Below are 115,343 nucleotides of genomic sequence, written 5' to 3' on the forward strand. Positions count from 1 at the left end.
CGGAATCGAAAGCGGTCGTCCTAGCGATGATGGACACAAGCGGTTCGATGGGCATGTGGGAAAAATATATGGCGCGCAGTTTCTTCTTTTGGATGACGCGCTTTTTGCGCACGAAGTATGAGACGGTCGACATCGCCTTCATCGCCCACCATACCGAAGCGAAAGTCGTCAGTGAGGAAGAATTTTTCACCAAAGGGGAAAGCGGCGGAACGATTTGTTCGTCGGCCTACCGCAAAGCCCTTGAACTAATTGAAACAAAATATTCTCCGTCACGCTATAACATTTATCCGTTCCATTTCTCCGACGGCGACAACTTGACGTCCGACAACGCCCGCTGCGTCAAGCTTGTTCAAGAGTTGCTGAAAGTGTCAAACATGTTTGGATATGGGGAAGTGAATCAGTACAACCGTTCACCCTCTACCCTCATGCGAGCATACGGCAACATGAAACACGAGAAATTCAAGTACTACATCTTAAAACAAAAAGCCGATGTGTTCGAAGCCTTGAAGTATTTCTTCTCGGCAGAAAAAAAGGAGGCCGTCGCCTCTAGATCCTAGGATAAAGCTGAATGGTAAACTGGTCTTTTTTCGTCCATTCCGGTTTTCTTAGGTATGTCGCTTTCTCAAGCACTGACTTGAGAAGGCGATTTTTCTTTTCTACGTCGTCTGTGAGGCGGTAGGCGTCGAGCACTTTTTTGACCGTCGGGATGTATTCGTTGATGTTCTTTTCTTTCAGCTGCTCCTTGGCGATTTCCTCCCGCAGTTGATCGATTTTCCTCTTGGGATTTCTCTCAATACATAGATGATAACCAAGCACAAAATGCAATGATTATGGCCATCCTTGACAAGCTAGAACAGACTGGACAAGGGAATAAAATTCAGCTAATTCTACTTAGCAAAGGAAATGCCACCAAATAAGAGAAAGGGATACGAAGCAGGGCGAAACTTCCCAACAGAAATCCTTTTTACCTAGAAGGCTGGTGAAAAACCGCTGATTCCCTTCATCAATGGGGGAACGCGTTAAAAGCAGGACCGATGCAATAAGGTTTTTCTAGTTGAGAAATGATATTGCAAAGCGGTATCCACGATTAAATCACCAGCCTCCTATATAAGTTGCAATAATAAAGAATTTCCGATTTTTCATTTCGGTTCATCTAAATACAAGCTGATATGATATAATGTGGCTAGTGATCAGCTGGATGTAAAACATATATTTGGTTCATCACCGAAAGTTGTACTTGACTGTTTCAAAACATGCCATACTTCCTTCTGTAAAGAAAAAACAGTAAATAAACAATTTCCATGCATGGTGACAAGAAAAGAAGTCTCCACTTGTCAAGTACACGTTGTGGTGATGAACCATATATTTAAGATAAAGGGTGGGGGAACTGTGAGTGAAAATCAAGTAACCTTAGAATCTATATTCCAAAATATAAGAGATACTAAAAGGTTACCCGTTATATTTATTGGTTCTGGTATCACGAAAAGATACACAGATAAAAAGTATTCTTGGGAGGGGCTGTTAAAAAGATGTATAGAAGAATATGATGATGACCCAACAAATAAATATAAATCGAGGGGAGAAGAATATGAAAAAACAGCTATTATGGTTATTTCCTTTTGTTCTGTTCTTTCTTTTTGCATGTATGGCGGAACCATCCCTAGCAGCAAAAAAGGAACTAACGAACCAAGAAATTATGAATAAAAGCCGAGCTAAATTTAATTTGTGGGACAAGGATGGCAAGCTTTATAAAGCCTATCTGTATTCAAGTAGTGAAAAGGTGAGCTATAAAACTCAAAATAAGAAAAAATACCGTGTATATACTGGAACCTATATGCTAGCTTTATTTGATCAAGCTAATAGGAAAAAGTTATCAACAATTAACACGAATATTAAAACTTATTCATCTGCACCTATTTTAAATACTGGCACGTTAAAGGTGTTTCCTCATAAGAAAAATCAGCCTAGTTTAATTGGTATTAAAGAAGAAATACTTCCACCTGTGAAAAAGCTCATTGACTTCGATACGCTCTACTATGTTCATAAAGGAAAATTGCTGAAAGCAAGGGTAAAGATGGATCAAGAAGAGATTACCTTTTTAAACCATGATAAACTGTTAAATAATAAAGCCAATCAGTTTACCGGTTATATGAGCATACAAGGCGAAGGAACGATAGAGTGTAAATGGCTATTTAAGCCAGATACGGGGGAGATGGACGTAACTTCTTTCCGATTAATCAAACTAGACGGAACGATTGTAAATTATCCTATTTTCTCATATGTGAAAGAAATACAATTGAAAGATAAATCCTTAGAAAAGGCTGTTCGAAAAAATTTGAATAAGCCGACTGGATCGTTAACGTTAAGGGACTTGGACTCACTAAAATCGCTGCAAGCCGAATATTTCGGAATAACCGATTTAAGCGGGCTTGAGTATGCCAGAAATCTGGAGAACGTTAATTTAAGCCACAATGGATTGGATGAGAACGATTTCTGGGTGTTTAACTGGAAATCGAAAATTAGACAGTTAGATGTATCATCCAATCGTATAAAAAAGATCAATTTTCTTTATGGGATGAACAATCTGACTCATTTGAATATTGGTGATAACGCAATTACGGATATTCACCCTCTTAGCGCATTAAGTAATTTAAAGGATTTGAGCTTATATGCAACCGATGTAAAAGATTTAACACCAATTGCTCATTTAAAACGCTTAGTGGCTCTTGATATTAGTAGGACAGACGTAACAAATTTTCTTCCTGTAAAAGGGCTAACATCACTTGAAACGCTTTGGATGGAGAAAGTGGATGTCGATTCTTTTACATTTTTAAGCAAACTGACAAATTTAAAAACATTAAATATCGACGATACTTTTTATGGAACAGACGATCGAATTGATGGCTCGCCCTTGAGTCATTTAAAAAAATTAGAAAATCTTTATATGAACAGAGTTTTCTTTAAAGATTTCACTTTCCTGCAATCGATGAAGAAGCTCAAAAAACTCATAGCCCCTTTCTCTAATCTATCAACGAACGATGTAAAAGCGAACATTGCACTGGAACATCTCGAAATACAGACAGCAGACTTGTCAGGACTCGCTCATTTAACGAATTTGAAATATTTAGATATTTCAGATGGAGGGGGGTCAAACATTGAACCGTTATCTAAACTTGTCAATCTAACAGCTCTTGATGCTTCTAGCAATAAAATTGAGGACATCACACCTATATCCCAATTACCTAAGCTTGAAAGGCTGAATTTGCACGATAACTATATAGAAAGTTTGCCTGTATTGAAACTTCCAAGCCTAACATCATTGGACATTTCAAATAATTTACTTACAGACATTCAGCCATTAGAATCACTGACAAAACTTAAGGTGCTATCAATTGACGGAAATCATATAAGGGATTTTACTCCGCTAAGAAAATTGCCATTAGAAAAACTTGATGTATCAGAAGAAGGAAAAGCTTCTACTTCGCTAATAAAAGACAAAGAACTAGAAAGAGTATTGCGAGAAGCTCTGAACAAACCAACAGGAGAAATAACAGAGAATGACTTAGGAAGGATCAACGAACTGTCCATTTTACAAGAAAATGTACAATCTCTAGAAGGACTGCAGTATGCCAAAAATCTTACAAGCTTACGTATTTCGTTTACCTCTATAAGCGATTTGAGCCCTTTACGAAATTTAACGAAATTGGTATCGTTAGATTTAAGGAACAATAAGATAAAAGATATTGGGGCGTTAAGTCAGCTGGTAAACTTAGAGGAATTAGATTTAAGCTATAATAGAATAGAACAAATTGATCCATTGGCTAATCTGGCTAAACTGAAAAGGCTTACGTTGAGCGGCAACAAAGTCAGCAATATCGAGGCTTTGGTCAATTTGAAAAATTTACAAATACTGTCACTTAATCAAAATCAGATTCGCCGCGTAGATGCTCTAAATCAGCTTTTTATGCTTAAAGAGCTTGACCTAGGCAGCAATCAAATAGAGGAAATTTCCTTCGAGCGGCTTGAGAAGATGGAATGTCTTTACTTAAATGATAATCCGCTTCATTCTATAGCATCGTTATCAAATATGAAAAATTTAGAGGTTCTTTATTTTAATGGAACGAAAGTAGATGATATTTCAGTGCTTTCCAAGTTGAAAAAACTCAAGTTAGCGAGTTTTACCATGAGTTCAGATCCATCTGAAAATCAGATAGTGAATGAATTGCTTAATCGGGGAGTTACCATCTATATCAATGATATCCTTTTTTCGTTAGAAAGATAAGGAAGATTAGAAAAACTGATAGAAAAAGGCGGGTTCATCCGCCTTCAGTTTTTATAAAGGATCATGAAGCCGCCTTTTATTTTCCATGATCTAATAGACAAACAAGGTATCCATAGGTGACATAGAGATGTTTTTTGATCACATCAATGGGATCTCTTGCTCCGCAGCGTCATCGCTGATCCTGGCCATGCTGTATTCTTTTCGCGATCCAAGAAGAGGAACGGATGTCACGCATACATCGGTCGAGCCGGCTTCTTCTTGAGCGCGGAAAGCCTCTTGGTCTCCAGATAGATCTTGCTTGTTTCCGGCGTCTTGTTATTTCAGAAAAAACAAAAAATTTTGTCGGTGTTCATAAAACATCCAACAATCCGTTCTTCATTATTACTCGATCCGTCCATTTTTCGCCAAAAGGCAACGGCCAGATCAGGCAAATAATTGTTTCCAAACGGGAAACGATAAAAGGAAAGGAGGGGATTGTGGATGATTGAAATTCCGTCGAGGCTGGAAGGAAAACAGTTTTCGTTGCATCAGCTCGAGCAAACACTCAAGCCGCTCGGCTATGAGATCGGCGGCGGTTGGGAGTATGACCACGGCTATTTTGACTATAAAATCGCCGACCATTTAGGCTACCAATTTTTGCGTGTGCCGTTTCAAGCGGTCGATGGGCAGCTCGATTCGCATGGCACAACGGTCGAGCTCGGGCGTCCGTTTTTGCTTGCCCATAAATATCAGCGCGGCATCGATGATTTTGCGGATGTGGGCAACCTTACGGCGTCGTTCGACCAGTTTGCTGAACCGCAAGACCCGGATGCGACCGTTCCAGAGCCGTTGATTTCCGTCGGCAAAGCGCTCGTTCAAGAGTTGGAGCGCCGCCTGCTCGATTAAGAAACGAGCACGAACAGGCGGTCGTCTTTTTCAATCAGGCGCTGCGGCCGGATGGATAGGCTTCCGCTATCCCCGCAAACGACGCCAAGCAGCGCGATGTGTTGGGCGAGCAGCTGCTGTTGGACAGCGGCGAACGGCTGGCCGATTTGCTGCTCGGTTGGAGGGAGAAGGCGCAGCGTTTGTTCACCGAAGCGGCCCAACATCCGTTCGAGCGCGCTAGCCGCTCCGGGCGAGTAGAGGCTGGCGGTCATGGCGGCGCTCGCCAACAAGTTAGTTTGGATCACTTCATCCGCTCCGGCGCGAAACGCGTTCGGGACATGGCGGGCGGTCAAGATTTCTACGATGGCATACACGGACGGATTGAGGCTCTTGGCGGCCAGCAATGCAACGATCGTATCGCGGTCGGCTTCCTCTTCCGTTTTATGCGGATCGGCGGTAATCAGCACAAAGCGGGCATGGCCGAGGTTCGCTTTTTCAAGGACAGCATCGTCGTGCGCCGCCCCTTTAATGAAGTGGACGGGAATGTGCGGAAGCGGATGGGACGGCACCGTGGCGTCAATGAGGACCACGCGCGACGGCGGGTCTTGTTCGGCCAAACGCAGCAGCATTTCCCGCGTCCGTTCGTTCCAGCCGACTATAATGATATGCCCGTGTTCTTTGTACGCTAGCTGTCCGTTCGTGTGTGCCGTTTCCCGCGTGGCGGCGGCAGCCGACACCGAGGCGAAATAGGCGCCGATAATGCCGGTACCGACAGCAATCAGCACGATGGCCGCCAGTTTCCCAGCAACGGTTTCCGGAACGATATCGCCATAGCCGATCGTCGCTGCTGTCACGATCGCCCACCATACACCGTCAAACATCGTGCGGAACGTTTGCGGTTCGATGAGAGGCATGAACGCTCCAAACACGATGATCGTGGCGCTGGCCGTGACTAGCAACCGAAGGGCGGTTGACATTCGCCAATAGGAAACAAGCCAACTCCTTACCTTCATGTTCATCCCTCACTTCAGTGATTTCTTCTTTAGTGTGGACGGTTTTGGCATAACCATTCCTGTTTCTTCCCATACTAGGAAATGAACGATCCATGGAAAGGGGACCATCGGTTATGGACATGAACCGTGTGAAACAAATCGTTTCATCACCGGCGGATATTCCCGTTTACTACAACGGGGTGTCGGTCTGGATTGACGGGTATAACGAGGAAACGCAGATGGTGACCGTTCATTTGCGAGACGGTCGCCTTCATGAACGCCGGGATGTGCCAGCGGCCGAGCTGGAAGAAAAGGAAACAGCAGTCGACTGAGCAAATGGACGGCAAGCGTCATCGCGGCGGCTTTCTTTTCGGGGCGCCGCCGCGATGACTTCGTTTTCCTTCTCATCGAAACAACGCGGAGCGTAACAGCGGTTTTCCGTCTCGAATCCGCCCTCGCATGACAAGAGGGTGGATTTTTGTGTTTTCTGTGAAAATTGCTGCACTAGCGCGTAATTTTTATCCACGGGTCGAGGGCAGGCCACGCTGCCCATGGATCTTTCTGTGAAAATGCCGGCCTGACGCGGATTTTTATGCCTAGGTGGAGGGTAGATCGCTGTCCATGGAAACTTTCCGTGAAAATGCAGGACCGGCGCGAGGTTTTCATCCCCGGGTGGAGGGCGGATCGCTTGCCTATGGAACGTTTCCTTGATTCCCGGACGATTGAATCCTAACGGCAGCTTAAACCGTAATGGAAATCGGGCGTTGGTACATGACAAAAGGAGGAGGTGGTGTGATAAGCTGGAATGCAAAGAAGATCGTTTGTCAGCGAGTGGGAATGAAACGGTGCTTTTCCGTTTCCAAGGAAGGGGATTCGTATTTTGACAAATGACTAATTGGTCAATTAGTATATAATTTGTGACCATATAGTCAAGAGGTGTGAAGTGATGAGGATGGACGTAAGGAGGAGAAACGGGTGAGGAGCATCATTCAATTTTCGCTTAACAACAAGCTCGCTGTTTGGATTTTGACACTTATTGTCGCGGTAGCTGGGCTGTATTCAGGAGTAGGTATGAAGCTTGAGACGATCCCGAACATCAACGTGCCCTTCATTTCCGTCTCGACAGTGTATCCGGGAGCGACGCCAGAGGAAGTGGATAAGAAGGTGACGCAGCCGATTGAGCGGCAGGTGGAACATTTGGACGGCGTCACGGCGGTCCGCTCCTCTTCTTTTCAGAACGCGTCATTTGTGCAAATTGAATATGATTTTGACAAGGATATGGGAACGGCGCAAAATGAAGTGAAAGAGGCGCTCAGTCATTTACAGCTGCCTGACGGGGTGCAAGAGCCAGACGTGTCGCGGATCAGCTTTTCGGCGTTTCCTGTCATCTCATTGAGCATTACCGACCGCCACCGCTCGCTGGCCGAACTGACGAAGATCGTCGAGCGTGAGATCGTCCCTGAGTTAGAGGGCATCGACGGCGTTGATTCGGTGGAGGTCGCCGGACAACAAATGCAAGAAGTGAACATTCGTTTTGATGAACAGAAGTTAAAGCGGTATGGGCTGACTGAACAATCGGTCATCAATGTCATTCAAGCTTCGGCCGTTTCGCTTCCACTCGGCTTGTACACGTTTGGCGATACGGAAAAATCGGTCGTCATTGACGGTCGCATCGCAACGATCGACGACTTAAAAGCGCTCCGCATTCCGATCGTTTCAGGGGCTGGGGCGGCGCCGTCGCCGGTGGTTGGCGCCGAAGTCGAGGGTCGCGGGCAAGGAAGCGCGGTCGACGGGCAAGCCGGGGGCCAAGGAGCTGCGGCTCCAGCGCCGGGTGCCGGTTCCGGTCCTCAAGGGCGGGATGCGCGAGGGGCGGAAAACAGCGCGGTTGGTCAAGCGGGGCGATCTGCAGCTGTTCCTTCCGTTCCGTTGAGCGAATTGGCTGAAGTGAAAGTTGTTGCCAAAGCCGAATCGATTTCGCGGACAAACGGCAAGCCATCGATCGGCGTGCAAGTGGTCAAGGCGCAAGACGCCAATACGGTGACGGTCGTCAACGCTGTCAAGGAAAAGAGCAAAGATCTTGAGAAACGCTTTGACGGCTTGCGCATCATCACGGTGTTTGACCAAGGCAAGCCGATTGAAGATTCGGTGAACACGATGGTGGACAAAGCGGTGTTTGGTGCGCTGTTTGCGGTCGTTGTCATCTTCCTGTTTTTGCGCAACATCCGCACGACATTGATTTCGGTCGTATCGATTCCGCTGTCGTTGCTGATGGCGATTTTGTTGCTGCGGGAGATGGATATTACTCTCAATCTGATGACGCTCGGCGCCATGACGGTGGCGATCGGCCGCGTGATTGACGATTCGATCGTCGTGGTGGAAAACATTTACCGACGCATGACGCTGCCCGGCGAATCGCTTAGCGGGAAAGAATTGATCGCTTCGGCCACGAAAGAAATGTTTATCCCGATCGCGTCATCGACGATTGTGACGGTTGCTGTCTTTTTGCCGCTCGGATTGGTCAAAGGAATGGTTGGTGAATTGTTTTTGCCGTTTGCCCTGACGATTGTGTTCGCCTTGCTTTCTTCGCTGCTTGTCGCCGTCACCGTTGTTCCGGCGCTCGCCCACTCGCTGTTTAGCAAGGGAGTTGCTGCGAAGGACGTTCGTGTGCGGGAGCGGAAACAGACGTTAGCGTTCTGGTACAAACGGGTGCTTCGCTGGTCGCTCGATCATAAGTTCATTGTCAGCGGCCCGGCGGTGTTGCTTTTGATTTCCAGTTTATTCCTTGTTCCGCGTGTCGGCGTCAGCTTCTTGCCGTCTGACGAGCAAAAGATGATTGTCGTCACGTACAGCCCCGCCCCAGGACAAACGGTCGATGAAGTGGAGCGCATCGCCAAAGAGGTAGAATCGTTTTTTGAACAGCGCCAAGGGGTCAAAAACATTCAGCTTTCTGTCGGCGGGGGCAATCCGATGAATCCGGGGCAAGATCACGCGGCGTTGTTTTACGTCGAGTATGACCCCGATGTGAAACGGTTTGCCGAAGAGAAAGAACAGGTGATGAAGGCGCTTGATGAGCGCAAAGACAAAGGAGAATGGCAAAGTCAAGACGCCTCGAGTTCAGGGACATCAAACGTTCTCGAGCTAAACGTGTATGGAAGCAGCATGGAAGAAATTGAACCGATCGTTCGCCAAGCGGCCGATCTGTTGCGCGGCCATGAGGAGCTGGTGAACGTGAAAACGAGCATGGCTGCCCGCTTTGAAGAGTATACGCTTGCCGCCAACCAGAACAAACTGAGCGAACTAGGGCTGACGGCGGCACAAGTGGCTGCCGCTTTGTCCGAAAAAGGTGGACGCCAAGCGATTGCGACGGTCAAGCAAGATGGTGAAGACCTCAGCGTCTACCTTGCCGATGAAAACAAGCGGTACGCGGATATTGCCGATTTGCTGGAGAACACGATCACGTCGCCGCTTGGTATCGAAGTGCCGATCAAAGATCTCGTGACGGTGAAAAAAGGGTATACGTACAGCGAAATTGAACGGGATGACGGCCGAGTGCACGCGAGCGTGTCGGCGGAAGTAAAAACGAAGGATGTTGCAGCGGTGTCAGCGGCCGTACAGAAAGAACTCAAGCGACTCGACTTGCCGTCGGGAGTCGATATTCAGATGGGAGGTGTGACTGAAGACATTCAAGAATCGTTTACCCAGCTTGGGTGGGCGATGCTCGCTGCTGTAGCGATCGTTTATTTTGTATTGGTTGTGACATTTGGCGGCGGATTGGCGCCGTTTGCGATTTTGTTCTCGCTGCCGTTTACTGTCATTGGGGCCTTGCTCGCCTTGTTCGTTTCCGGTGAGACGATCAGCGTATCGGCGATGATCGGCATGTTGATGTTAATTGGCATCGTGGTTACGAATGCTATCGTTTTGATTGACCGTGTCATTCGTAAAGAACGCGAAGGACTGTCGACGCGCGAGGCACTTTTGGAAGCGGCCGGTACGCGGGTGCGCCCGATTTTCATGACGGCGATTGCCACGATCGGCGCTTTGCTTCCGCTCGCAGTAGGAATGGAAGGTGGCGCATTGATTTCGAAAGGGCTCGGAGTGACCGTCATCGGCGGGTTGACGAGCTCAACGTTGCTGACGTTAATCATCGTCCCGATCGTTTATGAGACGTTGATGAAATGGCGGAAAAAAAGGGCGTAAGGAAGCGGGGAGTCGGCCGTCTGGGGACGGATGGCGCGGCAGGTGGAGGAAGTCTTTCGCCCATCGGCTGCCGCTTCGCTTCTTTGCTCTGACGTCATCGGCCCGAACGCCATGCCCATATAGCGGAAAAAGTTGTACACGCCGATCGCCGTCGAGCGGTTCGCTTGAAAGACGTTCGTCAACACAGTGGTTTGCACCGGAAGCGAAAGGCCCAAAAATAAGCCGAACATGGCGATGGCAACAACGAGCAGCTCAAGCGACTGCCAGGCGGTGAGCAGGAAGAAAAAAATGGACGCTGTCGTCAAATATGCCGTCGTCAAGATGATGCGCCGCTCCGGAAAGCGCCCTTGAAGCCGCCCGTCAAGAAAACTGCCGATTACAATCATCGACGACATGGCCAAATACACCGTTCCTTTTTTCTTGCGCCGATAATCCGTAACGGTCGGTCAAAATGCCGGGCAAAAACACAAGAAAGTTGTAAAGCGAATAATACTGCATAAATCCGAGCAGCACGGCGCGCCGCCCTTTTCGGTCGGTGAGCGGTCCGGAGACGATTTGCATCATCGCAAGGAAAAAGGTGAAAATCGAAATCGTCAAGTTGATCAAAAAAGAAGAAGTCGCGAACGCGGCCCTCACTTCTGGTAAAATAGGAGTGTAAATCGTTTGGGTGAACGGGCCGAGAAACGCGGCGAGCGACACAACATATACAACGAGCTGGCGTTTCATGGTTTTCTCCTTTCTTTCCCTGTGCATCGTTATGATTATACTCCCGCTGTTTCCGCTTTTGGAAACGAAATGCTTATGAAAAAAAGGTGGAGATGCAGGATGGAACGATGGTTGATTCGTGATGCAACGGCGGCGGATTTGCCGCACATTGTCCGCATTTATAACGAAACGATCCCGAGCCGGATGGTGACGGCCGATTTGGAGCCGGTGTCGGTGGAAAGCCGGAAAGCGTGGTTTGAAGCGCATGATCCTCATCATCGGCCGCTCTGGGTGGTGGAAGATGGCGGCGAGATTTGCGCCTGGCTCAGCTTCCAGTCGTTTTATGGCCGCCCGGCGTACCGCCATACGGCCGAAGTGAGCATTTATATTGCCGAATCACACCGCTGCCAAGGGTTGGGAACGAAGCTGCTCAAGCAAGCGGTCGACAAGGCGCCGGATTTGGAGATGAAGACGCTGCTCGGCTTTATTTTTGCCCATAATGAGCCAAGCTTGCGGTTGTTTGCCCGCTTCGGGTTTGAACGATGGGGCTATTTTCCGCGCGTTGCTGAGCTTGACGGCATCGAACGCGATTTGGTCATCGTCGGCAAGCGGCTTGTATAGAATCAATATAGACAGGGCAGTGATATACATGACGATGCAAAGAAAGAGGGAATGACATGAACGTGATGCCCATTCGACTGTTTACGATTCAAGACGGAGAAGGATTTGTCGCCGATGCGTTTCAATGCCCGGTGACCGGCAATTTGATTTACAAGTCATCCGGCACACCGTCGGTCATTGCCTACAGCGAACTGACCGATGAACAGATTGCGCGCTTGGAGCCATACGGCTTTCGTCGGCTCGAAGGGACACAAGGGCGGGCGGTGCATGAAGATGCTGCCGGCATTGAAGCGTTGCTTCCGAGGCAATGATTGACTTGGCTTTGTGGCGACGGGAGAAAAGGCATTTGGGTGAAAGGTGCGTTTTTGTAAAGCGGCGGAAGCTCATTGGGGGATGAATATCATCGCCCTCCAGCGCCGGGTTTTCACCAACATCAGGGAGATTCGTTTTCCAGCCAAAAAGGCCGACCCAAAAGGTTGCCTGCCTTCAAGATCGGCACAACCGATCGTGCGGCAGAAGCAGTCAGCACGTCAAAGAGGGGATCCCGATCCTTTTGGGACACCCTCTCTTTGTCATCTCCTCAGCTGGCGGACGAGCCAATACACCGCTACGGCTGCTGCCGCGCCAAGCAATGGATAAAGAAGCGGAAGGCCGGATCGCTCGAAAGCGGCCGTTTCTAGTTCGCGGCTAGGCGCACGATCAATTGGCTCCGTCTCGCTTTCGGTTTGCGGAGCTGTGTTCGTCGCCCCTTCCTGTTTTGTTTTCGAACGAGCCTGTTCATGTTTCGCGACAGACCGTTCACCGTACATGCCGATGCCGTTCCGTTTGGCTTCTTCAAGCGCCTTGCGGACGCGCGATTCATATTTGTAGCGGCCATAGTCGTAAAAATCTTCAACGAGTCCGGCCTTGGCGAGGTCTTCTTGCAGCAGGCGGCCGTTGACCCATACCCAGGCGAGCAGACGATGATATCGGTCAAACAGCGTATTTCCGTCCGTTTCAAGCACCACCTTCCCTTTTTGCAGGCGGGAACACGTAAACCGGCTCGCCTCTTTGCCATACGGCTCGATTTCAATCGTGCTTTCCGGTGTGTCGATGAACAAAAAGCGTGTCGTGTATACGCGGCCATTGACACGAAACTTGGCGGTGTCCCCGTCGATGCATTGAGTTAATGTTGCTGCGTATGTGCGGCCGAGCCGCAGCGAAACAGCGTTATCCTTCCCGCCGAGCGCGTGTCCGTCTAAGTCGATGCGTTCCGGGGTGAGCTTCCGTTTGCATCGCTCGTTGCTGTTATAGGTTTGAATGAGCTTGACCAACTCCGCTTTTGTTTTCGCCTGTTTGGCTAATGCCGTTGGTTCATGCAGCACATATGTGCAATCGCTGTTGCGGAAATGCCCACCTAGTTCGTCCAATGAGCCCGGATGGGCAGACACGGAGTCGGGCCATACTATCATCAGGCAAAGCAACAGAATGGCGATTTGCTTCAACGCTCTCCCTCCGTTTCGGCAACATTCCAGCTCGGTCGCCATGAAAGCGCATGACGATCTTGCGCTTTGAACGTAGTCTCCAGCCGTTTCTGTGATGTTCAGCGTGAAATCTACCTTGCCAAACAAGGGTTTTCTCTGAATGGAGCTGTGACCTTCGCGACGGTTCAGCGTGCGCGGTGGAAGGCAAAATCGTCAAATACGGAAAAGCTCCATAGGCAGCGCGATCTGCCCTCCACCTGAGGATGAAAATCGGCGTCCGTTCGGCATTTTTGTAGAAGAGGCTGGTGATGTCATCGTGGATATGCCTTTACAATGAGAAAAATCTTGTTGTATCGGTCCTTCTTTCCGCACATTCTCCCATTGATGAAGGCGCTCAGCCGTTTTTCACCAGCCTTAGAAAGCTCCATGGACAACATTTTGCCCTCCACCCGGGGGTAAAAATGACCGCTTGCCGACGGGGGTTCACGAAAAAACCCATTGTTACAAGGATTTTACCATATTGCTTTCCGATAAAATAGGACGATATAGGGCAATTGTTGATGGAGTTCGTCGACCATTCGTCAACAACCGCCTCAAAACGGAAAAACCCTTGCTACGCAAGGGTTTTTTCGATGGAGCATACCGGGCTCGAACCGGTGACCTTCGCGCTGCCAGCACGACGCTCTCCCAACTGAGCTAATGCCCCAAACGAACATGGATGAATTGTCCATGCTCTATTATATCCAGATGACGGGTGGTTTGCAATCTTTTTTTATCAACCGCTTTCGATATCGACGTGGACAATGTCTTCGATGGAGCGAATGGCGTAATACAGTTCGGCAGTTGACCGCTTTTGATCGATGACAGCACGCAGCTTCAACAAATGTTCATTCTCCTCGACGTCTTTGATGCGTATCGTTTTAATATTGATTTCTTGTCGCTTTAAATGCTCGATCACTTTGGCAATGTTTTTTTCATCGGCAACGGTGATTTGCAGCATTACTTCTTTTTCACGCAGCTGCTTCGGTCCGAAAAAGTTGATTAAAAATGGAATCAGTTCAACGCTAACAATGAGCAGAGCGACACCAAAGGCCGATTCCCAATAGAAACCGGCGCCGACTGCCACGCCAATTCCTGCCGCCCCCCAGATAATGGCGGCTGTTGTCAGTCCAGTAATGCTGTCGTTGCCACGGCGTAAAATAACGCCCGCTCCTAAAAAACCGACGCCTGATACGATTTGTGCGGCCAAGCGAAGCGGATCCATTGTGATATGGTCTTTAAGCGGGAAGACATACGCCGATTCGATCGAAACGATCGTCAATAGGCAGCTTGAAATCGAAATGACCAAACACGTTTTCAAGCCGACTGGTTTTCGCTTCAACTCCCGTTCCAGTCCGATGATCATGCCAAGAATGGCCGAAATCCCTAATTTAAGGAATGGATCAAACATCATTCGTTCTCCCCCCGTTCGTGATATAATGTAGGAAAATGGTTGGCAAGGAGATGGAATCGTGAAACCGCCAAGCCATACCCAAGCCTATGCTGCCTTGTTGGTTGGAGCGCTCGCCGTCTCAACGTCCGCTGTGTTTGTCAAGTGGTCGCAGGCGCCGTCCGCGGTCATCGCCTTTTATCGGCTGTTTTTCGCTGTCATCATCATGACACCGTTCTTTTTTCGCCGCATCACCGAACTCAAGCACATCTCCCGGCGTGATGGGCTGTTTTCGGTTTGTTCGGGCGTGCTGTTGGCATTTCATTTTATTCTTTGGTTTGAATCGCTTGACTATACATCTGTTGCCAGCTCAGTCGTGCTCGTGACGTTGCAGCCGCTGTTTGCCTTCGCCGGAGGTGCGCTCTTTTTTCGCGAACGGCTGACCAGCGGCGCGGTCGGGAGCGCTGTTTTGGCCATTGTCGGAAGCCTTCTCATCAGCTGGGGCGATTTTCGCATCAGCGGTGCGGCGCTTTATGGAGATGTGTTGGCGCTGTCGGCCTGCGCAATGGTGACGGCTTATTGGCTGTTTGGTCAAGAGCTGCGCCAACGGCTGTCGTTGATGACATATACTTATCTTGTCTACGGCATCAGTGCTGCCACATTGTATGCGTATGCCGTCCTATCCGGTTTTTCCTTAACGGCATACCCACCGAGAGATTGGTTTTGTTTCCTCGGTTTGGCCATTATCCCGACATTGTTTGGCCATTCGGTGATGAACTGGGCGGTCAAGTGGGTGAGCGCTTCAACGGTATCAATGGCCATCTTGTTTGAGCCTGTCGGAGCTTCCGTTTTGGCTTACTGGCTGTTTGGTGAATCCATCCGTCCTTTGCAGTGGATCGGCGGTATTTTTATTTTAACAGGAATCGGGCTGTATTTGTGGGAGAAAAACGAAAAAGGGACGCTAACGGCGCAAGAAGGCGGCCGACCCTAGCGTCCCAGCGATAAACGACGAGCGGAGCGGAAAGCGGAATCCGTCCAGCGGTCGGGAAAACTGGGATAAATAAGCGAAGTTGACCTGCGTAATTTCAGAAAGAAGATAAGCCGATTTGGTTGCCCCTCGTTTTCGTTTTCGATTTAGAGCGGCAATGATACCGTCTTCTGTTTGAATGCCGATGCCGTGTCCGTAAAACAAACCGTCTCCTAAGTAAATCGTGTTCTCTCCCTGCCATTGCGGTGTCGCTGGATCGAATTCTGGATTTTTGAAGTAAAGGCAGTCTCCGGGAAGAAAATGTTTGCTCTTTTTCGTTTGAATACCAAGGTCTCGATCCGTATGCCAATCATACAGAAGCAAGCGGTCAAACAGGCGATCAAACGCGGATGTGTCAATGGTGTCGAGCACCGCTTTGTAAAAGACGATCACGATGGCTGTCGCGCATTCAAAAGCGTACAGTTCGCTGTTGATGAAAATGTCGCCAATCGCTTTTGAAGGAGGAACGCCCGGCCGCAGCTGAAACCCACCCCGCTCATCTCGTTCCCAAAATTGGCTGTTGCAGCGGGAAAAGCGGAAGATCGCAAACCGCGCTCGGCTTTTTGCTAAATCCACGGCTGCTTGAACAATGCGGGCGCGCAATGCAATTTCAAAGCGAAGCTGCTGTTCATTCGGGTACGTATAGAGGACGGGGGAAGAAACAAGCGCATCAGCGATTCGCTGTTCAGCGGGCGGAAGGGACAAGGAATCGGTAACACCGATGCTAGCCGGTGACGACAAAATGCGGATCATAAGGAAAAGACCTCCTTTGGTAATATGGTGGTACCTCAACCCTATCGGAAAAATATATGCATAGGACACTGTGATCATGACGCGATATGTCAGTGTATTGAAACAAGAAAGGCGTTTATGTCAAAATTTGAACTTTGGGGAGTGTCAATTCACGGCGGTAAACAGATCATTCTTTAAACAAGAATGAGCAACTATGTTTTTGCATGGGGAACTTGGCGGAGAAAAAAGTATTTCAAAAAAGAAAAAAAGGTATTGCATTTTGTGGGTGAAGATGATATATTAAATAGCGTCGCTGATCAACTGTGTAATTTCGAAATGGTAAAACAGCGAAAAGCAGTTGACAACAAAAAGATGTGATGCTAATATAAAGAGGCTGCTTACACAACGTTGATTATCGCAACAAATTTGTGGTTGCAGCTGTTCATCTCGTTCCTTGAAAACTGAACGAAACGAAGCGCAACGAAAAGCGGAGGCCGCTTGCCTATCGGCGAAACGCGCTGGAGGGCCTGCGAGGAGGCTATCGCCGCCGCAGCAGGACCGAAGCGTCGCGAGCCGATAGCGGCCGGAGCTAGACAATCCGAAAAGCGGAGGTCGCTTGACACGTTTGGTGTCGGCGCCGAAGCTTACAAAGCCAATCCACTTTCTTTTGGAGAGTTTGATCCTGGCTCAGGACGAACGCTGGCGGCGTGCCTAATACATGCAAGTCGAGCGGACCGAATCGGAGCTTGCTCTGGTTGGGTCAGCGGCGGACGGGTGAGTAACACGTGGGCAACCTGCCCGCAAGACCGGGATAACTCCGGGAAACCGGAGCTAATACCGGATAACACCGAAGACCGCATGGTCTTTGGTTGAAAGGCGGCCTTTGGCTGTCACTTGCGGATGGGCCCGCGGCGCATTAGCTAGTTGGTGAGGTAACGGCTCACCAAGGCGACGATGCGTAGCCGGCCTGAGAGGGTGACCGGCCACACTGGGACTGAGACACGGCCCAGACTCCTACGGGAGGCAGCAGTAGGGAATCTTCCGCAATGGGCGAAAGCCTGACGGAGCGACGCCGCGTGAGCGAAGAAGGCCTTCGGGTCGTAAAGCTCTGTTGTGAGGGACGAAGGAGCGCCGTTTGAACAAGGCGGCGCGGTGACGGTACCTCACGAGAAAGCCCCGGCTAACTACGTGCCAGCAGCCGCGGTAATACGTAGGGGGCGAGCGTTGTCCGGAATTATTGGGCGTAAAGCGCGCGCAGGCGGCTTCTTAAGTCTGATGTGAAAGCCCACGGCTCAACCGTGGAGGGTCATTGGAAACTGGGGAGCTTGAGTGCAGGAGAGGGGAGCGGAATTCCACGTGTAGCGGTGAAATGCGTAGAGATGTGGAGGAACACCAGTGGCGAAGGCGGCTCTCTGGCCTGTAACTGACGCTGAGGCGCGAAAGCGTGGGGAGCAAACAGGATTAGATACCCTGGTAGTCCACGCCGTAAACGATGAGTGCTAAGTGTTAGAGGGGTCACACCCTTTAGTGCTGCAGCTAACGCGATAAGCACTCCGCCTGGGGAGTACGGCCGCAAGGCTGAAACTCAAAGGAATTGACGGGGGCCCGCACAAGCGGTGGAGCATGTGGTTTAATTCGAAGCAACGCGAAGAACCTTACCAGGTCTTGACATCCCCTGACAACCCAAGAGATTGGGCGTTCCCCCTTCGGGGGGACAGGGTGACAGGTGGTGCATGGTTGTCGTCAGCTCGTGTCGTGAGATGTTGGGTTAAGTCCCGCAACGAGCGCAACCCTCGCCTCTCGTTGCCAGCATTCAGTTGGGCACTCTAGAGGGACTGCCGGCGACAAGTCGGAGGAAGGTGGGGATGACGTCAAATCATCATGCCCCTTATGACCTGGGCTACACACGTGCTACAATGGGCGGTACAAAGGGCAGCGAACCCGCGAGGGGGAGCGAATCCCAAAAAGCCGCTCTCAGTTCGGATTGCAGGCTGCAACTCGCCTGCATGAAGCCGGAATCGCTAGTAATCGCGGATCAGCATGCCGCGGTGAATACGTTCCCGGGCCTTGTACACACCGCCCGTCACACCACGAGAGCTTGCAACACCCGAAGTCGGTGCGGTAACCCTGACGGGAGCCAGCCGCCGAAGGTGGGGCAAGTGATTGGGGTGAAGTCGTAACAAGGTAGCCGTACCGGAAGGTGCGGCTGGATCACCTCCTTTCTAAGGGGAAAAACGAAGGCCGCCCGCCTATCGGCGAAACGCGCTGGAGGGCCTGCGAGGAGGCTATGCCGCCGCAGCAGGACCGAAGCGTCGCGAGCCGATGGCGGTCGGAGCTAGACAATACGAAAAGCGAAGGTCGCTAATGGCCAATCATTCACCAATCGCGCTTTCGTTTCGTTCAGTTTTGAAGGAATGAGAATTCCTTCCACTGCTTCGTTTGCGTCTGCGTCTACAAGTGAATCCAGAGAAGCTAGATTCCTCGACGCAAACCAGCGAAGAAGCAAGCTCAATGGAGCGACTTCGTTCCTTGAAAACTAGATAACCGATACACAAAAGGAAGAAGCCGAGACGCTGTAGGTTAAGCTAGAAAGGGCGCACGGTGGATGCCTTGGCACTAGGAGCCGATGAAGGACGGGGCAAACGCCGAAACGCTCCGGGGAGCTGTAAGCAAGCGTCGATCCGGAGATGTCCGAATGGGGGAACCCACTGTCCGTAATGGGGCAGTATCCATGCCTGAATCCATAGGGCATGGAGGGCACACCCGGGGAACTGAAACATCTTAGTACCCGGAGGAGAAGAAAGCAAACGCGATTCCCTGAGTAGCGGCGAGCGAAACGGGAACAGCCCAAACCAAGAGGCGAGTCCTCTTGGGGTTGTAGGACCGCTCATAGGGGAGTGAGAAAGGAACGGGGTAGACGAACCGGTCTGGAACGGCCGGCCAGAGAAGGTGAGAGCCCTGTAGTCGAAACTTCGTTCCCTCCCGAGCGGCTCCTGAGTACGGCGGGACACGGGAAATCCCGTCGGAAGCAGGGAGGACCATCTCCCAAGGCTAAATACTCCCTAGTGACCGATAGTGAACCAGTACCGTGAGGGAAAGGTGAAAAGCACCCCGGAAGGGGAGTGAAAGAGAACCTGAAACCGTGTGCCTACAAGTAGTCAGAGCCCGTTCATGGGTGATGGCGTGCCTTTTGTAGAATGAACCGGCGAGTGACGATGGCGTGCGAGGTTAAGCCGGGAAGGCGGAGCCGCAGCGAAAGCGAGTCTGAACAGGGCGTGAAGTACGTCGTCGTCGACCCGAAACCAGGTGATCTACCCATGTCCAGGGTGAAGGCCGGGTAACACCGGCTGGAGGCCCGAACCCACGCACGTTGAAAAGTGCGGGGATGAGGTGTGGGTAGGGGTGAAATGCCAATCGAACTTGGAGATAGCTGGTTCTCCCCGAAATAGCTTTCGGGCTAGCCTCGGGTGTAAGAGTCTTGGAGGTAGAGCACTGATTGGGCTAGGGGCCCTCATCGGGTTACCGAACCCAGTCAAACTCCGAATGCCAACGACTTATGCCCGGGAGTCAGACTGCGAGTGATAAGATCCGTGGTCGAGAGGGAAACAGCCCAGATCGCCAGCTAAGGCCCCCAAGTGCACGTTCAGTGGAAAAGGATGTGGAGTTGCGAAGACAACCAGGATGTTGGCTTAGAAGCAGCCACCATTTAAAGAGTGCGTAATAGCTCACTGGTCGAGTGACTCTGCGCCGAAAATGTACCGGGGCTAAACGTGCCGCCGAAGCTGCGGGATGACCGTTGGTCATCGGTAGGGGAGCGTTCTAAGGGCAGAGAAGCCAGACCGGAAGGACTGGTGGAGCGCTTAGAAGTGAGAATGCCGGTATGAGTAGCGAAAACAGAGGTGAGAATCCTCTGCGCCGAAAGCCTAAGGGTTCCTGAGGAAGGTTCGTCCGCTCAGGGTTAGTCGGGACCTAAGCCGAGGCCGAAAGGCGTAGGTGATGGGCAACAGGTGGAGATTCCTGTACCACCTCCTTCCCGTTGGAGCGATGGGGGGACGCAGGAGGATAGGGCGAGCAGGCGGCTGGAAGAGCCTGTCCAAGCAGTGAGGCTGGCCAGTAGGCAAATCCGCTGGCCGGAAGGCCAAGCTGTGATGGCGACGGAGTCATCCGGAAGTCCCCGATTTCACACTGCCAAGAAAAGCCTCTAGCGAGGGAAGAGGTGCCCGTACCGCAAACCGACACAGGTAGGCGAGGAGAGAATCCTAAGGCGCGCGGGAGAACTCTCGTTAAGGAACTCGGCAAAATGACCCCGTAACTTCGGGAGAAGGGGTGCTCTTTCGGGTGAAGAGCCTGGAAGAGCCGCAGTGAAAAGGCCCAAGCGACTGTTTATCAAAAACACAGGTCTCTGCGAAGCCGAAAGGCGACGTATAGGGGCTGACACCTGCCCGGTGCTGGAAGGTTAAGGGGAGCGCTGAGCGGAAGCGAAGGTGCGAACCGAAGCCCCAGTAAACGGCGGCCGTAACTATAACGGTCCTAAGGTAGCGAAATTCCTTGTCGGGTAAGTTCCGACCCGCACGAAAGGTGTAACGACTTGGGCGCTGTCTCAACGAGAGACCCGGTGAAATTATACTACCTGTGAAGATGCAGGTTTCCCGCGACAGGACGGAAAGACCCCGTGGAGCTTTACTGCAGCCTGATATGGAATTTTGGTATCGCTTGTACAGGATAGGTGGGAGCCTGAGAAGCCGGAGCGCCAGCTTCGGTGGAGGCGCCGGTGGGATACCACCCTGGCGGTATTGAAATTCTAACCCGCACCCCTTAGCGGGGTGGGAGACAGTGTCAGGTGGGCAGTTTGACTGGGGCGGTCGCCTCCCAAAAGGTAACGGAGGCGCCCAAAGGTTCCCTCAGAATGGTTGGAAATCATTCGGAGAGTGCAAAGGCACAAGGGAGCTTGACTGCGAGACGGACAGGTCGAGCAGGGACGAAAGTCGGGCTTAGTGATCCGGTGGTTCCGCATGGAAGGGCCATCGCTCAACGGATAAAAGCTACCCCGGGGATAACAGGCTGATCTCCCCCAAGAGTCCACATCGACGGGGAGGTTTGGCACCTCGATGTCGGCTCATCGCATCCTGGGGCTGTAGTCGGTCCCAAGGGTTGGGCTGTTCGCCCATTAAAGCGGTACGCGAGCTGGGTTCAGAACGTCGTGAGACAGTTCGGTCCCTATCCGTCGCGGGCGTAGGAAATTTGCGAGGAGCTGTCCTTAGTACGAGAGGACCGGGATGGACGCACCGCTGGTGTACCAGTTGTCCCGCCAGGGGCACCGCTGGGTAGCTATGTGCGGACGGGATAAGCGCTGAAAGCATCTAAGCGTGAAGCCCCCCTCAAGATGAGATTTCCCATCGCGTTAGGCGAGTAAGATCCCTCGAAGATGACGAGGTCGATAGGTCCGAGGTGGAAGCGTGGCGACACGTGGAGCTGACGGATACTAATCGATCGAGGGCTTAACCTAAAGGGAAAAGCGCAGGCCGCCCGCTGATCGGCGAAACGCGCTGGAGGGCCTGCGAGGAGGCTATGCCGCCACAGCAGGACCGAAGCGTCGCGAGCCGATGGCGGCCGGAGCTAGACAGTACGAAGCGCGGCTTCTTCCGACGGTTATCTAGTTTTGAAGGAATGAAAAAGGCCTTGACAGCTCATCACGAATCATTATAATAATAAATGTCTAAAGCGATATCTCTCAGTAATGGCTCAGCGATGGGCAGTTACGTGGTCAAATCACACTTTGATAAGGATATTATTATGATTCCGCAGTAGCTCAGTGGTAGAGCAATCGGCTGTTAACCGATTGGTCGCAGGTTCGAATCCTGCCTGCGGAGCCATCGTGGAGAGCTGTCCGAGTGGTCGAAGGAGCACGATTGGAAATCGTGTAGGCGTGAATAGCGCCTCAAGGGTTCGAATCCCTTGCTCTCCGCCATTATCCATCAGCATGGCCCGTTGGTCAAGTGGTTAAGACACCGCCCTTTCACGGCGGTAACACGGGTTCGAATCCCGTACGGGTCACTTCTTCGGGGAGGATTAGCTCAGCTGGGAGAGCACTTGCCTTACAAGCAAGGGGTCGGCGGTTCGATCCCGTCATCCTCCACCACTTTAAAACATACAAAACAAAGTTCATCGCCTTATTGAAATTCTATCGTCGCGGGGTGGAGCAGTCCGGTAGCTCGTCGGGCTCATAACCCGAAGGTCGCAGGTTCAAATCCTGCCCCCGCAACCAATAAGGTCCCGTAGTGTAGTGGTTAACATGCCTGCCTGTCACGCAGGAGATCGCGGGTTCGAGTCCCGTCGGGACCGCCATCTTTAATTAGGTAAAGTAAGGATAAGGCAGTTCAGTCGGTAGAGACGAGCATCAGCATAATCGGGTTTGCTGCGAGTTGCCTCGACGCATCGAGCATCTTTGAATCAGCTGGTAGAGGGAGAGGCATAGAGCAATCAACGAGCGAGTTAAAAATAACATACGGCTCGGTAGCTCAGTCGGTAGAGCAAAGGACTGAAAATCCTTGTGTCGGCGGTTCGATTCCGTCCCGAGCCACCATGAAATATTAAGAATGAACCTGTTCATTTTTTGATCTGTATTATGCCGACTTAGCTCAATTGGTAGAGCAACTGAATCGTAATCAGTAGGTTGCGGGTTCAAGTCCTGCAGTCGGCACCATTCTTGGAGGGGTAGCGAAGTGGCTAAACGCGGCGGACTGTAAATCCGCTCCCTTTGGGTTCGGCGGTTCGAATCCGTCCCCCTCCACCATTTAAACAAAGGGGCATAGTTTAATGGTAGAACAGAGGTCTCCAAAACCTCCGGTGTGGGTTCGATTCCTACTGCCCCTGCCACTCTTATCATGGCGACTATGGCGAAGTGGTTAACGCACCAGATTGTGGCTCTGGCATGCGTGGGTTCGATTCCCACTAGTCGCCCTTGAAAAATGGCATTGGGGTATAGCCAAGCGGTAAGGCAACGGACTTTGACTCCGTGATGCGTTGGTTCGAATCCAGCTACCCCAGCCAATGTTGCGGAAGTAGTTCAGCGGTAGAACACCACCTTGCCAAGGTGGGGGTCGCGGGTTCGAGTCCCGTCTTCCGCTTTTGACTAGGGCGGCATAGCCAAGTGGTAAGGCAGAGGTCTGCAAAACCTTTACCCCCGGTTCGAATCCGGGTGCCGCCTTCATCTAATGAATAAATTTTTATTGACAAACAAAAGTTAAGAAGATATAATGGTAGATGTCGCGCCGATGTGGCGGAACTGGCAGACGCGCACGACTCAAAATCGTGTGGGGTAGCCCCCCGTGTGGGTTCGACTCCCACCATCGGCACCATACATAACCAAAAGCCTTTAAAGCCAATGCTTTGAGCAATTCAGAGCATTGGCTTTTTTGTTTTTTAGCGTGCTAAAGCCAAAGCCTAATCGTGTGGACAAAAAAGATAGCATTTCCACCGTACTATTAAATACCTTTGGGATTATGTTTATTTGGATAATCTTAAAGGGAGGTATTAAATTGGCAAAAGTACGGGTTATGCAAAGAGCAGGATTAGAAGAAAAAACTTTGAAGGAATTGTACGATGATTTTCAGTTAGACAACAGAGTGAAAAACTTATCGGAAATGACAATCCGCTTTTATGAACAAAATTTAGTTCATTTCTTTCGATTTATGGAGGGATGATGTATAAAATTTTGTGTAAAGCATTTTACTAGATCAAAAGAAAAAAGGTAGGGTATTCTCTGATTTGGACAAAAACACATTCCAGAGAAAGGAGTACCCTACCTATGTCTAAAAGAAATATACCGAATGTCGACTGGGCAAATCAACTGGAAAGCGTCATTCGTCAGTTTGTGAAGGAAAAATTAGAGCTGATTATGCGGGAAGAAATCAAACATTTCCTCGAAATCGAACAGGCTGGAACGCCGAATATGAGAAACGGCTACTATCAGCGAAATCTAGATACGCAATATGGCCGGATTGAGGGTCTTTTGGTTCCAAGAGACCGAAACGGGGAATTTCAAACACAGTTGTTTGCCCCTTATCAACGCCACACCGGCTGGCTGGAGGAAGCCATCATTAGGATGTATCAAAGTGGCATGAGTACACGGGAAATTGGCAAGTTTATCGAACGAATTCTAGGAAATGCTTATTCTCCAGCGACGATCAGCCGGATTACCGATGTCGTGAAGGAAGACATCGAGAAATGGCACAATCGTCCTCTACATCAGCGTTATTCGGTCTTATATTTGGATGGTTTATACGTAAAACTTCGTCGCGAAACCGTGGAGAAAGAAGTCATTTATGTGGTGTTAGGGGTGAACGAAGAAGGATATCGCGAAATTCTTGATTTCTTTGTGGGAGGACAAGAAAGTGCCTATGTATGGCAAGAAATTCTTCAAAACCTCTACCAAAGAGGCGTCAAGGAAGTGCTTCTGGGCGTATTCGATGGTCTTCCGGGGCTGGAGGAAGCTTTTCGCTCGGTTTATCCGAAAGCCGATGTGCAGCGTTGTGTCGTTCACAAAGTACGTAATACCTTACATCGTGTTCGGAAAAAAGATCAATTTGAAGTGGCAGAGGATCTCAAACTGATTTATCGCGCCCCGAATAAGAAGATAGCGTTACAGATGTTTCAACAGTTTGAGTCGAAATGGTCCAGCAAATATCCAAGAGAAGTTCAATCTTGGGCCAATGAGTTGGATGTCCTCCTTACATTTATGGATTATCCAAGCAGTATTCGAAGTGTGATTTACACGACGAATGCCATCGAACGAACGATCAAGGAGATTCGGAAACGCCTAAAGCCGATGAACAGTTTGAGCAGTTTAGAAGCCGCTGAAAAAGTCGTGTATTTGACCATTCAAGATTTTAATGAGAAATGGGCAGGGCGAAAGTTACGAGGATTTGCCGAAGCGCATGAAGCCCTTCAACGAATGTTTGAAGAACGCTACAATTAACCAAATATTGTAAATAAACAAATAAGCAAAGAAAGGGGATTTCCTCTGTCCACACAGGAGACTGAATATTCAGTCTCCTGTGTGGAGAAAATCAGTCCCCTATCAATTCAAATCCATTTCAGAGAAACCCTACCCCATTTACATTACACAAAATTCTTGACGGTACCGATTCCATTTGCCCAATATGATTCCTTATTCAAGAAATTAAATATTACATCCATATCCAAGTAACTTTTTTCAGTCGAAATTGAAAATTCATCTCTTTTCCATAAAGTTGGAATATGGTTCACTTTTACCACCACTTTCCTTTTTAAAACAATTTTATCATATGAAGATATTTTCAGAAAAATCATTTTTTATGTAAAATTGATATTGACCGAGAACAGAGCCTATTAATTAAGGAGGCCTATTAAATTACCAAGGGGGATGAAATATGTACACAGAAGAGAAATTTTTGGACTTTTTAATTAAAGCAAAAAAAGCAACTTATGCATCACACACAAGGAGACAATGCGTCTGTAACGCCTTTGTTAGAATGTTCACGTCAATTGGAGTTCCAAGAATATCATTTTTTATATCGTGATGTATATTTTGGGATGAGTTATTTTGCAGGCCAAGAAGTTGTCTACTATCAGGGGAATCCGATTTGGTCTATGTGTTATTCAGGCGGTGTGGATAAAGAATTTGAGATTGAATTTGTAAAAGAAGTTTACTGTAGATGAGCAAATTTGCTAACATAAATTGACAGCTAAACAAAAAAGGAGACATGAACCCAGCTCCTTGAGTAAAATAGATGTGCTCAAACTACCCACAAGGAGGTTCATGTCTCATGAATCGATGAGCACATCATCAAGGAATCCACAAGTTTTTCATGACGCTGGGATTGGCGCTTTATTTCTCGAAACCGGTCATCAAGCATCTCGTTCATATTGTGGATGCCTTGACTACCAAGGGATTTTCGGGAACATTGACCGATGTCCATCACTGGAGTTTTCATCCCAATCATCGAACCACGCTCAGCCATTTTTTCACGAAAAGCCCTTGGGATGAAGAGACGTTGCTTCGCAAACTCCAGCAATGGATCCTTCATCGCATCCAGCGAATCGCCAAACAGGAGAATCAACCCCTTTTTGTTTCGATTGATGATACGATTTGCCAAAAAACGAAGCCTTCGTCACGGGCTGCCCGCGCCATTCAAGGGTGTGATTGGCACTACTCGCACAAAGATCATCAATCCGTTTGGGGGCATTCGCTCGTTTGGCGGATGGTGCATACTTTCTCGCAAGCGTTCCCGTTCGCCTTTCGTCTGTATGACAAGACGGCGGGAAGAAGCAAGATCGACCTAGCGATCGAGATGCTTTCCTCGCTCAAGGGGAAACGGGCTCAGCCGGTGTATGTGCTCATGGATTCGTGGTATCCGTCCCAAGCGCTCATCGAAGCCTGCCTGAAACAAGGATTCCATGTCATCGCCATGCTCAAGACGAACCGGATTCTCTATCCGAAAGGTATCGCCATCCAAGCGAAGAAGTTCGCCCGCTATATCGAGCCCAACGACACCCACCTCGTCACGGTGGGGAAGGAGCGTTACCGCGTGTATCGCTACGAGGGAGCGATCCATGGCCTCGATGACGCGGTGGTGCTGCTGGCTTGGAAGGCGGATGAACCGATGACGCCAGATCATCTCCATGTCGTCTTGAGCACCGACCGGGAGCTAGGCGATGAAGAGATCTTGCGTTATTATGCCCAGCGCTGGACGATCGAATGCTTTTTCCGGCAGGCCAAAGACCAGCTGAAGCTCGATGGGTACCGTGTTCGTCACATTCGGGCGGTGAAACGGTATTGGGCCGTGGTGCTGTTCGCCTGCGTATACAGCATCGCCGAATCTCAGCAAGACCTCTCTTCCGGCCTGGAGCTTCTTCGGTCTCGGAAAGGGCACAGCGTCGTCGAGTTCATCTACGATGCCGCGAAGCAAGATATTCCCATTGATGTGATCAAAAAACAGCTCCATGTCGCCTAAGGGGTCCCCTGTTTGTCTCTTAGGGCATGGAAATTATTGTAATGAAAGATGCTCATCTACAGAAGTTTACTCTTTTTTAAGAAAAGCGATGAGAAATGTTAGTGCGGATAATCCGTTTCGTGGACCTAAAGAATTTGTTGAGGGAGATTATATTTATAGAGATAGCAATAAGGGAGAATTAGGTAAGTTCGTAGGAAAAGAGACGATATCCTTTGCCAACGAAGTTGTATATAGTCTTCACTACTCTGGTGGATTTATTAAATAAAAACAAGGTCAGTTTTTCCTGTTTCACTAAACGAAAAAATCCCCTGTTTTTAATTAAAATCTCTGTTAAAGAATGTGGTTGATTTGTAACTATTCAGCCGTTACATAGAAAAAGTTTACGAACTCTGGTTGATTCTCGCTCCCCTTGTCTATACTAGTACCATCCAAGACAAGGGAGGTGAACATGATGGCAAACGTTGTTTTTGATTTCCAACAAGCGGTCTTTACACTCGAAAGCATGGTCGCAAAAATCGAGTATCAAGCACAAATGATGAAAAAACTCATTCGAGAAAACGAGCAACTACGTCAAGAAAACCAACAATTGAAAGCACGTATCGCAGAGTTAGAAGCCCGTACAAAAAAAAACAGTACCAACAGCCATTTACCGCCGTCCTCTGACCGGTTTGTGGCGAAATCTCCTTCTCGCCAAACGTCGGGGAAACAGCCGGGCGGGCAGCCGGGACACCAAGGAACGACGCGTAACTATTCAGCCACATGATCAAGTGAGTTGAATAGTTTTTGTATTTCTTGTCTATGATATAAATACTCATAGACAAGGAGGTGAATCACATGTTGACGGTACAACAAGCTGTATTTACAATGGAGAGCCTCATGGGCAAAATCCAACAACAAAACCAGTTCATTCATCAGCTCATCCAAGAAAATGAACAGTTGCGTCAGAAAAACAAACACTTGAGCAAAGAAAATGAACGACTCAGAGGTCGCATTCAAGAGCTGGAAGCACGCACGAAAAAAAACAGCTCCAATAGCCATTTGCCCCCATCCTCTGACCGTTTTGCCCGCCCTCGTTCTTCACGTAAGCCATCTGGCAAAAAGCCAGGCGGACAAGAAGGACATCGTGGAACGACGCTCCGTCAAGTGGAACATCCCCATCATCGTGTCGCCCATCGTGTGAACAGGTGTCAAGGATGTGGGGCTTCTTTGTGTGAAGTCCAACCTTTCAAAGTCGATGTCCGTCAAGTGTTCGATCTCCCTCCTGCGGCGATCGAAGTCACCCAACACGAGCGTGAGGTGAAATCGTGTCCGCATTGCCAATGTGTCCAACAAGCCCCGTTCCCACCACATGTAACGAATCATGTGCAATATGGCCCACGACTCATTGCGCTCGTTGTTTATTTGCACCAGATTCAATTGATCCCTTACAAGCGTTTAAGTGAGATGATCGAAGCGTTATATCAGCACTCGATCAGCACAGGGACTCTCGCCAATATGGTGAAACGAGGACACGAAGCGCTGGAACCCAACCTGGACATCATCGAAGACGCTTTGCTGGATTCCAATATCTTGCATGTCGATGAAACGAGTTTGCGCATCGAAGGGAAACGGGCATGGGTTCCTGTCGCGTGCACATCGAAATATACGTACGTGGCTCCTCACGCTTCCCGTGGAAAGAAAGCGACCGATGATATCGGGATTCTTCCACGATATAAAGGGACGATGATGCATGATGCGTTCGGTACGTACCCGAACTACACGGAAGCCACCCATGCCCTTTGTCACGCCCATCATTTGCGTGATCTGAAGAACTTCATCGAACAAGGGCAGACATGGGCCATGCGCATGACCACCTTTCTGTTCGCCGCCAAACAGGCGGTCGAAGCCCATCACGGTGCACTCCCGAACGAAGAAGCGAAACGATGGGAGCGTGTGTATGATCGCATCTTAGCGAAAGCACAGCGCCGATTGGAAACGATGACGCCCCTCCCAAAAAAGGCACTTGCCTTTGTTCGACGGCTTCAAAAACGAAAGGAAGAAGCGCTTCGTTTCTTGCGAGAAGCTCATGTTCCCTTTGACAACAACCAAGCAGAACGGGATCTTCGTATGGTCAAAGTGAAAGAGAACATCTCGGGCACGTTTCGTGATGAAACATTCGCCCAGTCTTTTTGTATCGCAAGAAGCATTGTTTCCACACTCACGAAACACGAAAAAAACGTGTGGAATTCGTTGTGTCGTCTGTTGAAAGGCGAAACACTCGATGATATTCTTTCTGCTACTTAGGGCGTTTTCTATAACAGAAATGCCCTATTTGTGCTGGGTTTCTTTACATACTACTATCGGGGTGAATAGTTACATTAATCATTTGACTTTCTCTGTATCTGATTTGGAGAAATCAATTCATTTTTACCAAAACGTGTTCGGTGCAAAGCTATTAGTCAAAGGCAGAAATTTGGCTTACTTTGATTTAAATGGGATTTGGTTAGCTTTAAATGTTCAACGAGATATTCCTCGAAACGAAATCCAGCATTCATACACTCATATAGCTTTCTCTGTAAAGGAAGAAGACTTTGATAGTGTAGTTCAAAAATTGAAAGAGTTGGGTGTCAATATTCTTCCAGGTAGAGAAAGAGATGAAAGAGACAAACGTTCAGTTTATTTTACAGACCCTGATGGACATAAATTCGAATTTCATACAGGCACTTTGAATGACCGATTATCTTATTACAAAAGTGAAATGCACCATATGCAATTTTTTGATTAAAATAACAACTTGCGAATTCTTAAAATGTAAGGATTTTTTTCATGCTTCTATCACAAAATTCGAATATCCTAAAAATGCTAAATACATTGAAGAAAAATATAAAAGGTAAGCAAATATTAAACATGACTATATGTGCTTACCTTTATTTTTATAAGTCCATAAGCCACATTTTTATTCTAAAATATAAAATGCGAAATACTACAAATTATTTGAATAAGCTATTTATCGGACTAAATTTCGCATGCCCTTGCTGAACCTCGTTGCTGAAAAGATTTACATACACTTTTGTCATTTCCAATGACGTATGTCCCAGTATTGCCTGTAATTGAAATGCATTTGCCCCATTTAACACACATAATTTAGCAAATGTATGGCGAAACGTATGTGGGGAACAGCGAACGTTCTTGATTCCTGCCTTTTTCCCATACTCTTTAATTCTGTCCTGTACTTGCTTTTTGCTGAGTGGCGTATCGTCACGGGTAATAAATAAATAATCAGTATCCACACTCCCTCTAACAGCTATATATTTTTTCAACTGATTAATCATTTTATCTTGAATAGGAACAAAACGTTCGAAGCCACCTTTTGTGTTTCGAATGCGGATGACTTTTTGTTCCCAAATGATATCCGTTGTTTTTATACTTACTAATTCATTTACTCGAACTCCCGTTTCCAACAGCAACATCATAATCGTATAATCCCTTAAACCTACAAACGTGCGAAGGTTGCATGCTTTAAATAACGCCTTTATCTGCTGGTTATCAAATGTTTCTACAATCCTTTTTCTATCCTTCAGCAATTTGATGTCTTTCATCGGATTGCTTTTTATGAGATTTCGTCCTTCCAAAAAGTTAAAAAACGCCCTCATGGCTCGCAAACGGGAATTGATACTGACTGTCTTAAGACCTTTTTCTCTCATGTACATAATGACATTTCGCTTAATGGTTTCTCCTGTCCATTCACTTACACGTAATTCGATTTCTTGCTCTTTCAGCAATTTTATAAATGCGTTTAACTCGCTGCGATAATATTTAATCGTATGTTCCCTTAAATTCCTCAATTCGCAATCCTCAATAAATATCTCTAACAATTCCTCAAATGTGTATTCAATTTCTCCAATGTCGTCAGATATTAACAACAACTCTTCACGACTCAGCTCTCCTCTTCTTCCTCTCTTGCTCTTTCTCTGCAATTCTCTCTCATTTTCCATTTTTCCCACTTTCCATTTCACCTCACCGAACACGATTGTACGCACACGATTTTCTTTTCTCGAATCGTATTCGGTAAATAAAAAAACAAGGGATTCCACTTACGTGAAACCCCTTGTCCCTAAAGCCTTTTCCCTATTTTCGATGCCGATGGTGGGAGTCGAACCCACACGGGGGGCTACCCCACACGATTTTGAGTCGTGCCGCCTAATATCATAACATCAAAGCCTTGTCACTAAAGCATTTCCGCCCTTGTGTGCCAATGCTTTGCCTGCAATTGTCCACACGATTATTAAATACCTTCCTATATAATAATAATCGTATGGACAACAACCGTCAATCTCTATTAAAAAACTAAATCACTCAATTCATCATCTATATTTATTTCCGTTTCTCTTTTAATATTTGTACTAAGCGTTATAATATTTATTTGAGGATAGTAATAATTTTCTGTATGAATATGGTTATGACCTAACACTTTTTTAAATGATGTTACTTTTAACAACCCTGCCTTTTTTAGCTGTTTATGGAGGTTTCGTATTGTTTTTGTAGTTACTCCTAACGTATCAGCTAAATATTTCTCATTCGCAAATGAATATCCTTTGTTTTCTGCCAAGATACAATGCAAAATCCATAATAACTTGTGTCTTGGCTTTATTTTTATCACGCCTTCATCGTATGGAACTTCTCGTATGTTTAGAATATCTCTTGGAACTTCGATAAACCCACCTTCACAATTCTTATATGTTTCAGTAAGGCGATAGTACAAATCATGCCTTCCAATTAAGCCAAGACCCTCTAATTCGTCATAATCGTAGTATTCGCCTGTAACTTCTTCTATCTCGTCAATATAATCCCATTTGCTTATAGGTACTAATAGCCCACTATCTACCAATTCTTCCAAAAATGGATTAAGTGTATTATCGGCTATCCCTGTCATTTGACTTATATCGTATCGGCTTGTATGCACAAGAATATAGTCAAGGTCTTTTTGTTCAATGTCTGCATTGTTGCTCAATAATTGGAGATAAATGAGAAGGGAGTTCGGCTTTAGCTTCCTTGCATATTTCATAATTAGACTTTTAGGTACTAAAAAATTACTCATGTCGCCCCTCCATTCACTCTCACTTTTTTTCCTCTATATTAACGATTCAAATTAACATATACATTAGAATATATAAATATATGGTTATTAGAATCGTTTATATAAGGGAAAAAAAATGAGTCCACTTTCCAAAAAAATCATTAGATATGAAAGAGTATAGGGGAAGTGTTTCATTATTCTTCCCCTGTTACTCCTCCTCTGTGAAGGTTTCATTAATCTTGGCGATTAACTCCCTCTCTAACGTATTGAGCCTTTCTAATTCCGCTGTTAAAGTGTCATCATCTATTTCTAACTGAAGTTTATACACTTCGGCTAGCTTTTGGATTAAAAGCCTTTGCTCGTCTGTAAGCTGTTGCTGTTTGCTTTCTTGTAGTCTCCGCTGTGCTAATTCGATTAGTTTTCTTGTCCGGCTATTCATTGTTTCCCCTCCTGTTCTAATAAAGCGGATAAGCGTTCCATTTCTTGTATCTCCTTTTCTTTTAATTCTCCGTATATGCTCTGCTGGATACTGTTTAAAATGCCCTTCATGGTTTCCGCTTTTTTTCTGTCAATTTCATCTTGTTCGACCAAATAATATAGGTGTGTTAATTCTCTCCTAATGTCTGCCGATGTTCTAAAATGCTTTTTCCGTTTCACTTTATCCCCTCCCCTCTATCTGCTCAAATGCTTGTCATATAAGGATTAAAAGCCTTTATTTTTCTGAAATAAAAAGGTAGGTACCTATTGTACCTACCTTCTAATAAATCGCTCTAATTCAGCTATTTTGCTTGCATAATCGACTTGATTAGGTTCTTCCTTAATCTCCTCTATATTGGCTTGTAAATGCCCTAAATCCTGCCCTTTCTCCCATATTGGTGGTTTAATGCCTTTAGAAACAAAGACTCGTATATAAGCCCTGAACGCCTTTATAGTGTTGCTATCGGAAGTCTTATAGACTCCGTTACGAAACTGTATACCTGCATTATGCTCTTTAATATCGTCTATGAAATAGCCTATATTCTGATGTCTAATGAAGAGATAAGGATTTTCTGAATAAAAGGTTACAGTCTCCATTTTCTTTCCTCCCATTAGTCAATTAAATCTAGCTCTTTAAGCTGTCGTTTAATTTTTTCCCGCTTTAACTCCTCAATCAATTCTTTATTATCTTCTCGGAATTTTTGCTTTAAGTATTCTAACTGTTGTTGCCGTTCTCGGAGTTCGAATAATTCCCTTTGCATTTCTAACACTTTCGGGTGTTGTAGAATAGCATCTAGCTTTTTGTTGTATTCATCTTGCAATAGCAAGTGTCTTATGCTTCCATGCTGTACGCCTTTGCGGAATAGTTTTTGCTGTTCGGCTTCAAATTCCTGCTTAATCTTCTCCGTTTCCTGTTCAACCATATCAGTAATTTGCTTCTCAATTTTTTCTTTTTTCGGTTCAATCTCTCGGAGTTCCTTCACTACCTTTTCAATGTCAATGTTTTGTAACTCCTCTTCAAAGGCTCTTTGTCGCTGTTCCTTATAATACATTCCGGTTTTTAACTTAATCATTTCAGCGACATTTCCTTTAGCTTGTGCCTGTTGATAAAATTCCCTCTCCTGCTCATTCATAATGTAAGAAGTTCTCTTTGCTCGGTTTCCGAACTTTTCATTCAACATTTCCAACACTTGATTATTTCTCATGATTGTTTTCCCCCTTATTCATTGTCTTTTGCAGTATAAATTCATTTAATTGTTCTTGTGTTATTCTCCACTGATTGCCTACTCGCAAAGCTTCCAAATCCCCTCGCTTAATCCAATTAATAACGGTTGCCGATGTTATTTTTAGTTTTTCTGCAATCTCTTTTGGAGTATAGATAGTGCTAGCCATGCTTCTTCCCCCCTTAAATTCGTAAAATATATAAAATGCTTCAATGTATTAGTCAATAAATAACGATTTTTTATCACTAAAAATGAAAAAAAATAGGATAGCTTGTCGCTACCCCTGTACTAATCCTGCTCGTTCTTCTGCTTTGGGAGATGGATAATAATTTCTCCCTCTTCTTTGTAAGTAAATTTGTCGCTCATGATTGGTCTTTCTCTTTTTATTCGTTTCATTTCCTCTTCAACACGTTTTCGAAACTCTTCAAACTCCTTTTTATCCATAAAAACCCCCTCAATACTACCCACTTATTGCATTATTAACTCTACTACTAAAATAGAGTGGTCTGAATAATTTTTAATTCTCTCCCTATGTGAATGATAACTCACTAAAAGATTTTCTTTGAGTAAAGGAGAAATAAAAGCATAGTCAATTCTAAATCCATTTTGGACGTTACTGTACCAACTATAATCTTTTACACCTTTGTTAAATTCTCTCCAACTATCTATCCAACCAAGTTTTAATAATTCCTGCAAATAATCGCTATATTTGATTGCTGTGCCTTCACAATCCTCATTTAAGCATGAATTAAAATCGCCAATGATTATGCACCTATTATGTAAGTTTGATTTAGCGTAGGAAATTGCTTTTTCCCAATGATTTTTTTTATCATTTTTTTCGTTAATATTGGGAATATGAATCCCTAATACATACATATCAAATGCAGGGATATAAACTTCATTCCATCTATGTAAAGCCTCTGGGAGTTCATCGGAATTTAAGTTTCTTTTTTCAATTGGTAGTTTAGACATAATTAAAATTCCATTCTCATTCTTTGGGGGATTTGATGATTGAGCATAAGTCCAACCATTCTTTTTTAATGTGGAAATAATTAGATTACCATTTTCATTTTCTCGGTATTCAGTCAAAACAATAACATCGGTATCATGGAAAATTAATGATGATATTATGTTATTAATTTCAGTCTTTTTGCCCCCATGACGTAAATTCCAAGTCAAAAAAGTAACTTTTTTTCGAAACACATATTTCCCCTCCCCTTTTATTGTTCAACGAAATTTTAACATATAATTCAGACTATTAAATTTTTAATTTGAAAGGGCACTACAATTAAGTAGTGCCCCTCCTTAATTCCTTCTTCCTCTTCTCATTCTTGGATTTTCTGTAAACTTGGCTAAAATGCTATGCTTGTCAAAGTCCTCTTTTAAATCTGTTCCGTACAAATTAACATAGTTCAACGTAACATCTAACGTAGAGTGTCCTAACAAGCGTTGTAGCTTAAAAGCGTCCCCTCCACTTGTTATATAGTGCTTGGCGAATGTATGTCTAAACGCATGAATAGAAGTTTTTTCAACCCCTCTTTTCTTGTTATATCGTGCTATGGCGTGTTGCATGGAGTTCCTTGTCATTTGTTCGCCTAACTCATTAACAAACAAATAATCATCTTTTTTTAGCCCATACATTCTAATGTATTCCTTTAAGATTTTGACTAAATTCTCGCTTATCGGATTGTATTGCGCCTTCCTATTTTTTGTTGTCGTCAATACCACCATTCCATTTTCTAAATCAATATCCCCAACTTTAAGGTTAAGGACTGTATTAAGCCTGTTACCTGTTTCTAAAAGATAGTTAACCAATACCCAATTTCTATGCTCTACAAAGCCACATTCCCTCAAATTCGGCTTTTTAATTAGCTTTTTAATTTCTTCCTCTGTGTATGGCTCTTTTTGCTGTTTATCGGCTTTAATAAGGTTAATCTCGAATTTGACTAAATAATTTTCCCTCATAGCAAAGTAAAGGAATGCCCTCGTAGCTCTCATGTACGTATTAATGGTGGTCGCCTTTAGCCCTTTCTTTTTGAGCCATATAATGAACTTATCAATATGCTTTTTCTCAATCTCCCTAACGTACTTAATCCCTATTTCCTCCATAGGTACCGTCAAGAATTTTGTGTAATGTAAATGGGGTAGGGTTTCTCTGAAATGGATTTGAATTGATAGGGGACTGATTTTCTCCACACAGGAGACTGAATATTCAGTCTCCTGTGTGGACAGAGGAAATCCCCTTTCTTTGCTTATTTGTTTATTTACAATATTTGGTTAATTGTAGCGTTCTTCAAACATTCGTTGAAGGGCTTCATGCGCTTCGGCAAATCCTCGTAACTTTCGCCCTGCCCATTTCTCATTAAAATCTTGAATGGTCAAATACACGACTTTTTCAGCGGCTTCTAAACTGCTCAAACTGTTCATCGGCTTTAGGCGTTTCCGAATCTCCTTGATCGTTCGTTCGATGGCATTCGTCGTGTAAATCACACTTCGAATACTGCTTGGATAATCCATAAATGTAAGGAGGACATCCAACTCATTGGCCCAAGATTGAACTTCTCTTGGATATTTGCTGGACCATTTCGACTCAAACTGTTGAAACATCTGTAACGCTATCTTCTTATTCGGGGCGCGATAAATCAGTTTGAGATCCTCTGCCACTTCAAATTGATCTTTTTTCCGAACACGATGTAAGGTATTACGTACTTTGTGAACGACACAACGCTGCACATCGGCTTTCGGATAAACCGAGCGAAAAGCTTCCTCCAGCCCCGGAAGACCATCGAATACGCCCAGAAGCACTTCCTTGACGCCTCTTTGGTAGAGGTTTTGAAGAATTTCTTGCCATACATAGGCACTTTCTTGTCCTCCCACAAAGAAATCAAGAATTTCGCGATATCCTTCTTCGTTCACCCCTAACACCACATAAATGACTTCTTTCTCCACGGTTTCGCGACGAAGTTTTACGTATAAACCATCCAAATATAAGACCGAATAACGCTGATGTAGAGGACGATTGTGCCATTTCTCGATGTCTTCCTTCACGACATCGGTAATCCGGCTGATCGTCGCTGGAGAATAAGCATTTCCTAGAATTCGTTCGATAAACTTGCCAATTTCCCGTGTACTCATGCCACTTTGATACATCCTAATGATGGCTTCCTCCAGCCAGCCGGTGTGGCGTTGATAAGGGGCAAACAACTGTGTTTGAAATTCCCCGTTTCGGTCTCTTGGAACCAAAAGACCCTCAATCCGGCCATATTGCGTATCTAGATTTCGCTGATAGTAGCCGTTTCTCATATTCGGCGTTCCAGCCTGTTCGATTTCGAGGAAATGTTTGATTTCTTCCCGCATAATCAGCTCTAATTTTTCCTTCACAAACTGACGAATGACGCTTTCCAGTTGATTTGCCCAGTCGACATTCGGTATATTTCTTTTAGACATAGGTAGGGTACTCCTTTCTCTGGAATGTGTTTTTGTCCAAATCAGAGAATACCCTACCTTTTTTCTTTTGATCTAGTAAAATGCTTTACACAAAATTTTATACATCATCATTTCAAACATTACAGGAACTGCGATTTTAATGCGTTTTATAAAAAGGGGAGATTTATATGAATAAGATAACTGGAAATGCAGTGATTGTTCGAACGCTTTTTAATAATCGTTATACCGTTCAATATTACCAAAGGGAATACAACTGGGGACGAAAACAGATTGAGGAATTAATAGAAGATTTAACAAATGAATTCTTTGAGTTTTATCAAGTGGGAGATTCTCAAAGGGATGTAATGAGATATGGGAATTATTTCTTAGGACCCATTATTTTGACAAATGATAATGCGATTATTGATGGTCAACAACGTCTCTCGTCTATAACACTGTTGCTTATCTATCTAAATAATTTGCAAAAAAATTCCACTTATTCAAAAGTAAACATTGATAACTTGATTTATTCTGAAATGTATGGGCAGAAAACTTTTTGTATTAATGTCCCAGAAAGGGAACCCTGTTTGGAAGGCTTATTCGATAATGGAGATTATGACATAACCAATGAAACATCAGAGAGCGTTATCAATTTATATAATCGCTATAAGGATATTGAAGAAATTTTTCCGGATGAGTTAAAAGGTGAAGCTCTTCCGGTCTTTATTGAGTGGTTGATAGACAATGTTGTTTTTATTGAGATAAGAACGGATTCAGAACAAGATGCTCATAAAGTGTTTGTCACTATGAATGATAGAGGATTAAGGCTTACTCCTACAGAAATGCTTAAAGGGTATCTACTATCTGAAATCGATGATGATAATACGCGAAACAAAGCAAACGACTTATGGAAAGCAAAAGTATTGAAATTAAAAGAAATTGAAAAAGACGGAGATGCTGACTTTATTAAAAACTGGCTAAGAGCACAGTATGCAGAATCTATAAGAGAAGGGAAAAGAGATGCGGAGAACAAGGATTTTGAGATAATCGGTACAACCTTTCATAAATGGGTTAGGGAAAATAAATCCATTATGCAATTAAATAAAAGTTCGGATTTTGAGAGGTTTGTATTAAAAGATTTCAATACTTTTTCGGATCTATATATTCGTTTAAAACAATACTCCAGTTCATTCGATAAAGAGTATGAATATGTGTTTTATAATGCTGATAGGGGCTTTACATTACAGTATCAGATTATTCTTGCCTCCATTGCACCAAGCGATACAATGGACATTATCAATAAAAAGATAAAACTTGTTTCTTGCTTTATTGACCAATTTATTGCAGTGCGTGTGTTTAACTTTAAGACAGTCGATTATTCGTCTATCCGATATACTGTATTTAATATTACTAAGAAAATTAGAAGAAAAAGTGTCAATGAACTTGTGTCTATCTTGAAGGATTATATAAAGGCAATGGAATATACTTTAGAAGGTATAGATGGTTTTTATTTGAATCAGTTTACAAGAAGGTATATGTTACATATTCTGTCGAGAATGACATACTATCTGGAACAGAATTGTGGGATTAACAGTAGTTTCGCAAATTATGTTAATCGTCAGCAGAAGAATCCATATGAAATCGAGCATATTTGGGCAGACGATTATACACAAGGAAATCATCAAGTAGATTTTGCAACGGAAGAGGAATTTAAAAACTTTAGAAATAAATTTGGAGGTCTTTTAATACTACCAAGGGATAAAAACAGAAGCTTACAAGATATGGAATATACTAAGAAAGTCGTTAAATATGATAGTGAAAATTTATTGGCAAGAACGTTGAATGTAAACTGTTACAGGAATAATCCATCGTTTTTGAGATTCATACAAAATGCCAATCTCCCTTTTCAACCTTATGCCCAATTCACTAAAGCCGAGTTGATAGAAAGGCAGAAACTATATAAAGAAATCTGTAAGAAAATATGGAGTTTAGATTTATTGGAGGAAATTTCAAATTCATAGTTTTTAAGGATCTTCACCACAAGTTGTACTTAATATATTGACATGGAACGCAGCTGGACATCATCGAGAAACTTTGTAATATCGCCGGTTTCGTCCTAGCGACTATCGCCTTCCTAGAAAGCCGGTGAAAAACCGCAGTCACACCCCGATCGGCGGCATTTTCATTCAGAAGAGAAAGCGGATTCTGCAAGGTTTTTCTAATTGAGAAATGAGCGGAATCAGTCGTTTTTGCACTAAATCACCAGCCTCCTAGAAGGACGAAACCAAAAGAAAAAGCGACGCTCCAAAAAGAAGCGCCGCAAGTAAATCCAAACGGAAGCCCGACCTTCGGGAAGGGCTTCTGTATAAAACATATTATCATCTCCCGACATGTATGTCAAAAAAAGTAGCTTGGATGGCAAATATCTTATTGGTGTTTGTTGCCGCGCGCTTTTCGTGTAATGGCTTGAGTGATATCGTTTCGATCGTTGTGAAACACATTGGCGATGACGGTGTCTTTCCGCCATTTCCACAAGCGTTCGATCGGATTCCGTTGCGGAGAATACGGAGGAAGGGAAATGAAGTGAAAACACGGTCCTTCTTCCCGCAAACACTCTCTCACCATTTTGGCATGATGAATTCGGGCGTTATCCAGCACCAAGACGATGAGCCGATCCGGGTAACGCTCTTTGAGAACTCGCAGGAAATCCAAAAACGTTGTCGCATTGGCCGCCCCTGCTGGATGAAGAACCGTTTCGTCATCATGGACGTTAACCGCGCCAAACAGCGATACGTGGGCATGATGGCCGAACGTCGGTACTTGCTTTTGATGGCCAACCTCCGACCATGTCGTACGCAGTACATGATACGACCGGATAGGCGTTTCATCGATGTACAACAGGACGGAATCCGGACCGATTAATTTTTTTTATCAGATCCATTTGTCTCTCGAAGTTTTTTTGCCGGTCCGGGTCTCCTTTTGCCAACGTGTAGGTCGGCCGGGTCCAAGAAAGCCCTTTTCGATGCAAGAGTTTTCGCAAGGCTTCGCGGGAAATGGAGATGCCATAACGGTGGTGCACATAGGATTGAAGGATCTTCGTATTCCACGCCGAAGCGATGTCCCAGCCCAGCTCCGCAGGGGTCGTGGTCAACACGAGTTGTTTGACCTCTTCCTGTTGTTCTTCGGTGAGAAACGGCTCCCGCAAAGGGGCAACATCCCGATGAAGCAGGAGTTCAAGACCGCCTTCGTTAAACAGCGACACATAATGGGAAACGGTTTGGCGGCACACATTGACCATGGAAGCAACCTCTTTGCCCAACTATCCTTCCATGACTAGGCGGACAGCCATCACGCGTTGGCGGAGCTGAGCGTTTTTGATTTTCCGTTCCTGCTTGCGGAGTTTCCGGGGCGTCCATCCGTGATGGTCGGTGATTTTGAGACGTTTCATGCCGAATTCCGCTCCTTTCCCATGCTTTTCCTTAGGAGCAGTATCACCGGAGTGGGCACCAGTTATACGAAGGTGAATCTTTTAATGAGCATGTATATAGTTAATTTCCTCATCAAAAAAGCGAGTGAATAAAATTGTCGAAAAGATTAGGACGCAATTTCTATCATTTACTTATAGCTGTATCTTTTTCCACCTTTGGTGATGGGCTGACGTTACTGGCTATGCCTTGGTTAGCATCTACGATTACATCTAATACATTTTCTGTTTCGTTGGTTTCTGCCTCGATGACTTTACCTTGGTTGTTATTCAGTTTATACATAGGAGCCCTCATTGATTATTATCCAAAAAAGAAATTAATGATTGTAGCAGCCATTATTAGAATAATAGTGTTGATTGTACTAAATGTAAGTATTTTATTCAAAATAATAAGCATCCCTCTGTTAATTTTCGCAGCATTTCTCATCGGAATAACAAAAGTAGTATTTGACAGTACAGCCCAAACATTAGTTCCTTCTATAGTTTCAAAAGATATTTTAGAGAAAGCCAACGGTTATATAATGACTTCAAGACTAACTATGAGCGATGTGGTAGGACGGTCCATAGGCGGAATCCTGATTAGTTTTGGAATATTTATCCCATTTGCTCTCGATATCATTTCACTCCTAGCCACTATTCCTTTTTTATTTTTATTAAAGACAACAGCTAGTTTGAAAAATCATGCTTTAAATAAAAAGAATAAGTTAGATATTCTTGAAGGAGTAAAATTTGTTTGGAGAAACCAATTATTGTTGACTTTAGCCTTAATGGGGATTGGAATTACTCTCATGTTCACCTCTACGTTGGCCATACAAGTTTTTTATGTGAAAGAGATATTAAAGCTAGACTCCTCTGGATTTGGACTGTTAATAGCCGTTGGCACTATTGGAAGCATTATTGGTAGCCAAAGTATATCGTTATTGAAAAATAAATTCGGTTTTAATGCTACCATTTTAACGTCGCTATTAATGATGGGATTTACACTTGGAAGTGTTGGATTAACAAGCAATCCGTTTATTGTTGGAATTCTTTATTTTATTGCCAGCTTTTTTATTGTAACTTTCAATATTTGTAACTTATCATTGCGTCAGAGAATAATCCCTGATAATAAATTAGGCAGGGTAGGTGGAGTCTTTCAATTACTATCTTGGGGAATGAGTCCATTAGGCATGTTGCTTGGAGGAGGAATTGTAAATCTGGCGGAAAAATATGTGAGTAGAGATATTGCTTTAAGAATTCCTAACATCTCCTTAGGAATTGTTTATTCTGTGTTATTTGTAGTCTTATTCATCGCTTTAAAGAAATTTAACAAAGAACTTTCAATGAATAATCTCAGAAGCAAGCAAGCTGAGCAGAATTAAAATGAAAGTCCGCCTTGGCCACCGTCGTTCTGTTATGAAACACATCTCCTACAAGGAATTGAGGAAACACTGGTTAAATGGGATAAGAAAACACCAAAGGCCTCACATTTCGCACCCTCTCGACAAAAATCGGGAGGATTTTTTTATCTTCCTGTCGAATCAAACCTTGAAACACAAGGAAAGCAAAGGAGTTTGCCCATCATGGACGTTCGAATTCGGGCCATTTATGAAAGTTCTTATTTGAATAGAATAAGCGCCCTGTTCAAAGATCTTGACCTTCCTCAGTTGATTGATCATCTCGTTCCCGTGGATCCACAATGCCAAACTCGAGCCAGCGATATCGTTTCTGGATATCTTGAGCGGCCGGCAAGCGCTCGTTCATTGGGAACAATGGGCGCATGACATCGATTGGCCGAAGCGGATTCGGCCAGGACTGGATCCGTCTTGGTTCAACGACGATGCCATCACGCGTCATTTGGACGCTTGTATGAGGCGAATCTCCATCAAGTCCTTTCGTCTTGCCTCGTGCAGATCGACAAGAAAGAAGGCCTCTCTCTTCGCGTCTTCCACGCCGATACGACGGACAAGACCGTTTACGGCGCGTATGAATCGGTCTCGTCAGAGGCCCTGCAGATCACACATGGCTACAACCGGCACCATCGTTGGCAAAAACCAATCGGTTTCGGACTGATCGGCAACGAAGACGGCATCCCGTTTTCCGGCGATGGGCACGACGGCAACGTGCCGGACAAAACGTGGAATCCCGAGGGGCTCTCCCGTGTCCATGAACAGCTGAAGCAAGCCAAGATCCAAGATGAATGGATTTACGTGGCGGATTCCGCCGCGATGACGAAAGAGACCTTGGCGCAAACGAAAGCCGCCAACGCCTTTTTGATCACGCGGGGCCCTTCGTCGCTTCGGATCGTGAAACAGGCATTGGCGGAGGCCGATTCGCCTCCTATCCCGTGGAACGACCCCTTTACGCTGGCGGAGAAAAACGGTGCCACGTATCGGGTATGGGAAACGGCCTCCACTTATGAAGGCCATCCCGTTCGGCTGATCGTCGTCGAATCGAGCGCGCTCGACCAGCGAAAAGGAAAGACGCTCGACAAAGAGCGGACCAAAGAAGCGGAGCTTCTTCGCGAGGAACAAGCCCGCTGGGAACGCCACCCCTTCTCTTGCCGGGCAGACGCCGAACAAGCCTTGGCCTCCCTCAAGGCGTCCCTTCGTCCCCAGTTTCATCGGGTGGAAGCCGCAATCGAAGAGATCGTACGCCCGAAAAAACGGCGCGGACGACCGAAAAAAGGGGCGGAACCCGAGATGGAGACGCTGTATTTCGTGCGTCTTGGCGCCGAATTCGACCCCAACGCTTGGGAACAGGCGAGACGGAAAGCGTCCCGGTTTGTCCTCATTACGACCGTTCCGAAGGAATGGAAGGGTCAACCGATGGAGGCAAAAGAAATCTTGAAGTTGTATAAAGGCCAAATCTACGTGGAGATGAACTTCTCTTTCTTGAAAGACCCGTTCTTTACGGATGAGATTTACGTCAAAAAACCAGAACGGGTCGCAGTATTGGGTTATTTGTTTCTGTTGGCCTTGGCCATTTACCGCGTCTTCCAGTGCCGGGTGCGTCAGCTCATTACCCCGGAACGCCCATGAAAGGGCGCGGGAGGCCGGAAACTGACCCGACCCACCGGACAGGCAATTTTTCAGTTGTTCCGGTATGTGAACGTCGTCCTACTGGAGCTGCCGGATGGGCACATCCAACGCGCGTTAGGGAAACCGCTCACCCTTGATCAGCGAAGGATCCTGCAGGGATTGGGCATGGATGAGAACATTTACGTGTAACGTCATACGGAACGACTAGAGATGGTAAAAAAAGGATTGCCATCGCTCGTTGTGTTGGTCGAAATGGTATTCTAAAAAACGAAATAAAAAATCCTTTCTTTCTACCCTGTTAGGGTGCGAAATGTGAGACGTAAAGTGGTGGAAACCGTGTTTTCGATTTTAGTCGATTCGTATCGGATCACCGAGATTCGAGCGAACTCGGTTTCTGGATTTGAAACGGCACTGGATGGTATTTTACTGGCTTACTCGCTTGTTGTTCTTGGGCTAGTTGAGCGTTAAGACTCAACTAGCACCACGGGTAATATTTATTTATATCTTTGCAGGAGAGAAAAGGAGAAATCGCCAATTAATATTAGCGATATCTAAGATTACAGCGAACGATGAGAACAAGAAATATCAACTATATGAAAATACAACATAATAGCTAGGAGGAGACTATACATGATTTTAGGAATTGGCTTAATTATCATAGGGGTTATCTTATTACCGTTCGGAGTGGTTTCATTAAAAGAAAGTTGGGAGGAAAAAAAGGATTTAAGCTTTAAAAGGAAAATGGTTGTTATCTTCTTAGAGATTTTAGATGTTTTCTCAACACCTATTCTTTCAGCTTGGTTGTTAGGATTGTCACTTCTTATGATTATCGGAGGTTTATCGGTAATTTTGCTAAAAATGTAAAAAGAATGTAAAATATAAAACTATTTATATGGTAATATTTACATATGATAGTATATATAGTAATATATTCAATGTATTATATATATTTTGAATATTTATATATATTTTGGGGGGAGAAATTTTATGAGTTCCATTTCCAGTCTTTTACACAAAGCTTTCCCGAACGATCCGAAATTCCTTCAAAAATCCATTGCTAATGGTGCTGCTAAAGGGGCAGCTTGGGGAGCGGCAACTGGTGGAACGATTGAAATGGTCCTAAGTGGAGGTAACAAACAGAAAGTTGAGGTTGGTACTGCTGCAGGAGCAGTATGGGGAGGTAATATGACAATTATCAAGTAATCAACATCATTCCTTGGATTCCACTGATATCAATTGTATTTTCTCTTTAAACAATTCTATGATCTCATATACTCAATGGCTTAAAAAGAGCTTTTGCATTGAAGACGGCTGATAGAAAAAGATGGTGTTAGCAGAGTCGCTATTCACCATAGATTGGTATGCGGCTTGCGGAATTAGGCGCAAAAGTTGGTCTCAAAGGACAAGCGGAGTGAAGTCGGCGAATTTGGCTGGGGAGAGGGAGGGGGGTTCCGCGTGTGTTGCCCCCCTTTTCCTCCTGCCGATGCGCTGAAACATTGGTTGGACATCCTGTACTTGCCTTAAGGCCAAGGGCCGCCCTTTTCGATCCCCATCTCTGTTTCCAGCCTTTGGTTTTTGCCCCAGCCCATGAGGAACGATCGTTTTGTGACCGTCCGTGTGCGCGAAAAGGTATGATCACGTCCGCAGCGTGGAGGCCAAGGGGCGCTCGGGCAGATAGAGTTGGGCGTCATCGCTTCGGCCGGCTGCGATCCAGTCGCGCAGGCATTTGGCAAGCACCATGCTGTAGACCGCCCCGTTGTCCCCGTAAGCATAGACGAAATAGCAGTTCGGATATTCGTCATACACCCCGATGATCGGCAAGCCGTCATGCGTGCCCGCGTAGTAGGCGCCGAGGTAAAATTCCGGCTGCACGTTGATGGTGGGGAAGCGCTGGTTGAATTCGGCGATCAACTGGTCGCGCTTATGGATGAGTTTCGCGTCGCGTTCATCGGCGTAGGTCGTATCTTCATCCAACCCGCCAATGATCACGCGGTTGTCAGCGGTCGTCCGCATGTAAATGTAGGGACGGGCGGTTTCCCAGATGAGCGTCCGGTTGTACCAGCTCGAGAAATCATCGACCGGATTGGTGACTACCGCGTACGTGCTCGTCAACACAGCGTTCCGGTCCTTTTTGAAATCTAACGTTTCATATCCCGCGGCGATGATGACGGATTTTGCTTGGATGACCGCTCCTGTTTTCGTATAAAATATCGCTTTGTCTTTTTCTAGTTTTTTTCCGTTGATTTCGGTTTGTTCGAACAGGCGGATACCGCGGTTTTTGGCGTATTCAAGCAAGCCGATCGTCAGTTTGTATGGATTGACTTCGCCATCGTTTTTCGTCAGCATCGCCGCGGGTCTGCGGAACGGGTAGTGGCGGGCGATTTGCTCTTCCGTCCACCATTCGACGGCAAAGCCGTGTTTCTGGAGAGCGGCGTATTCGCTTTCCAACTTGCTTACATCTTCAGAAGAGCTGGCGTAATACAAACTGTCGCGGGTGACAAATTCGCAATCGAGCGGCAGCTTTCCGGCAGCCTGAGCGAGATCGCGGATGGCCTGTTCGCAAAGCTTGAGATGCCGGGCTGCGTATGCTTCGCCAAAACTGTTGATCAGCTCGAAAAACATTTTTTCCCCCAAGTATTGAATGAGGGCGGTGTTGACAGCCGTGCTCCCCTGTCCCGCTTTTCGCTTGTCGACGACGACGATGTCAAGGTCGGTGTCGCTCAGGAAGTAGGCGCATTGGGCGCCCGAGGTGCCTGCGCCAATAATGAGTACATCGCAGTCAATATCTTCCTCCAAGACCGGGTAGCTCGGCGGGGCTGGCAAGGTGGTGGGCCAGTACAATTTGCCGGATTGTAAGTTCATGTTTGTTCGTCTCCTTCCACACCAAGGTTCGCTTTTAGCATGACCGGAATCATTTGGTTTATTCGTTGCGACCAAGTCAATCTCCACTAGCTCATTGATGAAGAAATGCGGCATCATGGATGAAGCGGCATGTTGATGGGGGAAAGACAAAGGATTTTTTATCATTTTATTGACAAAGATATTCAATATCAATTATGATCTCGATTGATAAGGATTATCATTATTAAATAGAAGTTGAAGGGGGAATATGTAACGTGGTACAGAAAAAATGGACTTCTCTTCTTGCCGTGCTGATGGCGCTGCTCGTGCTGCTTGTGCCATTGGCTCAACCGGCCGCATCGGTGCAGGCTGCAGCCAAGACAAGGGTGTTTAAAACAGAGCTTGGCAAGCTGGTGATTAAGGGAACCCCGAAGCGGATTGTCACGTTAAGCATGGCGGGGACCGATGCCGTGGTTACGTTAGGATTAAAGCCGGTGGGCTATACGATTTCGAATTCGGGAACGGTGCCTACATACTTGCGCAATAAATTAAAAGGTGTACCGAGCGTTGGGGCTCTTAGCGCCCCGAGTTTGGAGAGAATTGCAGCGCTCAAACCGGATTTAATCATTATCGACCATGAATTTGAGTTTCATAAAGCGATGATTCCTCAGTTGAAAAAGATTGCACCCGTGGCGGGATTCCGCGCAAACAGCTACAAAGAGGCGATGAACCAGCTCCTTGTATTGGGAGACATCTTAGGCCGGAAGGCGAAGGCAAAATCGTTCGTGAACCAGTTTTATAAAGAATTGAAATCGCAACAAGCAAAATTAAAAGATAAAAATCTTCGTGTATTGGGCTTTTTCGTCAATAAAGATGGCATTAACGTATGGCAGGACAACTCATTCTCTGGATCGATTTTTACTGCCCTTAAGGCGGATTATGCCTTTAAGGAAAAAGGGGATGAATACTCCGACTTTAAAACGGTAAGTTTAGAACGAATTTTAGAAATCGACCCAGATGTGCTGTTTGCCTATACAGATCCTGGGAAGAATGATCTGAAAAAAGTGAAAGCCAACCCGATTTGGTCCCAATTAAAAGCGGTGAAAAAGAAGCGGGTGGTGGAAGTCAATCGCGATCTTTGGTCTCGCAGTCGGGGACCGTTGGCAGCGAAATTGATTGTAAAAGAAGCAGCATCCATTTTAAAACGCTATCAGTGATGGGATGGGGCTAGCGAGAGGATGTCATCTTTGACATACGGAAAAAAAGCCATATGGATCAGCTCCATAGCAGGATTGGGCATCGTTTTGTTGATGATCGTTTCGTTGGTCTCTGGTCCGTTTTTCGTGCCGGTTCAAAAGGTGATCGATGTTCTTTTTCATGACGATGGATCCAAAGCACGAACGGTGGTTTGGGATCTGCGCTTTCCCCGCGCCCTTCTAGCGGTTTTGATTGGGGCGAATCTGGCGGTCGCTGGCGCGATGATGCAGTGCTTAACCAAGAATCCGATGGCTGAGCCGAAAATCATGGGGGTGTCGGGCGGCGCTGCTGTGGTGGTTGTCCTTATCGAATATTTTTTTGCCGGCCTTCCCCTGTTTTTCTTTTCTCCCCTTGTCTTTTTGGGGGCGGCGGTTGGAGGGGCTCTCGTATACAGTTTGTCCTTGAAGAGAGGCGCTCTTTCCCCGGTTCGTTTGACCCTTGCCGGAGTGGCTGTCAGCGCATTTTTGCATGCGATCACGGTTGGAATTTTGGTCTTGCTTGGTCAAGATGCGGCCGCCGTATATGCCTGGTTGGCCGGCGGGTTAAATGGATTGACATGGCGTCATTTTTCGATGATCGCGCCATGGTCTCTCGCCGGCTTGCTTGTCTCCATCATGATCGCTTCGAAACTGGATCTGTTGGAGCTGGGCGATGATACAGCGAAAGGGCTTGGTATTCACGTGGGAATTCTCAAAACAGTGATGGCAGTCATCATTATTATTTTGGCTGGAAGTGCGGTGTCCGTATCCGGGGTGATCGGGTTTATAGGCTTGATGATCCCGCACATCGTCCGAAAAATGGTCGGTGTGAATTATCGGCATATCATTCCAGTCAGCGCCTTGTGCGGGGGAATGTTGCTTTTGATGGCGGACTTGCTTGCACGCTTAGTGGCGCAGCCGATTGAACTTCCCGTCGGGGTGTTTACCGCCGCCATTGGTTGCCCATACTTTTTGTATTTGATTAGGAAGCAGGGAGAATGGAATGCGTAAGCGTGATTTGGGACTTGTGGCCGGTTTGGCGTTGCTTCTTGTCATCATCGTGCCTCTCGCCGCTTGTTTCGGGGATGTGAAAATCCCTGTTTCGCAAGTATGGCAGGCATTGTTCAACCGAACGTCTTCCCTCAACGGGGAAATCGTGTGGGAATATCGCTTGCCAAGAATATTGGTTGGGATGTTTGTCGGTGCCAACCTCGCCGTATCGGGGGCGCTGTTGCAAGCCGTGACGCAAAACCCGCTTGCCGCTCCGAATGTCATTGGAATGACGGCTGGCGCCAGCTTGTTTGCCGTGCTGGCATTGCTGATCATTCCGCACTTTCCTGCCAGCGGCCTGCCGTTTGCCACCTTTTTCGGGGCTCTCTTCGCCGGCCTTTGCGTGTATGCGTTTGCCTGGAAGAAAGGGATGGATAAAGGGCGGTTTGCTCTATCAGGGATTGCTTTTGACGCCTTGTTTCAGGCGGCTGTTACGGGGATTTTGGTTTTTGCGACCAAAGGGATTGATGCTGCGGTCATTTGGTTGGCGGGGAGTTTATGGGGACGGACATGGGAACATGTTGCTCTCATTGTTCCTTGGTCGGTGATGGGGCTCGCGTTGGCTTACCTTTGTTATCGCCGCCTGAATGTCTTGCAGTTGCACGATGATGTCGCCGCAAGCTTGGGAATGCGTGTTCAGGCGGCGCGCTTCCTGATCTTCCTCATCGCGGTCGGTTTGTGCGGAAGCGCCGTGGCCGTATCGGGTCCGATCGGATTTGTGGGACTCGTCATCCCCCATCTCGCCCGTTTGTTGACAAGGGCGGATTATCAGCGGCTCATTCCGGTCAGCGCCTTATTAGGAGCGATGTTGATGATCGGCGCGGATACGGTGGGAAGAACCATCGCGGCGCCAATCGAAATTCCGGTCGGCATCTTAACGGCCTTCATCGGTGCGCCGTATTTTCTCTTTCTGCTTCGACGAGCAAAATTATCATGAAAAGGGGATCGGTATGGGTTGGAAAAAATGGGTGGTTTCTAGTTTCGCAGCCGTCAGTTTAGCCATAGTGGGGGCGGCGGAGTCTGAAGCATATGCGGCGAAACCGGCCAAGCTTGCCATTGAAAGTGCACAGCCGGTGAATGCTTCGACTGTAAAAGAGTATATCGTAAAAGGAAAAGGGCTCAAGGGAGCGAAGATCAAAATTGTCATCACCGATGGAAAAGCATCTGTCACTCGTTACACTGTTGTTCAAAAGAGCGGAGCGTTTGAGGCGCCGGTCAACGTATCGACGTTACGGGACGGGACGCTAACCCTATCTGTCATCCAAATCGTCAAGGGTCAGAAGTACAGCAGTGTAAAGAAAAAGATGATCAAGGATACGAAGGCTCCTTCCGTTCCGGTGATCACGAACAAAGGATGGATCAATGCCAAGCAGCAGAACGCTTATGCTGTTCAAGGAACAGCAGAACCCCATAGCGTTGTGAAGGTTTCGTTGAGCGATGGAAAGCAGCGCATTACCAAAACGGTGCATGCAGACGGCAAAGGGAGATTCCGGGCGGTGATCGATGCAAGAAAACTGGCGGAAGGAGAGATGACGGTCTCCGCGGTTAGCGTGGATTCGGCAGGAAACCAAAGCGGCCAATCGAAGAACGTGCTTCGGAAAGATGTGAGCATAGAGGCTCCTGAACTGTTGAATGAAGGATATATTAACGCTTTCAACTATGAAGCGTATCCAGTCACAGGGACAGGCACGCCTGGAGAGAAAGTGGTGGTGGAGGCTGCCGATGGAAAAAAATCCGTCTTGGCAAGCGGGCTGGTAGATGAAGATGGAAACTATGAAGTAGAGATCAATACGTCTTCGCTGAAAGATGGGAAGGTCATCATCCGTGTGAAAACGATCGATCAGGCGGGGAATGAAAGCCGGATGGCAAGCGTCGTCCTCATCAAATCGTTGGCTTCTCCGGCCAAGCCGTCTATTGACAATAAAGGATATGTGAATGCCAGCACAGATGCAACCGCTTATGAAGTCACGGGCAAGGGAGAACCAGGAGCGGAAGTGGAGGTCACGTTGTCCGATGGCACGAATGAAATCAGCACAGTCGGTACGGTGGACGAAAACGGGAGATACCGCGTAGAAGCGGATATTTCGCCGTTAAGCGATGGACTGATTACCATTACAGCCGTTCAAACGAGCGTTACAGGCAATGTAAGCCTAGAGGCAACCACGACGGTTTGGAAGGATACCGCTGTTGACGCTCCATCGTTGAACGCCCTGCCAGCCGTTACAAACCAAAATCAAGCGGCCTATACGATCGCAGGAACGGCAGAAAGCAACGCATTGGTGCAAATCATCATTACGGATGGGCAAAAATCGCTTGTTGCATGGACATCGGCGGACTCGAATGGGAGTTTTTCCAAGACGCTCGATCTGTCCGCATTGAACCATGGTCAGCTGACGGTCATTGTGATGCAGGAAGACGCCGCACAAAACCATAGTGATGCGACCACAGCGATGGTGACGAAAGGGCAATAAGAAGGAACCTGTCGGCCGAGTCTTTCTTTGAAGCGGGATGCTTAAAAGAGGACTCGGTCGATTTTTTTGATGAATAGAGCCGTTGGCGAGAAAGGTTTGGATTTGTTTGTATTCTTCATCCGTGATCAGCTGTCTGGCCATATCGTCACGAAAAATGACAGGCGTGTCATGTTCCGTATGATAAGCGCGGACGAAACAGGACATCAATGCGGTCATGCTCGGTTCATTTGGTTTCATAGCAACGGCTCCTTTGCGAGGCTATTGAAAATCATCTTCTGGCCGTAGGCAAAAAACTGCTCTTTCGTCTTGCCGAGTGTCGGCAGCAAAAACGATCCCTTTGTTTCGACAAGGTCAAACAACGCATGCAGTTGTGCAGAAAACACGTACACGGCCATCATGACGTCTGCGGTTTCACGGACAACGCCTTCTGCGATGCCTTGCTCGATCCAGCGGGCGAGGGCGTCATTGATGTCCGTTCCTAAAGAGAAAATAGCTTCCATGGTGGGTGTCACTGCGCCCAACGATGGCGGGCGAAACTCGCGGACGGCGCGCGCCGAAATGGGACAGTGTTCGTAGTAAGCGCGCATCGCCGCACAAATGTGCTCGTCGTGAATGGGCAAATGTTTCAATACAACTATGAGACAGAGGATGTTTTTGTTTTCATGCAGGATGTTGCCATCGCGTTTGCGAATCTATACGGATGGACATCAAGTAAGGAGGGATCGTTATGGGAACCATCCAACCAAGACGGGTGGTGATAGCGAGCGGCCAACCGATTGTTATACGGACGGCATGGCCCGAGGATGCCGAGCGGGTCGTTGCGTTTGTGAAGGCGGTGGCGGCGGAAGCGTCGTATTTGCTGACGACGGCATCGGAAGTAACAATCACGAGCGAGCAGCAAAAACAATGGTTGCAACAAATGATGGATGATCCCGGAAAGCTGGCGATTGTCGCCGAGCAGGAAGGGGATATCATCGGGTTTTTGGATTTTCATAACGGTAATAAGCAACGGACGAAGCACCAAGGGGCTTTTGGTATGAGCGTGAAAAACAGCTTTCGGGGCCAAGGGGTCGGCAAGGCGCTGCTTGCGACGCTTCTTGAGTGGGCAACGGAACATCCGTTTATTGAAAAAGTTTGCCTCGAAGTCGTCGCTGACAACACGAACGCGATTCGATTGTATCAAAAGTTTGGATTTGTGGAAGAAGGGGTGAAGAAAAACGCGGCGAAAATCGATGACAAGACGTATTGGGATTTGCTTTTGATGGCCCGCTTTGTCAACTAGGTGTGCAGCTGCTAAAAAATCTTAAGCAGGCTGAAAAAACAGCCCGCTCGTTTCGTTTTCGGCCGCTACGGCCGCTCGCTGAAGGCGATTTGGATGCCGATGGCGGCGAACAGGATGCCTTTAAGCCACTGGATTTGCCGAGCGATTCGTTCGTTCGACAGCAGCCAGTGGCGGAGTTTTTCCGCGCCGATGCTCACCAAGGTGAACACGGCGAGTGCCTGAATGAGGAAGACGGCGCCAAGAAGCAACATCTGTTGCGGCACGCGGCCCGCTGATGGATCAACGAACTGCGGCAGGAGCGCCAAAAAGAAGAGCGACACTTTCGGATTGAGCACGTTCATCAAGATGCCTTTTTTGTACAGCGATCTCAAGGCGAGCTGCTCTTGACGCCCGAGTGCTAGGCCAGCGTCTTTTTCGTGGAACGCCTGCCATGCCAAGTACAGCAAATACCCGGCCCCTGCGTATTTGACGACGGCAAAGGCCAAGGCCGACTGATAAATGATGGCTGAGACGCCAAACGTGGCGGCACTGATATGGACAAGCAGGCCGGTGCACAGCCCGAGTGCGGTGGCGATGCCCGCCTGTTTGCCCTGGGACAGGCTTTGGGCGATGACGAACAAAATGTCCGGGCCCGGGGCTAACGTAAGCAAAACAGCGACGCCGAAAAACGAGAAGATCGTTTCGATTTCCATAAGGTTTCCCTTCCTTTCTCAGTTGATATCTGTATCGTTGTATTCGCTCTTGCTTTCCTTTCTTCCTCTTAGAGACCTTGATTTGACGGGAATGAAAGTGGGCAGATAAAAAATTGGCTCTTCATCAAACGTTGTTCTTGATTTTTTATTGCATTCTTGGTGTATATGTCCAAGAAGGGACAGGAAACGCCTACACTTGTTCAGCGGAATGGACCGTCTATTAAGTCGCGTTCTGGTGTTGAACCAAAAATTTTTTGTTTTGCAAATTTTTATTGACAAGAATAATCATTATCAATTAATATCATTTATGTAAGTGTTAATGATAATAATAATCAAAATCATTAATAGGGGGTGCTCACCATGAGACGATTCGTATCGTTGCTTCTCGTATTTTGCTTGTTGCTAGGAGGATTGGCAGCCTATTCAGGAAGTGTCCATGCAGCAGACAAAAGTGTCAAGGTCAAAGACTTGGCGGGGAGAATCGTGAAATTCAAGAGCGTGCCAAAACGAGTGGTAGTATTAGGAAGCGGTGATTTAAACACTCTTCAAGCCTTAGGGATTTCTGTCGTAGGGAGGCCGACAACCAACGTCCCGGTTGCACGCTCACTAAAAAGAATTCCCGAAGTTGGAAATATCCATCAACCGAATTTCGAGAAGATTGTGAGTCTCAAGCCCGATGTAATCATCGCTTCCAAATCATTTCAAAGCTATTTGAAAAAGACTGAATCTCTCAAATTGAAAGTGGTGCTGACATCAGGCGATTCGGTCGATGATATTCGACAATCCATTATTTTATTAGGAAATCTGTTTGGAAAATCGTCTAAAGCAAAAGCGCTTGTCAGTGGAATTGATAAAAAAATCAAGACATACAGCAAGTCCAAAACAAAAGTTCGGGCATTGATTGTTTTTGGAGCAGGAGTCACTTCTTTGGCAGCATTACCGAACTCTTATGCTGGTGATGTGTTGAAAAAGGCTGGCGGTGAAAACGTTGCTGCTCAGTTTCCCAAAATCAAAGAGTATCCCGGTTACGCTTCCCTGAGCAGTGAGCGCATTATCCAGAGTGATCCGGACGTGATTTTTATAATTGCTCATGGCAATCAGGCGCAAGTGAAAAAAGAATTCATGAAGTTATTATCAACAAGTGCATGGAAAAACTTGCGGGCAGTCAAAAATAACAGAGTGGTTTTCCTCCCTAATTCATTGTTTGCTGCCAATCCTGGAGTGAACGTCGGAAAAGCGTTAGAGTACATGAATAAAGAATTACGAAAAGTGAAAGTGAAGTAATGGTCTTTTTGAATCGTTTCTTCCATTACCACAACAGCTAGTAAAAGAAGAAGAGGCGGAGGGATTGGTTTCAGCTTGTTTCCCTAGCTGAAAGGGAAAAAGGCGGTGATTTAACAATGGATAGGCAAGTCATGGCTGTGGGAGCGAAGCGGCATCCATACTATCGGCGCAGAGTTTTAACATTGATGGTCTTACTTGTGTTCCTTTTTTCTGTATTTGTTTATTCAATTATTACAGGAAGTGTCAAACTAAGCTTAGTGCAAGTATGGGATTGCTTAATTGAACGAAAACACACTCCTAACGAAACGATCGTTTGGGACTTGCGTTTGCCAAGGACAATTGTCGGCATGATTGTCGGCATGTGTTTGGCTGTCGCAGGAACGATTATGCAAGGGGTGATGAGAAATCCGCTGGCTGATCCGGGGATTATCGGTGTGTCATCAGGTGCTGCGTTGATGGCTGTAACGATTACAATTGTATTTCCTGAACATTTAGCTGTGCTGCCGATTGCGGCATTTGTAGGCGGGTTTATCACAGCCATGATAGTGTACGCTTTATCGTGGCAAGCGAAGGGAACATCGATTGGACGGATCGTGCTAGTAGGCGTGGCGATCAACGCGGTAGTAGGAGCGACGATGAGCGCCATTATGCTGTTATACAGCGATCGGGTTGAAGCAGTACTGCCATGGATGACTGGGGTCATCAGCGGCGCTACCATGGAGCAAGCGAAATTGTTGTTGATGTACGGAGTCCCGGGCTTGCTTCTTTCTTTACTGGCTATCAAACCCATTCGCTTACTGCGATTGGGAGACGATATGGCGAAGCTGTTAGGTCATCATGTCGAATGGTCTCGGTTCTTCTTAATTGTTGTCAGCGCATTGCTCACTGGAATTGCTGTCAGCGTATCGGGAATGGTCGGATTTATCGGTTTGGTCATTCCACATATTGTCCGAATGATTGTTGGCGATGATGAACGAGTGGTTTTGCCTTTTTCGGCACTAGCTGGAGGAGCGTTTCTTGTCTTGGCAGATACATTGGCGCGCAGTTGGTTTGATCCAGTCGAACTTCCGGTTGGGTTGGTCCTCTCATTTTTAGGTGGCCCGTTCTTTCTATATATCCTTTATAAAAGAGGTGGGCTCGGTGCTTTTCGTTCGTGATGTAGTCTATCGCCACTCGGATTCGTTTGCTCTTGAACATATTAATTTGGAGATTCGAGAAGGTGAAATCACTAGTATTATTGGTCCGAATGGTTCGGGGAAGTCGACATTGCTCCGCATTGTAGCCCGCCTTCTTCAGCCTTTGGAAGGAACGGTTATTTTGGATGGACGACAGCTGAAGTCGTGGGGGCAGAAAGAATTAGCACAAACGATGACGATGCTGCCACAGTTGACAAATCATTTGTTAGACATAACGGTATCGGAATTAGTAGAGTTAGGAAGATATCCTTATCAACGATGGGCAACGAATCTCAGTCAAGAAGACCAACGAGTTATTGAATGGGCGCTGAATGTAACGAATCTTACATCATATGCCAATCGTTTTCTTCCCTCGTTGTCGGGTGGGGAGCGGCAAAGAGCCTGGATTGCGATGGCTATTGCTCAATGCCCCAAACTGCTGCTGTTGGATGAACCAACGAATCATTTGGATATCGTTCATCAGCTGGAAGTTATGGAGCTCGTTCGGCAACTCAATAAACAATGGGGAGTTACAGTTGTCATGGTGTTGCATGACATCAATCAAGCAGCTCAATACAGCGACCGAATGATTGTTGTCAAACAGGGGCGTATTGTTTATGAGGGAGCGCCGCAGCAGGTGATGTGCGGGGAAATGTTCCGAGAAGTTTTCGGAATAGATGTACACATTGTGTATGATGAGGATCATCAACCGTTTTTCTTTCCAAAAAGAAGAAGAGATGCTGCTGCCGCTAAGCAGTCGCACAGTTCCACTGTTGGCTCGGTGATTCATGGAGTCATGTGAGTAAGTAGGGAAGGTAGATCGTAATTTTTCGATGTGAAAGGAAAGCATTAGGAGGGCACGAAAGAATGACTGCAATGTATTTAGTGGCTAATGAGATTCGCGTAAAGAAAGGGTTCGCATCACAGCTGGTGAAAAGATTTGAAGAAAGAAAAGGAATTGAAAAAGCACCTGGATTTGTGCGTTTGGATATTTTGGTAAATGAACAACCAAACAATTATGATGAAGTGCGTGTTTGCACCATGTGGGAGACAAAAGATGCGTTTATTGGCTGGACAAAAAGCGAAGCATTTCGCAAAGCGCATGATCAGCGGGGAAAAGCACCGCTTGATTACGTTCTTGGGAATCAAATGTATGCCTATGAAGTGGCGCTCACATTTGGGGGATAGGTAGAAGACGGGATTGAAGAGAACATATAGCCTCCTCGTCTCACTTCTCAAGCGGCTGTTCCCAAATGGTTGGGTACACCTCTTAGGAACAGCCTCCATTCATTTGGTAAGGAGCTTTATCATCTTCCTATTCTTTTTTTCTCTAAAAATGCTTTACCATAGGTTCCGTGGTCATGGAGCATTGCATGTTCGACCTGAATGGTTGCGTGTGCAATGCCATATTTCTTTTGGAGCAGTTCATTCACCGCCAAGATGACGCAAAGCGGTTGGATGTGTTCGCTGACAAACACGTGAGCCGACAGCGAGTAATGATCGGTCGAGATGGCCCATAAATGCAGATCATGCACGTCTTCGACCCCTTCGATCGTTCGAATGTCGGCGCGGATTTGTTCGAGGTCAAATTGTTCGGGCACGGCTTCCATTAAGATGAGATACGATTCGCGCATAATTTTTGCCCCGCCCGTGAAAATGATGGCGGCGATCACCAAGCTGATGATCGGGTCGAATACTGTCCAACCGGTCCAATAAATGAGAAGCGCGGAAACGATGACACCGATCGAGCTGATTAAGTCGCCGATGAAATGCCAAAGGGCGCTCTGAACGTTCAAGTTGTCTTCCGTTTTCGTGCTTCGGCTTAAGACGATCGTCAGCGTCGCGTTGACGACGAGGCCAATCGCAGCGATCCCGAGCATGAGGCGAAACTGGATCGGCTGTGGATGGAGAAAGCGCTGAATGCCTTCCCACAAGATCCAGAGCGCAATGACGGACAGCGTCAGACCGTTCAAAAACGAGGTGATGATTTCAAACCGCAAAAAGCCGAATGTAAAGCGAGGATTGGGCGGACGTGTCGCCAAGTAAAGAGCGATCATGCTCAGCCCGAGCGCCAATACGTCGGAAGCCATATGGGCGGAATCGGACAGTAAGGCGAGCGAGTTTGAAAGAATCCCCCCGGCGATCTCCACAGCGGTAAACAATATCGTCAGCGCCAGCGTCACCCAGAGCGCTTTCTTCGATTCACTCTGCGTTTTGACATGCGGAAGATGGTGAAAGTCGTACGATGCAGAAGCCATAGGCAGCCTCCTTTTTATAATAATTATTAATTTATATATATTATAATATAATAAGAAGCGATGTGCAACCAAAATTTATCGACATCCGGGTGGTGATGGGGATATTTGTGGAAAAGGGCGGTGATTGGCTCACACAACCGCTTCTCCGAATCGTTTCTCAAGTAGAAAAACTGGTGGCAGCAGCTGCTATGTTCACCGTTCAACCGTCAATCAAGGCAAACAGCGGCGTTTCACCAACCTTCTAAAAGACTGGCGATTTCGGGTAAACCGTTACTGATCTCACGCATTTCTCATTTAGGAGGCTGGTGATTTAGTGCAAAAACGACTGATTCCACCTGTTTCTCAATTAGAAAAACCTTGCAGAACCAGCTTTCTCTTCAGAATGAAAATGCCATCGATTGGTGTGAGACAGCGGTTTTTCACCGACCTTTTAGGAGGCTGGTGAAAAACGGTTGTTTCTCTTGAGCAATGGGGGAACGCTTGAAAGGCGATCCTGATGCGACAAGGCTTATCTATTTGAGAAACGGGCTTGATAAGCGACTTGTCCCCTTAAATCACCGGTCTCTTAGAAAAAACTTGCAAAATCCGCTTTCTTTTCTGAATGAAAATGCCGCCGATTGGTGTGTGACAGCGGTGTTTCACCAGCCTTCTAAAGGGGCGGGGGTCAACGAGACAAATCGGGAAATCGACGGGCTAGACGACCGGGAAAACGCGTTTGCCCCGTCGGTTCATGGATCAAACGACCCCGTTGGCCGAACTGACCGAACGGGAAAACGCGTTTGACTCGTCGGTCAAGGCGGTAATTCGCTCGCGAGGGATGCTGAGAGAAAAGTACGTTTAGTTAAGGGTCCCCAATCGAGAAAGATGTCGCGTTCCCTTTCTCGCGCAGAACGTTAGGTCAAAACGGAAGGTGAAAACGGTTGACATTCACCGATGGTCCGGACCCACCTGAAAAGGTTGAAGGTGGAACAAGGGTGCCCTGCTTAGCTCAAGACACCCTTGTTTAGGTCAATCATCGGCGTTCAGCTGGTACTCAATTTCGTGTAGGTTTATCGTTTCGTTCCGTTGCAGTATGTAGTACGGAACACGCACTTCCTCCGTTTCAAAAAAGACCAAAGTGCCGATGATCCTTTGTGTGAAGTTCATTGTTCCCGGATCGTTTAAGGAGTGGGTTCATCAAAACGTTGTTCGGATGGCCTTTCGTCATAACGGCGGTAACTGCCTGCGGACGTATACGGGTCTTTTTCGTACGCCGGCAAATCGCCGAGATTGGACATGATGCCTTCATCATCCAATTGCTGTTCGAGCTGTTCGTGTTCTCTTGTCGGGTACACGTGAACGTTTTTTCCGTACAAATCGACAGCCGCGAAGTTTTCCAAGTCCTCGACATAGCCGGCGTTCTCTTCCGACTCGGCGTACACTTCGCCGTAGTAGTCAACGTTTTTGCCAAGGTCGGACGGGGTATCGGACGTGCCGTAACGGGCGACCTCCTGCCACGCATCCTCGGCATCGTAAGCGACCGACTCATCGCGGCCGTCAAAATCAAATTTGCCAAACGGCGGCATGAGCACTCCTTCCTCCAGCGGCCGTTTTTGTGAGACGGTTTGGTCCGGGCTGTGCTCCCGGCAATAAAGGGTGGTCGGCAGCGCTTCCAGTCGTTCGTACGGGATCGGCTGACCGCAGACGCGGCACGTTCCATATGTTCCCTCGTCCATGGCTTGGAGCGCCCGCTCGATGCTGCGCCATTCGCGCTCGGTATGTTCATCCAACGCCAAATCTTTTTCCCGTTCATACAGCTCGGTCGCCTCGTCGGCCGGATGATTGTCATAACTGGCCAGCTCGCCGGTGGCATCGTGGGCATGGCTGCGCATGAGGCCGAAATGGTCGTTTTGTTTCAGCCGCTCTTCGATGTCCTGTTTCATCGCGAGCAAGGTGGAGCGGAGGGCGGCCAGCTGTTCGTTCGTCAACATCGGTTGCAACTCCTTCCTTCGCCATTCGCGTTGTTCAGGCTGACGTGGCATCCGGCCGCGTTTTCTCAACCGCTTGCGAGAAACGGAGCCCATCGGAATCAAGGCGCGCTTCCGTGGGAGAAACACTTCCCGGCGGGGCGCCCGCGGCGTTCCGTCAGCCCTTTATAAGGTTAGTATGGGCGAAAACGAAAAAAAAACACGGTCAGAGGATGAAGCCGACAGCCAGCCGGTTTATGTTTGTCAGCATAAAAAACACGGTCAGAGGATAAAGGCGGCAACCAACTGGTTTATGTTTGTCAGCATAAAAAAACACGGCCACATGGTGACCGTGTTACAGCCAATGGCTGATCAACAAGCCGATGGTGAGCAAAAAGCCGAATTGCGTATTCGTCTCCGCTGTCGCTTTCATGGCTGGCATCATTTCCAGCGGTTTGATTTTGCCGATAAATCCCCGCGTCGCCGCCACCGCCTTTCGAACGCTGACTAAGGCGAGCAGCGCCCAAGGAGGAACGGTGCCAATCATCACAAGTCCGACCGTCCAAAGAAAGGCGGCGACAAACATGAGGGCGAGCAAGCGTACCGCCCAAACGCGCCCGACCAAAATGGCGAGCGTCTTTCTCCCTTTTTCGCGGTCGCCCTCTAAGTCACGGATGTTGTTGGCCAGCAAAATGGCACCGACGAAAATCGCCACCGGGATCGAGACATAAACGACATCGGCGTGAATGGCGCCGGTTTGGATGAAATACGAAATCAAGATGATCAAACAGCCCATGAAAAACCCAGCTGCCAGCTCGCCAAACGGAGTGTAGGCGATCGGAAACGGTCCGCCGGTGTAAAAGTAGCCGGCCGCCATGCAAATCGTGCCGACAGCGGCGAGCCACCAGCTGCTTTCCATGCAGATATAGACGCCGATCAGCATCGCCGCCCCTAGGCAGCTAAACGCCAAGGCGAGCACGGTTTTTGGCTTGAGGCCATCGCGGACGATGGCGCCGCCAATGCCGACGGATTCAGGTGAATCGAGACCGCGTTTGTAGTCATAATATTCGTTGAACATGTTTGTCGCCGCTTGGATGAGCAGCGAAGCCAAAAGCATCGCAGCAAACAGCAGCCAGTCGACTGATGTGTCGCCAAGCGCCAGCACCGTGCCGACGCAGACGGGCACAAACGCCGCTGTCAGCGTGTGCGGACGCGTCAGCCGCCAAAAGACACGCCAGTCGCGGCGGGCTGGCGGGCGTTGGTCCATCGTTAACAGTTGCATGTCCCCATTCCCCTTATATTCCGTGAAAGTACGGTTCGTTTACGTTCAAAATAAGTGTAGGAAAACGGTGAAAGCGTGTCAACCCTTTCCGATAGATAAATTATTTCCTACTATATATAATAGGAATTGGGATGGGGAAGGAACTTTGCGAAAGAAAGCGTGAGGATGAATGGCCATTGGATTTCGACATCAGCTTCAGCAACAATTGCATAAATGGACGGCGCGTGCAGCGAGGCCGTTTGTCAGCTGGACGGAACCGTGGGAACACATCGATCCGGTTTCTTTTTTTATGCAAGGGCCGGCGTGCGGATTTCGCGAACGGTTTTTTTGGTCGAATCCAAGCGGGACTACAGTTCTAGTCGGCCTCGGCTCGGTGTGCACATTGGAGACGGATAACGGCGATGACCGGTTTGCCGAGATGGAGGCGAAGCGTCAAGAATGGAGCGAGCGTGTCGTCAGCTATGGCGAAGTCCATCAGCCGCCGCTCTTGTTCGGCGGGTTTTCGTTTGATCCGCATCGGGAGCGAACCGGTTTATGGAGTCGTTTTCCGGCCGCTAAGCTCATCGCTCCAGCGGTGCTTCTTACCGTCCGCGACGGGCGGGCACAGCTGACGGTGACGGTGCCTGTCGGCGGAAAAGGAGAACAGGAGATGGAGCGGGTCGGACGGCTGTTGGATCGCGCTTCACTGCGCGCGGATGCTCCGGCGGCGCTGCCCGCGCTTGTTTCCGATGTTGAGGAAGCGAGTGATCGTTGGCTTGCCGCGGTGCGTGAAGCCATCGGGCAAATTCGCGCCGGTTCATTGGACAAGGTGGTGCTGGCCCGCGCCCGCCGCTTGCGGTTCACAGAATCGCCCGATCCGGCCGCCGTGCTTCTCCGCCTGCGCGAGCAGCAGCCGTTTGCCTATTTGTTTGCTTTTGAACAAGATGGCCGCTGTTTGATCGGCGCTTCTCCCGAGCAGCTTGTCGAAAAGATTGGGCTGACATGCCGTTCTGTATGCTTGGCCGGATCGGTGCGCCGCGGCGCCACTCCGAATGAGGACGAGCGGCTTGGCGCGTGGTTGCAGGCGGATGCGAAAAATCGTGAGGAGCATCAATTCGTCGTGCGCATGATTCACCGCCTTTTTTCCTCGGTCTGTGAGGCGGTGGAAATGCCCGCACAGCCGCAGCTCCTGAAGCTGCCGCACATTCAGCATTTGTGCACTCCGGTCGTCGGCCGTGGTTGCCGCGAGCCGTCTGTGCTCAGATTGGTGGAGTTGCTTCACCCAACACCGGCGCTTGGCGGATCGCCGCGCGAACGGGCGTTGGCGGCGATTCGCTCCCTTGAGCCGCTAGACCGCGGGTGGTACGCTGCCCCGATCGGTTGGGTGAACAGCGAAGGTGACGGGGAATGGGCGGTCGCCATTCGCTCTGCGCTGCTCGCTGGCAACGATGCTGTTCTGTTTGCCGGCTGCGGCATTGTCGCTGATTCGGACCCGGACAGCGAGTATGAGGAAACAGCGGTGAAAATGAGACCGATGCGATCCGCTTTAGGGGTGATGGATAATGACTAAGGCGTTATCGTTGTACGTGGCCGCGTTGGTCGACGGCTTGGCGCAGGCTGGGGTGACCGAAGCGGTCATCAGTCCGGGGTCGCGCTCGACGCCGTTGGCGATGGCGATCGCGGCTCATCCTAAGTTTCGCTTTTGGATGCACATTGATGAGCGGTCCGCCGCGTTTTTTGCCCTCGGCATGGCGAAAGCGAAGCAGCGGCCGATCGCGCTCGTATGCACGTCCGGGACGGCGGCGGCCAACTATTGGCCGGCCATCGTGGAGGCGCACTATTCGCGGGTGCCGCTGGTCGTGCTGACGGCTGATCGCCCGCACGAACTGCGCGATGTCGGAGCGCCGCAAGCCATTGACCAACTGCATTTATACGGACGATATGCAAAATGGTTTGTCGACTTGGCGCTGCCGGAAGAGACCGATGCGATGATCGGCTATGCGCGGACGATGGCGGCGCGGGCCGCGGCGATGGCGGCAAGCGCCCCGGCTGGTCCCGTCCATGTCAACGCCCCGTTTCGCGAGCCGCTTGTTCCCGAGATCGATGATGGCGTTTGGGAGAGCGTGCGGTCCGTTTCCAAAGCGCCGCAAGTTCTGAGCGGTCGTTCGATGCTGGCGGGCGACAGTGCGGCGATGGTTTACGAGCAGTTAGCGGCGGCCGAGCGTGGGCTGATTGTTTGCGGACCGCTTGATCAGCCCGGTTTTGCTGAAGCGGTGACGGAGCTTGCGCGCGCGCTGGATTTCCCGATTCTCGCCGATCCGCTTTCCCAGCTGCGCGCCGGCTCGCATGACAAAACGTATGTGATTGACAGCTACGACGCCATATTGCGGCAGGAAGCGGCCGCTTCCCACCTTGTCCCGGACGTGGTGCTTCGTTTTGGCGCCATGCCAGTGTCGAAACCGCTCTTTTTATGGCTGAAACAGCACCGCACTATCCGGCAAATCGTCGTCGATGACGGCGGCTTTCGCGATCCGACGCTGGCGGCTTCGTGCTTCATCCATAGCGATGCTGCGGCGTTTTGTCGCCAGCTGCTTGGCCTGGCTGAACCGAAGCCGCGCGCTGGCGCTTGGTCGACCGTTTGGAGGGAGATCAACGCTCTCGCCCGCACCGTGCTGCGGGAGCGTCTGCCGTCTGACGAATGGTTTGAAGGAAAAGTGTTCGCGGAACTCGCTGAGCTGCTGCCGCCCGGTGCGGCGCTCTTTGTCGGCAACAGCATGCCAATTCGCGATGCCGATACGTTTTTTTGGACCACCGACAAATCGATTCGCCTGTTGGCCAATCGCGGTGCCAACGGTATCGACGGTGTCGTCTCGAGCGCGCTAGGTGCCAGTGTGGTCACGGATCCGCTTGTGCTCGTGATCGGCGATCTGTCGTTTTACCATGATGTCAATGGGCTGTTGGCCGCCGCCATGCATCGGCTGTCGGCAACGATCATTTTGTTGAACAACAACGGTGGGGGCATTTTCTCCTTTTTGCCGCAGGCTCGCTATGAAGGAGCGTTCGAAACGCTGTTTGGCACGCCGACCGATCTATCGTTTCACCATGCGGTTCATCTATACGGAGGCCGCTATGCCCAGCCTCACACATGGGAGGAATTTCGCCGCCATGTCTCAGCAGCGCTCCACAGCGGCGGCCTGAATGTTGTCGAAGTGCGGACGTCGCGGGCGGAAAACGTCCGTATGCATCGACAGCTATGGGATGAGGTTTCCCAGGAAATTGCGAAATTTCTCGAACAAAGAGGAACGGAACCAATATGAAGTTGAATGGGATTGATTACCATGTGGAACAATATGGGGAAGGGGAACCGCTGTTGTTGCTTCACGGGTTTACCGGCAGCGCTGATACATGGCGTCCGCTATTGTCGCATTGGTCGAGTTGGCGCTGTATCACCGTCGATCTGTTGGGGCATGGGCGGACCGAAGCGCCGGCCGCTGCTATGCGCTATCGAATCGAGCGGGCCGCGGCTGATTTGGCTGCGCTTCTTGATCAGCTCGGCCTCAAACAGGTGAACGTGCTCGGGTATTCGATGGGAGGACGTCTAGCTTTGGCGTTTACTATTTTTTATCCGCACCGCGTCCGCCGTCTCATTCTTGAAAGCAGTTCACCGGGGCTGAAAACAGAAGCGGAACGGCGCGCGCGGCGAGAAGCGGACGAGGCGTTGGCGCGCCGGATTGAACAGGAGGGCGTGCGCGCGTTTGTCGACTATTGGGAGCAGATTCCATTGTTTGCGACACAACGGCGGTTGCCGGCGCCAGTGCGGGCGGCGCTTCGCCGTGAGCGGCTTCGCCATACGGCGGTGGGGCTGGCCAACAGCTTGCGCGGAATGGGCACCGGCGTGCAGCCGTCGTTTTGGGAGCAGCTTGGCGGGGTGCAGCAGCCCGTTCTTCTCCTATGTGGGGAAGAAGATGAGAAGTTTTGTCGCCTTGCGACCCAAATGCGAGAGCGGTTGCCAAATAGCGAACGGATGTCCGTGAGTCAAGCCGGACATGCAATTCACGTGGAACAGCCCGAGATTTTTGCTAAAATAGTAAGTGAATTCATGACAAGGGGGAATTGTGAATGCCGTTTCCATGGGTGAAGCAGTATGAGTATGAAGACATTATTTATGAAACGTACGACGGCATCGCCAAAATTACGATCAATCGTCCGGAAGTACATAACGCGTTTCGGCCGAAAACGGTGAACGAAATGATTGATGCGTTCACGAAGGCGCGCGATGATGCGGACATCGGTGTCATCATTTTGACCGGCGCCGGCGGCAAAGCGTTTTGTTCAGGCGGCGATCAAAAAGTGCGCGGCCATGGCGGATACGTTGGCGAGGACGAAATTCCGCGCTTGAACGTGCTCGATTTGCAGCGGCTCATCCGCGTCATTCCGAAACCGGTCATCGCGATGGTCGCCGGCTATGCGATCGGCGGCGGCCACGTGCTTCATGTCGTCTGCGATTTGACGATTGCGGCTGACAACGCCATCTTCGGACAAACCGGCCCGAAAGTTGGCAGCTTTGACGGCGGTTATGGCGCCGGCTATTTAGCGCGCATCGTCGGCCATAAAAAAGCGCGCGAAATTTGGTATTTGTGCCGCCAGTACAACGCTCAAGAGGCGCTCGAGATGGGGCTCGTCAACAAAGTCGTCCCGCTTGATCAGCTTGAGGAAGAGACCGTCAAATGGGCGAAGGAAATTTTGGAAAAAAGCCCGACCGCCATTCGCTTCTTAAAGGCGGCGTTCAACGCCGATTCCGATGGGTTGGCTGGCATCCAACAGCTCGCTGGCGACGCCACCCTTCTTTTCTACACGACCGAAGAGGCGAAGGAAGGAATGCGGGCGTTCAAGGAAAAACGGAAACCGGATTTCGGCCAATTCCCGCGCTTCCCGTGAGCGCTGCCAAGCAGCTTGACCTCGTGCGTCGAGCTGCTTTTTCCCTATTAGGGCGATGAAAAACAGTTGACAAACGAAGAAACGGAGGGAAGCCGATGACGATGATGCCGAATTGGCTGAAGCAACGGGCGTTTTTGACGCCGGAGCGAGTCGCGGTTAGCGATGGAAAGCGGTCAAAAACGTTTGCGGCGCTTCATGAAGCGGCGGCCGTTTGGGCGCGCCGTCTCGCTCGGGCCGGTGTCAAAGAGGGCGAGATCGTCGCGCTGTTGATGAAAAATCGCATCGAAATGGTGGAGCTCGTTCACGCCTTGTTTTTCCTTGGGGCTCGGGTGTTGCTGCTGAACGTGCGCCTGACGGCTTACGAACTCGGTTGGCAACTTGATGACAGCGGCGCCCGGCTCGTCATCGCCGATAATGATTTGGCGGGGCGATTGGGTGGCGACGGCCGCGTTTTATCGGTCGAAGAACTAGCGGCGCTTCCGGAAGCGGAGGTCGATGAGAAAGAGACGTGTGATCTTGACGATGTGGCGACGATCATGTATACATCCGGCACCACTGGAGCGCCGAAAGGAGTAATGCAAACGTACGGCAACCATTGGTGGAGCGCGGTCGGATCAGCGCTTAATTTGGGTGTGCACGAGAACGATTGCTGGCTTGCCGCCGTGCCGCTCTTTCACATCAGCGGTTTGTCGATCGTGATGCGCAGCGTCATCTATGGCATGCCGATGCGCTTGCAGCCATCGTTTGATCCGGAAGAGGCGAACGACTGGATCATGCGCGGCGAGGTGACAGTCATGTCGGTCGTGGCGGCGATGTTGCAGCGGTTGCTTGCGGCGCTTGGGGATGCGCGTTATCCGGACACGTTTCGCTGTCTGCTGCTAGGGGGCGGGCCGGCGCCGCGGCCGCTTTTGGAGGCGTGCAAAGACAAGGGCATACCGGTGTATCAAACGTACGGCATGACGGAAACGGCATCGCAAATAGTAACTCTTGCCCCGGAATACAGCTTGACGAAGCTCGGTTCGGCCGGCAAACCGCTCTTTCCCGCTCAGCTTCGCATCGAGAACGACGGAAAGACGGCCGCTCCGTACGAAGCGGGGGAAATTGTCGTCAAAGGGCCGAACGTGACGAAAGGTTACTGGCGCCGCCCTGAGGCGACAGCGGCCGCGATTCGCGACGGCTGGCTGTACACTGGCGATATCGGTTACTTGGATGAAGACGGATTTTTGTACGTTCTCGACCGCCGTTCCGATTTGATCATTTCCGGAGGAGAAAACGTCTACCCGGCTGAAATCGAGGCCGTCCTGCTTTCGCATCCGGACGTTGAGGAAGCGGGGGTGACCGGTATCGAGGATGAAACATGGGGGCAAGTGCCGTGTGCCTTCGTCCGCCTCAAACCGGGCGCCGCAGCGGATGAAGAAGCGTTGCGCGCGTTCTGTCGCGCGCGGTTGGCAAAATACAAAGTGCCGGCCCGCATTTACTTCGTCAACCGGCTGCCGCGCAACGCCGCGCAAAAATTGCTGCGCCGCGAATTGAAAACGCTCATTCCGGCAGAGGAAAAGCCAGCGTCCCGTCCGTAGCGGGCGCCGGCTTTTTTTCTAGGAGGCTGGTGATTTCGTGCGAAAACGACTGATTCCACTCATTTCTCAATTAGAAAAAACCTGCAGAACCAGTTTTCTCTTCTGAATGAAAATGCCATCGATTGGTGTGCGACCGCGGTTTTTCACCGGACTTCTAGAAAGTGGGTGAACAACAGGAGTTGTCCTCATCCATGAGCGAACGGGTGAAAAAGAAGAACCGATGGTGCAATGGTTCAGGCCTACTCGTCCATCAGCCCGAGCTCGGCGGCGCGGTCGGCGACAAGCCGTTCGATATCCTTCGGCAACCCATCAAATGCCCCAATTTCATATTCCCATAAATTAGTGAACGAGTTGATGTGGAGCAAAGCGGTTCCGCGGGCAGCCCGCTTCATTTCCGATCGAAACGCTTGAATGAGGCTTAGGCGCTTATTCATCGTCAATCCCCCTTACATGAGGCAAGCGCCGCCCGCTGGAACAGGCAGCGCTCGATGGGCTGGGCGTTACGCTTCATCGGCAGGAATAAAGGTTTTGCAGTCTGTTTCCGATGAATCCGATGCCATCTTTCCCGTATGGCTGACGACATAAATGGCCTCAGCGCTGCAGCGATTTCCTTCCGCCCAATAGTGGCAGTTGCGCACTTCACAAAGAACATCCTTCGCCATCAGTCATCCCCCTTGTTGTCATGAAATCGCCTGCATCCATAGTATGGCGCTTCCCGGAGAATTTATGAATGCAATCATTGGCTGAAACGAAGGTTTTTATTGACATAGAGAATCATTCTCAATTAAAATAAAAACAAAACGATTGGGAAAGGAGAATGGCGTTTATGGCGTCGTTGCTTGTCGTTGGAGCTGATCATTTGGGCAACATTTCCGATAAATTGGCCGATTCTGGATTTCGCGAGATCATTCATATTAGCGGTCGAAAAGTGAATATGGTAAGACAGGACATTCCTGAGCACGTTGATGCCATTTTAGTAATGATCGATTACGTGAACCACAATTTGGCGAAAAAAGTGAAAGAAAAAGCGAAAAGCAAAGACAAGCCCATTTATTTTGCCAGACGGTCATGGAGCTCGATTCACTCAGTCATTCAACAGTTGGAAGCGCACCGATGAATGTTTCCGGGCAAGCGGGAAAAAGGGTGATCGAAGCATCGGCACACTTGAAAACACAAGTTCTTTTTTCATCTGCTCTCATTGGGCAACGAAACAGCCTTTTTCACCGGCCTAGTAGGAGCGGCTGAATCGCTGGCAAACGACGTGGCTGCATCGCATCAGGTGTCGTTTTCTGTTCCTTCGGTCAACGATGAGAAGCCCTTTCTGCGAACGGAGGCAAAGATGGATAAGCTGCTTTTCACCGTGAATACGTACTGCGCCATATTTACACTAATGCGTCGAAGGTGGATAAGCTGCTTTTCACCGGTGATAAAAGATACGAGGAGGTGGCAGCGATGCCAACGGGACATCAGGAGTTGCCAAGCGCTGGGATTGGCGCTGTTCACCGTTTTCTCCGCTGCGTCGTCAAGGCGTATTGCGAAACCGCCCCTTCCTTGCGATCGCCGCTAGAGTTGCTCAAGCTGATCGAGATGTATCGCCCGCTCCTGTCGTTGTCGGCGTTTCCAACCCCGCTGCACTACGGGCTTGTGTTGGCGAAAGTGACCGATCATTTGCTGCAGTTTTTTGGCGCGGCCGAGGAAGCGGCGTACCGGCCGATCGGAATGGCTGCTGAAGCTGAGGAACGAGTGTACATCATTTACCGCGACCGCGTCCGCGTGCTGTTATGGCAGGAAGAAGAGGAAGCGATTCGCCGCTGCAAAGAAACGGCTCCGGCTGTATGTCAAAAAGCGGCTGGATTTTGCCCATGCGAGCTGGAATGCTGCTTTTTATGGACAGGGGGACGGCGGATCGAATGGATTTCCGCTTGAATGCGAAGAGATGACGACGTATAATGGACATTGGTGAGAATGAAAATCGTTATTTGATAAAGCGGCCCCCTTTTCTCTTGAAGGCTGGTGAAAAGCCGCCCATTCCCTTAACCAATGAGAGAATGAGCAGAAAGCAGGACCGATGCAACAAGGTTTTTCGAATTAAGACATGACATGGTAAAGCCGTTTGCGCGATTACATCATCAGCCGCCTTGAAAAAAGATCCTTCTCTCTGACCGATGAGGAGGGGAAGAAGCGATTTCCGTTTGAGAAACTAGGCTGGAAAGCGGTCTGCGTGATTCAATCATTAGCGTCTCCGGCAAAAAGCGACGGTGTTCAGCCATGGTTCTCAAGCGGTACGGAAAAGGGGAAGGCCATCCAGATCCATCGCGGCAGACCGGCATGGCGGGAACGGCGGTTTTTCTGGCGCAACAGCAACCGTGCTGGGATCTGCTAAACGATCATCAATGATGTTTGGGGGAACGAAAGATGAAACGCATGCCTTGGAAAGTGATGGCGACCTCGGCGGCGGTGTCGCTGCTGTTGGCGTCCGGCTGTTCCGGCGTCGGGGAAAAAGAGGACAAACGTTCAGCGGAAGCGCCGCGTCTGCACGTGCCGGTAGCGGACGATCGGTTTGATACGGCCGGCAATATGTTTGCCTACTCGGAGTTTGAGCTTTCCGGCGAACCGCTGGCGGAAGGGCTCGGACTGGACTTGGATACGCTCGATGCTAGGAAACTTGACAAGCCGACGAAATTTGACTATACGGCCGGCATCGAGTCGTACGAATATTCGGAAGAGGCGATGTACGAAGTCGTGGAAAAGTCCGGGCTCGGACTTCATCTCATTCACGGCCCGATCGCTAAAAAGCGCGCGGAACAACAGCAAAAGCCTGCCGATCAGGCGCTTGCCGACCGTTTTTATGAACTTGCTGACAGCGTCGGCTATCCGCGCGAGGAAATTTTCCGCAACATGTTTCCGACGTTCATTGAATATGCCGGCGGCGACCCTCATTATGCGCAAAAGGTCGACACGGACGTGTACGCGGAAAATGATGACGGCACATACGTTCCTGTCTATCAAGTCGATTTTCAATCGCTCCGTTGGGATCGCGGAAAAATGGAGAAAGTGCTCACGCCGGCAGCTTACGGCGGCGTCTTTTTGAAGCAGGCGCTTTGGGCCGGTGACTTTTTGGGCAATTTCCACCAAAAAGACAGCGACGAAGAAGTGGAAGCGAAAACGCCAAACGATGATCGAAGCGGGAACGTCGCTCTTGGTGTCAGCTCCGCCGACGGGCTGCAAGGGATGATTTTGACGGAACAAATATGGAACAAGCTCGCTTTTATCCGCGATCATTTGTTTTATGATGCGAAGCGACAAATGTTGACGAATGCAGCGGGCAGCCGCTACAATCCAAGCGGCGGATTGGTCTATTTGCCGCATGCCGTGGAAGTGGCCGAAGGGGGAAGCGAGCGGGCGCCGGATGCGGCGAAGCTGGTCGTCAAAGATCCTCGCAGCTTGCTTGCCGATCAATGGCTGATGCTTTGGCCGGCGGCGGAGTTTTTCGGCATGACGGATCAGCGTCCGGAAAATCAAAACCAAAATCCGGCGTTTTTAGCCGTGTTTGACGGAAGCCCGTTCCCGAAAGCGGCGAAGGAAAATGTCGATGCCGATCGAGCCAACGACCGCACGGCCGACGATCCGTATTCCGTCAACCGCGACGTGCTGCTGCAAGTCTTTCGCAACATCGATGCCATGCATTTCAACGAACAAGCGGGCGCGTTTGTGACCGAACATGACGGCCATGCGCAAGGAAAGCGGGTCGATACGTTCCACGCTGGTTATACGATGGAAGCGCTCCGCATTTTTGAGCGCGCCATTGATGGGATGCCGGTCGGCTATGCGAGCGGCGAGAGCGCCAAAGGGCTCGGCACGCCGGAAGGAAAGCGGGCGCTTCAGATGATCCGCCGGCAAGCGGACTTTATTTTGAAACAGTTGATGCGAAAAGACGGGTTGGTGGCTAACGGCTATACGATCGGCCAAGGGCCGGATCAAGAGGAGCCGACGCTGCTTGCTCAGCTTGGCGCCATCCGCGGGCTGACGGCGGCGTTTTTGGCGACAAAAAACGAAGCATACCGCGATGCGGCGCGCCGTGTTTACGAAGCGATGGACCGCCATTTTTGGGATAAAACATGGCATGTGTACCATACCGGCGAAAAAGAGGACGAGTACACCCCATGGCTCGCCGGCGCGTTGTCGGGCGTGTTCCGCGTCGCGCTGCAAAACTTGAACAACGACCAAGCCGGTGAGACGGCGAAAGCATTGGAACGCGAAACGATCATCTCCCGCTACGTCGACTTTTACGACCGGATCGTCGACGGGCCGACGCTTGCAGAAGGGATGCAGGCGAGCGAGTTTTGGGATACGGGGGATGTGTACATCAAAGGAAAAACATTGGGCAACACCGACCGCGATCATGTGCCGCAAGTGCAGTCAGCCGGCGGCAAATACGGCATCGCGCCGGTGCTGCGGACGGTCAAAATCAAAACCGGCTCCGACAGCAATTAACAGGAATGAAAAGCGGCGGATGGGATTGAGATTCGCCGCTTTTCTTTGTAAAATTGAGGATGGTTATCATTTTCGTAAAAAGACGGGGGAATGGAAATGCGCACATGGTGGTTCGCCGTGGCGGTGGCCGTCTTGTTGGCCGGCTGCCAAGCTGAGAAAGCGTGGCAAGAAAAGCCGAAAACGACAAGGCACGCCCCGGCGCACGGCGACAATATCGCCATCAGCAGCGACGGACGCTATGTCTATACCGCCAACATTGACGTTGATACGGTAACGATCGTCAATACGAAAACGAAGAAAAAGGAGGCGGAGATTCCCGTCGGCCGCGAACCGCGCCAGCTCGCACTCAGCCCGGATGGCCGGACGCTGTACGTTTCCTGCATGTATGATGATGAAGTGGACGTGGTGTCGCTTGCCAAGCGGAAAGTCATCGATCGTTGGAAAACGGGCATCGAGCCGTTCGGCATCGTCACGAGCCCCGACGGGACGGAAGTCTACGTAGCCAACTACCGCTCAGGCACGGTCTCGGTGTTTGACGCCGAGAACGGGAAGCGAATCAAAGACATCCGAGCAGGGGACCGTCCGCGGGCACTGGCGCTGACAGCGGACGGAAGGAAGCTGTACGTGACACAATATTTGGCCGCGAAAATCACCGTGATTGACGCGAAAAAACGGAAGGTCATCAAGGAAATCGCCCTCGCCCCGTCGCCGGATCAAGTCGACCGGAAAAAAAGCCAAGGCCTCCCGAACACACTCGAGCAAATCGTCATCGCGCCGGACGGGAAGAAGGCGTACGTTCCGCATTTATTGACGAACGTCGACACGCCGATTCAATTTGAGGAAACGGTGTTTCCAGCCATTTCGGTCATTGATGTGACGAACGACGTTGAGTTGACGAACGAGCGGAAAGAGCTGTTTGCCGCCATCAATGTCACCGATGTCCATAACGAGACGATCATCGTCTCCAATCCGTACGATGTGGCGTTTTCGCCGGACGGCGGCAAAGCGTACGCGATCATGTCCGGCAGCGAGGATCTCGTCGTCTTCGACTTGCGCCGCGGCGGCAAGGCGACGCAAATTTTGCGCCGCATCCACGGCAACAATCCGCGCGGGGTGGCGATTTCGCCCGCGGGAAACGTCTTGTACGTCCACAACGCCATGAGCCATGATGTCGCGGTGATCAACACCGGCGGGAAAAGCCCGTATGCGAAAGCGAAGCAGGAAGACGGCCCGATCCGCCTCATTGCCAAAGATTCGCTCTCTCCGCTCGTGCGCGAAGGGAAAACGATCTTTTACAGCGCAAACAGCGACGAATTCGCCATCAATATAACGGGGAATAACTGGATGAGCTGCGCGTCGTGCCATAGCGACGGCGACATCAACGGCTTGACGCTTATGACCGCGAAAGGGCCGCGCAACGTGCCGAGCAACATTTTGGCGACGAAAACGGGGCTGTTTATGTGGGACGGCTCGCGCGACGATTTTACCGACTATATTCATACGGTGCAAGGCGAGATGGGCGGCATGATGGCGATCGACCCGTCCAAGCCGCTGCCGCCGAACGTCCAGCATATGTTTGACGCCATGCTCGCCTACTTGAATGACCCCCGCTCCTTCCCGGTGCCGAAAAGCCCGTATCGAAAGGCGGACGGCCGTTTGACGGAGGAAGCGCAGGAAGGGGAGCGGCTCTTTAACGGGAAAGGGAATTGCTTACGCTGCCATGGGGGCGAATATTTCACCGACAGCGGCAAAGCGGTCGGGCCGGACGGCAAATTGACGACTGCCAATACCGCCTATTTGCATGATATCGGTACGGCCAACCCGAAGGACCGCGCCTCCCAAGGCGACGCCCGCGCCCGGTTCACAAACCCGCGGACGCCGAAGCAGTGGGATACGCCGACGCTGCGCGGCGTCTGGGCGACCGCTCCGTATTTGCATGACGGCAGCGCGAAAACGATCGAGGAAGCGATCCGCCGCCATCGGACGAAAGAAGTGTCGACGTTGACGCCGGGGGAAATCGCGGCGATCGCCGCCTACGTCCGCTCGTTGCAATAGCGAGAGAAGACGGCCTGGCGGGGTTCCCGTCGCGCGGCGGTCTGGGGAAAGGCGCCTCTAGCTGTGTGGAGCGCCTTTTCCCATTTATTTTGGCCGCGCGTTTTCTGTGAAAATCCCACGCCGGCGAGCGGTGATTTTCATCCCCGGGTGGAGGGCAAACCATTGCCCATGGATCTTTCCGTGAAAATGCCGAACTGGCGCGGATTTTCATCCCTAGGTGAATGGAAAATCGTGCTGCCCATGGAATTTTTCTGTCTGTTTATTTTGGCCGCACATAGCGTTTGTCGTGCATAAACAGCCGCCAGAAATAGACAAAGCCCGGAAACAAAATCAGGAAACCGACGATGTAGGAGACAAACAGCGCCCGGAACGTGTCGGGATGGGTAAAGGCCGACTCGATCGTCACATCTGGATACACCATATAGGGCAGATGGGCTTTTCCATAGGCGTAACTGGCGAGAAAATACTGAATAACAATCGCAATGACCGCCAACCGCGGCCGCCCCTGCACGCCCGGATGCTTCGCCGACGGCAGCAGCAACGCCATGCCCGCGGCGGCGAACATCGCTACCGAGCCGGCGAGCCAAGGCCAATACTCCATCATGTTGTCATACAGCCATGCCGCTTCGTTGCGCATCGTCAACATGATGCCTCCGGCCATCAGCAGCGAAATCGGCCCCGTGATCCAAGCGTCGCGCCGATACAGGCGGTAGGCTTCCCGATCTCCGGCTTCAAGCGAATAATCCGCCAATAAAAGAGAGGAGAGAAACAGCGTGCTCGAAATCGCAAAGCCCATAAAGGAATAGGCGTGGGCGCTCGTAAAAAAGCGTTTCAAATCGAGCGTCGGAACGCCTGCATCGACCTCGATGAACGTTCCATGCGTGATCGGCAGCACGCTGATAAGCAGAGCCGGGATGATGATGCCGGTGAGGCCGGAAATATAAGTGAGCGCTTTTTCATATTCTTTCGCCACGTGGGCAAAGACCAAGAAAGCGCTGCGGATGGCGAGCAAGATCAAAATGATGCTGCCGGGGACAAGCAGCACCGTCCCAAGCAGAAAAGCGGCGCCGGGAAAAAAGCTGAACAAGGCGACGACAATCGCGACGATAAAGACGTTGGTCACCTCCCAAGTGGGCGATAAATAGCGGTTGGCAATCTTCGTGGCGTTCGCTCTGGCGCGATGGATGTAGATCATCGACCAAAACCCGGCGCCAAAATCCATCGTCGCCATAACCGCATAGATGAAAATAAATCCCCACAGCACCGAAACAGCGATCAACTCGTTTGTCATCAACGTTCTCCTTTCTAGGGGGGCGGTGATTTACTCACACAACCGCTTCTCGCAATCGTTTCTCAAATAGAAAAACCGGCTGCATCAGCTTCTATGTTCACGCGTTCCATCATCGATCAAGGCAAACAGCGTTTTTTCACCAGCCTTCTAGGAGGATGGTGATGTCATCGTGGATATGCCTTTACAATGAGAAAAACCTTGTTGTATCGTTCCTTCTTTCCGCACATTCTCCCATTGATGAAGGGGCTCAGCCGTTTTTCACCAGTCTTCTAGACGAACAACGTGTCTTCGCCAGGCGATGGTCGCAGGTCATCCGCCACCGGATGGCGGCGGAAATAGTAGCGAAGCACGAGCACGACAGCGATGCTCAACAAAACGTAAATGGCCACGAACAACGCAAACAAGAGCGCTAAATTTTCCGTTTGCGTGACGGCGTCTTCTGTTTTCATCATCCGGTAAATGACCCATGGCTGTCTTCCGGTGCAGGCGAAAATCCAGCCGCATTCAATGCCGATTACTGCCAGCGGCCCAGCGGCGACGAAGCTGTAGAGAAACCAGCGCGGAAAATCGAGAGAAGCTCGGCGCTTTTGCCAAATCCAAGCCGCGATGGACAAAACCAAAAGAAACATGCCGATCCCTACCATGGCGTTGAATAGCGTATGGACAAACAACGGCGGCCACCATTCTTTTGGAAAGTCGTTCAGCCCTTTGACAACCGTGTCAAAGCGGTTGCCGGCTAAAAAGCTGAGCGCCCATGGAATTTCGATCGCCCATTTGACCGATTGCGTTTCCGGATCGGTCCATCCGCCGATGGCCAGCGGGGCATGGGATTGGGTGTCAAACAGCCCTTCAGCGGCGGCCAGTTTTTCCGGCTGGTATTCATGCAGAAGCTGGGCGGATTCATGGCCGTTGATCGCGGTCAGCAGCGAGAAGACGCCGCCGATGGTCAACGAGAGCTTGAGCGCCTTTTGGTGAAACCGGCGCACTCGTTTGTCCTGTCGGGCGCGCAATAACTGATAAGCGGCGATGGAAGCCAACACGAACGCCCCGGTCATATAAGCGGACAAAACGACGTGTCCGGCCGTGACGAAAAAGCTTGGGTTGAAAAAGGCCGCCCACGGGTCGACATCGACGATTTCACCGTTTTCGATCCGAAATCCCGCCGGTGTGCCTTCAAACGCATGGACATTCGTAATCAAAATGGCAGAAGCGCTGGCGCCGAGAGCGACAAAACAGACGCTGACAATCCGCATCCATGGAGAGATGCGGTCAGCGGCGTACACATAAATCGACATGAACAGCGCTTCAATAAAAAAGGCGTAAATCTCAATTTGAAACGGAAGCGACATCACCTTTCCGATCACTTCCATAAACCCCGGCCATAAGAGCGACAGCTGCACCCCGGCGATAGTGCCGGACGGAATGGCGACCCCAAGCAAAACCGCCAATCCTTTCGTCCACCGTTTCGCCATGACGGCGTAATCGCGGTCTTTCGTCTTCTGGTACAGAAGCTCCGCCAATAAAATCAACAGCGGAATTCCGACGCCTAGCGTGGCAAAAATGATATGAAAAGCCATCGTCGTCCCGAATAAGCTGCGGGCAATCACCAAATCATCCACGTTCAGCCATTCCTTTCTTTTTTTTCTTTATGGTTTGCCAATGTTTCGTAAGTTATTCCGAATGTCGGCTTTTCTGTTGCCGCAAGAGAAAAGAGCAAGAAGAAGGAAGTTCTCGCCGGTCAAAGGTGCAAAAAGCGGGACGTTCTTAATGCGCTAGCTTGGGGCTTGAAATAGGCGTGATGTTGAGCGGGGCGTCAAGCGTTCGTTCTTAACCGCGCTGGCTTGGAGGGGTGGTGATTTACTCGTGGATAAGGCTTTGCCATCTCATTTTTCAACGAGAAAAACCTTGTTGCATCGGTCCTGCCCTCATTGCTGAAGGGAATTAGCGGTTTTTCACCGGACTGTTGGGGCAAGCGCGAGGCCATGCGGCGACAAAAAAAGGCGTCTCATCGCTGGTTGAGACGCCCTCGGGATGTGGTTATTGAAGCGCTGTTTGCAATGTGCGAATATTTTCCTCCATGATGGAAAAATAATCGCTCCCCGCTTTTCGATCTTCAGTGGTCAGCGATTCTAAGTTATGAAGACGGAGCGGTTGGGCGCCGAGTTCGTTTTGAATCACTTCCGCTGTTTTCGGATGAACGTTTTGCTCAAAAATCATATAGCGGATCTGATGTTGTTTCGCCGTTTCGATCAGCTGCGCCAGCGCTTTTTGCGACGGTTCGTTGCTTGGCGACAGCCCGGAAACGCTCAGCTGCTTGATGCCGTAGCGGTCTTCCCAATATCCATACGCTTGGTGGGAGACAAGAATTTCTTTTTTCGGCGCTTTTTCGATGACCGATCGGAACTGGGCGTCAAGACGCTCGAGCTTTGTTTTTACGGTTTCGAAGTTTTTCTGAAACTGCGCTTTTTTTTCCGGCTTCAGTTCCGTCAGCAGATCGCGAATGTTCTCGGCGATCACGATCGAGCGGATCGGATCAAGCCACACGTGGGGGTCTCGGTCACCGTGTCCGTGGCCATGGTCTGCCTCATCGCCTTCGCTGTGTCCGTGGTTATGGTCTGCCTGATCGTTTTCGCTTTGTTCGTCTTTGTGCGCTTCGTCATGCTCATGTTCGTGTTCATCGTTGGCTTCAAGCCATTCAATGCCTTCGGTGGCCACGAAAAATCGGACATGCTCATGTTGCAACGTTTCTTTCAGCTTTTCGGCGAACGGTTCCATTCCTTGGCCGATGTAAATGAAAGCGTCCGCCTCGGCAATTTGCTGCACCGTTTTCGTCGTCGGTTCGAACGTATGAGCTTCCGCCCCCGGCGGATATACGCTTTTTACGATTACCGCGTCGCCGCCGATCTTTTTCGCAAAGTCTTCGAGCGGATACACCGTCGTGTAAATCGTCAGTCGGTCTTTCGATGGTTGCGCTTCGTTTGTCTCCGGATTCGATTGACAGCCGTACAGCCAAGCGCTCAGCGTCAAAAGGAGAGACAAAAGGATGGACGTTGTTCTCATAGGGAACTCCTTTCTTATACTGACAGATGTGTGTGTGTTATTTTATCGTAATGATTACGATTTGAAAATGATCAATTGTCATTGATCAAGACGGCAAATACTGCCGTTGCCAGCCCATCAGCGGTATTTCGCCAAAAAACTGCTCTTTGCCCCTAGAAGGCTGGTGAAAAACAGCTGAATCGCTTAACCAATCGGAGAATGAGCGGAAAGCAGGACCGATACAACAGCGATGACATTGTCAAGGACTATCCACGATTCAATGACCAGCCTGCTAGGTGATTTTTACGGGAGTTTGGCGACCCGGTTCTGTCTCATCGATTGCGGCAAAAACGCAAACGGTTTCCGCCAAGTTTTGCGTTATTACGAAATATCTAAAGCAGCAGGCGGCGCGAAGTCATCGGAAGGAACGAATGAAGGGAACGGATTCGGAAACAAAGTCCAATCTTCCTTCATCTCGTCATCGGTCAGCAAACATTGATCCAACGAGCGTGCGATGTCATCCGCATTCATGTCAATACCGATGAACACGAGTTCGGTCATGCGATCGCCGTAGGTCTCATCCCATTTTTCCCGCCATGTCCCCTCTTCTTGCAAGAACAGTTGTCTATCTTCCTCTGGATAGGAGGCGATCCATCGTCCTGCTGCTTGGATGGAGACGGATGTTCCCGCTTGGGATAGGAGAACGCATACGTCATTCCAAGGTGCAAGCCAAAGAAAGCCTTTCGCGCGAACGACCTCTGTTGGCCAGTTTTCAAACCAATTCATCAACCGTTCCGGATGAAACGGCCGCCTTCTTCGATACACAAAAGAAGAGATGCCGTATTGCTCGGTCTCGGGGGTGTGCTCTTCATTCAGCTCTTTGATCCAACCGGCTGATTGGCTCGCTTTTTCAAAATCAAATAAGTGAGTGTTTAAAATGGAATCAAGCGGCACTTGGCCGAAGGTTGCCGGGATGATGACGGCTTCTGGATTGAGCTTGTGAAGCACGGTTTGTAATTTTTGCGCTTCCTCTGGCGAGACAAGATCGATTTTATTGACAATGATGACATTGGCGAATTCGATTTGTTCAATGAGCAAATCCGCGATTTCCCGGCTGTCCGTTTCAGCGACGGCCTGTTGACGGTCAAGCAAGGTTTCGCCTGAGGAAAAGTCCGCCCAAAAACGATTGGCATCGACCACCGTCACCATCGTGTCTAAACGGCATTTTTTCGACAAGTCGATTCCCAGCTCTTCGTCTAAATAGGTAAAGGTTTGAGCGACGGGAATCGGTTCACTAATTCCGGAAGATTCAATGACAATATAGTCGATCCCCCCATTTTCAACGAGCTGGTCGACGGCTTTGATTAAATCCTCTCTCAAAGTGCAGCAAATACAGCCGTTTTGGATTTGCACCAGCTTTTCCTCGGTGCGGAAAAAGCCGTTTTGCCGAATCAGCTCGGCATCAATATTGATTTCGCTCATATCGTTGACAATGACGGCGATTTTTTTTCCTTCGCGATTGTGCAAGATATGATGAAGCAAGGTTGTTTTTCCAGCTCCTAAATAACCGCTTACTACCGTGACAGGAATTTTGTTCATCTGTCCAGCCTCCTCCTTGAAAATAGTAATCATTACGATTTAACAAGATTGATCATACAAAAAAATGAACCAAATGGCAAGAGGGAAGTGATTTTGTGGCTTCTCATCAAAAGAGGTGTTCGACTTGTAAAGACAAATATGATCGCCGTATTGAGCAAACGGCGGGGGGGGGCAAAGAAAACAGATTATGTTGATTTTGGGCGTGATCGGTCAAGGACAATTTATGGAAAAGAGACGACTATTTTGTTTTTTTCAGATGTTGAGAAGGTTCAGGAACGGGGTCAAAACCGCCCGGATGGAACGGATGGCACTTCAAAATGCGCTTTGTCGTCAGCCATCCTCCTCGGAGCGCGCCAAAGCGGCGGATCGCTTCGATCCCGTAGTTCGAGCAGGTCGGGTAAAAGCGGCATGTCGGCGGTTTGAGCGGGGAGAGAAACCGCTGGTAAAAGCGGATGAGCGCGATCATGAGTTGGGCCAACCGAACACCATTCCTTTCCGTGTTTCACTGTCTTTAGCATAGAACAAATGGGTTCGATATTCAAGAAAAGACGCGCGCAGGGAAAGCCGGGAGCGGAAGCAGGCAAAAAAGGTGCGGGACGGGCGCCGTTTTGGTTATGATAAAAACGAAACTAAATGGTCAGGAGTGATGGAACATGCCTTCACCAGTGGAAAGCTTTGAGCTCGATCATTGCGCGGTCAAAGCGCCGTACGTGCGGCACTGCGGCGTTCACAAAGTCGGCAGCGACGGCGTTGTGAATAAGTTTGACATTCGTTTTTGCCAACCGAACAAAGAGGCGATGGATCCGGCGGCGATTCATACGCTCGAACATTTATTGGCGTATACGCTGCGCAAACATGCGGCGAAATACGATCATTTCGATATTATCGACATCTCGCCGATGGGCTGCCAGACCGGGTTTTACCTTGTCGTCAGCGGATCGCCGACTGTGGACGACGTCATCGATTTGTTGGAAGAAGCGATGAAGGACGCGCTCGAGGCGGCAGAAGTGCCGGCGGCGACCGAGCGGCAATGCGGCCAGGCGAAGCTGCATGACCTCGAGGCGGCCAAACAGTTGATGCGCTTTTGGCTGTCGCAGGAAAAAGAAGAGCTAAAAAAGGTGTTTGGCTGATGAACAAGCCGGCCCGCGCCGCTACTGCGGCTGCTTTGGGCCGGTTTGTTGTTGGTCGATTGGTTTCTCGGGCAGCGGGGCGATGGGATGTTTATACCTATACGCTGTTGAAGTGGTGACGGTTGCCAAGAACAGAATGACTGCCATGATGAGCAAACCAATCGCGAGCGGCCAGTACATAACAGCGCCTGCCTTTTTCTTTCCATTATACCATGCACCGGCGCCCGCATTCATATTTCCGCTAGAATCGGGCAACCTATTCATCGGCAAGATTCGGGTGTTTCAACAGCGGGTAGGCTGGGTAAAGAAACCATAGGGAGGAATGAGTATGGAAAAATCGTTAACAAACATTGTCAACAAGCAAATCGCAAACTGGACTGTGCTGTATGTGAAGCTACACAACTACCATTGGTACGTCACCGGGCCGCAGTTTTTCACTTTGCATGAGAAGTTTGAACAGCTGTACAATGAAGCGGCCGTTCATATTGACGCGCTGGCTGAGCGACTGTTGGCGCTCGGCGGCAAGCCGGTGGCGACGATGAAAGGCGCGTTGGAGCAGGCATCGGTCAAGGAAGCATCCGGGACGGAAACGGCCGAGCAAATGGTCGCCGCCATTGTCGGCGATTTTGAAACGATGATTGGAGAATTGAAAGAAGGGATGCAAGTCGCAGACGAAGTCGGCGATGAAACAACGGGAGACATGCTGCTTGGGATTCACCGCAGCTTGGAAAAGCATGTTTGGATGCTGAAATCGTTTTTGGGACGATAAACGGCAGAGGTTGACCAAAACGGTCGGTGATTTTCAAGGTGGATGGTAAAAAACAGCAGATTCGTTCGATGGGTGAAAAATCACAACGAACGAAATGATGACGTTGCAACGTTTTTTAATTTGAGAAACACTGTTGGAGAGCAGAATTTCCCCTTAAATCACCGACCTCCAAGATGGCGCGACAGATCGTGCGCCAAACACGGTCATTACGTATATAAGTAGCGACGACAGAGGGGCTGATTCAAAAGGCGATCTCCCCCTCAAGAAAGACAGAGCATATCGTCTGGAAAGGAAGCCGTTTAGTATCTATCCTGAAAATACCCGAATTCGAAAATACGTAAAGTTCCAGCATTCAACATAAGGACATTTTTATCCTTCCGATAGAGACGAAAATGTTTCGTCATGGAAGTCTATATAATAATAATATAGCGATGATGGAGGGTGTCCCGATCTTTTTGGACACCCTCTGTCATTTTGTCGAATAAAGGAATGGATAAGAAAAACGCCGCGGCCGCCCCGCTTCCGCCTGCATAAGATAGTGAAGCGCACCTTGAGGAAGAGGGGGAGGCATGTGAATAAATCGGCGCCTATGATGGGAATCTCTCTATTCGGTTCGCTTCTGTCGATATTCGTCGGCAGCGTGGATTCATTTGTCGTCGTTTTGGTAGCGCTTGTTGTTGTTGACTATATGACCGGCATGATTGCTAGCGCGCTGGAAGGGAAGTTGTCTAGCCAAGTCGGGTTTCGCGGCATCATCCGCAAGCTGTTGATTTTTGTTTTGGTGGCCGCTGCACATCTCGTCGATTTGGCCATCGGCTGGAATATGCACATCATACGCGATGCCATTGTCTTTTTCTATATCGCCAACGAATTTATCTCGATTGTCGAAAACGCCGGTCGGGCCGGCGTTCCGATTCCAGCCGTGCTGCGTAAAGCGATCGAGCTATTGAAAGACGAGATCAAATGAACCGCGTATTGCTCGCCTTGGTTGGAGGGGAATGACCCGTTTTGGCAGGGCGATGCCGGGAGCGAAAGGAGAATGAGCGCGCTTTTCTGCCGTATCGACGTTGAAAACGCGGCCGCCGGCGCGGTGTTTCCCGCGCTGGCGAACCGCCCCGGTTGCAGGCTGCGAGACAGCTTTCGGCCGCATTGTTTTCCCGATCAGTACGGCCAAACCCAATGCAACAGAAACAGTTTCGCGATTGAACGGTGCATATTTTTTCTTGATCCCCCCACACTAAACAAAAAGAGCAGAAGGAGTGAACGAGTATGGCAGACGAACGGAAGAAGACGTACTACGTTTCCATGGCCACGGGGGAAATTTCGCAGCTGAAGACGGCGTCGTCATGGGATTTTGAAATTCAAGCGACCGATCGGGAAATCGCTGAGCTGCGCGAGTATTTCGACCAAAACTATTCGACGGATTGGCAGGCGTTTTGGCGCGCCCATGTTCCGTACGTCCAATACCATTATGATCGGGAAAACGACGCCTATGATCGGACGCTGACAAAGATTTACGAGCAGATCTATCGGCTCGGCAATGAGGAGGCGAAGGCGCACATCCGCTCGCTTGGCATTCTTCCCGCTGAAAACGAAACGAACGAGTAAAAAAGCCGCAGACGGGGCGGCTTTTTTCGGTATAATGGGGAGGGGAAAGGGGCGAGTCCGATGCATGAATTTCGCGATTATTACGGGTATCGCGTCCGGCTGGCCTTTGCGGACCATCCGTTTTCCTCGACCCCCGGGCATGTGTGGGTCATTTGCCGCTACCAAGGCCAGTGGTTGCTGACGGATCATCCGAGCCGGGGCCTTGAGTTTCCCGGAGGCAAAGTGGAACGCGGGGAAACCGCCGCGGCCGCCGCGGTCCGCGAGGTGAAGGAAGAAACGGGCGGAGTCGTCGGTCGGCTCGAATACATCGGTCAATACGAGGTCGAGCCAGATATCGTGAAAAACATTTATTTCGCTGAGATCGCCAGCCTTGCGGAGCGGAGGTCCTATGCGGAGACGAACGGCCCGGTGTTGCTTGAGGCGCTGCCGGATCCGATCCGCGCCGATCAGCGGTTTAGCTATCTTATGAAGGATGACGTGCTTCCGTTGGCGCTTGCGGAAATTAAACGGCGCGGGTGGATTGGTTGAGGGCAGCCGATCCGTCGCCGGCGAACGGGATGTTGCCGTCCCGCGTTTCAAGCGCCAGCGAAACCGGTTCTGTTGCCGCACGCTGGCGGATCGAGTCGAGCGACACCGCCAATGCCGAGCGAACGCTCGCTTTGCGGCGTTAGGATCTCTGAAAGGTACTGGGAATCACAAAAACAACGACACGCCGAGGCGGCGTTAGGAGCTCTGTGATGGAAGAAGGGCGCTTCTCCGTCTCGTTTCTCAAACAGAGAAACCATGTAGCATCGGTAACTGTTTTTCACACATTCCCCTATTGATCAATGGAAAACAGCGGTTTTTTCACCAGCTTGTTAGGCGCGCCGCCGATGAAAGAGGCGCCAAGCCTTGGCGTGCGCCTCCCGCTAGCGGCGGCTGCTCCATCTTTTCTCGATGACGGCCACCAGCTGGTACATCACCGTCGACAGCAAGGCGACAATGAGCAGGCTCATGAGGACGAGAGTGAAATTGAACACTTGGAACCCGTAAATGATCAAATACCCGAGCCCTTGTTTCGAGACGAGAAATTCGCCGGTGATGACGCCGACCCAAGCGAGGCCGACGTTCACTTTCAGCGTGGAAATGATGGCAGGAAACGATGCCGGCAGCACCGCTTCTTTGAAACATTGGTAGCGGGTGGCGCCGAACGTCCGCAACACTTTCATATAGTTCGGGTCGACTTCTTGAAACGAAGCATAAACGACAATCGTTGTAATGATGATCGAGATGACGACCCCCATGGCGATAATCGAGGTAAACCCCGGCCCGAGGGCGACGATCAACATCGGTCCGAGCGCGACTTTCGGCATGGCGTTAAAGACGACTAAATACGGGTCGAGCGTTTTGGCGAGGCGCGGAAACCACCAAAGCAACGCGCCGATCAGCGCGCCGCCGGCCGTGCCGATGACAAACCCGAGCATCGTTTCAAACAAAGTCGCCCACGTATGCGCGAGAAGAGAATGATCGCCGATTTTTTCCAAGAACAGCTTGAAAATGGCGGACGGAGAGCTGAACAAGAGCGGATCGACCCAATGGAAGCGGCTCACCGCTTCCCAGACGGCGAAAAAGGCGACAAGGAGCGCGGTTTGCCCAAGACGGATCACGCGCCGCTCTTTGCGGAGCGCGGCCAGATAGGCGTCATGCAGCGCTTTGATGCGATTATCGACTGGATTCAAGCGACTCCATCTCCTTCCAAATGGATTGGAACAGCGGAGAAAACGCTGGATGCTGGCGAGCGGAAAGCGGCGGGCAGCGACGCAATTCATTGGGGATGAGAAACGTCCGCACGAGGCGCCCTGGCCGCGGCGAAAACAAGAAAATGCGGTCGCTCATGGCGATGGCTTCCTCGATGTCGTGCGTGACGAGCACCGCCGTTTTTTCATATTGTTTCAACGTTTTCCAAACAAGCTCTTCCAATTTCAGCTTCGTCTGTTGGTCAAGGGCGGAAAACGGCTCATCGAGCAGCAACAGCTTCGGGTCGGTCGCCAACGTGCGCACAAGCGCCGCGCGCTGGCGCATGCCGCCGGACAGCTGGCTCGGATCATACGATTCGACACCGCCAAGGCCGATCTCAGCAAGCAGGGCGAGCGCGCGCTCTTTCGTTTCCGGCGTCAACGTCCCCGTGATGTGGAGGCCGAGCAAGATGTTTTCTTCGATCGTTTTCCATGGAAACAAGTAGTCTTGCTGAAGCATGTAGCCGACCGCGCGGCGGATCGGTGAATCCGTTCCGCCCGCCCGGCGCGCCATAGCAGCGTTCGTTTCCCGCGGCCAAAGCGGCTCGCCGTCGATGCAGACCGATCCTTCCGTCGGCTCAATGAGTCCGGCGATGATCGACAGCAACGTCGTTTTGCCGCAGCCGCTTGGGCCGAGAAAGGAGACAAATTCTCCTTTCTCGACGGACAGCGACACTTGATCGAGCGCGGTGACGGCGGTCGTTTTCGTAAAATACGTGTGCGAGAGGCGGTCGATGGCAAGAAACATCCGATTCACCCGCTTTCGTTACTTATTCATCGCTTTTTTGGCAAACGATGAATCCACCAGCGTTTCGAGATCGATGCGTTTTGGCAGCTCGCCGGCTTCATCCATGATCGTTTGCAAGTGGTTCCATTCGTCTTCATCCAAAATCGGATCGGTCGCGTAGGTGCCTTGGCTTTTGTAGCGATCAACCACTTTTTCGATGAGGGCCAAATCGGTGTCTTTGAAATACGGCTGAATGGCTTTCGCGATGTCCGAGGTGCTGTGCGATGCCACCCATTGCTGGGCTTTGTAGATGGCGCGCGTAAATTTTTCAATGACGTCTTTGTTCGCTTTTATATAGCTTTGCTTTGCCATGTACGATGTGTACGGGACGCGCCCGGACTCGGTGCCAAAGGAAGCGACGATGTAGCCTTTTCCTTCTTGCTCAAAAATGCTCGCGGTCGGTTCAAACAGCTGGACGAAATCGCCGGTCCCGCTCGCAAACGCGTTGGCGATGTTGGCAAAATCGACGTTTTGAATGAGCTTCAAGTCTTGATGCGGGTCGATGCCGTGTTGTTTCAACACAAATTCGCCGACCATCTGCGGCATGCCGCCTTTCCGCTGACCGAGGAACGTGCTTCCTTTCAACATCTCCCACGTAAAGTGGTCGATTTTTTGGCGGGAAACGAGAAACGTGCCGTCAGTTTGTGTGAGTTGCGCAAAATTGATGACCGGGTCATCCGTCCCTTGCGCATAGACGTAAATAGATGTTTCCGAGCCGACCAAGGCGATATCCGCGCCGCCGGACAGCAGCGTCGTCATCGTTTTGTCGCCGCCCCATGTCGTCGTCAGCTCGACATCGAGCCCTTCTTCTTTAAAGAAGCCTTTCGCTAAGGCGACGTACTGCGGCGCGTAAAAAATCGAGTGCGTCACTTCGGCGAGCCGGACGTTTTTCAGCGGCTTTTCTCCTTGGCCGTTGCCGTTGCCGCAGGCAGCGAGCGGCAGAAGGAGAAGAAGCGAACACAACCATACCATCCATTTGTTCATGTAGCCTACCCCCTTTTCGTCTACGTGTAGTGAACATTGGTTTCACCTTATCGTATGCGCGGGCGAAAAATGTGTGAATGCCTAGGAGGCTGATGAAAAACAACTGTTTCCCTTGCTCGATGAGGGAACGTGTGAAAAGCAGGACTGTTGCCGCGGGGTTTTTTGTATTTGCGAAACGAGGCGGGTAAGCGCCCTACTCCCTTAAATCATCGCCTTCCTAGAAAAAAATGGGCGTTCGGCCGAGAACGGGCGGCGGCCGGGACGCGTTGTGCGCACCCGTCGGCTTTCGGACGAGGGGAATTTGCGTGGAAAGGAGAGAGAGCGATGGACGGGGATATCATCGACCACTATCGGTTTCCGTCGCCGCATCCGGGCATCGAGGTGTTCTTTGTCACCTATATGTCCCAAGGGCTGAAGGTGAAAGGATTTTTGGCTGTGCCAAACCAAAACAAGGTGTATGACGGGTTTTTGTATTTGCGTGGCGGGATCAAAAACGTCGGGCAAGTGCGGGTGCCGCGCCTCATTCAATTCGCATCGCACGGCTTTGTCGTCTTCGCCCCGCTCTATCGCGGCAACGGTGGCGGGGAAGGGAACGAAGATTTTGTCGGTGATGACCGCTGTGACGCCATCGCGGGAGTTGAGCTTCTTCGCCGCCACCCGCTCGTCCATCCGGGGCGCGTGCACGTGTTTGGCTTCTCGCGCGGCGGAGCGATGGCGCTTCATGCCGCCATGCTCGCTGAACGGGTTTGTTCCGTCGCGGTTTGGGGCGGTGTGACGGATGTGGCGCTGACGTACTGGGAACGTCCGGATTTGCGGCGGATGATGAAGCGTGTCATCGGCGGCACGCCGAACAAATGCCCGGAGCGCTATCGGCATCGAACCCCGCTTTATCATCTCGAGCGGCTCCGCGCGCCGGTGCTCATCATCCACGGCGGGCGCGATGACAACGTCTCGATCGAACACGCCTGGCGGCTGGAACGGCGACTGAAGGAGCTCGGCAAGCGAGTGACCGCATGGTATTTTTCCAAGTTCACTCACTATTTTCCACCGCACGCCAACCGCGAGACGGTGAAAAGGCTTACGGATTGGATGAAACAACAGCCGACCGTGTGATACGATAGAAGAGGAAACGGCTTTCGCCGAGTTTGGTCTTTGACCGCCGGGAGCTTGCGGCCATGACCGGCGGAGACGGAGCGGCCGATCGTTCGCTGGGCAAGAATCGGAACCGAGCCGTTGCCGGGAATCGGCTTGATGTTGCGAAGGGTTCTAGCAGACCGCGATTGGAATCGATCAAAAGCAAGGAGGTCGGACAGGATGGGCATGCCGATGGAGCTGCAGACGCTCATTGTGACCAAAGGAAACGAACAGCGCGTCCAAGGCAATTTGTTCGTGCTGAAAAAAGACGGCTACCGCTTATATCCCCTCGACGTGCCGCTTGAAGTGCGCCGGACACTGCAAAGCGAAGCGAGCGGCATCGCCGTCGTGAAAAAGCTGGAATGGGAAGACAACCGGACGACGGTGACGTACGAACTCGTCAGCTTGTATTCAACGAATTGAACACGAAGCGACGGACAACAGGAGACGGTTTGATCAGTGCGGATTCATTTGGCAGGGGTGCAAACGGAAAAGCCGTTTGCGCCCTTAGTTTCGGTTCTTGCCGTCTTTAGCCTGTGTCGTCAGGGCGACTGACAAGGCTGGTGAAAAACCGCTGATTCCCTTCATCAATGGGGGAACGCGTGAAAAGCAGGACCGATTAAAGAAGGAATTCGGCCACAAAGAGCGAATAAAATACAGCGAATTCAATGTCGCAAGGAGGGAAAACGTGACCAAACCGCGAATCGATCACGACCGGTTGTTCAAGGAGTTGCTGTCGACGTTCTTCGAAGAATTTTTGCTTCTCTTTTTTCCCGATGTGTACGAGCACATTGACGTTCGCCACCTCTCTTTCCTCTCAGAAGAACTGTTTACCGACGTCACGGCGGGGGAGAAGCATCGCGTCGACTTATTGGTCGAAACGAAGATGAAGGGGGAGGAAGGGCTCATCATCGTCCATGTCGAACACCAAAGCTATGTCCAACAGACGTTCCCTGAGCGAATGTTCCTCTACTTTAGCCGCCTGTTTCAAAAATACCGCCGCCGCATTGTTCCAATTGCCATCTTCAGCTATGACGAATCCCGCGATGAACCTTCTTCGTGGCGCATCCAGTTTCCGTTCTTGACCGTTCTCGATTTTCGTTACTTGACGGTGGAATTGCGCAAACTGCCGTGGCGCGCGTACATCCGCCATGACAACCCTGTCGCCGCCGCCTTGATAAGCAAAATGGGGTATAATAAAGAAGAGAAAGTCGAAGTGAAAAAAGAGTTTTTGCGCATGCTCGTCCGCCTTGAGCTCGATGAGGCAAAACAGCGGTTGTTGTTCGGCTTTTTTGAAACATATTTGCGGTTGTCTGCAGAAGAGGAAGCGAAACTGCGAAACGAGGTGAGCCAAATGGAGACAAAGGAGGCGAAGCAAGTCATGGAACTCATCATTTCGTATGAACAGCGGGGAATGGAAAAGGGAATCGAGAAGGGAATCGAACAAGGGATCAAACAAGGCATGAAACAAGGGCGCCAACAAGGGATCGAGGAAGGGAAGCTTGAGGTGGTGAAGCGCATGCTTGCTAAAGGATATGATGTCGACACGATCCACGAGTTGACCGGGCTGCCGGCGGAAAAGATTGAACAGCTGAAGAAGTAAACCCGCCTTCGCATTGTCGTCGACCTCCAATCGTGCAAAAATCCCGGGGGATCGACGACAATCATTTTATGCGTTCGAACCTTACGGCCATCGAGGGTAAAGTCTATTGACAGAATTTGTCGGCGACGTTCATCGTCCCGATTGGCGTTTTGATTCTAATGTTGAAAAGGCAGGGGCGCAAACAATCCTTCGGTTTGCACTCTGCCATATGATGAAGCAAGACTGATTCCTTTGCTTTGTTCTGAAATAAAGTGATCATTTACAGAGGGAGCTCACAAAATAGTTCCCGTGATTTCTCCTTTTTGGTTCTCCTTATAACTCCAGATTTTCCGCTGACGATAACTGATCCAGCCGCTGATCAAAAAGCAGCAAACAGACAAATAAAATGAAAAACGAATCCCGTAAACATCGGCGATAAAGCTCATTAACAATGTGGAAATTCCGAATGTTACGGAACTAATGACTCCCTGCACGGCAAAAACATGAGGCAGAGCGTCCATCCGGGCATTTTTTTGAAGAATCGTCTGAAGACAGATCAGCTTCCATTGTTCGATGATCCCGTACAGGGCGGAATACAGAAGCGCCAGCGCACCGTGCGTCGTTGTGCCAAATAACAGTGTGACAATAGCGATACAAAACGGGCCAAACAATACAAAAAATTGCTGGTTTTTTTCAACCGATTGACTAAACTTAACGCTTAACAATCCCCCTATCACCATGCCGCCAAAGAAAACAGAGTTAATATATCCCCACCATTCCTCTCCTACATGTAATTGTTCTTTCACATACATATAAAGGATGGCCGAAATCCAGACGCCATTTCCGATTCCTTCAAAAAATGACATGAAGCTAATCGATTTTGCGTGCACATTTCTCCACGTGTATTCCCATCCTAGACGGATCGAAAGGAGAAAGTTCTTTAGGCCTTTGTCTTGGACCGTATTCTTCTTTGTATGTTCTTGTATAGGCAACAGAAACATGAGAATGCTTGAAACGATATAGAACAATAAGGTGATATGGATTAAAAGGAACGGCGATCCCGCACTGACAATCAAACTCCCGATCGGCCATGCGCTAAGTTTGATGAATTGGTCTAACGTGTTTAAAAAACTGTTGGCTTTCAAGATTTCCTCCTTGGAAACTATAAAAGGAACGAGGGAGTTTTTAATCGGATTATTGATCCCGTCTAAAAAAGCGATCAATGATACAAAAACGTAAACGATCGCAATGTGATGTTCCGCACCCCATTGCAAAAACAGCGAGAGAAAAAGCAGCAGAAATGTTTTACACAGTTGTCCGTAGGACAATAACGTTTTTAGTTTATATTTTTCGAAAAATATCGGTGCGACGATTCCACTAATAAATAACGACAATGTAACGAAAAAAGGGACTAAGGCGGCAGCCATGGCTTTCGATGTCAAATGATATAGGCAAGAGACAACGGAAACAATGTAGAACACATCTCCGAAATTCGCGAAAGATTGTCCGATCCAAAGGAAATGAAATGGTTTCTTTTTCATGACCTCAATCCTCTCTTTGATCATCGAAACGATTGGTAATGGAATCGTAAACACGAACCAAAAGCCAGCTCTTCAGTTTTTGATAAAACGAGCTTTTTGTCGCGCCCCTAAGCGAGGAGGCGAAAGAAAGCGGATGGATTTTCAACAATTTCCTAAAGGCGAATGGATATACTGAAGCAATGGAAGCCTCCCCCTTATTCTGTTTAGAGTCCATTTTTATTTCTATGGTGCTGGTTGAGCATCAGCGCTCAATTAGCACCACAGGTATAGAATAATTTTATTTTTTTGATTGTTGTAATTATACATTTTTTTGTTAAAATGGCAATGAATACAAATAGAAGGAGGTGTTATTCCATGAATAAAAAGCATGTCGAAAATATTAAACGTTATGTTGAACATTATTTAAAAAGTAATGCACAAATGTCTCTTGTAGTACAACCACTTAGAATGCAAATTCATTTGACAAAGTAGTTTGTTCAATTTATGAAAAAAATGGGGCTAGTTGATCGCTAAAACTCAACTAGCTCCAGGAACATCGCGAAAAGTCCAACCTCGACGGTTACGACCCATGGGAAGGGGAGCGCTCCTTCACCCGTGGGGACATCACCCAAGAGCCTAAAATGACCTCAAAACTGTCGAACTCGGGTGAAAGATGTACTTGACTTTTAGGAACAAACATGATATTGACCCTCCCGGTTGAACAAAATAACAAAAAATGGAAATTGATCTTTTTGACGTTATGAAAAACGTTTTTTGTCAAGTGTATTTTGTGGTGAAGAGCCATAAATATACCGTGAATAGGGGGAGTAGTATGTCAAGTATAGTTCAGACAGAATCAAAAATCTTTTTACCATTTCTGCATAAATCACACATTATCGAGAATATCGAGATTCTAAAAAATTATGTCGAGCAGGAAAGTGGAAAGAAATTCCCATTAGGTGTCACGTTAAAAGAGAAATATTTTGAAGCCATAAATTATATTCAAGATGTTCCTGTTCCATACTCAAACGAAAAAATACATGTTACATATTTTGATAAAACATTGCAAAATAAATTACTTAGTTTGGGTATGATTGACAAAGAGGATTTGGAAAACGATAAACACATTTATTCACAACAAGAGCAAGAAGTAATTACTGATAGAATTGAAAAAGCATTAAAGTTGATCAAAGTATTGCATAATGATTTGTATGATTTAATTAATACACTTATTGGTACCTTTTTGATTTTAAAAAAAGATTTGTTTGGTGGAGGATCAGTGTCCAATGTTATGGGATTAGTATGGTTAAACCCTCAATCTGATTGGTCAATCATTGAATATGCAGAGGCCATTTATCATGAGTTTATCCACCAAAGTATCTTCTTGGATGATATGATTAACTGTATGTTTCCTAATGCTAATGAATGTGCAAAAGAAGAAGCTCTAGTTACATCAACCATCTTGAAAATCAAAAGGCCTTTAGACAGAGCATATCATGCTGCTGGAGTTTCTATAGGAATTATGCATCTTTATCACTTGTTTAATGATTCTAAAAATTCTGATAAGTATATGGATGATTTGCGGAAAACAGTTGAAGAAATAGAGGCAAGAACACAATTCTTGGGGGAACAGGGAGTAAAAACTTTAGAAATCATGCGCAAGTTCATTAATCATCCATCTTTTGATGACATTACGTATTCCTTACAGAACTAATGGCCATTGCGACAAATGAAAACACAGAAGCCCATTGCGTTTGATCGAGTCCGGTTGTTTTGAGGTTGTTTGAGGCGAATGAAACGGATCGACGTACAGAAATGCTTAAGGATTCAGTGTCGGAGTCCAAAGCAAAGGAAAGAAATAAAAAACAGCCGGACAGGGAACGGCTCCCTGTCCGGCCGGAGGTTCGTTATACGAGCGGTCCGCCGAGCTTTTCGATCGTCGGGTCGATATGGGCGAACTTTCGGAAGTTGGCGCGGAATTTTTCCGCCAGTTCTTTCGCTTTTTGTTCGTACGCTTGTTTGTCAGCCCATGTGTTTTGCGGGCGCAAGACGTCGTCGGGCACGCCGGGGACGTGCGCCGGGATGGCGAGGCCGAAGATCGGGTCGTGCACGGTTTCGACGTTGTCAAGCTCTCCTTCGACGGCGGCTTGCACCATCGCGCGGGTGTAGGCGAGCTTCATGCGGCTGCCGACGCCGTACGGCCCTCCTGTCCAGCCGGTGTTGACCAAAAAGACGCGGACGTTGTGCTCAGCGATTTTTTGCCCGAGCATTTCCGCGTATTCAACGGCCGGGCGCGGCAAAAACGGCGCGCCAAAGCACGTCGAGAACGTCGCTTCCGGTTCGGTGACGCCGCGTTCTGTGCCGGCGAGTTTGCTTGTGTAGCCGCTTAAGAAATGGTACATCGCCTGTTCGCGCGTCAGTTTGCTGATCGGCGGTAGAACGCCGAACGCATCGGCCGTCAGGAACACGATCGTGGACGGATGGCCGGCGACGCTCGGGTCGACGATGTTTTTGATCGCTTGAAGCGGGTAGGCGGCGCGCGTGTTTTCTGTCAGCGTGCCGTCATCGTAATCCGGCACCCGTGTCGCGTCGTTGAGAACGACGTTTTCGAGCACGGCGCCAAAGCCGATGGCGTCAAAAATTTGCGGCTCTTTCTCGCGCGATAAGTTGATGCATTTCGCATAGCAGCCGCCTTCGATATTGAAAATGCCGCGGCTCGACCAGCCATGTTCGTCATCGCCGATCAAGCGGCGGTTCGGATCGGTGGAGAGCGTCGTTTTCCCGGTTCCCGACAAGCCGAAGAAGAGGGCGACGTCGCCTTCCTGGCCGACGTTGGCCGAGCAGTGCATCGGCAGGATGCCTTGTTCCGGCAGCAAATAGTTCATCACCGAGAAGATCGATTTTTTCATTTCGCCGGCGTACTCCGTCCCGCCGATTAGGACGACGCGGCGTTCAAAGGAAATGATGATGAACGCTTCCGAGCGCGTGCCGTCCACAGCCGGGTCCGCCTTAAAATTCGGCGCGCAAATGACGGTAAATTGCGGTTCATGCGCGGCGAGCTCTGCGGCGCTCGGCCGGATGAACAGCTGATGGACGAACAAGTTGTGCCAGGCGAATTCATTGACGACTTGAATCGGCAGCCGAGATTTCGGATCGGCGCCGGCAAAGCCTTTAAAGACGAACAGTTCCTCTTGTTTTAACAAATAATCGAGCACTTTGTCGTACAGTTTTTCAAACGTTTCCGGCGCCATCGGCTGGTTGACCGTTCCCCAGTCGACCGTTTGTTTCGTTGACGGCTCTTCGACGATGTATTTGTCTTTCGGCGACCGCCCCGTGTACTTGCCGGTCGTGACGGCGACGGCGCCGGTATGCGTCAGCCGGCCTTCCTTTCGCTGCAGCACTTTTTCAACGAGTTCCGCGACGGACAGTTGGTGGTGGACGTACGGTTTTTGCAGCAAGAGATCGAGTTTATTCGTCATATTGGCAATCCCCATGTTCAAAACCTGCCTTCTTTATTGGAATCACTTTTGAAAATAGTATAACACATTTTTATTAATAGTCCATACTAATTGTGAAGGTTTTTCGGACTTATTTTTCCTCATTTTTTGAACAATAAAAAAATGTTTTGTATGGTTGACTTCCGTTCGTTTGTTGCGATATGATAAGTCATTGAACGGATACTCTTATCCCGAGCCGGCGGAGGGACAGGCCCGATGAAGCCCAGCAACCGTCACAACTGTACATGTGTGAAATGGTGCTAACCTGTGGCAAGGCGCAGTCCTTGAACGATAAGAGTGAAAGGAAGCAATCCGATTGCAATGACCTTTCCTCACCGTGACAGGAAAGGTTTTTTTATATTGCCAAGGGAAACGAGTTCCGTATCGCCACATTACGTCAAGAGGAGGAAATGAGCCGAATGTCAGCCAAACGCCGCTTGTTTACTTCAGAGTCTGTAACCGAAGGACACCCGGACAAAATTTGCGACCAAATTTCCGATGCGATTTTGGATGCCATTTTGGAAAAAGACCCGAACGCCCGCGTTGCTTGTGAAACAAGCGTCACGACCGGGCTGGTGCTCGTGAGTGGGGAAATTACGACATCGACGTACGTCGATATTCCGCGCATCGTCCGCGATACGGTTCGCGAAATCGGCTATACGCGCGCGAAATACGGATTTGACGCCGACACGTGCGCCGTGCTCACGTCGATTGACGAACAGTCGCCGGACATCGCGATGGGAGTGGATCGGGCGCTTGAGGCGCGCGAAGGTCAGATGACGGATGAGGAAATTGAAGCGATCGGCGCCGGCGACCAAGGGCTTATGTTTGGGTTTGCCTGCAATGAAACGGAAGAGCTGATGCCGCTGCCGATTTCGCTCGCCCACCGTTTGGCGCGCCGCTTGGCGGAAGTGCGCAAAACGGACGTGTTGCCGTATTTGCGTCCCGATGGCAAAACGCAGGTGACGATCGAATACGATGAAAACGGCAAACCGGTGCGCGTCGACACGATCGTCGTTTCTGCGCAACATCATCCGGACATTACTCAAGACCAAATGGAACGTGACATTAAAGAACATGTCATCAAGCCGGTGGTTCCGACGGAGCTGTTGGATGAGAACACGAACTACTTCATTAACCCGACCGGCCGATTCGTCATCGGCGGTCCGCAAGGGGATGCCGGGCTGACGGGACGGAAAATCATCGTTGACACGTACGGTGGCTACGCCCGTCATGGCGGCGGCGCGTTCTCGGGCAAAGACCCGACGAAAGTCGACCGCTCGGCGGCGTATGCGGCCCGCTATGTGGCGAAAAACATCGTTGCGGCCGGGCTCGCCGATAAGTGCGAAGTGCAGCTCGCCTACGCGATCGGCGTCGCCCGTCCGGTCTCGATTTCGATCGATACGTTCGGCACCGGCAAGGTGTCTGAAGACATTTTAATTGAAGTCGTGCGCAACAACTTCGACCTTCGTCCGGCCGGCATCATTAAAATGCTTGACTTGCGCCGTCCGATTTACAAACAAACGGCCGCTTACGGCCATTTCGGGCGCACGGACATCGACTTGCCGTGGGAGCGCACCGACAAAGCTGCCTTGTTGAAAGAGCAAGCGCTGGCGTTGGCGAGCAAGCAATAAAGACACAAGAGGGTGGCCTGCAGGCGATAGCCGGCCGCCCTCTTGTTCGTTTTCATGGTTCGCTTGCTTCGAAAAAGAAGTGTGGTCTCGCCAAGAAGGCGCGGCTGGCCTTGATGGCCCATCCGGACTTTGTTCTTCTGGCGGTTCGTGTGCGTCCCGTCGCGCGGCTTGGCGACCGAGCAAGAAGTCGGCTCGTTACGGCCGGTTGGTCCGCTGCTGCTGGAGCGCCTTGTAATATTGTCCTTTTTCGACATATTCGCGGCGAATGCGTTCCATTTCGCGGAAATCGTCCTCGGTTAGCTCGCGCACCACTTTCGCTGGCCGTCCGAGGGCGAGCACGTTCGGCGGGATGGTTTTGCCGGGGGGCACCAAGCTGCCGGCACCGATAAACGCGCTTTCGCCGATTTCGGCGCCATCGAGGATGATCGATCCCATGCCGATCAAGGCGTTTTTGCGAACAATGGCGCTGTGCAAAATGACTTGATGGCCGACGGTCACGCCGTCTTCAATGATGAGCGGATTGTTTGGACTTTGATGCAAAATTGAGTTATCTTGGATATTGACCCGGTTGCCGATGATCGTCGGCGCCACGTCGCCGCGGATGACGGTGTGAAACCAGACGCTCGTCTCCTCGCCGATCGTGACATCGCCGGTGATCGTCACATAGTCGGCGATGAAGGCGGATGGAGCAATGATTGGCGTTTTGCCTTTGTACGGATAAATCATCGTCGTTCGTTCCTTTCTATGGCAATCTTGTTCATCAAGTATTGTACAACGGTATCCCGCTGTTTTGCACGCGCTTGTCGATGTGAATGATGTAGTTTATGCGTCCCCGCTCGCCGATGAACGCGCACTGCGGCGGTTTGTGAAGGCGGTGGGGCTGGCAATACTAATAGACAAAGCATTTGTTTTTGCGCCCGAGGTGAGCCCGATTGAAGATCCCGACCCATCCGATTGCATTGCTGAAAATGGTGTACCGTGACGTGTTTCCGCTTGTCCACCGCGAACTGGCCGGCTGGCGGCGCCGAGCCGAGCAAATCCCCGATCCGGAACTGCGGCGGCAAGCGCTCGCCAGCATCGCGGCGAAAACGTTTCATTGCGAAGGCGGAGCGATTTTGGCGCTTTTAGCCGGGGAACAAATCGAGCCGTGCGTCCGTTTTATCGTCGCCTATCAGACCATCAGCGACTATTTGGATAATTTGTGCGATCGCAGCACTTCGCTCGATCCGGTCGATTTTCGCGCCTTGCATGAATCGATGCCGGACGCCTTGACGCTTGGGGCCGAGCCGTCGAACTATTACCGCCATCGCCGCGAACAGGAAGACGGCGGCTACTTGCCGGCGCTCGTGCGCACGTGCCAAGAAGTGCTCGGAACGGTTCGCCACTATGAAACGATCGCTCCGTTTTTGCATGAATTGGCCGGGTATTATTGCGACTTGCAAGTGCATAAACATGTCGACGCCCGTGAGCGCGTGCCGCGGCTTGTGCAATGGTTTGCCCAGCATAAAGATTCGTTGCCGCCGATGGAGTGGTACGAATTTTCCGCCTGCTCTGGCTCGACGCTCGGCATTTTCTGCCTTGTCGCCTATGCGTTTGGCGAATCGTTGCCACCGGAGATGGCACGGCGCGTGCGCGACGGCTATTTTCCGTACATTCAAGGGTTGCACATCTTGCTTGATTATTTGATCGACCAAGAAGAGGACCGCGAAGGCGGCGATTTGAATTTTTGTTTTTACTACCCGAATGAAACGGTGATGCTCGAGCGGCTTTGCCATTTCATCGAAGAAGCCGATCGCCAGGTGAGCGGGCTGCCGCACGGTGAATTTCACCGCCTCATTCACCGCGGGCTGCTTGGGCTTTATTTATCGGATGACAAGGTGAAAAAGCAGCGCGGTTTGCGCCGGCTGGCGCGCCGGCTTGTCCGTGCCGGCGGGGCGGCGTCGCAGTTTTTTTACTGGAACGGCAAGGCTTATCGCTTTTGGCAAGGTACACAAAAACGGCTGTCCTTTTCATAAGGGCGGCCGTTTTTGTGTCGAGGTGCCGGTTTGGACAAGGGAACTTTGTTGGTCTGAGCCCGTCTCCCCCGTTTTTTCGCTTTGGAGGCTCACGCTTCGTTTCCGCTCGCTGCGCCGGTGGGATGAAAGAGAACGAGAAGAGGGCAGAGCAGCGCGGTTTAGCGCTCGCCGGCCGGTTGCCCGTTTTCCTCTTCCCGCTTTTCCAGCGCCAGCAAAAACGGCGGATCGTTTTGCCGATTGATGAATTCGTATTTCAAGGCGTGGACGCGCCGTTGATCAAGAGAGCGGACGTAATCAAGAAGCGCGTCCCGTTCGCACTTTCCTTCGGGATGACCATGGTAGACGACCAGGACGATCACGCCGCCCGGCCTCATGACGGAAAGCAGCTGGCTGACCGCAGCGATCGTCGATTCCGGTTGGGTGACGATCTGTTTGTCGCCGCCGGGCAAATAGCCGAGGTTGAACACGGCGCCGGCGATCCGCCCGTGCACATCAACGGGAAGCGCGACAAGCAGCTCGCTATGGCTTCGCTCTAACAGTGTTACCCGCTCGCGCAGCCCGTGTTCGGCGAGGCGGGCGGCCGCCGCGGCGATGGCTTCGCGTTGGATGTCAAAGCCAAAAACATGGCCGCTGCCGCCGACGCGTTGCGCGAGATAGACGGTATCATGGCCGTTGCCGACCGTTGCGTCAATGGCGATGTCGCCCTCTTGAATCGCTTGGTTGAGCAAAAAACGGGCAAACGGCAAAATGTTCATCAATGCCATCGGTTGGTCCTCCTTGTGATCGATGGATCGTTGACGCTCGGGCGGATGGCAGACGGCTGTCCGTCCGGCTCGGCCGTCCGCTGTCTCGAAGCGGCGAACCGCTTAGCGCGGATCAAGCGAGATGAAGGCCCGATGTCGGCATTGTAGCAAAAACTGCGGGGAAAAGCGACTGCCGATGCTCGAATCCCGTCGCCGTCCTTCGCCGGTGGCTATTGAGAGAACCTCAACGACCGCGGGGCGTGTCAGCACGACTAGGGCGGCCGATTGCCGGTCACACCATCGCGGTGATCGGTCGCCTGCCAATCATTGGCGTGATACGACGGCCGCAGGCGGCGCATAGTAAACATGAGGGAAGATGATGAAAAGGGGTGAACGCATGGCGACACGACAATCGGTGGAAGAGTTTTTGCAGCGCTGTGAAGATGTCATTCGCTTTGCGAAAGAACAATATACCGAAGCGCAAAAGCAAGAGCATTACAACCTCACAGAATATACAAACGCCCAGCAAATGCTCGAGCAAACGGTGCTCGATTTGGCGCACCTCGCCCGCAGCTGCAACGCCCAGCAGCGCGAACAGCTGCACCGGATGCGGCTCCAGCTTGAGCAGCTGCAAAACGAAATGATTTTGCTTGACCGCTGAGACGAGCGGCAAATGGACGACCCGCCAAGAGAAAACCGAAAACGACGGGGAAACAGCAACGAGGAGGGACACGATATGAAGCGACGCCTCAAGCAAACCAATCCGGAACAAAAAACGCGCAACGGCCGAAACAATAACGATCTCGAGCTCGGTCAAGAGTTCGACCCGGTCAAATTGGCCAAAAAGCAGTACGAACAAACGGGCGGACAGCCAATCCGTTCCAAGCAGCGCAACGGGTGAGTCATTCCGGACCGCGGGCGGCCATCAAGCCGCCTTTTTTCGTAAAAATGTCGTGCAGCAAGCGGTGGTGTTCATCCCAAAGCGGAGGCATGGCCTAGTGGTTTTCTGTGAAAATGCCGAGCTGGTGCGGATTTTTCTCCCCGGGTGGAGGGTAGATCGCGCTGCCCATGGAATTTTTGGCTGAACGGCGGCGGGGATGTTGGCGCAAGGCGGCCCTGTCGTTTGCTCGCTGATGCCTTTGCGCTTTTTTTGGATTGCTTTTTTTCCGGTTTTCTCCTACAATTATTTCGGGAGTCAAAAGAAAACGGATGAAAAGGATGATGATTGATGCCCCGCGCGCTTTGGTGGCTGCTCGTTGGCATGACGCTCAACGTGACAGGCGGGTCTTTTTTATGGCCGCTCAATACGATTTATTTGCACGAACAGCTTGACCAGCCGCTGGCGGTGGCGGGAGCGGTGCTGATGCTCAACTCCGGGGGGAGCGTCATCGGCAGCCTCATCGGCGGCGTTTTGTTTGACCGGATTGGCGGGTTTCGCGCTCTCTTGATCGGCGCTTGTGTGACGATGGCGGCTTCGGCCGGCTTGAGCGTCTGGCACGGTTGGCCGCATTACGCGGTGTTTTTGGCGCTTATCGGCATCGGCAGCGGCATCGTGTTTCCCCTGGCCTCGGCGTATGCCGGCGCGCTTTGGCCTGAAGGGGGACGGCGGGCGTTCAATGCCTTGTATGTGGCGCAAAACGTCGGCGTTGCCATCGGTTCGGCGCTCGGCGGGCTCGTCGCTTCGTATTCGCTCTCGTTCGTGTTTTTAGCCAATTCGCTGCTTTATGCGGCGTTTTTGCTGATTGTCACCATCGGATTGCTTGTCGGGTTCGCCCTGTTGGCAGCGGCAGCCGCGTTGTTGTACGACCGCTGGCTGCCGAAGTCGGCGCGGGAGACTGAAGAAAAAACGGCGGCAACCGTATAGAAGGCTGATGAAAAACAGCGATTTCCTTTGCTCGATGATGCAAGGTTTTTCTAGTTGAGAAACGATGCCAGGAAGCGGGATGCACGATTTCATCACCAGTCCCATAAGTTTCGGCTTGCAATCGCTCGACAAATTTTTTAAAATAATAATTAAATTTGTCATTTCGTATGTAACGAAAACGTCAATGAAGCGAACAGCGGTGAAGAGGAGCAGTAGCGGGCTTGGCGGACAGCAGAGAGTTGACGGTCGGTGCGAGTCAACCGAAGCCAGCCTGTGAACTCGCCTCGGAGTTGCCGGCGCGAACGGCGCTGCCTACTAACGTCGGCCGTGAATCTGCGTTAAGGAGCAAAGCGGGTGCGCCATGGGCGCGCCAAAAAGGGTGGTACCGCGGGAAGCGCGCCTCTCGTCCCTTTGCATGGGGATGAGAGGTTTTTTTGTACATACTTTCGTCCATGATGCAAGTAGAAGCAAAATCTTGATAGGAGGAGTGCTGCGATGAGCTTCAACCACCGCGAAATCGAAAAAAAATGGCAGGACTATTGGGAGAAAAACAAAACGTTCCGCACGCCCGATGAGGACGACAAACCGAAGTTTTACGTGCTCGACATGTTCCCGTATCCGTCCGGCGCCGGCTTGCACGTCGGCCATCCGGAAGGGTATACGGCGACCGACATTTTGGCGCGTATGAAGCGGATGCAAGGGTATAATGTCCTTCATCCGATGGGCTGGGACGCGTTCGGGCTGCCGGCCGAGCAGTATGCGCTCGATACTGGAAACGACCCGGCCGAGTTTACGCGAAAAAACATCGACAACTTCCGCCGGCAAATTAAATCGCTTGGCTTTTCGTACGACTGGGATCGCGAAATTAACACGACCGACCCGAACTATTACAAATGGACGCAATGGATTTTCTTAAAGCTGTACGAAAAAGGGCTTGCGTATATGGATGAGGTGCCGGTCAACTGGTGCCCGGCGCTCGGCACGGTGCTGGCGAACGAGGAAGTGATCAACGGCCGGAGCGAGCGCGGCGGGCATCCGGTCATCCGCAAGCCGATGCGGCAATGGATGTTGAAAATTACCGCCTATGCCGACCGGCTGCTCGAAGATTTGGAAGAGCTCGACTGGCCGGAAAGCATCAAGGAGATGCAGCGCAACTGGATCGGCCGTTCGGAAGGAGCGGAAATCGAGTTCGCCGTTGACGGCCATGACGAGACGTTCACGGTGTTTACAACGCGGCCAGATACGCTGTTTGGCGCAACGTACACCGTCTTGGCGCCCGAGCATCCGCTTGTCGAGAAAATCACCACGCCGGAGCAAAAACCGGCCGTTGCCGCTTACTTGAAAGAAGTGCAAAGCAAAAGCGATCTCGAGCGCACCGATTTGGCGAAAGAAAAGACGGGCGTGTTCACCGGCGCGTACGCCATCCATCCAGTGACTGGTGCTCGGCTTCCGATTTGGATCGCCGACTACGTGTTGATGGGCTACGGCACGGGGGCGATCATGGCCGTGCCGGCGCACGATGAGCGCGACTACGAGTTTGCGAAAACGTTCGATTTGCCGATCAAAGAAGTCGTCGCTGGCGGCGATATTGAAAACGGGCCGTACACCGGCGACGGGGAGCACATCCACTCCGAGTTTTTAAACGGCTTGAACAAGCAGGAAGCGAGCGAAAAAATGATCGCTTGGCTTGAGGAGCACGGCAAAGGGCGGAAAAAAGTGTCGTACCGGCTGCGCGACTGGCTGTTCAGCCGCCAGCGCTACTGGGGTGAGCCGATTCCGATCATCCATTGGGAAGACGGAACGATGACGACCGTGCCGGAAGAGGAACTGCCGCTCGTCTTGCCGAAAACGGATGAAATCCGTCCGTCGGGAACGGGTGAGTCGCCGCTCGCCAACATCGACGAATGGGTCAACGTCGTCGACCCGAAAACGGGCAAAAAAGGGCGGCGCGAAACGAACACGATGCCGCAATGGGCGGGAAGCTGCTGGTATTATTTGCGCTACATCGACCCGCACAACGATAAGCAGCTCGCCGATCCGGAAAAACTGAAACAATGGCTGCCGGTCGACGTTTACATCGGCGGGGCGGAGCACGCCGTCTTGCATTTGCTTTACGCCCGCTTCTGGCATAAGTTTCTCTATGACCTTGGCATCGTACCGACGAAAGAGCCGTTCCAAAAGCTGTTTAACCAAGGGATGATTTTAGGCGAAAACAACGAAAAAATGAGCAAATCAAAAGGCAACGTCGTCAACCCGGATGACATCGTTGACAGCCATGGGGCCGACACGCTTCGGCTGTACGAAATGTTCATGGGGCCGCTCGAGGCGTCGATCGCCTGGTCGACGAAAGGGCTCGACGGGGCGCGCCGCTTCCTTGACCGCGTCTGGCGGCTGTTTGTCACTGAAAGTGGGGAACTGAACCCGAACATCGTCGACGAACCGGCGAACGACCAGCTTGAGCGCGTCTATCATCAAACGGTGAAAAAAGTGACGGAAGACTACGAAGCCTTGCGCTTCAACACCGCCATTTCGCAGCTGATGGTCTTCATCAATGAAGCGTATAAGGCGGAGCAAATGAAAAAAGCATACATGGAAGGGTTCGTCAAGCTTTTGTCGCCGGTTTGCCCGCACATCGGCGAAGAACTGTGGCAAAAGCTCGGCCATACGGACACGATCGCCTATGAACCATGGCCGACGTATGATGAAGCGAAGCTGGTCGAAGACGTCGTCGAAATTGTCATCCAAATCAACGGCAAAGTGCGAGCCAAGCTCAACGTGCCGGTGGACTTATCGAAAGAAGCGCTCGAGGAGCGGGCGCTCGCCGATGAAAAAATCAAAGAGCAGCTTGCCGGCAAAACGGTGCGCAAAGTGATCGCCGTCCCCGGCAAGCTCGTCAATATCGTCGCTAATTGATGGAAAAGCGGCCGCCCGGTTTGGGGCGGCGCACGCGGCGGGAAGGAACGATCATCTGAAACTAGTTTCCGCCTAGCTAGCGCAAGCGGGGAGGAATCGACGCCTTCCCTGCTGCCTTTTGTCGAAAACGCGAGAGAAAGGGGCTGATCGGCTATGGAAGAAATCAAGGAAATTACGCCGGCCGAAGTGAAGGAAAAACTTGAGCGCGGCGAAAAGTTGAACATTGTCGATGTGCGCGAGGATGAGGAAGTCGCCCTCGGTATGATTCCTGGGGCGAAGCATATCAAAATGGGTGACATCCCTGACCGGCTTGCGGAATTCGACCGCGATGAAGAATATATTTTCGTCTGCCGCTCCGGACGGCGGAGCGAAAACGTCTGCCGCTACTTGCAGGAGCTCGGCTACCGCGTCCGCAACATGACCGGCGGCATGCTCGAGTGGGAAGGAGAAACGGCGCCGAAGCAGTAATGGCACCGTTTTCCGCTCGGCGGAAACGCGGTTCGGCATCGCGGCTCGCGAAGGGAACAACGGGGCTGTCGGAAAAGCGATATTACATCCCGAAATCCAAATGGCTGGTAAAAAACAGCAATCGCCCCTAGCCCACGGCGGATGACGTGAAACGAGAAACCGATGCCACAAGGGTTCTCCATTTGAGAAACAAGGCGGTGAAGCAACCCATCCCTTTCATCACCGCCCTCCTAAATGGCTGGTGAAAAACGGTTGTTTCTCTTCGGCAATGGGGGAACGTTTGAACGGCGCTCCTGATGCGACAGGGCTTTTCTATTTGTGAAAAGGGTTTGATAAACGGATCACCAGTCCCCTAAAAAAGCAAACCCAAAGGATGTTCGACAATCAGCATTCTTTGGGTTTTCATTTTGGCCGATTTTCAATCAAAGTCTCATTTTTTTAGGCTCCTCACCAAACGTTGTATCCACAAAAGAATTAGGAAACAAAACATTTTTTGCATACACCTTCAAGAGAAGTGCACCGTCTGGCAAGTACACGTTTTGGTGATGAACCTTTTATTTAGCATGGCAACCACCGAATGGAGGCGGTCTTCTTTATTTCATCACCGCTGCGCTGAAGAACAAATTTTTCCTTATAGTGCTAAAGGGTGATAGAAGGGAGAAGAAAGAAAAGATATAATGTTCAGTAAAAAAGACCGAAGGGGTCGATGCTGTTTGAAACTAGGCGACCGCTTGAAGCTTGCCCGGCTGATGAAAGGAATGACCCAAGAGGAGGCAGCGGAAGGAATTATCTCGGTTTCGTATTTATCGAAAATCGAGAACAATCAAGCGATGCCGGGAGAAGATGTCATTGAATTGCTGTTTCGCCGGCTCGGCATTCACCGCGGCCAAAGCGGCACAGCACCCGGATGGTTTGAATCGGTCATGGCGTGGTATAAGGCGATGACGGACAAAAACGTGGCCGCGGCAAGGGAGCAATACGCCGCCGTCCGGCAACAGTGCAGCGAATCCGGAGATGCCGAGGCGATGATCTATTTTCATTTGATGCGCATTCGATATTTGCTGCTGCTGCGCGACTTGAAAGGAGCGGAAGCGGCGGCGCGGAGCGTGCGCGAATGGTACGAGGCGCTTGATGAACCGATGCGCTACTATTATTGGAAATTTTTTGGCCTGCTTTCTTATTGCCAAGAAAAATATGACGATGCTTTGCACTTCTATCAAAAAGCAGAAGCATTATTGGGGACACAAAGGAAGCCGAATTGGGAAGAAGCGGATTTGTCGTATTTGTTAGCGCTCGCGTACAGCCGGCTGTGGAAAGTGTTCCAATGCATCCGCTACACGGAGCGGGCGCTTTCCCTCAGCCAAGCGGAGTATGAACTGCGGCGCGGGGCCGAATGCCATGTGCTGCTGGCGATTTGCTACCGGCGCTGCGGGGAAATCGATCAGGCGATCGACTGCTGCCTGTTGGCGCAGAAGGCAGCGCAGCTCGCCAACGATCGGCTGCTGATCGGCATCGTCGAGCATAACCTCGGCCATTTGAAGGCGATGAAAAAACAATACCGCGAGGCGGTGCAGCATTACGAGCATAGCCTCGTGTACAAGTCGGACGCTCCGCTGGCCGACCGGCTGATTACGTTTTTGGCGCTTTTGCGCGAGCATTATGCCGCGCAAAACTATCGCAAGGCGCTGTCGACCGCGGAAGAAGGATGGCAGCTGCTTGAGCAGACGGAAAACGGCATGACCGAACACTACGAATACTATTTGCATTTTTCCGTCTACCGGCTGTTGCTCGCCGGGGAAGGGGAAGAGTTCGAGCGGCTGCTGAAACACGAAGCGATTCCGTATTTTCAAAAACGAAAAGAGTATGAAGACGCCGCCCAATACGCCGGCTATTTGGCCGATTACTACGCCCGCGCCCGCCAATACAAACAGGCGGCCCACTATTACCGATTGAGCTGCGAACTGTTGCGAAGACGAACGGGCACGTGAAAGGAGGTGAAAGGCGTGAAAAAGCGGATCGTTCTGATCATCGCTTTGGCCGCCCTCGGCCTCGCTGCGGGCTTTGGCCATGGAATCGGGGTCAAGGAAGCGGCGAAAGACGAGCATCCGCCGCCGACTGTGATCGCTCGCTAAGCGGACGTTTGTTTTTGACTGTGTGATGAGCAGCGGGCTGTTCTAGAAGCACGGAGCGAAAAAAGAGAGCGTTCCGTTCCTAGTGCGGACGGGTGCAAAGGAGCGGTGAAAAAGGCTGTCCTAAGTTTCCGGGGGTGATCGGGAGAATACGGGCGGCCGATTTTTTGCCGTGGCTCCGAACGATTTCGCCCGTTGGGAACAGCCGGCGGCAGCGCGGCAAGGGTAACGTTCGATTCGACGTAGGCAGCCCGAGGATGTTCCAAAAAGATCGGGCTCCCCCTCTTTCGTTGCTATCTATACGTGCTGACGGCTTCTGCCGCGCGATCGGTTGTGACGATCTTGAAGGCAGACAACTTTTTGGGTCAGGCCCAGCTTATGAACGGGTTTTGACGGAAGCCGGCCATTCGCTGCCGACGGTGTGGACTCGGTTTCATCACAACGAGGAAAACCGGGCATGGAGAAAGGTGGGAACAAGCAACGGTACGGACCGGGTTTCATCGCAACCGCTCCGGACGCCTTTCTTCAGACATAGGACCCATGGCGCAGCGAAGGAAACGGAGGAAGGGGGAAGACGCGATGAATCCCGCTCGCAGGTCTTTATTTTCCTAATACTCAAAATAGACGAATTTGATTAAAATGAATGACATAGTTAATTATCAAAACGAAAGGGGAAGAGGGAAATGAAAAAGCGGACGATGCTCGGGATGGTTGGATTGGCGCTCGGCCTAATCGCTACACCAGCAGGAGCGGCGCCAAAAAGCGACTCCGTAGTGTGGAGCGAATGGGAAACGCCGTCCTTTATGTCTGGAACGTTGGCGAAGGACAACGCTGTTGATCCACAAACATTAGTATACCGCTATATCGATGAACAGGCGGGAACGTTCCGCCTCGGCGGCCGGGCGGCGGAGCGGCTGGTTCTGCTCAGCAAGCAGACGGATGATCTCGGCCATACGGTCATGCGGTTTGAACAGCGGTATCAAGGCATTCCGGTGTTTGGTGCCGTCTTGGTGGCCCATGTCAAAGCCGGTGCGTTGACAGCTCTCTCCGGTACGCTCATTCCAGATGTGGAGAAACACTGGAAGCGCGGAAAGACCATTTCATCGCAGGAAGCGGAAGCGATTGCCGAACGGGATGTCGCCGCTTCCATCGGGGCATCACCGGTCAAAGAGCAGGGGAACCCGACGCGGCTTGTGATTTATCCAACTAGCGATACCGTTCATCTCGCTTATGAAGTGAACGTTCGCTTTTTGGACCCGTCTCCCGGCAATTGGGTCTACCTCATTGATGCCGCCGGCGGCGCGGTGTTGAATAAATGGAACGAGCTGGACGAGGCGAAGCCGGGCGGCGGGCAGACAGTGGCAGGCACGTCAACGGTCGGCACCGGGCGCGGGGTGTTGGGAGATCAAAAATCGATCAACACGACGTATTCTTCTTCTTACGGCTATTACTATTTGCAAGACAATACGCGCGGCAACGGCATTTTCACGTATGACGGGCGCAACCGGACGACACTGCCCGGCAGCTTGTGGGCCGATAGCGACAACCAGTTTTTTGCTAGCTATGACGCTCCTGCAGTGGATGCACATTATTACGCCGGAGTGGTCTATGACTATTATAAAAACGTGCATGGCCGGCTCAGCTATGACGGCAACAACGCCGCCATCCGCTCGACCGTTCACTATGGGAGCCGCTACAACAACGCGTTTTGGAACGGATCGCAAATGGTATATGGCGACGGCGACGGGCAAACGTTTTTGCCGTTTTCCGGCGGCATTGACGTCGTCGCCCATGAGCTGACCCACGCCGTGACCGATTACACAGCTGGTCTTGTGTATCAAAATGAATCCGGCGCCATCAATGAAGCGATTTCCGATATTTTCGGGACGCTGGTTGAATTTTACGCAAACCGCAATCCCGATTGGGAAATCGGCGAAGACATTTATACGCCGGGCATTGCCGGCGATGCGCTCCGGTCTATGTCCGACCCGGCGAAATACGGGGACCCGGATCATTATTCCAAACGCTATACCGGCACACAAGATAACGGCGGCGTCCATACGAACAGCGGTATCATTAACAAAGCTGCCTATTTGCTTAGCCAAGGCGGCACGCACTACGGAGTCAGCGTCACCGGCATCGGCCGCGACAAAATGGGGAAAATCTTCTACCGTGCGCTCGTCTATTATTTGACGCCGACGTCAAACTTCAGCCAGCTGCGCGCCGCCTGCATCCAAGCGGCCGCCGATCTGTACGGTTCAGCGAGCCAAGAAGTCAGCTCGGTGAAACAGGCGTTCAATGCGGTTGGGGTGTATTAAAGACGAGACTTGGAAAAGTGCGGAGCGTCGCGTCTCTCCGTCAAGGACGATCTCTGTGTATGAAAGACAAGTCTCAGAAAAGATCCATGGGCAGCACGATCTGCCCTCCGCCCGGGGATGAAAATCTCGCGCCAGTTCGGCATTTTCACGGAAAGCAGCGGTCTAGTGAAAGAGGGGGTTCCCATTCTGCGGGCCCCCCTTTCTATTTCCGGTCGTTTGTCGGCAGGACTATGCCGCTGTAAGGAGAAATGTTTCGTAAGCCCGCCTGGCTTGGCGCGTGCAAAGCAAAAAACGGGAGGGATAGGATGTACAAAGTCAAAGTTTTTGATAAAGAACACGAAAAAGATTTGGAAGCGGCGGTCAACGATTTTTTAGCTCGCTTAAAAGATGGGCAGCTGATTGACGTCAAATACAGCGTGGCAGCCATGGAGTCAGAAGGCGAGCAAATTTATTGCTTTTCCGCCATGGTCATTTACCGGACGTAATGGGCCGGGCCGCCCCGGCTGCAGGTGGGGCCGGAACGCCGAGTTTTTTGTAAGAAGTTTGGCGGATTTTGCCGGTCGTGTGGCAAAGCGGCCATAAACACACGCCCAGTTTTTTGTAACAGGCTTGGCGGCCTGCTTTTTGCCGGCCGTTGTCCGCTCCATCGGTGGGAAAGCGGCTGCGCCTCGTTTGGCTGTTGTCAATCAGCTGTGATTCCCATCATTCGTCGAAAATCCGTCTATCTTGACACTACCAATCGGCTGTTTACTACCGATATGGCGCCACTTATGATGACGATTACGTCTATCTCGACACTGTCAATCGGCTGTCTGCACCGGTGATTCGCTTCGGCTGGTTTTCGCCTCTAACGCATAGCGGGCGGCGTTCATGCCGGCGAGCCGGCCGGTCACTAGGGCGGCGGTGATGTTGTAGCCGCCGGTGTAGCCGTGGATGTCCAAAATTTCGCCGCAAAAATAAAGCCCGGCCATGCGTTTGGAGGCCATCGTTTGTGGTTCGATTTCTTTCACCGATACGCCGCCGCCAGTGACGAACGCTTTTTCGATGGGCAGCGTGCCGTGGACGTGAAACGTAAACTGTTTGCAGCAGCGGACGAACGCCCGCAATGCCTCATGGCTGACCGTGCCGGCGGCCGCTTGCGGGTCGATGCCGCTTCGTTCCAGCAAAAAGACGGCGTACCGCTCCGGCAGCACCGTTTTGGCGATGGTTTTCACCGCTTTTTTCGGCTCTTCTTTGCATAATTGGGCTAGGTGTTGAAACAGTTCTTCTCGCGTGACGTCCGGCAGCGCATCGATGCTCATGGCGACGGCGCCGTTCGCCGCCTTTTTCAGCGCTTTGACGACAAACTGGCTGCAGCGGAGAGCGGCGGGGCCGGAGATGCCGAAATGGGTGAACAGCATGTCCATCCGATGGGTCACGATCGGTTTGCCGTTCGGTTTTAAGACGCCAAGCACCACATCGCGCAGCGACAGGCCTTGGAGCGTCCGCGCTTGGATGAACGGTTCGTTCGATACGATCGGGACTTCGGTCGGAAACAGCTCCGTTACCGTATGACCGGCTTTTTCCGCCCAAGGATAGCCATCGCCTGTTGAGCCGGTTTGCGGCACCGATTTGCCTCCGGCGGCGACCACGACGGCGGTAGCGCCGATCGTTTCCCCGCTTTTCAGCTTGACGCCGATCGTTTTTCCCCCCTTGTACAGGATATCGCCTACCGGCGTTTCGAGCCGGATGCGGACGCCGAGCCGGTGAAGTTCGGTGATGAGCGCCTCGACGACCGATTGAGCGCTGTCGCTTTTTGGAAACATGCGGCCGTGGTCTTCTTCCTTCAGCGGCACGCCGAGCCGTTCGAAAAAGCGGATGATGTCTTCGTTGTTAAAGACGGAAAAGGCGCTGTACAAAAAGCGGCCGTTGCCGGGGATGTGGCGGATGATTTCATCGATCGGCAGCCGATTCGTCACATTGCAGCGGCCGCCGCCGGAGATGGCCAGCTTGCGCCCGAGTTTCGTCCCTTTTTCCAGCAGCAGCACGTCCGCCCCGCATTCGCCGGCCGCGATGGCCGCCATCAGCCCGGATGGACCGCCGCCGATAACGATGACGTCATGCCCCATGTTGATTCCATCCTTTCGTTTGTCCACAGGAGACAATGTTTTTCGTTCCATTGACAACTATGATAAAATACAAATGTTGTGATTTTCAACGTCCACGGTTAGGGAAGGGATTGTATGTCAACATCGAAGCTGCTGCGCGGCACGTTTATTTTGACCGCTGGCGTGATGATTTCCCGCCTGCTTGGCTTGTTTTACGTTATTCCGTTTTACCACCTCGTCGGCGAGCGCGGCGGGGCGCTGTATGGCTACGGCTATGTGCCGTACCAAATTTTTTTAAGCTTGGCAACGGCCGGCATACCGGTCGCTGTTTCGAAATTTGTCTCCAAATATAACGCGCTCGAGGAGTACCGGGTCGGCTATACGCTGTTCCGCTCCGGCCTTGCGCTCATGCTCGCGAGCGGGGTTGTTTCGTGGCTTGTGTTGTACGCGTTGGCTCCGGTTTTGGCGCCATATGTCATTGACGCGAAAACGAACGTCAATTCGGTCGCCGATGTCACGGCCGTCATCCGCGCGGTCAGTTTTGCCCTTGTGATCGTCCCGGTGATGAGCTTGATCCGCGGTTTTTTTCAAGGGCATGAATCGATGGGGCCGACGGCGCTGTCGCAAGTCATCGAGCAAGTGTTGCGCATCGCGTTTTTGCTTGGGGCTTGTTATGTCATTTTGCGCTGGTGGGACGGCTCGATCGTGACCGCTGTAAGCGCGGCGACGTTTGCCGCGTTTGTCGGGGCGATCGGAGGACTGGCGGTGCTGCTTGTGTATTGGTGGAAGCGGCGCGAGCATTTGCGATCGCTTTTGGAACAGAGCCGCGATCAAGTGCATGTGCCACTGCGCGCCATGTATCGCGAGCTGCTTTTTTCTTCCATCCCGTTTGTGCTCGTCGGCTTGGCGATGTCGCTTTATCAGTTGGTCGATCAATTTACGTTCAATCACGCCATGGCGGCAGCCGGGCGCGGGCACGTATCGGAACATGCGTATTCCGTGCTGAACATGTGGGCGCAAAAGCTCGTCATCATTCCGGTGACGTTGGCGACATCGTTCAGCTCGGCGCTCATCCCGGCGATTACGAAAGCGCACGTCGAGCAAAACCGGAAGGCGATGCGGCAATATTTGAACCAGACGTTTCAAGTGCTCTTGTTTTTGACGTTGCCGGCGGTGATCGGCATGGCCGTGCTCGCCGGCCCGATGTACAGTTCGTTTTACAGCTACGACCCGCTCGGGGAGCAAGTGCTGCACTGGTATGCGCCAACAGCGGTGCTGTTTGCTTTGTTTTCCGTCACGGCCGCCATTATGCAGGGCATCAATCAACAGCGGTTTACCGTTGTCAGCTTAGCGGCCGGACTGTTGGTGAAAGGGGCGCTGAATACGCTGTTGATTATGAAGTGGGGGACGGTTGGCGCCGTTGTCGCGACGACAGCTGGCTATTTGGTTTCGGTGGCGTTCAATTTATGGGTGATTCATCGGTATGCTCGTTACCGCTACCGTTTTGTTCTCCGACGAGCTACTTTTATGGTCATATTGACAGCGGTGATGTCGCTCGCTGTGGCGGCCGCCGAGGCGTTGGCCGGGCAATGGCTTGACTATCGAGCCGGCAAAGGGGAATCGGTCGTTCTTGCCGTTGTCGGAATGGCGGTAGGCGCTTCGGTCTATTTGTTTCTCAGCATTCGTTCTGGCTTGTTTGCGGCTTTGTTTGGCCGCCGTTTTGAGCGGTGGGCGTTTTGGCGCCGAAAAACGAGCGACGCCGCTTCCTAGAAAGCTGGGGAAAAACGGTTGTCGAACACCAATCGGCGGCGTTTTCATTCAAAAAAGAAAGCTGATTGTGCAAAGTTTCTCTCATTGAGAAATGGATGGAATCAGTAGTATCACTACATCACCAGCCTCCTAGAGGGACTTGGATGGAGGAAGGGCGACAGCTCGTCGGCAAGTGAAAAATGTGCGGAACCTTTTCCTTATGAGGCTGGTGAAAAACAGCGCGTTCCTTTGGTCGATGAATCAATGCCTTCAGTGCTGCAAGGGGATGACCCAAAAGGTGATCCTCTCTCAAGAAAGACACGACATATAGTGTGTATTAGTATGTCATAGTCTATATATGGTGTTGAGAAAGGGTATCCCGATCCTTTTTAGACACCCTTATGCCGGGAAGCAGTATGCACGATTTAATCACCGGTCTCTTATGTACCGATGGGGAAGTTTCGATTCCTCGCTGGGAACACCGCCCCAACGAAAAAGAAGGCGGTAGACCATCCCGCCTTCGTGTTACCAATGCGGCTTACGAGAGGCCGAGCCGGCGCTCGATGCGGTCGAGGCGGCTTTCCACTCGGTCGAGCCGCCGGTCGAGCCGTTCGACGGCCCGCTCGAGCCGTTCGATGCGGCGCGCCCAACCGGCAAACGGCCCACCGGGATACCCGGGCCAGAATTGGCCGGCTGGCGGTTGTTGACGATAGCTGTCAAACACCGGAACGTGGTAATATTCGTTCATGAGCAAAACCCCTTTCTGTATGTTTCCCTCATAGTGTATGGAAACAAGGCGAAAGCGGACTAGATGAACGCCCAGAGAATCCGTTTTTTTGGAGGGAGTTCCTGTGGATTTGCGCATTGACAAACTGCTCGCCCATATGGGATACGGGACGAGGAAGGAAGTAAAGAAGTTGCTGAAATCCGGTGCCGTGAAAGTGGACGGAGCACCGGTCCACGATGCGAAAACAAAAGTGCGACCGGAGGAGCAGACCGTGACGGTGTGGGGAGAACCGGTCGAGTATAAACCGTATATTTATTTGCTGATGAACAAACCGCCTGGTGTCGTCTCGGCGACGGAAGACCCCGTCGAGGAGACGGTCATTGATTTGTTAGAGGACGAGGATCGGCGGTTTGCCCCGTTTCCGGTCGGACGGCTTGACAAAGACACGGAAGGGCTTCTGCTGCTCACCAATGACGGCGCGCTCGCTCATCAGCTGCTGTCGCCAAAAAAGCACGTGCCGAAGACGTATGTGGCGATCATCGACGGTGAGGTGACGGAAGACGACGTGAAGGCGTTTCGGCGCGGTGTCGTGCTCGATGACGGCTATGAAGCGAAGCCGGCCGAGCTCGTCGTGTTGAGATCGGGCCTTCGTTCGGACGTCGAGCTGACGATCACAGAAGGGAAGTTTCATCAAGTGAAGCGGATGTTTCGAGCGGTCGGCAAGCGCGTCGTCTATTTGAAGCGAGTGCGGATGGGGCCGCTTTTCCTTGATCCGGATTTGGCGGTGGGGGAATATCGCGAATTGACGGAGGAAGAGATCAAGCTGCTGAAGCAGTACCGGCCGAACAGCAACGAAAAAAAAGGAACCTAGCAAGGGGTTCCTGTTTTATGGAAAAGGAATGAATCTCCGTTCGTCAGGACTTGCTTCTCTCATCTTGCCTCATCCCGCAGGCCGGCAGTCAGGCGGACAAGGAGTGCAGGCGAGAAGGCGCTTGGGCCGTCTGTTTTTCCTCGCCATTTCCGCTCTGTTCGGGCCAGAAGCGGCGCGTTTGCCAGCCTTTTTGGCACCAACAGATCAAGAGGAAATGCGCACTTTTTTGTTGGTGGTCGTCCATTTGCCCTTGCTCGGGCTGCGAACGAGATCATTGTACATAAGCACGTTTAAGTCGCGCTGAATCGTTCTTGGGGTGGTGCCGAACTCCTCAACCAGTTCCTGGGTCGTCACCGTTCCTTTTTCACTAATGTACATATACACGGATTTGATCCGGGTAAGCATCCGGTGTGTGGAAGGTTTCAAAAGACCACTCCCTATCTTAGCATCATTCGCATGGCACAACCGACAGCTGGCAGATGAGAGATGTCTTTCTCTGTTTGTTACCATTGTACACGAAACGGCTGGAAAAATGCTACCCGTTTGCCCGTATTCACGA

At 50.3% G+C, this 115,343-nt stretch carries 104 protein-coding genes, 16 tRNA genes, 2 rRNA genes, 5 pseudogenes, 1 riboswitch and 1 other annotated feature (1 of these 129 only partly in view); of the genes and pseudogenes, 82 read left to right on the top strand and 45 right to left on the bottom strand.

Annotated elements, in window-relative coordinates:
• Positions 1-557, top strand: the final stretch of a protein-coding gene (yhbH, locus tag NST29_RS03410) for a sporulation protein YhbH (protein ID WP_033018530.1). It extends 613 nt beyond the left edge of the window; only the last 557 of its 1,170 coding nucleotides appear in the window; its start codon lies off the left edge, out of view; it ends in the stop codon at positions 555-557.
• Here yhbH and NST29_RS03415 read toward each other — a convergent pair.
• Positions 547-825 carry a hypothetical protein gene (locus tag NST29_RS03415; RefSeq protein ID WP_033018529.1) on the bottom strand — a complete coding sequence of 93 codons (279 nt, stop codon included), beginning with the start codon at positions 823-825 and terminating at the stop codon, positions 547-549. The genes yhbH and NST29_RS03415 overlap by 11 nt on opposite strands.
• Before the next feature lie 564 nt (positions 826-1,389).
• Here NST29_RS03415 and NST29_RS03420 point away from each other — a divergent pair.
• The 3 genes from NST29_RS03420 to NST29_RS03430 all read left to right on the top strand — a co-directional run bounded on the left by NST29_RS03420 (position 1,390) and on the right by NST29_RS03430 (position 5,167).
• Positions 1,390-1,704, top strand: coding sequence for a hypothetical protein (locus NST29_RS03420; protein ID WP_324699293.1), 315 nt, complete (start codon positions 1,390-1,392; stop codon positions 1,702-1,704).
• A complete protein-coding gene (locus NST29_RS03425; RefSeq protein WP_165570919.1) occupies positions 1,589-4,282 on the top strand; it encodes a leucine-rich repeat domain-containing protein in 2,694 nt (897 codons plus the stop codon). Before NST29_RS03420 ends, NST29_RS03425 begins: the two co-directional genes overlap by 116 nt.
• A 480-nt stretch (positions 4,283-4,762) precedes the next feature.
• Positions 4,763-5,167 carry a YugN-like family protein gene (locus tag NST29_RS03430; RefSeq protein WP_033019146.1) on the top strand — a complete coding sequence of 135 codons (405 nt, stop codon included), beginning with the start codon at positions 4,763-4,765 and terminating at the stop codon, positions 5,165-5,167.
• Here NST29_RS03430 and NST29_RS03435 read toward each other — a convergent pair.
• Complete coding sequence (locus NST29_RS03435; protein ID WP_033844509.1) at positions 5,164-6,159, bottom strand: potassium channel family protein; 996 nt, start codon at positions 6,157-6,159, stop codon at positions 5,164-5,166. The genes NST29_RS03430 and NST29_RS03435 overlap by 4 nt on opposite strands.
• Before the next feature lie 113 nt (positions 6,160-6,272).
• Between NST29_RS03435 and NST29_RS03440 the strand changes: the two genes are divergently transcribed.
• Positions 6,273-6,470 carry an H-type small acid-soluble spore protein gene (locus NST29_RS03440; RefSeq protein ID WP_033019306.1) on the top strand — a complete coding sequence of 66 codons (198 nt, stop codon included), beginning with the start codon at positions 6,273-6,275 and terminating at the stop codon, positions 6,468-6,470.
• Positions 6,471-7,113: 643 nt separating this feature from the next.
• Entirely contained in the window at positions 7,114-10,335 is a 3,222-nt protein-coding gene (locus NST29_RS03445; protein ID WP_033019308.1) for an efflux RND transporter permease subunit, read from the top strand.
• Here the strand turns inward: NST29_RS03445 and NST29_RS03450 are convergent.
• A complete protein-coding gene (locus tag NST29_RS03450; protein WP_235207597.1) occupies positions 10,296-10,730 on the bottom strand; it encodes an MFS transporter in 435 nt (144 codons plus the stop codon). The two genes, NST29_RS03445 and NST29_RS03450, sit on opposite strands and share 40 nt — an antisense overlap.
• The gene (locus NST29_RS03455) at positions 10,696-11,061 is read right to left on the bottom strand and encodes an MFS transporter (protein ID WP_033019310.1); all 366 of its coding nucleotides are present in this window, start codon (positions 11,059-11,061) and stop codon (positions 10,696-10,698) included. The genes NST29_RS03450 and NST29_RS03455 overlap by 35 nt, the downstream gene beginning before the upstream one ends.
• Positions 11,062-11,160: 99 nt before the next feature.
• Here NST29_RS03455 and NST29_RS03460 point away from each other — a divergent pair, with 99 nt between their 5' ends.
• Together NST29_RS03460 and NST29_RS03465 are read left to right on the top strand one after the other, a co-directional pair.
• On the top strand, positions 11,161-11,661 hold the full coding sequence (locus NST29_RS03460; RefSeq protein ID WP_081917019.1) for a GNAT family N-acetyltransferase: 501 nt from the start codon (positions 11,161-11,163) through the stop codon (positions 11,659-11,661).
• A 56-nt stretch (positions 11,662-11,717) separates the two neighbouring features.
• Positions 11,718-11,972, top strand: a complete 255-nt coding sequence (locus NST29_RS03465) for a hypothetical protein (protein ID WP_033019311.1) — start codon at positions 11,718-11,720, stop codon at positions 11,970-11,972.
• A gap of 261 nt (positions 11,973-12,233) precedes the next feature.
• Here NST29_RS03465 and NST29_RS03470 read toward each other — a convergent pair whose 3' ends face one another.
• The 3 genes from NST29_RS03470 to NST29_RS03480 all read right to left on the bottom strand — a co-directional run bounded on the left by NST29_RS03470 (position 12,234) and on the right by NST29_RS03480 (position 14,577).
• Positions 12,234-13,145: a thermonuclease family protein gene (locus tag NST29_RS03470; protein WP_033019313.1), complete on the bottom strand. Its 912-nt coding sequence runs from the start codon at positions 13,143-13,145 to the stop codon at positions 12,234-12,236.
• 612 nt (positions 13,146-13,757) lie between these two features.
• Positions 13,758-13,830 (bottom strand) — tRNA-Ala (locus NST29_RS03475).
• A gap of 69 nt (positions 13,831-13,899) precedes the next feature.
• Positions 13,900-14,577, bottom strand: coding sequence for an MgtC/SapB family protein (locus tag NST29_RS03480; RefSeq protein WP_033020380.1), 678 nt, complete (start codon positions 14,575-14,577; stop codon positions 13,900-13,902).
• Positions 14,578-14,635: 58 nt separating this feature from the next.
• Here NST29_RS03480 and NST29_RS03485 point away from each other — a divergent pair, with 58 nt between their 5' ends.
• Positions 14,636-15,544, top strand: coding sequence for a DMT family transporter (locus NST29_RS03485; RefSeq protein WP_033020381.1), 909 nt, complete (start codon positions 14,636-14,638; stop codon positions 15,542-15,544).
• Here the strand turns inward: NST29_RS03485 and NST29_RS03490 are convergent.
• Positions 15,515-16,333: a protein-glutamine gamma-glutamyltransferase gene (locus NST29_RS03490; RefSeq protein WP_033020382.1), complete on the bottom strand. Its 819-nt coding sequence runs from the start codon at positions 16,331-16,333 to the stop codon at positions 15,515-15,517. The genes NST29_RS03485 and NST29_RS03490 overlap by 30 nt on opposite strands.
• 643 nt (positions 16,334-16,976) lie before the next feature.
• On the opposite strand from NST29_RS03490, the gene NST29_RS03495 reads away from it, so the two are divergent.
• From NST29_RS03495 to fosB, 23 genes and pseudogenes are all read left to right on the top strand, one after another.
• A 16S ribosomal RNA gene (locus NST29_RS03495) occupies positions 16,977-18,534 on the top strand.
• A 356-nt stretch (positions 18,535-18,890) separates the two neighbouring features.
• Positions 18,891-21,818 (top strand): 23S ribosomal RNA (locus tag NST29_RS03500).
• The 16S and 23S rRNA genes sit together here with 15 tRNA genes alongside, the layout of an rRNA operon.
• Before the next feature lie 292 nt (positions 21,819-22,110).
• Positions 22,111-22,185, top strand: a tRNA-Asn gene (locus tag NST29_RS03505).
• A 4-nt stretch (positions 22,186-22,189) separates the two neighbouring features.
• Positions 22,190-22,280 (top strand) — tRNA-Ser (locus NST29_RS03510).
• Between the two features lie 14 nt (positions 22,281-22,294).
• Positions 22,295-22,366: transfer RNA gene (locus NST29_RS03515), tRNA-Glu, on the top strand.
• Between the two features lie 9 nt (positions 22,367-22,375).
• A tRNA-Val gene (locus NST29_RS03520) sits at positions 22,376-22,451 on the top strand.
• 49 nt (positions 22,452-22,500) lie between these two features.
• A tRNA-Met gene (locus NST29_RS03525) sits at positions 22,501-22,577 on the top strand.
• 4 nt (positions 22,578-22,581) lie between these two features.
• A tRNA-Asp gene (locus NST29_RS03530) sits at positions 22,582-22,657 on the top strand.
• Between the two features lie 162 nt (positions 22,658-22,819).
• Positions 22,820-22,895: transfer RNA gene (locus NST29_RS03535), tRNA-Phe, on the top strand.
• A 44-nt stretch (positions 22,896-22,939) separates the two neighbouring features.
• Positions 22,940-23,015 (top strand) — tRNA-Thr (locus tag NST29_RS03540).
• Between the two features lie 5 nt (positions 23,016-23,020).
• Positions 23,021-23,105, top strand: a tRNA-Tyr gene (locus NST29_RS03545).
• Positions 23,106-23,114: 9 nt separating this feature from the next.
• A tRNA-Trp gene (locus NST29_RS03550) sits at positions 23,115-23,188 on the top strand.
• Between the two features lie 11 nt (positions 23,189-23,199).
• Positions 23,200-23,272 (top strand) — tRNA-His (locus NST29_RS03555).
• A gap of 15 nt (positions 23,273-23,287) precedes the next feature.
• A tRNA-Gln gene (locus NST29_RS03560) sits at positions 23,288-23,362 on the top strand.
• Between the two features lie 5 nt (positions 23,363-23,367).
• Positions 23,368-23,439 (top strand) — tRNA-Gly (locus NST29_RS03565).
• 9 nt (positions 23,440-23,448) lie between these two features.
• Positions 23,449-23,519 (top strand) — tRNA-Cys (locus NST29_RS03570).
• A gap of 63 nt (positions 23,520-23,582) precedes the next feature.
• Positions 23,583-23,670 (top strand) — tRNA-Leu (locus NST29_RS03575).
• A 180-nt stretch (positions 23,671-23,850) separates the two neighbouring features.
• The gene (locus NST29_RS03580; protein ID WP_339232716.1) at positions 23,851-24,015 is read left to right on the top strand and encodes a hypothetical protein; all 165 of its coding nucleotides are present in this window, start codon (positions 23,851-23,853) and stop codon (positions 24,013-24,015) included.
• Between the two features lie 104 nt (positions 24,016-24,119).
• A complete protein-coding gene (locus tag NST29_RS03585; protein WP_014194791.1) occupies positions 24,120-25,289 on the top strand; it encodes an IS256 family transposase in 1,170 nt (389 codons plus the stop codon).
• An 871-nt stretch (positions 25,290-26,160) separates the two neighbouring features.
• Positions 26,161-27,306: an IS701 family transposase gene (locus NST29_RS03590; protein ID WP_339232717.1), complete on the top strand. Its 1,146-nt coding sequence runs from the start codon at positions 26,161-26,163 to the stop codon at positions 27,304-27,306.
• A 451-nt stretch (positions 27,307-27,757) separates the two neighbouring features.
• A pseudogene (locus NST29_RS03595) lies at positions 27,758-28,048 on the top strand (DUF6444 domain-containing protein); the annotation flags it as partial.
• 92 nt (positions 28,049-28,140) lie between these two features.
• A complete protein-coding gene (locus NST29_RS03600) occupies positions 28,141-29,589 on the top strand; it encodes an IS66 family transposase (RefSeq protein ID WP_339232718.1) in 1,449 nt (482 codons plus the stop codon).
• Between the two features lie 19 nt (positions 29,590-29,608).
• Positions 29,609-30,070, top strand: a complete 462-nt coding sequence (gene fosB, locus NST29_RS03605) for a metallothiol transferase FosB (RefSeq protein WP_051985106.1) — start codon at positions 29,609-29,611, stop codon at positions 30,068-30,070.
• A gap of 205 nt (positions 30,071-30,275) precedes the next feature.
• Here fosB and NST29_RS03610 read toward each other — a convergent pair whose 3' ends face one another.
• The 11 genes from NST29_RS03610 to NST29_RS03660 form a co-directional block, all read right to left on the bottom strand.
• On the bottom strand, positions 30,276-31,280 hold the full coding sequence (locus NST29_RS03610) for a tyrosine-type recombinase/integrase (protein ID WP_324699334.1): 1,005 nt from the start codon (positions 31,278-31,280) through the stop codon (positions 30,276-30,278).
• A 344-nt stretch (positions 31,281-31,624) separates the two neighbouring features.
• The gene (locus tag NST29_RS03615; protein WP_339232719.1) at positions 31,625-32,383 is read right to left on the bottom strand and encodes a hypothetical protein; all 759 of its coding nucleotides are present in this window, start codon (positions 32,381-32,383) and stop codon (positions 31,625-31,627) included.
• A 187-nt stretch (positions 32,384-32,570) separates the two neighbouring features.
• The gene (locus NST29_RS03620) at positions 32,571-32,801 is read right to left on the bottom strand and encodes a hypothetical protein (protein WP_339232720.1); all 231 of its coding nucleotides are present in this window, start codon (positions 32,799-32,801) and stop codon (positions 32,571-32,573) included.
• Positions 32,798-33,019, bottom strand: coding sequence for a hypothetical protein (locus tag NST29_RS03625; protein ID WP_339232721.1), 222 nt, complete (start codon positions 33,017-33,019; stop codon positions 32,798-32,800). The genes NST29_RS03620 and NST29_RS03625 overlap by 4 nt, the downstream gene beginning before the upstream one ends.
• Before the next feature lie 93 nt (positions 33,020-33,112).
• A complete protein-coding gene (locus tag NST29_RS03630; protein WP_339232723.1) occupies positions 33,113-33,436 on the bottom strand; it encodes a hypothetical protein in 324 nt (107 codons plus the stop codon).
• A 14-nt stretch (positions 33,437-33,450) separates the two neighbouring features.
• Positions 33,451-34,044, bottom strand: a complete 594-nt coding sequence (locus tag NST29_RS03635; protein WP_339232724.1) for a hypothetical protein — start codon at positions 34,042-34,044, stop codon at positions 33,451-33,453.
• Positions 34,034-34,231 (bottom strand): helix-turn-helix domain-containing protein, encoded by a 198-nt coding sequence (locus tag NST29_RS03640; protein ID WP_339232725.1) that lies wholly within the window; start codon positions 34,229-34,231, stop codon positions 34,034-34,036. The genes NST29_RS03635 and NST29_RS03640 overlap by 11 nt, the downstream gene beginning before the upstream one ends.
• A gap of 119 nt (positions 34,232-34,350) precedes the next feature.
• Positions 34,351-34,506 (bottom strand): hypothetical protein, encoded by a 156-nt coding sequence (locus NST29_RS03645; protein ID WP_339232726.1) that lies wholly within the window; start codon positions 34,504-34,506, stop codon positions 34,351-34,353.
• A gap of 24 nt (positions 34,507-34,530) precedes the next feature.
• Complete coding sequence (locus NST29_RS03650; protein ID WP_164875877.1) at positions 34,531-35,265, bottom strand: endonuclease/exonuclease/phosphatase family protein; 735 nt, start codon at positions 35,263-35,265, stop codon at positions 34,531-34,533.
• 102 nt (positions 35,266-35,367) lie between these two features.
• Positions 35,368-36,171 carry a tyrosine-type recombinase/integrase gene (locus tag NST29_RS03655; RefSeq protein WP_339232728.1) on the bottom strand — a complete coding sequence of 268 codons (804 nt, stop codon included), beginning with the start codon at positions 36,169-36,171 and terminating at the stop codon, positions 35,368-35,370.
• Positions 36,172-36,339: 168 nt separating this feature from the next.
• Positions 36,340-37,509 (bottom strand): IS256 family transposase, encoded by a 1,170-nt coding sequence (locus NST29_RS03660; protein ID WP_014194791.1) that lies wholly within the window; start codon positions 37,507-37,509, stop codon positions 36,340-36,342.
• Between the two features lie 167 nt (positions 37,510-37,676).
• Between NST29_RS03660 and NST29_RS03665 the strand changes: the two genes are divergently transcribed.
• The gene (locus tag NST29_RS03665; protein WP_324699560.1) at positions 37,677-39,509 is read left to right on the top strand and encodes a DUF262 domain-containing protein; all 1,833 of its coding nucleotides are present in this window, start codon (positions 37,677-37,679) and stop codon (positions 39,507-39,509) included.
• A 406-nt stretch (positions 39,510-39,915) separates the two neighbouring features.
• Here the strand turns inward: NST29_RS03665 and NST29_RS03670 are convergent, their stop codons facing one another.
• Both NST29_RS03670 and NST29_RS03675 read right to left on the bottom strand, forming a co-directional pair.
• A complete protein-coding gene (locus NST29_RS03670; RefSeq protein WP_081917034.1) occupies positions 39,916-40,386 on the bottom strand; it encodes an IS630 family transposase in 471 nt (156 codons plus the stop codon).
• Positions 40,373-40,936: pseudogene (locus tag NST29_RS03675) on the bottom strand (winged helix-turn-helix domain-containing protein). Before NST29_RS03675 ends, NST29_RS03670 begins: the two are co-directional and overlap by 14 nt.
• A 134-nt stretch (positions 40,937-41,070) precedes the next feature.
• On the opposite strand from NST29_RS03675, the gene NST29_RS03680 reads away from it, so the two are divergent.
• The 5 genes and pseudogenes from NST29_RS03680 to NST29_RS03700 all read left to right on the top strand — a co-directional run bounded on the left by NST29_RS03680 (position 41,071) and on the right by NST29_RS03700 (position 45,195).
• Positions 41,071-42,333 carry an MFS transporter gene (locus NST29_RS03680; protein WP_324699559.1) on the top strand — a complete coding sequence of 421 codons (1,263 nt, stop codon included), beginning with the start codon at positions 41,071-41,073 and terminating at the stop codon, positions 42,331-42,333.
• A 201-nt stretch (positions 42,334-42,534) separates the two neighbouring features.
• Positions 42,535-44,181, top strand: a pseudogene (locus NST29_RS03685) (IS1634 family transposase).
• An 81-nt stretch (positions 44,182-44,262) separates the two neighbouring features.
• Positions 44,263-44,460 (top strand): annotated as a pseudogene (locus NST29_RS03690) (hypothetical protein); the annotation flags it as partial.
• A gap of 162 nt (positions 44,461-44,622) precedes the next feature.
• Entirely contained in the window at positions 44,623-44,856 is a 234-nt protein-coding gene (locus NST29_RS03695) for a hypothetical protein (RefSeq protein ID WP_033844585.1), read from the top strand.
• 123 nt (positions 44,857-44,979) lie between these two features.
• A complete protein-coding gene (locus tag NST29_RS03700; RefSeq protein ID WP_033017927.1) occupies positions 44,980-45,195 on the top strand; it encodes a hypothetical protein in 216 nt (71 codons plus the stop codon).
• Between the two features lie 432 nt (positions 45,196-45,627).
• Here the strand turns inward: NST29_RS03700 and NST29_RS03705 are convergent, their stop codons facing one another.
• Positions 45,628-46,854: an FAD-dependent oxidoreductase gene (locus NST29_RS03705; protein WP_033017926.1), complete on the bottom strand. Its 1,227-nt coding sequence runs from the start codon at positions 46,852-46,854 to the stop codon at positions 45,628-45,630.
• 254 nt (positions 46,855-47,108) lie between these two features.
• Here NST29_RS03705 and NST29_RS03710 point away from each other — a divergent pair, with 254 nt between their 5' ends.
• From NST29_RS03710 to NST29_RS03725, 4 genes are read left to right on the top strand one after another with little or no spacing between them, the layout of a single operon-like run.
• Positions 47,109-48,050 carry an iron-siderophore ABC transporter substrate-binding protein gene (locus NST29_RS03710; RefSeq protein WP_033017925.1) on the top strand — a complete coding sequence of 314 codons (942 nt, stop codon included), beginning with the start codon at positions 47,109-47,111 and terminating at the stop codon, positions 48,048-48,050.
• Between the two features lie 21 nt (positions 48,051-48,071).
• A complete protein-coding gene (locus NST29_RS03715; protein WP_235207570.1) occupies positions 48,072-49,079 on the top strand; it encodes an iron ABC transporter permease in 1,008 nt (335 codons plus the stop codon).
• The gene (locus NST29_RS03720; RefSeq protein WP_033017922.1) at positions 49,072-50,055 is read left to right on the top strand and encodes an iron ABC transporter permease; all 984 of its coding nucleotides are present in this window, start codon (positions 49,072-49,074) and stop codon (positions 50,053-50,055) included. Before NST29_RS03715 ends, NST29_RS03720 begins: the two co-directional genes overlap by 8 nt.
• 13 nt (positions 50,056-50,068) lie before the next feature.
• Positions 50,069-51,589, top strand: a complete 1,521-nt coding sequence (locus NST29_RS03725; RefSeq protein WP_033017920.1) for an Ig-like domain-containing protein — start codon at positions 50,069-50,071, stop codon at positions 51,587-51,589.
• A gap of 233 nt (positions 51,590-51,822) precedes the next feature.
• Here the strand turns inward: NST29_RS03725 and NST29_RS03730 are convergent, their stop codons facing one another.
• Positions 51,823-52,209 (bottom strand): hypothetical protein, encoded by a 387-nt coding sequence (locus NST29_RS03730; RefSeq protein WP_235207569.1) that lies wholly within the window; start codon positions 52,207-52,209, stop codon positions 51,823-51,825.
• 107 nt (positions 52,210-52,316) lie between these two features.
• On the opposite strand from NST29_RS03730, the gene NST29_RS03735 reads away from it, so the two are divergent.
• Entirely contained in the window at positions 52,317-52,871 is a 555-nt protein-coding gene (locus tag NST29_RS03735) for a GNAT family N-acetyltransferase (protein ID WP_033017919.1), read from the top strand.
• A gap of 65 nt (positions 52,872-52,936) precedes the next feature.
• On the opposite strand, the gene NST29_RS03740 is transcribed toward NST29_RS03735, so the two are convergent.
• Complete coding sequence (locus NST29_RS03740; protein ID WP_033017917.1) at positions 52,937-53,563, bottom strand: LysE family translocator; 627 nt, start codon at positions 53,561-53,563, stop codon at positions 52,937-52,939.
• Between the two features lie 360 nt (positions 53,564-53,923).
• On the opposite strand from NST29_RS03740, the gene NST29_RS03745 reads away from it, so the two are divergent.
• From NST29_RS03745 to NST29_RS03760, 4 genes are all read left to right on the top strand, one after another.
• Positions 53,924-54,847, top strand: coding sequence for an ABC transporter substrate-binding protein (locus NST29_RS03745; protein WP_033017915.1), 924 nt, complete (start codon positions 53,924-53,926; stop codon positions 54,845-54,847).
• Positions 54,848-54,963: 116 nt separating this feature from the next.
• Positions 54,964-56,004: an iron ABC transporter permease gene (locus NST29_RS03750; RefSeq protein WP_033017913.1), complete on the top strand. Its 1,041-nt coding sequence runs from the start codon at positions 54,964-54,966 to the stop codon at positions 56,002-56,004.
• Entirely contained in the window at positions 55,988-56,824 is an 837-nt protein-coding gene (locus NST29_RS03755) for an ABC transporter ATP-binding protein (protein WP_051985035.1), read from the top strand. Before NST29_RS03750 ends, NST29_RS03755 begins: the two co-directional genes overlap by 17 nt.
• 65 nt (positions 56,825-56,889) lie before the next feature.
• A complete protein-coding gene (locus tag NST29_RS03760; RefSeq protein ID WP_231559855.1) occupies positions 56,890-57,210 on the top strand; it encodes an antibiotic biosynthesis monooxygenase in 321 nt (106 codons plus the stop codon).
• A 119-nt stretch (positions 57,211-57,329) separates the two neighbouring features.
• On the opposite strand, the gene NST29_RS03765 is transcribed toward NST29_RS03760, so the two are convergent.
• Entirely contained in the window at positions 57,330-58,280 is a 951-nt protein-coding gene (locus tag NST29_RS03765) for a cation diffusion facilitator family transporter (protein WP_324697707.1), read from the bottom strand.
• 62 nt (positions 58,281-58,342) lie between these two features.
• On the opposite strand from NST29_RS03765, the gene NST29_RS03770 reads away from it, so the two are divergent.
• Entirely contained in the window at positions 58,343-58,525 is a 183-nt protein-coding gene (locus tag NST29_RS03770) for a hypothetical protein (RefSeq protein ID WP_324697710.1), read from the top strand.
• 915 nt (positions 58,526-59,440) lie between these two features.
• Here NST29_RS03770 and NST29_RS03775 read toward each other — a convergent pair.
• Both NST29_RS03775 and NST29_RS03780 read right to left on the bottom strand, forming a co-directional pair.
• Positions 59,441-60,250 (bottom strand): yteA family sporulation protein, encoded by an 810-nt coding sequence (locus NST29_RS03775; protein WP_033018322.1) that lies wholly within the window; start codon positions 60,248-60,250, stop codon positions 59,441-59,443.
• A gap of 331 nt (positions 60,251-60,581) precedes the next feature.
• Positions 60,582-61,508: a 1,4-dihydroxy-2-naphthoate polyprenyltransferase gene (locus tag NST29_RS03780; RefSeq protein ID WP_051985047.1), complete on the bottom strand. Its 927-nt coding sequence runs from the start codon at positions 61,506-61,508 to the stop codon at positions 60,582-60,584.
• Between the two features lie 169 nt (positions 61,509-61,677).
• Here NST29_RS03780 and NST29_RS03785 point away from each other — a divergent pair, with 169 nt between their 5' ends.
• From NST29_RS03785 to NST29_RS03805, 5 genes are all read left to right on the top strand, one after another.
• Positions 61,678-63,057, top strand: a complete 1,380-nt coding sequence (locus NST29_RS03785; RefSeq protein WP_033018318.1) for an isochorismate synthase — start codon at positions 61,678-61,680, stop codon at positions 63,055-63,057.
• Positions 63,050-64,804, top strand: a complete 1,755-nt coding sequence (gene menD, locus NST29_RS03790) for a 2-succinyl-5-enolpyruvyl-6-hydroxy-3-cyclohexene-1-carboxylic-acid synthase (RefSeq protein WP_033018314.1) — start codon at positions 63,050-63,052, stop codon at positions 64,802-64,804. Before NST29_RS03785 ends, menD begins: the two co-directional genes overlap by 8 nt.
• On the top strand, positions 64,801-65,625 hold the full coding sequence (menH, locus tag NST29_RS03795) for a 2-succinyl-6-hydroxy-2,4-cyclohexadiene-1-carboxylate synthase (protein ID WP_033018312.1): 825 nt from the start codon (positions 64,801-64,803) through the stop codon (positions 65,623-65,625). The genes menD and menH overlap by 4 nt, the downstream gene beginning before the upstream one ends.
• Positions 65,607-66,425 (top strand): 1,4-dihydroxy-2-naphthoyl-CoA synthase, encoded by an 819-nt coding sequence (gene menB, locus NST29_RS03800; protein WP_033018311.1) that lies wholly within the window; start codon positions 65,607-65,609, stop codon positions 66,423-66,425. Before menH ends, menB begins: the two co-directional genes overlap by 19 nt.
• 95 nt (positions 66,426-66,520) lie before the next feature.
• Positions 66,521-68,002: an o-succinylbenzoate--CoA ligase gene (locus NST29_RS03805; RefSeq protein ID WP_033018310.1), complete on the top strand. Its 1,482-nt coding sequence runs from the start codon at positions 66,521-66,523 to the stop codon at positions 68,000-68,002.
• 239 nt (positions 68,003-68,241) lie between these two features.
• Here NST29_RS03805 and NST29_RS03810 read toward each other — a convergent pair whose 3' ends face one another.
• Together NST29_RS03810 and NST29_RS03815 are read right to left on the bottom strand one after the other, a co-directional pair.
• Entirely contained in the window at positions 68,242-68,436 is a 195-nt protein-coding gene (locus NST29_RS03810) for a hypothetical protein (protein ID WP_033018309.1), read from the bottom strand.
• A 66-nt stretch (positions 68,437-68,502) separates the two neighbouring features.
• Positions 68,503-68,664: a DUF1540 domain-containing protein gene (locus NST29_RS03815; RefSeq protein ID WP_081897246.1), complete on the bottom strand. Its 162-nt coding sequence runs from the start codon at positions 68,662-68,664 to the stop codon at positions 68,503-68,505.
• A 164-nt stretch (positions 68,665-68,828) separates the two neighbouring features.
• Here NST29_RS03815 and NST29_RS03820 point away from each other — a divergent pair, with 164 nt between their 5' ends.
• The 5 genes from NST29_RS03820 to NST29_RS03840 all read left to right on the top strand — a co-directional run bounded on the left by NST29_RS03820 (position 68,829) and on the right by NST29_RS03840 (position 74,551).
• Positions 68,829-69,119, top strand: coding sequence for a DUF2325 domain-containing protein (locus NST29_RS03820; RefSeq protein WP_033018307.1), 291 nt, complete (start codon positions 68,829-68,831; stop codon positions 69,117-69,119).
• A 335-nt stretch (positions 69,120-69,454) separates the two neighbouring features.
• Entirely contained in the window at positions 69,455-69,928 is a 474-nt protein-coding gene (locus tag NST29_RS03825) for a hypothetical protein (RefSeq protein WP_033018306.1), read from the top strand.
• Between the two features lie 187 nt (positions 69,929-70,115).
• Complete coding sequence (locus NST29_RS03830; RefSeq protein WP_131385638.1) at positions 70,116-70,385, top strand: hypothetical protein; 270 nt, start codon at positions 70,116-70,118, stop codon at positions 70,383-70,385.
• 32 nt (positions 70,386-70,417) lie between these two features.
• Positions 70,418-72,496 carry a hypothetical protein gene (locus NST29_RS03835; RefSeq protein WP_061912406.1) on the top strand — a complete coding sequence of 693 codons (2,079 nt, stop codon included), beginning with the start codon at positions 70,418-70,420 and terminating at the stop codon, positions 72,494-72,496.
• A gap of 96 nt (positions 72,497-72,592) precedes the next feature.
• A complete protein-coding gene (locus NST29_RS03840; RefSeq protein ID WP_081897245.1) occupies positions 72,593-74,551 on the top strand; it encodes a beta-propeller fold lactonase family protein in 1,959 nt (652 codons plus the stop codon).
• A 259-nt stretch (positions 74,552-74,810) separates the two neighbouring features.
• Here the strand turns inward: NST29_RS03840 and NST29_RS03845 are convergent, their stop codons facing one another.
• The 5 genes from NST29_RS03845 to yidD form a co-directional block, all read right to left on the bottom strand.
• Positions 74,811-75,842: a cytochrome d ubiquinol oxidase subunit II gene (locus NST29_RS03845; protein ID WP_033844401.1), complete on the bottom strand. Its 1,032-nt coding sequence runs from the start codon at positions 75,840-75,842 to the stop codon at positions 74,811-74,813.
• A 269-nt stretch (positions 75,843-76,111) separates the two neighbouring features.
• Positions 76,112-77,461, bottom strand: coding sequence for a cytochrome ubiquinol oxidase subunit I (locus tag NST29_RS03850; protein ID WP_033844400.1), 1,350 nt, complete (start codon positions 77,459-77,461; stop codon positions 76,112-76,114).
• 418 nt (positions 77,462-77,879) lie between these two features.
• On the bottom strand, positions 77,880-78,902 hold the full coding sequence (locus tag NST29_RS03855; RefSeq protein ID WP_033844398.1) for a metal ABC transporter substrate-binding protein: 1,023 nt from the start codon (positions 78,900-78,902) through the stop codon (positions 77,880-77,882).
• 360 nt (positions 78,903-79,262) lie between these two features.
• Positions 79,263-80,480 carry a GTP-binding protein gene (locus NST29_RS03860; RefSeq protein WP_033844397.1) on the bottom strand — a complete coding sequence of 406 codons (1,218 nt, stop codon included), beginning with the start codon at positions 80,478-80,480 and terminating at the stop codon, positions 79,263-79,265.
• Positions 80,481-80,718: 238 nt separating this feature from the next.
• Positions 80,719-80,958: a membrane protein insertion efficiency factor YidD gene (gene yidD / locus NST29_RS03865; protein ID WP_153017145.1), complete on the bottom strand. Its 240-nt coding sequence runs from the start codon at positions 80,956-80,958 to the stop codon at positions 80,719-80,721.
• Between the two features lie 175 nt (positions 80,959-81,133).
• On the opposite strand from yidD, the gene NST29_RS03870 reads away from it, so the two are divergent.
• Positions 81,134-81,610, top strand: a complete 477-nt coding sequence (locus tag NST29_RS03870; protein ID WP_033844392.1) for an S-ribosylhomocysteine lyase — start codon at positions 81,134-81,136, stop codon at positions 81,608-81,610.
• Between the two features lie 21 nt (positions 81,611-81,631).
• On the opposite strand, the gene ytzI is transcribed toward NST29_RS03870, so the two are convergent.
• The gene (ytzI, locus tag NST29_RS03875; RefSeq protein ID WP_339232736.1) at positions 81,632-81,874 is read right to left on the bottom strand and encodes a YtzI protein; all 243 of its coding nucleotides are present in this window, start codon (positions 81,872-81,874) and stop codon (positions 81,632-81,634) included.
• 64 nt (positions 81,875-81,938) lie between these two features.
• Here ytzI and NST29_RS03880 point away from each other — a divergent pair, with 64 nt between their 5' ends.
• The 5 genes from NST29_RS03880 (at position 81,939) to NST29_RS03900 (ending at position 84,658) form a co-directional block, all read left to right on the top strand.
• On the top strand, positions 81,939-82,379 hold the full coding sequence (locus NST29_RS03880) for a Dps family protein (protein WP_033018292.1): 441 nt from the start codon (positions 81,939-81,941) through the stop codon (positions 82,377-82,379).
• A gap of 571 nt (positions 82,380-82,950) precedes the next feature.
• The gene (locus NST29_RS03885; protein WP_033018291.1) at positions 82,951-83,346 is read left to right on the top strand and encodes a phage holin family protein; all 396 of its coding nucleotides are present in this window, start codon (positions 82,951-82,953) and stop codon (positions 83,344-83,346) included.
• A 302-nt stretch (positions 83,347-83,648) separates the two neighbouring features.
• A complete protein-coding gene (locus tag NST29_RS03890) occupies positions 83,649-83,987 on the top strand; it encodes a hypothetical protein (RefSeq protein WP_033018288.1) in 339 nt (112 codons plus the stop codon).
• A 60-nt stretch (positions 83,988-84,047) separates the two neighbouring features.
• Positions 84,048-84,515: an RNA deprotection pyrophosphohydrolase gene (gene ytkD, locus NST29_RS03895; RefSeq protein ID WP_033844389.1), complete on the top strand. Its 468-nt coding sequence runs from the start codon at positions 84,048-84,050 to the stop codon at positions 84,513-84,515.
• The gene (locus tag NST29_RS03900; RefSeq protein WP_156102742.1) at positions 84,512-84,658 is read left to right on the top strand and encodes a hypothetical protein; all 147 of its coding nucleotides are present in this window, start codon (positions 84,512-84,514) and stop codon (positions 84,656-84,658) included. The genes ytkD and NST29_RS03900 overlap by 4 nt, the downstream gene beginning before the upstream one ends.
• Before the next feature lie 237 nt (positions 84,659-84,895).
• Here the strand turns inward: NST29_RS03900 and NST29_RS03905 are convergent, their stop codons facing one another.
• From NST29_RS03905 to NST29_RS03915, 3 genes are read right to left on the bottom strand one after another with little or no spacing between them, the layout of a single operon-like run.
• Complete coding sequence (locus tag NST29_RS03905) at positions 84,896-85,705, bottom strand: ABC transporter permease (RefSeq protein ID WP_033844387.1); 810 nt, start codon at positions 85,703-85,705, stop codon at positions 84,896-84,898.
• The gene (locus tag NST29_RS03910) at positions 85,689-86,510 is read right to left on the bottom strand and encodes an ABC transporter ATP-binding protein (RefSeq protein ID WP_033844386.1); all 822 of its coding nucleotides are present in this window, start codon (positions 86,508-86,510) and stop codon (positions 85,689-85,691) included. Before NST29_RS03910 ends, NST29_RS03905 begins: the two co-directional genes overlap by 17 nt.
• 18 nt (positions 86,511-86,528) lie before the next feature.
• Positions 86,529-87,533: an ABC transporter substrate-binding protein gene (locus NST29_RS03915; RefSeq protein WP_339232738.1), complete on the bottom strand. Its 1,005-nt coding sequence runs from the start codon at positions 87,531-87,533 to the stop codon at positions 86,529-86,531.
• Between the two features lie 324 nt (positions 87,534-87,857).
• On the opposite strand from NST29_RS03915, the gene NST29_RS03920 reads away from it, so the two are divergent.
• The 3 genes from NST29_RS03920 to NST29_RS03930 all read left to right on the top strand — a co-directional run bounded on the left by NST29_RS03920 (position 87,858) and on the right by NST29_RS03930 (position 90,270).
• Entirely contained in the window at positions 87,858-88,646 is a 789-nt protein-coding gene (locus NST29_RS03920; RefSeq protein WP_033018140.1) for a prolyl oligopeptidase family serine peptidase, read from the top strand.
• A gap of 201 nt (positions 88,647-88,847) precedes the next feature.
• A complete protein-coding gene (locus NST29_RS03925) occupies positions 88,848-89,090 on the top strand; it encodes a DUF2584 domain-containing protein (protein WP_033018138.1) in 243 nt (80 codons plus the stop codon).
• Between the two features lie 265 nt (positions 89,091-89,355).
• Positions 89,356-90,270, top strand: a complete 915-nt coding sequence (locus NST29_RS03930) for an Rpn family recombination-promoting nuclease/putative transposase (protein ID WP_033018137.1) — start codon at positions 89,356-89,358, stop codon at positions 90,268-90,270.
• A gap of 272 nt (positions 90,271-90,542) precedes the next feature.
• On the opposite strand, the gene NST29_RS03935 is transcribed toward NST29_RS03930, so the two are convergent.
• Positions 90,543-91,790: an MFS transporter gene (locus NST29_RS03935; RefSeq protein WP_033018136.1), complete on the bottom strand. Its 1,248-nt coding sequence runs from the start codon at positions 91,788-91,790 to the stop codon at positions 90,543-90,545.
• Positions 91,791-92,601: 811 nt separating this feature from the next.
• Between NST29_RS03935 and NST29_RS03940 the strand changes: the two genes are divergently transcribed.
• Complete coding sequence (locus tag NST29_RS03940; protein WP_241771953.1) at positions 92,602-93,483, top strand: HEXXH motif-containing putative peptide modification protein; 882 nt, start codon at positions 92,602-92,604, stop codon at positions 93,481-93,483.
• Between the two features lie 193 nt (positions 93,484-93,676).
• Here NST29_RS03940 and pckA read toward each other — a convergent pair whose 3' ends face one another.
• Positions 93,677-95,263, bottom strand: coding sequence for a phosphoenolpyruvate carboxykinase (ATP) (gene pckA / locus NST29_RS03945; RefSeq protein WP_033020395.1), 1,587 nt, complete (start codon positions 95,261-95,263; stop codon positions 93,677-93,679).
• A 186-nt stretch (positions 95,264-95,449) separates the two neighbouring features.
• Positions 95,450-95,564, top strand: a riboswitch (SAM riboswitch).
• 121 nt (positions 95,565-95,685) lie between these two features.
• Between pckA and metK the strand changes: the two genes are divergently transcribed.
• Complete coding sequence (gene metK / locus NST29_RS03950; protein ID WP_033020393.1) at positions 95,686-96,900, top strand: methionine adenosyltransferase; 1,215 nt, start codon at positions 95,686-95,688, stop codon at positions 96,898-96,900.
• Positions 96,901-97,095: 195 nt separating this feature from the next.
• On the opposite strand, the gene NST29_RS03955 is transcribed toward metK, so the two are convergent.
• Positions 97,096-97,626, bottom strand: a complete 531-nt coding sequence (locus NST29_RS03955; RefSeq protein WP_033020391.1) for a gamma carbonic anhydrase family protein — start codon at positions 97,624-97,626, stop codon at positions 97,096-97,098.
• Positions 97,627-97,832: 206 nt separating this feature from the next.
• Between NST29_RS03955 and NST29_RS03960 the strand changes: the two genes are divergently transcribed.
• Entirely contained in the window at positions 97,833-98,915 is a 1,083-nt protein-coding gene (locus NST29_RS03960) for a tetraprenyl-beta-curcumene synthase family protein (RefSeq protein ID WP_033844371.1), read from the top strand.
• Positions 98,916-99,073: 158 nt separating this feature from the next.
• Here NST29_RS03960 and NST29_RS03965 read toward each other — a convergent pair whose 3' ends face one another.
• Complete coding sequence (locus tag NST29_RS03965; protein WP_061912410.1) at positions 99,074-99,679, bottom strand: class I SAM-dependent methyltransferase; 606 nt, start codon at positions 99,677-99,679, stop codon at positions 99,074-99,076.
• Between the two features lie 15 nt (positions 99,680-99,694).
• Here NST29_RS03965 and NST29_RS03970 point away from each other — a divergent pair, with 15 nt between their 5' ends.
• The 10 genes and pseudogenes from NST29_RS03970 (at position 99,695) to NST29_RS04015 (ending at position 109,835) form a co-directional block, all read left to right on the top strand.
• Positions 99,695-99,826, top strand: a complete 132-nt coding sequence (locus NST29_RS03970) for a hypothetical protein (RefSeq protein ID WP_255358708.1) — start codon at positions 99,695-99,697, stop codon at positions 99,824-99,826.
• Positions 99,827-100,055: 229 nt separating this feature from the next.
• A complete protein-coding gene (locus NST29_RS03975) occupies positions 100,056-100,319 on the top strand; it encodes a YtzC family protein (protein ID WP_033020386.1) in 264 nt (87 codons plus the stop codon).
• Positions 100,320-100,394: 75 nt separating this feature from the next.
• The gene (locus NST29_RS03980; RefSeq protein WP_033020385.1) at positions 100,395-100,559 is read left to right on the top strand and encodes a hypothetical protein; all 165 of its coding nucleotides are present in this window, start codon (positions 100,395-100,397) and stop codon (positions 100,557-100,559) included.
• Between the two features lie 327 nt (positions 100,560-100,886).
• A pseudogene (locus NST29_RS03985) lies at positions 100,887-101,516 on the top strand (MFS transporter); the annotation flags it as partial.
• 196 nt (positions 101,517-101,712) lie between these two features.
• Positions 101,713-101,936: a binding site (T-box leader), on the top strand.
• Between the two features lie 81 nt (positions 101,937-102,017).
• A complete protein-coding gene (leuS, locus tag NST29_RS03990; RefSeq protein WP_339232739.1) occupies positions 102,018-104,435 on the top strand; it encodes a leucine--tRNA ligase in 2,418 nt (805 codons plus the stop codon).
• A 153-nt stretch (positions 104,436-104,588) separates the two neighbouring features.
• On the top strand, positions 104,589-104,903 hold the full coding sequence (locus NST29_RS03995; RefSeq protein WP_033020165.1) for a rhodanese-like domain-containing protein: 315 nt from the start codon (positions 104,589-104,591) through the stop codon (positions 104,901-104,903).
• A gap of 713 nt (positions 104,904-105,616) precedes the next feature.
• Complete coding sequence (locus tag NST29_RS04000) at positions 105,617-106,891, top strand: helix-turn-helix transcriptional regulator (protein ID WP_033020164.1); 1,275 nt, start codon at positions 105,617-105,619, stop codon at positions 106,889-106,891.
• Between the two features lie 15 nt (positions 106,892-106,906).
• Entirely contained in the window at positions 106,907-107,035 is a 129-nt protein-coding gene (locus NST29_RS04005) for a hypothetical protein (protein WP_255358709.1), read from the top strand.
• Positions 107,036-107,715: 680 nt separating this feature from the next.
• Positions 107,716-109,350: a M4 family metallopeptidase gene (locus NST29_RS04010; RefSeq protein WP_033020161.1), complete on the top strand. Its 1,635-nt coding sequence runs from the start codon at positions 107,716-107,718 to the stop codon at positions 109,348-109,350.
• 305 nt (positions 109,351-109,655) lie between these two features.
• Positions 109,656-109,835: a sporulation protein Cse60 gene (locus tag NST29_RS04015; protein WP_008880941.1), complete on the top strand. Its 180-nt coding sequence runs from the start codon at positions 109,656-109,658 to the stop codon at positions 109,833-109,835.
• Positions 109,836-110,150: 315 nt separating this feature from the next.
• Here the strand turns inward: NST29_RS04015 and NST29_RS04020 are convergent, their stop codons facing one another.
• On the bottom strand, positions 110,151-111,458 hold the full coding sequence (locus tag NST29_RS04020; RefSeq protein WP_033020160.1) for an NAD(P)/FAD-dependent oxidoreductase: 1,308 nt from the start codon (positions 111,456-111,458) through the stop codon (positions 110,151-110,153).
• 114 nt (positions 111,459-111,572) lie between these two features.
• On the opposite strand from NST29_RS04020, the gene NST29_RS04025 reads away from it, so the two are divergent.
• Entirely contained in the window at positions 111,573-113,207 is a 1,635-nt protein-coding gene (locus NST29_RS04025) for a polysaccharide biosynthesis protein (RefSeq protein WP_033020158.1), read from the top strand.
• Positions 113,208-113,724: 517 nt separating this feature from the next.
• Here the strand turns inward: NST29_RS04025 and NST29_RS04030 are convergent.
• Complete coding sequence (locus tag NST29_RS04030) at positions 113,725-113,934, bottom strand: hypothetical protein (protein WP_033020157.1); 210 nt, start codon at positions 113,932-113,934, stop codon at positions 113,725-113,727.
• A 103-nt stretch (positions 113,935-114,037) separates the two neighbouring features.
• Here NST29_RS04030 and NST29_RS04035 point away from each other — a divergent pair, with 103 nt between their 5' ends.
• The gene (locus NST29_RS04035) at positions 114,038-114,784 is read left to right on the top strand and encodes a pseudouridine synthase (protein WP_033020156.1); all 747 of its coding nucleotides are present in this window, start codon (positions 114,038-114,040) and stop codon (positions 114,782-114,784) included.
• A gap of 204 nt (positions 114,785-114,988) precedes the next feature.
• Here the strand turns inward: NST29_RS04035 and NST29_RS04040 are convergent, their stop codons facing one another.
• On the bottom strand, positions 114,989-115,210 hold the full coding sequence (locus NST29_RS04040; RefSeq protein ID WP_033020155.1) for a DeoR family transcriptional regulator: 222 nt from the start codon (positions 115,208-115,210) through the stop codon (positions 114,989-114,991).
• Between the last annotated feature and the right edge of the window lie 133 nt (positions 115,211-115,343).

It is taken from the genome of Geobacillus sp. FSL W8-0026 (assembly GCF_037966255.1).
In the GTDB taxonomy this organism is placed as follows: Bacteria; Bacillota; Bacilli; order Bacillales; family Anoxybacillaceae; genus Geobacillus; species Geobacillus icigianus.

Coding starts and splice junctions, on each gene's coding strand:
- NST29_RS03425 (WP_165570919.1), top strand. CDS start 1,589: ATGAAAAAACAGCTATTATGGTTATTTCCTTTTGTTCTGTTCTTTCTT.
- NST29_RS03430 (WP_033019146.1), top strand. CDS start 4,763: ATGATTGAAATTCCGTCGAGGCTGGAAGGAAAACAGTTTTCGTTGCAT.
- NST29_RS03435 (WP_033844509.1), bottom strand. CDS start 6,159: ATGAAGGTAAGGAGTTGGCTTGTTTCCTATTGGCGAATGTCAACCGCC.
- NST29_RS03440 (WP_033019306.1), top strand. CDS start 6,273: ATGGACATGAACCGTGTGAAACAAATCGTTTCATCACCGGCGGATATT.
- NST29_RS03450 (WP_235207597.1), bottom strand. CDS start 10,730: ATGTCGTCGATGATTGTAATCGGCAGTTTTCTTGACGGGCGGCTTCAA.
- NST29_RS03455 (WP_033019310.1), bottom strand. CDS start 11,061: ATGAAACGCCAGCTCGTTGTATATGTTGTGTCGCTCGCCGCGTTTCTC.
- NST29_RS03460 (WP_081917019.1), top strand. CDS start 11,161: ATGGAACGATGGTTGATTCGTGATGCAACGGCGGCGGATTTGCCGCAC.
- NST29_RS03465 (WP_033019311.1), top strand. CDS start 11,718: ATGAACGTGATGCCCATTCGACTGTTTACGATTCAAGACGGAGAAGGA.
- NST29_RS03480 (WP_033020380.1), bottom strand. CDS start 14,577: ATGATGTTTGATCCATTCCTTAAATTAGGGATTTCGGCCATTCTTGGC.
- NST29_RS03490 (WP_033020382.1), bottom strand. CDS start 16,333: ATGATCCGCATTTTGTCGTCACCGGCTAGCATCGGTGTTACCGATTCC.
- NST29_RS03585 (WP_014194791.1), top strand. CDS start 24,120: ATGTCTAAAAGAAATATACCGAATGTCGACTGGGCAAATCAACTGGAA.
- NST29_RS03590 (WP_339232717.1), top strand. CDS start 26,161: ATGACGCTGGGATTGGCGCTTTATTTCTCGAAACCGGTCATCAAGCAT.
- NST29_RS03600 (WP_339232718.1), top strand. CDS start 28,141: ATGTTGACGGTACAACAAGCTGTATTTACAATGGAGAGCCTCATGGGC.
- fosB (WP_051985106.1), top strand. CDS start 29,609: ATGCCCTATTTGTGCTGGGTTTCTTTACATACTACTATCGGGGTGAAT.
- NST29_RS03610 (WP_324699334.1), bottom strand. CDS start 31,280: ATGGAAAATGAGAGAGAATTGCAGAGAAAGAGCAAGAGAGGAAGAAGA.
- NST29_RS03615 (WP_339232719.1), bottom strand. CDS start 32,383: ATGAGTAATTTTTTAGTACCTAAAAGTCTAATTATGAAATATGCAAGG.
- NST29_RS03620 (WP_339232720.1), bottom strand. CDS start 32,801: ATGAATAGCCGGACAAGAAAACTAATCGAATTAGCACAGCGGAGACTA.
- NST29_RS03630 (WP_339232723.1), bottom strand. CDS start 33,436: ATGGAGACTGTAACCTTTTATTCAGAAAATCCTTATCTCTTCATTAGA.
- NST29_RS03635 (WP_339232724.1), bottom strand. CDS start 34,044: ATGAGAAATAATCAAGTGTTGGAAATGTTGAATGAAAAGTTCGGAAAC.
- NST29_RS03640 (WP_339232725.1), bottom strand. CDS start 34,231: ATGGCTAGCACTATCTATACTCCAAAAGAGATTGCAGAAAAACTAAAA.
- NST29_RS03645 (WP_339232726.1), bottom strand. CDS start 34,506: ATGGATAAAAAGGAGTTTGAAGAGTTTCGAAAACGTGTTGAAGAGGAA.
- NST29_RS03655 (WP_339232728.1), bottom strand. CDS start 36,171: ATGGAGGAAATAGGGATTAAGTACGTTAGGGAGATTGAGAAAAAGCAT.
- NST29_RS03660 (WP_014194791.1), bottom strand. CDS start 37,509: ATGTCTAAAAGAAATATACCGAATGTCGACTGGGCAAATCAACTGGAA.
- NST29_RS03665 (WP_324699560.1), top strand. CDS start 37,677: ATGAATAAGATAACTGGAAATGCAGTGATTGTTCGAACGCTTTTTAAT.
- NST29_RS03695 (WP_033844585.1), top strand. CDS start 44,623: ATGATTTTAGGAATTGGCTTAATTATCATAGGGGTTATCTTATTACCG.
- NST29_RS03700 (WP_033017927.1), top strand. CDS start 44,980: ATGAGTTCCATTTCCAGTCTTTTACACAAAGCTTTCCCGAACGATCCG.
- NST29_RS03705 (WP_033017926.1), bottom strand. CDS start 46,854: ATGAACTTACAATCCGGCAAATTGTACTGGCCCACCACCTTGCCAGCC.
- NST29_RS03715 (WP_235207570.1), top strand. CDS start 48,072: ATGTCATCTTTGACATACGGAAAAAAAGCCATATGGATCAGCTCCATA.
- NST29_RS03720 (WP_033017922.1), top strand. CDS start 49,072: ATGCGTAAGCGTGATTTGGGACTTGTGGCCGGTTTGGCGTTGCTTCTT.
- NST29_RS03725 (WP_033017920.1), top strand. CDS start 50,069: ATGGGTTGGAAAAAATGGGTGGTTTCTAGTTTCGCAGCCGTCAGTTTA.
- NST29_RS03735 (WP_033017919.1), top strand. CDS start 52,317: ATGGGAACCATCCAACCAAGACGGGTGGTGATAGCGAGCGGCCAACCG.
- NST29_RS03740 (WP_033017917.1), bottom strand. CDS start 53,563: ATGGAAATCGAAACGATCTTCTCGTTTTTCGGCGTCGCTGTTTTGCTT.
- NST29_RS03745 (WP_033017915.1), top strand. CDS start 53,924: ATGAGACGATTCGTATCGTTGCTTCTCGTATTTTGCTTGTTGCTAGGA.
- NST29_RS03750 (WP_033017913.1), top strand. CDS start 54,964: ATGGATAGGCAAGTCATGGCTGTGGGAGCGAAGCGGCATCCATACTAT.
- NST29_RS03760 (WP_231559855.1), top strand. CDS start 56,890: ATGACTGCAATGTATTTAGTGGCTAATGAGATTCGCGTAAAGAAAGGG.
- NST29_RS03765 (WP_324697707.1), bottom strand. CDS start 58,280: ATGGCTTCTGCATCGTACGACTTTCACCATCTTCCGCATGTCAAAACG.
- NST29_RS03775 (WP_033018322.1), bottom strand. CDS start 60,250: ATGTTGACGAACGAACAGCTGGCCGCCCTCCGCTCCACCTTGCTCGCG.
- NST29_RS03780 (WP_051985047.1), bottom strand. CDS start 61,508: ATGCAACTGTTAACGATGGACCAACGCCCGCCAGCCCGCCGCGACTGG.
- NST29_RS03785 (WP_033018318.1), top strand. CDS start 61,678: ATGGCCATTGGATTTCGACATCAGCTTCAGCAACAATTGCATAAATGG.
- menD (WP_033018314.1), top strand. CDS start 63,050: ATGACTAAGGCGTTATCGTTGTACGTGGCCGCGTTGGTCGACGGCTTG.
- menH (WP_033018312.1), top strand. CDS start 64,801: ATGAAGTTGAATGGGATTGATTACCATGTGGAACAATATGGGGAAGGG.
- menB (WP_033018311.1), top strand. CDS start 65,607: ATGCCGTTTCCATGGGTGAAGCAGTATGAGTATGAAGACATTATTTAT.
- NST29_RS03805 (WP_033018310.1), top strand. CDS start 66,521: ATGACGATGATGCCGAATTGGCTGAAGCAACGGGCGTTTTTGACGCCG.
- NST29_RS03810 (WP_033018309.1), bottom strand. CDS start 68,436: ATGAATAAGCGCCTAAGCCTCATTCAAGCGTTTCGATCGGAAATGAAG.
- NST29_RS03815 (WP_081897246.1), bottom strand. CDS start 68,664: ATGGCGAAGGATGTTCTTTGTGAAGTGCGCAACTGCCACTATTGGGCG.
- NST29_RS03820 (WP_033018307.1), top strand. CDS start 68,829: ATGGCGTCGTTGCTTGTCGTTGGAGCTGATCATTTGGGCAACATTTCC.
- NST29_RS03825 (WP_033018306.1), top strand. CDS start 69,455: ATGCCAACGGGACATCAGGAGTTGCCAAGCGCTGGGATTGGCGCTGTT.
- NST29_RS03835 (WP_061912406.1), top strand. CDS start 70,418: ATGAAACGCATGCCTTGGAAAGTGATGGCGACCTCGGCGGCGGTGTCG.
- NST29_RS03840 (WP_081897245.1), top strand. CDS start 72,593: ATGCGCACATGGTGGTTCGCCGTGGCGGTGGCCGTCTTGTTGGCCGGC.
- NST29_RS03845 (WP_033844401.1), bottom strand. CDS start 75,842: ATGACAAACGAGTTGATCGCTGTTTCGGTGCTGTGGGGATTTATTTTC.
- NST29_RS03855 (WP_033844398.1), bottom strand. CDS start 78,902: ATGAGAACAACGTCCATCCTTTTGTCTCTCCTTTTGACGCTGAGCGCT.
- NST29_RS03860 (WP_033844397.1), bottom strand. CDS start 80,480: ATGAACAAAATTCCTGTCACGGTAGTAAGCGGTTATTTAGGAGCTGGA.
- NST29_RS03870 (WP_033844392.1), top strand. CDS start 81,134: ATGCCTTCACCAGTGGAAAGCTTTGAGCTCGATCATTGCGCGGTCAAA.
- ytzI (WP_339232736.1), bottom strand. CDS start 81,874: ATGAATAGGTTGCCCGATTCTAGCGGAAATATGAATGCGGGCGCCGGT.
- NST29_RS03880 (WP_033018292.1), top strand. CDS start 81,939: ATGGAAAAATCGTTAACAAACATTGTCAACAAGCAAATCGCAAACTGG.
- NST29_RS03890 (WP_033018288.1), top strand. CDS start 83,649: ATGGCAGACGAACGGAAGAAGACGTACTACGTTTCCATGGCCACGGGG.
- ytkD (WP_033844389.1), top strand. CDS start 84,048: ATGCATGAATTTCGCGATTATTACGGGTATCGCGTCCGGCTGGCCTTT.
- NST29_RS03910 (WP_033844386.1), bottom strand. CDS start 86,510: ATGTTTCTTGCCATCGACCGCCTCTCGCACACGTATTTTACGAAAACG.
- NST29_RS03915 (WP_339232738.1), bottom strand. CDS start 87,533: ATGAACAAATGGATGGTATGGTTGTGTTCGCTTCTTCTCCTTCTGCCG.
- NST29_RS03920 (WP_033018140.1), top strand. CDS start 87,858: ATGGACGGGGATATCATCGACCACTATCGGTTTCCGTCGCCGCATCCG.
- NST29_RS03925 (WP_033018138.1), top strand. CDS start 88,848: ATGGGCATGCCGATGGAGCTGCAGACGCTCATTGTGACCAAAGGAAAC.
- NST29_RS03935 (WP_033018136.1), bottom strand. CDS start 91,790: ATGAAAAAGAAACCATTTCATTTCCTTTGGATCGGACAATCTTTCGCG.
- NST29_RS03940 (WP_241771953.1), top strand. CDS start 92,602: ATGTCAAGTATAGTTCAGACAGAATCAAAAATCTTTTTACCATTTCTG.
- pckA (WP_033020395.1), bottom strand. CDS start 95,263: ATGGGGATTGCCAATATGACGAATAAACTCGATCTCTTGCTGCAAAAA.
- metK (WP_033020393.1), top strand. CDS start 95,686: ATGTCAGCCAAACGCCGCTTGTTTACTTCAGAGTCTGTAACCGAAGGA.
- NST29_RS03955 (WP_033020391.1), bottom strand. CDS start 97,626: ATGATTTATCCGTACAAAGGCAAAACGCCAATCATTGCTCCATCCGCC.
- NST29_RS03965 (WP_061912410.1), bottom strand. CDS start 99,679: ATGGCATTGATGAACATTTTGCCGTTTGCCCGTTTTTTGCTCAACCAA.
- NST29_RS03975 (WP_033020386.1), top strand. CDS start 100,056: ATGGCGACACGACAATCGGTGGAAGAGTTTTTGCAGCGCTGTGAAGAT.
- NST29_RS03980 (WP_033020385.1), top strand. CDS start 100,395: ATGAAGCGACGCCTCAAGCAAACCAATCCGGAACAAAAAACGCGCAAC.
- leuS (WP_339232739.1), top strand. CDS start 102,018: ATGAGCTTCAACCACCGCGAAATCGAAAAAAAATGGCAGGACTATTGG.
- NST29_RS03995 (WP_033020165.1), top strand. CDS start 104,589: ATGGAAGAAATCAAGGAAATTACGCCGGCCGAAGTGAAGGAAAAACTT.
- NST29_RS04010 (WP_033020161.1), top strand. CDS start 107,716: ATGAAAAAGCGGACGATGCTCGGGATGGTTGGATTGGCGCTCGGCCTA.
- NST29_RS04015 (WP_008880941.1), top strand. CDS start 109,656: ATGTACAAAGTCAAAGTTTTTGATAAAGAACACGAAAAAGATTTGGAA.
- NST29_RS04020 (WP_033020160.1), bottom strand. CDS start 111,458: ATGGGGCATGACGTCATCGTTATCGGCGGCGGTCCATCCGGGCTGATG.
- NST29_RS04025 (WP_033020158.1), top strand. CDS start 111,573: ATGTCAACATCGAAGCTGCTGCGCGGCACGTTTATTTTGACCGCTGGC.
- NST29_RS04030 (WP_033020157.1), bottom strand. CDS start 113,934: ATGAACGAATATTACCACGTTCCGGTGTTTGACAGCTATCGTCAACAA.